Annotated in this window: 107 protein-coding genes and 1 pseudogene (1 of these 108 running past the window's edge); 41 read left to right on the top strand and 67 right to left on the bottom strand. The window is 54.4% G+C overall.

Translation table 11 applies throughout. The features are described from left to right. The 3 genes in view from QMZ30_RS07695 to QMZ30_RS07685 are tightly spaced (at most 24 nt apart) and all read right to left on the bottom strand, a layout consistent with a single transcriptional unit that may run on beyond the window. Window positions 1–189, bottom strand: the beginning of a protein-coding gene (locus QMZ30_RS07695; protein ID WP_283226924.1) for a SmdB family multidrug efflux ABC transporter permease/ATP-binding protein. The gene continues 1,587 nt to the left of window position 1, outside the view; the window shows 189 of its 1,776 coding nt (coding positions 1–189); it begins with the start codon at window positions 187–189; its stop codon lies beyond the left edge, outside the window. Beyond that, entirely contained in the window at window positions 182–1,951 is a 1,770-nt protein-coding gene (locus QMZ30_RS07690; RefSeq protein WP_283226923.1) for a SmdA family multidrug ABC transporter permease/ATP-binding protein, read from the bottom strand. The genes QMZ30_RS07695 and QMZ30_RS07690 overlap by 8 nt, the downstream gene beginning before the upstream one ends. Before the next feature lie 24 nt (window positions 1,952–1,975). Next, entirely contained in the window at window positions 1,976–2,437 is a 462-nt protein-coding gene (locus tag QMZ30_RS07685) for an Lrp/AsnC family transcriptional regulator (RefSeq protein ID WP_039330073.1), read from the bottom strand. 116 nt (window positions 2,438–2,553) lie between these two features. Between QMZ30_RS07685 and QMZ30_RS07680 the strand changes: the two genes are divergently transcribed. Next, entirely contained in the window at window positions 2,554–3,594 is a 1,041-nt protein-coding gene (locus QMZ30_RS07680) for a PLP-dependent cysteine synthase family protein (protein WP_283226922.1), read from the top strand. 220 nt (window positions 3,595–3,814) lie between these two features. On the opposite strand, the gene cof is transcribed toward QMZ30_RS07680, so the two are convergent. Beyond that, complete coding sequence (gene cof / locus QMZ30_RS07675) at window positions 3,815–4,636, bottom strand: HMP-PP phosphatase (protein WP_283226921.1); 822 nt, start codon at window positions 4,634–4,636, stop codon at window positions 3,815–3,817. A 93-nt stretch (window positions 4,637–4,729) separates the two neighbouring features. Here cof and QMZ30_RS07670 point away from each other — a divergent pair, with 93 nt between their 5' ends. Continuing rightward, window positions 4,730–6,445, top strand: a complete 1,716-nt coding sequence (locus tag QMZ30_RS07670; protein ID WP_283226920.1) for an SgrR family transcriptional regulator — start codon at window positions 4,730–4,732, stop codon at window positions 6,443–6,445. A gap of 26 nt (window positions 6,446–6,471) precedes the next feature. Next, window positions 6,472–7,167, top strand: coding sequence for a 7-cyano-7-deazaguanine synthase QueC (queC, locus tag QMZ30_RS07665; protein ID WP_283226919.1), 696 nt, complete (start codon window positions 6,472–6,474; stop codon window positions 7,165–7,167). Window positions 7,168–7,302: 135 nt separating this feature from the next. On the opposite strand, the gene QMZ30_RS07660 is transcribed toward queC, so the two are convergent. From QMZ30_RS07660 to bolA, 9 genes are all read right to left on the bottom strand, one after another. Further along, window positions 7,303–7,707: an acyl-CoA thioesterase gene (locus QMZ30_RS07660; protein WP_283226918.1), complete on the bottom strand. Its 405-nt coding sequence runs from the start codon at window positions 7,705–7,707 to the stop codon at window positions 7,303–7,305. Between the two features lie 101 nt (window positions 7,708–7,808). Then, window positions 7,809–8,132: a ComEA family DNA-binding protein gene (locus QMZ30_RS07655; RefSeq protein ID WP_058972250.1), complete on the bottom strand. Its 324-nt coding sequence runs from the start codon at window positions 8,130–8,132 to the stop codon at window positions 7,809–7,811. 140 nt (window positions 8,133–8,272) lie between these two features. After that, the gene (ppiD, locus tag QMZ30_RS07650; RefSeq protein WP_283226917.1) at window positions 8,273–10,141 is read right to left on the bottom strand and encodes a peptidylprolyl isomerase; all 1,869 of its coding nucleotides are present in this window, start codon (window positions 10,139–10,141) and stop codon (window positions 8,273–8,275) included. 237 nt (window positions 10,142–10,378) lie between these two features. Next, window positions 10,379–10,651, bottom strand: coding sequence for a nucleoid-associated protein HU-beta (hupB, locus tag QMZ30_RS07645; protein WP_034828113.1), 273 nt, complete (start codon window positions 10,649–10,651; stop codon window positions 10,379–10,381). A 213-nt stretch (window positions 10,652–10,864) separates the two neighbouring features. Then, window positions 10,865–13,219, bottom strand: a complete 2,355-nt coding sequence (gene lon / locus QMZ30_RS07640) for an endopeptidase La (protein WP_039330062.1) — start codon at window positions 13,217–13,219, stop codon at window positions 10,865–10,867. 187 nt (window positions 13,220–13,406) lie between these two features. Next, complete coding sequence (gene clpX, locus QMZ30_RS07635; protein WP_039330061.1) at window positions 13,407–14,678, bottom strand: ATP-dependent protease ATP-binding subunit ClpX; 1,272 nt, start codon at window positions 14,676–14,678, stop codon at window positions 13,407–13,409. Between the two features lie 127 nt (window positions 14,679–14,805). After that, window positions 14,806–15,429, bottom strand: a complete 624-nt coding sequence (gene clpP / locus QMZ30_RS07630; RefSeq protein WP_013508134.1) for an ATP-dependent Clp endopeptidase proteolytic subunit ClpP — start codon at window positions 15,427–15,429, stop codon at window positions 14,806–14,808. 335 nt (window positions 15,430–15,764) lie between these two features. Next, a complete protein-coding gene (tig, locus tag QMZ30_RS07625) occupies window positions 15,765–17,069 on the bottom strand; it encodes a trigger factor (protein ID WP_039330057.1) in 1,305 nt (434 codons plus the stop codon). 302 nt (window positions 17,070–17,371) lie between these two features. Further along, window positions 17,372–17,686: a transcriptional regulator BolA gene (gene bolA, locus QMZ30_RS07620; RefSeq protein WP_039330055.1), complete on the bottom strand. Its 315-nt coding sequence runs from the start codon at window positions 17,684–17,686 to the stop codon at window positions 17,372–17,374. Between the two features lie 268 nt (window positions 17,687–17,954). Here bolA and QMZ30_RS07615 point away from each other — a divergent pair, with 268 nt between their 5' ends. The 8 genes from QMZ30_RS07615 (at window position 17,955) to QMZ30_RS07580 (ending at window position 26,767) form a co-directional block, all read left to right on the top strand. Beyond that, window positions 17,955–18,533 (top strand): lipoprotein, encoded by a 579-nt coding sequence (locus QMZ30_RS07615; RefSeq protein WP_039330053.1) that lies wholly within the window; start codon window positions 17,955–17,957, stop codon window positions 18,531–18,533. Window positions 18,534–18,587: 54 nt separating this feature from the next. Further along, window positions 18,588–20,075 carry a muropeptide MFS transporter AmpG gene (gene ampG / locus QMZ30_RS07610; protein ID WP_283226916.1) on the top strand — a complete coding sequence of 496 codons (1,488 nt, stop codon included), beginning with the start codon at window positions 18,588–18,590 and terminating at the stop codon, window positions 20,073–20,075. Window positions 20,076–20,514: 439 nt separating this feature from the next. Further along, on the top strand, window positions 20,515–21,441 hold the full coding sequence (gene cyoA, locus QMZ30_RS07605) for a cytochrome o ubiquinol oxidase subunit II (protein WP_283226915.1): 927 nt from the start codon (window positions 20,515–20,517) through the stop codon (window positions 21,439–21,441). 4 nt (window positions 21,442–21,445) lie between these two features. Beyond that, entirely contained in the window at window positions 21,446–23,428 is a 1,983-nt protein-coding gene (cyoB, locus tag QMZ30_RS07600; protein WP_283226914.1) for a cytochrome o ubiquinol oxidase subunit I, read from the top strand. Then, complete coding sequence (locus tag QMZ30_RS07595; protein WP_038648564.1) at window positions 23,428–24,042, top strand: cytochrome o ubiquinol oxidase subunit III; 615 nt, start codon at window positions 23,428–23,430, stop codon at window positions 24,040–24,042. The genes cyoB and QMZ30_RS07595 overlap by 1 nt, the downstream gene beginning before the upstream one ends. Next, window positions 24,042–24,371, top strand: a complete 330-nt coding sequence (locus QMZ30_RS07590; protein WP_034828092.1) for a cytochrome o ubiquinol oxidase subunit IV — start codon at window positions 24,042–24,044, stop codon at window positions 24,369–24,371. Before QMZ30_RS07595 ends, QMZ30_RS07590 begins: the two co-directional genes overlap by 1 nt. Window positions 24,372–24,384: 13 nt before the next feature. Continuing rightward, window positions 24,385–25,272: a heme o synthase gene (gene cyoE / locus QMZ30_RS07585; RefSeq protein ID WP_283226913.1), complete on the top strand. Its 888-nt coding sequence runs from the start codon at window positions 24,385–24,387 to the stop codon at window positions 25,270–25,272. Window positions 25,273–25,402: 130 nt separating this feature from the next. After that, a complete protein-coding gene (locus QMZ30_RS07580; RefSeq protein ID WP_283226912.1) occupies window positions 25,403–26,767 on the top strand; it encodes an MFS transporter in 1,365 nt (454 codons plus the stop codon). Window positions 26,768–26,865: 98 nt separating this feature from the next. Here QMZ30_RS07580 and adhP read toward each other — a convergent pair whose 3' ends face one another. Together adhP and exaC are read right to left on the bottom strand one after the other, a co-directional pair. Beyond that, window positions 26,866–27,900: an alcohol dehydrogenase AdhP gene (adhP, locus tag QMZ30_RS07575; protein ID WP_283227102.1), complete on the bottom strand. Its 1,035-nt coding sequence runs from the start codon at window positions 27,898–27,900 to the stop codon at window positions 26,866–26,868. Between the two features lie 36 nt (window positions 27,901–27,936). Beyond that, entirely contained in the window at window positions 27,937–29,457 is a 1,521-nt protein-coding gene (gene exaC / locus QMZ30_RS07570; protein WP_283226911.1) for an acetaldehyde dehydrogenase ExaC, read from the bottom strand. Window positions 29,458–29,748: 291 nt separating this feature from the next. Between exaC and QMZ30_RS07565 the strand changes: the two genes are divergently transcribed. Further along, window positions 29,749–31,521: a sigma-54-dependent Fis family transcriptional regulator gene (locus QMZ30_RS07565; RefSeq protein WP_283226910.1), complete on the top strand. Its 1,773-nt coding sequence runs from the start codon at window positions 29,749–29,751 to the stop codon at window positions 31,519–31,521. On the opposite strand, the gene QMZ30_RS07560 is transcribed toward QMZ30_RS07565, so the two are convergent. Next, window positions 31,518–32,009 (bottom strand): YajQ family cyclic di-GMP-binding protein, encoded by a 492-nt coding sequence (locus tag QMZ30_RS07560; RefSeq protein ID WP_283226909.1) that lies wholly within the window; start codon window positions 32,007–32,009, stop codon window positions 31,518–31,520. The two genes, QMZ30_RS07565 and QMZ30_RS07560, sit on opposite strands and share 4 nt — an antisense overlap. A 125-nt stretch (window positions 32,010–32,134) precedes the next feature. Between QMZ30_RS07560 and panE the strand changes: the two genes are divergently transcribed. Beyond that, window positions 32,135–33,055 carry a 2-dehydropantoate 2-reductase gene (gene panE, locus QMZ30_RS07555; protein WP_283226908.1) on the top strand — a complete coding sequence of 307 codons (921 nt, stop codon included), beginning with the start codon at window positions 32,135–32,137 and terminating at the stop codon, window positions 33,053–33,055. Continuing rightward, window positions 33,009–33,620: a protein deglycase YajL gene (gene yajL / locus QMZ30_RS07550; protein ID WP_283226907.1), complete on the top strand. Its 612-nt coding sequence runs from the start codon at window positions 33,009–33,011 to the stop codon at window positions 33,618–33,620. The genes panE and yajL overlap by 47 nt, the downstream gene beginning before the upstream one ends. A 74-nt stretch (window positions 33,621–33,694) precedes the next feature. On the opposite strand, the gene thiI is transcribed toward yajL, so the two are convergent. After that, complete coding sequence (thiI, locus tag QMZ30_RS07545) at window positions 33,695–35,143, bottom strand: tRNA uracil 4-sulfurtransferase ThiI (protein WP_039330030.1); 1,449 nt, start codon at window positions 35,141–35,143, stop codon at window positions 33,695–33,697. 235 nt (window positions 35,144–35,378) lie between these two features. Here thiI and xseB point away from each other — a divergent pair, with 235 nt between their 5' ends. The 4 genes from xseB (at window position 35,379) to QMZ30_RS07525 (ending at window position 39,442) form a co-directional block, all read left to right on the top strand. After that, window positions 35,379–35,621 carry an exodeoxyribonuclease VII small subunit gene (gene xseB, locus QMZ30_RS07540; RefSeq protein WP_039330029.1) on the top strand — a complete coding sequence of 81 codons (243 nt, stop codon included), beginning with the start codon at window positions 35,379–35,381 and terminating at the stop codon, window positions 35,619–35,621. Beyond that, on the top strand, window positions 35,621–36,520 hold the full coding sequence (gene ispA / locus QMZ30_RS07535; protein WP_283226906.1) for a (2E,6E)-farnesyl diphosphate synthase: 900 nt from the start codon (window positions 35,621–35,623) through the stop codon (window positions 36,518–36,520). Before xseB ends, ispA begins: the two co-directional genes overlap by 1 nt. Window positions 36,521–36,539: 19 nt before the next feature. After that, complete coding sequence (gene dxs, locus QMZ30_RS07530; protein ID WP_283226905.1) at window positions 36,540–38,405, top strand: 1-deoxy-D-xylulose-5-phosphate synthase; 1,866 nt, start codon at window positions 36,540–36,542, stop codon at window positions 38,403–38,405. A 62-nt stretch (window positions 38,406–38,467) separates the two neighbouring features. Further along, complete coding sequence (locus QMZ30_RS07525; protein WP_039330025.1) at window positions 38,468–39,442, top strand: aldo/keto reductase; 975 nt, start codon at window positions 38,468–38,470, stop codon at window positions 39,440–39,442. A gap of 70 nt (window positions 39,443–39,512) precedes the next feature. Here QMZ30_RS07525 and pgpA read toward each other — a convergent pair whose 3' ends face one another. The 6 genes from pgpA to nrdR form a co-directional block, all read right to left on the bottom strand. Next, on the bottom strand, window positions 39,513–40,013 hold the full coding sequence (pgpA, locus tag QMZ30_RS07520) for a phosphatidylglycerophosphatase A (RefSeq protein ID WP_502921467.1): 501 nt from the start codon (window positions 40,011–40,013) through the stop codon (window positions 39,513–39,515). Continuing rightward, window positions 39,991–40,968, bottom strand: coding sequence for a thiamine-phosphate kinase (gene thiL, locus QMZ30_RS07515; RefSeq protein ID WP_283226904.1), 978 nt, complete (start codon window positions 40,966–40,968; stop codon window positions 39,991–39,993). Before thiL ends, pgpA begins: the two co-directional genes overlap by 23 nt. Before the next feature lie 45 nt (window positions 40,969–41,013). Then, window positions 41,014–41,433 carry a transcription antitermination factor NusB gene (nusB, locus tag QMZ30_RS07510; protein ID WP_039330019.1) on the bottom strand — a complete coding sequence of 140 codons (420 nt, stop codon included), beginning with the start codon at window positions 41,431–41,433 and terminating at the stop codon, window positions 41,014–41,016. A 19-nt stretch (window positions 41,434–41,452) separates the two neighbouring features. After that, window positions 41,453–41,923, bottom strand: coding sequence for a 6,7-dimethyl-8-ribityllumazine synthase (gene ribH / locus QMZ30_RS07505; protein ID WP_039330017.1), 471 nt, complete (start codon window positions 41,921–41,923; stop codon window positions 41,453–41,455). Window positions 41,924–42,016: 93 nt separating this feature from the next. Next, a complete protein-coding gene (gene ribD / locus QMZ30_RS07500; RefSeq protein WP_283226903.1) occupies window positions 42,017–43,120 on the bottom strand; it encodes a bifunctional diaminohydroxyphosphoribosylaminopyrimidine deaminase/5-amino-6-(5-phosphoribosylamino)uracil reductase RibD in 1,104 nt (367 codons plus the stop codon). Window positions 43,121–43,123: 3 nt separating this feature from the next. Then, on the bottom strand, window positions 43,124–43,573 hold the full coding sequence (nrdR, locus tag QMZ30_RS07495; RefSeq protein ID WP_034831027.1) for a transcriptional regulator NrdR: 450 nt from the start codon (window positions 43,571–43,573) through the stop codon (window positions 43,124–43,126). A 172-nt stretch (window positions 43,574–43,745) separates the two neighbouring features. Here nrdR and lysM point away from each other — a divergent pair, with 172 nt between their 5' ends. After that, entirely contained in the window at window positions 43,746–44,183 is a 438-nt protein-coding gene (lysM, locus tag QMZ30_RS07490; RefSeq protein WP_039330013.1) for a peptidoglycan-binding protein LysM, read from the top strand. 14 nt (window positions 44,184–44,197) lie between these two features. Beyond that, complete coding sequence (locus QMZ30_RS07485; RefSeq protein WP_283226902.1) at window positions 44,198–44,761, top strand: SadB/YajI family lipoprotein; 564 nt, start codon at window positions 44,198–44,200, stop codon at window positions 44,759–44,761. A gap of 59 nt (window positions 44,762–44,820) precedes the next feature. On the opposite strand, the gene secF is transcribed toward QMZ30_RS07485, so the two are convergent. Genes secF through queA form a run of 5 tightly spaced genes read right to left on the bottom strand, consistent with a single transcriptional unit; the run spans window position 44,821 to window position 50,264 of the window. Continuing rightward, the gene (secF, locus tag QMZ30_RS07480) at window positions 44,821–45,789 is read right to left on the bottom strand and encodes a protein translocase subunit SecF (RefSeq protein WP_283226901.1); all 969 of its coding nucleotides are present in this window, start codon (window positions 45,787–45,789) and stop codon (window positions 44,821–44,823) included. Window positions 45,790–45,799: 10 nt separating this feature from the next. Then, window positions 45,800–47,647: a protein translocase subunit SecD gene (gene secD / locus QMZ30_RS07475; RefSeq protein WP_071885749.1), complete on the bottom strand. Its 1,848-nt coding sequence runs from the start codon at window positions 47,645–47,647 to the stop codon at window positions 45,800–45,802. Between the two features lie 25 nt (window positions 47,648–47,672). Beyond that, entirely contained in the window at window positions 47,673–48,005 is a 333-nt protein-coding gene (gene yajC / locus QMZ30_RS07470; protein ID WP_034831018.1) for a preprotein translocase subunit YajC, read from the bottom strand. Between the two features lie 25 nt (window positions 48,006–48,030). Then, window positions 48,031–49,155, bottom strand: coding sequence for a tRNA guanosine(34) transglycosylase Tgt (tgt, locus tag QMZ30_RS07465; RefSeq protein WP_039330004.1), 1,125 nt, complete (start codon window positions 49,153–49,155; stop codon window positions 48,031–48,033). 38 nt (window positions 49,156–49,193) lie between these two features. Then, a complete protein-coding gene (gene queA, locus QMZ30_RS07460) occupies window positions 49,194–50,264 on the bottom strand; it encodes a tRNA preQ1(34) S-adenosylmethionine ribosyltransferase-isomerase QueA (protein WP_283226900.1) in 1,071 nt (356 codons plus the stop codon). A gap of 244 nt (window positions 50,265–50,508) precedes the next feature. On the opposite strand from queA, the gene QMZ30_RS07455 reads away from it, so the two are divergent. The 4 genes from QMZ30_RS07455 to QMZ30_RS07440 all read left to right on the top strand — a co-directional run bounded on the left by QMZ30_RS07455 (window position 50,509) and on the right by QMZ30_RS07440 (window position 55,634). After that, window positions 50,509–51,090 (top strand): ACP phosphodiesterase, encoded by a 582-nt coding sequence (locus tag QMZ30_RS07455; RefSeq protein ID WP_039330000.1) that lies wholly within the window; start codon window positions 50,509–50,511, stop codon window positions 51,088–51,090. Window positions 51,091–51,354: 264 nt separating this feature from the next. Next, a complete protein-coding gene (locus QMZ30_RS07450) occupies window positions 51,355–52,164 on the top strand; it encodes an inositol monophosphatase family protein (protein WP_283226899.1) in 810 nt (269 codons plus the stop codon). Window positions 52,165–52,187: 23 nt separating this feature from the next. Beyond that, window positions 52,188–53,405 carry a histidine-type phosphatase gene (locus tag QMZ30_RS07445; RefSeq protein ID WP_283227101.1) on the top strand — a complete coding sequence of 406 codons (1,218 nt, stop codon included), beginning with the start codon at window positions 52,188–52,190 and terminating at the stop codon, window positions 53,403–53,405. Window positions 53,406–53,681: 276 nt separating this feature from the next. Next, window positions 53,682–55,634 carry an acyltransferase family protein gene (locus QMZ30_RS07440; RefSeq protein ID WP_283226898.1) on the top strand — a complete coding sequence of 651 codons (1,953 nt, stop codon included), beginning with the start codon at window positions 53,682–53,684 and terminating at the stop codon, window positions 55,632–55,634. Window positions 55,635–55,949: 315 nt separating this feature from the next. On the opposite strand, the gene proY is transcribed toward QMZ30_RS07440, so the two are convergent. The 6 genes from proY to phoB form a co-directional block, all read right to left on the bottom strand. After that, window positions 55,950–57,305, bottom strand: a complete 1,356-nt coding sequence (gene proY / locus QMZ30_RS07435) for a proline-specific permease ProY (protein ID WP_283226897.1) — start codon at window positions 57,303–57,305, stop codon at window positions 55,950–55,952. A gap of 67 nt (window positions 57,306–57,372) precedes the next feature. Beyond that, entirely contained in the window at window positions 57,373–58,692 is a 1,320-nt protein-coding gene (brnQ, locus tag QMZ30_RS07430; RefSeq protein ID WP_283226896.1) for a branched-chain amino acid transporter carrier protein BrnQ, read from the bottom strand. A gap of 402 nt (window positions 58,693–59,094) precedes the next feature. Then, window positions 59,095–60,198 (bottom strand): cobalamin-independent methionine synthase II family protein, encoded by a 1,104-nt coding sequence (locus QMZ30_RS07425; RefSeq protein WP_283226895.1) that lies wholly within the window; start codon window positions 60,196–60,198, stop codon window positions 59,095–59,097. 166 nt (window positions 60,199–60,364) lie between these two features. Beyond that, window positions 60,365–61,291 (bottom strand): PstS family phosphate ABC transporter substrate-binding protein, encoded by a 927-nt coding sequence (locus QMZ30_RS07420; RefSeq protein ID WP_283226894.1) that lies wholly within the window; start codon window positions 61,289–61,291, stop codon window positions 60,365–60,367. Between the two features lie 18 nt (window positions 61,292–61,309). After that, the gene (gene phoR, locus QMZ30_RS07415) at window positions 61,310–62,623 is read right to left on the bottom strand and encodes a phosphate regulon sensor histidine kinase PhoR (RefSeq protein WP_283226893.1); all 1,314 of its coding nucleotides are present in this window, start codon (window positions 62,621–62,623) and stop codon (window positions 61,310–61,312) included. 15 nt (window positions 62,624–62,638) lie between these two features. Beyond that, complete coding sequence (gene phoB / locus QMZ30_RS07410) at window positions 62,639–63,328, bottom strand: phosphate response regulator transcription factor PhoB (RefSeq protein WP_283226892.1); 690 nt, start codon at window positions 63,326–63,328, stop codon at window positions 62,639–62,641. Between the two features lie 197 nt (window positions 63,329–63,525). On the opposite strand from phoB, the gene sbcD reads away from it, so the two are divergent. The 3 genes from sbcD (at window position 63,526) to QMZ30_RS07395 (ending at window position 69,273) form a co-directional block, all read left to right on the top strand. Further along, on the top strand, window positions 63,526–64,737 hold the full coding sequence (sbcD, locus tag QMZ30_RS07405) for an exonuclease subunit SbcD (RefSeq protein WP_283226891.1): 1,212 nt from the start codon (window positions 63,526–63,528) through the stop codon (window positions 64,735–64,737). After that, window positions 64,734–68,411, top strand: a complete 3,678-nt coding sequence (locus QMZ30_RS07400) for an AAA family ATPase (RefSeq protein WP_283226890.1) — start codon at window positions 64,734–64,736, stop codon at window positions 68,409–68,411. Before sbcD ends, QMZ30_RS07400 begins: the two co-directional genes overlap by 4 nt. A gap of 439 nt (window positions 68,412–68,850) precedes the next feature. Continuing rightward, the gene (locus QMZ30_RS07395) at window positions 68,851–69,273 is read left to right on the top strand and encodes a cell envelope integrity TolA C-terminal domain-containing protein (RefSeq protein WP_283226889.1); all 423 of its coding nucleotides are present in this window, start codon (window positions 68,851–68,853) and stop codon (window positions 69,271–69,273) included. On the opposite strand, the gene qhpR is transcribed toward QMZ30_RS07395, so the two are convergent. Both qhpR and QMZ30_RS07385 read right to left on the bottom strand, forming a co-directional pair. Beyond that, window positions 69,233–70,294 carry an AraC-like transcriptional regulator QhpR gene (qhpR, locus tag QMZ30_RS07390; protein WP_283226888.1) on the bottom strand — a complete coding sequence of 354 codons (1,062 nt, stop codon included), beginning with the start codon at window positions 70,292–70,294 and terminating at the stop codon, window positions 69,233–69,235. The genes QMZ30_RS07395 and qhpR overlap by 41 nt on opposite strands. A 163-nt stretch (window positions 70,295–70,457) precedes the next feature. Further along, window positions 70,458–71,462 carry a phosphotransferase enzyme family protein gene (locus QMZ30_RS07385; RefSeq protein WP_283226887.1) on the bottom strand — a complete coding sequence of 335 codons (1,005 nt, stop codon included), beginning with the start codon at window positions 71,460–71,462 and terminating at the stop codon, window positions 70,458–70,460. 270 nt (window positions 71,463–71,732) lie between these two features. Here QMZ30_RS07385 and eat point away from each other — a divergent pair, with 270 nt between their 5' ends. After that, window positions 71,733–73,097, top strand: coding sequence for an ethanolamine permease (gene eat, locus QMZ30_RS07380; protein WP_039334289.1), 1,365 nt, complete (start codon window positions 71,733–71,735; stop codon window positions 73,095–73,097). Window positions 73,098–73,234: 137 nt separating this feature from the next. Here the strand turns inward: eat and mak are convergent, their stop codons facing one another. After that, window positions 73,235–74,146, bottom strand: a complete 912-nt coding sequence (mak, locus tag QMZ30_RS07375; protein ID WP_039334291.1) for a fructokinase — start codon at window positions 74,144–74,146, stop codon at window positions 73,235–73,237. A gap of 145 nt (window positions 74,147–74,291) precedes the next feature. On the opposite strand from mak, the gene rdgC reads away from it, so the two are divergent. Next, window positions 74,292–75,203: a recombination-associated protein RdgC gene (rdgC, locus tag QMZ30_RS07370; protein WP_039334294.1), complete on the top strand. Its 912-nt coding sequence runs from the start codon at window positions 74,292–74,294 to the stop codon at window positions 75,201–75,203. A gap of 195 nt (window positions 75,204–75,398) precedes the next feature. Here the strand turns inward: rdgC and ppnP are convergent, their stop codons facing one another. The 7 genes from ppnP to aroL all read right to left on the bottom strand — a co-directional run bounded on the left by ppnP (window position 75,399) and on the right by aroL (window position 81,005). Beyond that, window positions 75,399–75,683, bottom strand: a complete 285-nt coding sequence (gene ppnP, locus QMZ30_RS07365; RefSeq protein ID WP_021185889.1) for a pyrimidine/purine nucleoside phosphorylase — start codon at window positions 75,681–75,683, stop codon at window positions 75,399–75,401. 104 nt (window positions 75,684–75,787) lie between these two features. Beyond that, entirely contained in the window at window positions 75,788–76,465 is a 678-nt protein-coding gene (locus tag QMZ30_RS07360; protein WP_283226886.1) for an AroM family protein, read from the bottom strand. A gap of 2 nt (window positions 76,466–76,467) precedes the next feature. Further along, window positions 76,468–77,400, bottom strand: a complete 933-nt coding sequence (locus QMZ30_RS07355; protein WP_283226885.1) for a DUF1177 domain-containing protein — start codon at window positions 77,398–77,400, stop codon at window positions 76,468–76,470. 15 nt (window positions 77,401–77,415) lie between these two features. Beyond that, on the bottom strand, window positions 77,416–78,975 hold the full coding sequence (locus QMZ30_RS07350) for an OPT/YSL family transporter (RefSeq protein WP_283226884.1): 1,560 nt from the start codon (window positions 78,973–78,975) through the stop codon (window positions 77,416–77,418). Between the two features lie 167 nt (window positions 78,976–79,142). Beyond that, a complete protein-coding gene (locus tag QMZ30_RS07345) occupies window positions 79,143–79,895 on the bottom strand; it encodes an IclR family transcriptional regulator (RefSeq protein WP_039334303.1) in 753 nt (250 codons plus the stop codon). 283 nt (window positions 79,896–80,178) lie between these two features. Beyond that, window positions 80,179–80,370, bottom strand: a complete 192-nt coding sequence (locus QMZ30_RS07340; protein WP_039336029.1) for a YaiA family protein — start codon at window positions 80,368–80,370, stop codon at window positions 80,179–80,181. Window positions 80,371–80,480: 110 nt separating this feature from the next. Next, entirely contained in the window at window positions 80,481–81,005 is a 525-nt protein-coding gene (aroL, locus tag QMZ30_RS07335) for a shikimate kinase AroL (protein ID WP_283226883.1), read from the bottom strand. Window positions 81,006–81,291: 286 nt separating this feature from the next. On the opposite strand from aroL, the gene QMZ30_RS07330 reads away from it, so the two are divergent. Beyond that, the gene (locus QMZ30_RS07330; protein WP_283226882.1) at window positions 81,292–81,990 is read left to right on the top strand and encodes a DUF2076 domain-containing protein; all 699 of its coding nucleotides are present in this window, start codon (window positions 81,292–81,294) and stop codon (window positions 81,988–81,990) included. Here the strand turns inward: QMZ30_RS07330 and QMZ30_RS07325 are convergent, their stop codons facing one another. Continuing rightward, on the bottom strand, window positions 81,991–82,434 hold the full coding sequence (locus QMZ30_RS07325) for a YaiI/YqxD family protein (RefSeq protein WP_058973665.1): 444 nt from the start codon (window positions 82,432–82,434) through the stop codon (window positions 81,991–81,993). Window positions 82,435–82,577: 143 nt separating this feature from the next. On the opposite strand from QMZ30_RS07325, the gene proC reads away from it, so the two are divergent. Next, window positions 82,578–83,390, top strand: a complete 813-nt coding sequence (gene proC / locus QMZ30_RS07320) for a pyrroline-5-carboxylate reductase (protein WP_283226881.1) — start codon at window positions 82,578–82,580, stop codon at window positions 83,388–83,390. Window positions 83,391–83,431: 41 nt separating this feature from the next. Here the strand turns inward: proC and QMZ30_RS07315 are convergent, their stop codons facing one another. From QMZ30_RS07315 to QMZ30_RS07300, 4 genes are all read right to left on the bottom strand, one after another. Beyond that, window positions 83,432–84,958: an FAD-dependent oxidoreductase gene (locus tag QMZ30_RS07315; protein WP_283226880.1), complete on the bottom strand. Its 1,527-nt coding sequence runs from the start codon at window positions 84,956–84,958 to the stop codon at window positions 83,432–83,434. A gap of 238 nt (window positions 84,959–85,196) precedes the next feature. Next, window positions 85,197–85,499, bottom strand: a complete 303-nt coding sequence (locus QMZ30_RS07310) for a PsiF family protein (RefSeq protein WP_283226879.1) — start codon at window positions 85,497–85,499, stop codon at window positions 85,197–85,199. 155 nt (window positions 85,500–85,654) lie between these two features. After that, window positions 85,655–85,909: an anti-adapter protein IraP gene (gene iraP, locus QMZ30_RS07305; protein WP_039336012.1), complete on the bottom strand. Its 255-nt coding sequence runs from the start codon at window positions 85,907–85,909 to the stop codon at window positions 85,655–85,657. A gap of 213 nt (window positions 85,910–86,122) precedes the next feature. Further along, window positions 86,123–86,278, bottom strand: a complete 156-nt coding sequence (locus QMZ30_RS07300) for a hypothetical protein (protein WP_167347695.1) — start codon at window positions 86,276–86,278, stop codon at window positions 86,123–86,125. Between the two features lie 253 nt (window positions 86,279–86,531). Between QMZ30_RS07300 and QMZ30_RS07295 the strand changes: the two genes are divergently transcribed. Beyond that, window positions 86,532–89,621, top strand: a complete 3,090-nt coding sequence (locus QMZ30_RS07295) for a beta-galactosidase (RefSeq protein ID WP_283226878.1) — start codon at window positions 86,532–86,534, stop codon at window positions 89,619–89,621. Here QMZ30_RS07295 and QMZ30_RS07290 read toward each other — a convergent pair. Next, entirely contained in the window at window positions 89,551–90,858 is a 1,308-nt protein-coding gene (locus QMZ30_RS07290) for a multidrug efflux MFS transporter (protein ID WP_283226877.1), read from the bottom strand. The two genes, QMZ30_RS07295 and QMZ30_RS07290, sit on opposite strands and share 71 nt — an antisense overlap. 392 nt (window positions 90,859–91,250) lie before the next feature. Here QMZ30_RS07290 and QMZ30_RS07285 point away from each other — a divergent pair, with 392 nt between their 5' ends. Beyond that, window positions 91,251–91,502, top strand: coding sequence for a biofilm development regulator YmgB/AriR family protein (locus QMZ30_RS07285; protein ID WP_283226876.1), 252 nt, complete (start codon window positions 91,251–91,253; stop codon window positions 91,500–91,502). 68 nt (window positions 91,503–91,570) lie between these two features. On the opposite strand, the gene QMZ30_RS07280 is transcribed toward QMZ30_RS07285, so the two are convergent. The 3 genes from QMZ30_RS07280 to QMZ30_RS07270 all read right to left on the bottom strand — a co-directional run bounded on the left by QMZ30_RS07280 (window position 91,571) and on the right by QMZ30_RS07270 (window position 95,265). Further along, entirely contained in the window at window positions 91,571–91,888 is a 318-nt protein-coding gene (locus tag QMZ30_RS07280; protein WP_283226875.1) for a hypothetical protein, read from the bottom strand. 171 nt (window positions 91,889–92,059) lie between these two features. After that, window positions 92,060–92,359: an I78 family peptidase inhibitor gene (locus tag QMZ30_RS07275; RefSeq protein WP_283226874.1), complete on the bottom strand. Its 300-nt coding sequence runs from the start codon at window positions 92,357–92,359 to the stop codon at window positions 92,060–92,062. A gap of 311 nt (window positions 92,360–92,670) precedes the next feature. After that, on the bottom strand, window positions 92,671–95,265 hold the full coding sequence (locus QMZ30_RS07270) for a bifunctional diguanylate cyclase/phosphodiesterase (RefSeq protein ID WP_283226873.1): 2,595 nt from the start codon (window positions 95,263–95,265) through the stop codon (window positions 92,671–92,673). Window positions 95,266–95,471: 206 nt separating this feature from the next. On the opposite strand from QMZ30_RS07270, the gene QMZ30_RS07265 reads away from it, so the two are divergent. Continuing rightward, window positions 95,472–96,119, top strand: a complete 648-nt coding sequence (locus QMZ30_RS07265) for a CPBP family intramembrane glutamic endopeptidase (RefSeq protein WP_039336000.1) — start codon at window positions 95,472–95,474, stop codon at window positions 96,117–96,119. Window positions 96,120–96,215: 96 nt separating this feature from the next. Continuing rightward, window positions 96,216–97,229, top strand: coding sequence for a LacI family DNA-binding transcriptional regulator (locus QMZ30_RS07260; protein ID WP_283226872.1), 1,014 nt, complete (start codon window positions 96,216–96,218; stop codon window positions 97,227–97,229). A gap of 146 nt (window positions 97,230–97,375) precedes the next feature. Here QMZ30_RS07260 and QMZ30_RS07255 read toward each other — a convergent pair whose 3' ends face one another. From QMZ30_RS07255 to QMZ30_RS07235, 5 genes are all read right to left on the bottom strand, one after another. Next, window positions 97,376–98,815, bottom strand: a complete 1,440-nt coding sequence (locus QMZ30_RS07255; protein WP_283226871.1) for a glycoside hydrolase family 1 protein — start codon at window positions 98,813–98,815, stop codon at window positions 97,376–97,378. 12 nt (window positions 98,816–98,827) lie between these two features. Continuing rightward, the gene (locus tag QMZ30_RS07250; protein WP_283226870.1) at window positions 98,828–99,142 is read right to left on the bottom strand and encodes a PTS lactose/cellobiose transporter subunit IIA; all 315 of its coding nucleotides are present in this window, start codon (window positions 99,140–99,142) and stop codon (window positions 98,828–98,830) included. Between the two features lie 3 nt (window positions 99,143–99,145). After that, window positions 99,146–100,459, bottom strand: a complete 1,314-nt coding sequence (locus QMZ30_RS07245; RefSeq protein WP_283226869.1) for a PTS sugar transporter subunit IIC — start codon at window positions 100,457–100,459, stop codon at window positions 99,146–99,148. A gap of 88 nt (window positions 100,460–100,547) precedes the next feature. Further along, window positions 100,548–100,856 (bottom strand): PTS sugar transporter subunit IIB, encoded by a 309-nt coding sequence (locus QMZ30_RS07240; protein WP_283226868.1) that lies wholly within the window; start codon window positions 100,854–100,856, stop codon window positions 100,548–100,550. A gap of 236 nt (window positions 100,857–101,092) precedes the next feature. Continuing rightward, complete coding sequence (locus QMZ30_RS07235) at window positions 101,093–101,260, bottom strand: hypothetical protein (RefSeq protein ID WP_167347694.1); 168 nt, start codon at window positions 101,258–101,260, stop codon at window positions 101,093–101,095. Between the two features lie 213 nt (window positions 101,261–101,473). On the opposite strand from QMZ30_RS07235, the gene QMZ30_RS07230 reads away from it, so the two are divergent. Beyond that, window positions 101,474–101,644, top strand: coding sequence for a hypothetical protein (locus tag QMZ30_RS07230; protein ID WP_007887091.1), 171 nt, complete (start codon window positions 101,474–101,476; stop codon window positions 101,642–101,644). Window positions 101,645–101,755: 111 nt separating this feature from the next. Beyond that, the gene (locus tag QMZ30_RS07225) at window positions 101,756–101,989 is read left to right on the top strand and encodes a hypothetical protein (RefSeq protein ID WP_039333063.1); all 234 of its coding nucleotides are present in this window, start codon (window positions 101,756–101,758) and stop codon (window positions 101,987–101,989) included. A gap of 114 nt (window positions 101,990–102,103) precedes the next feature. Here QMZ30_RS07225 and yniD read toward each other — a convergent pair whose 3' ends face one another. The 6 genes from yniD to QMZ30_RS07195 form a co-directional block, all read right to left on the bottom strand. Further along, a complete protein-coding gene (yniD, locus tag QMZ30_RS07220) occupies window positions 102,104–102,211 on the bottom strand; it encodes a small membrane protein YniD (RefSeq protein ID WP_021507251.1) in 108 nt (35 codons plus the stop codon). A 78-nt stretch (window positions 102,212–102,289) separates the two neighbouring features. Then, a complete protein-coding gene (locus QMZ30_RS07215; RefSeq protein WP_039333059.1) occupies window positions 102,290–102,718 on the bottom strand; it encodes an OsmC family protein in 429 nt (142 codons plus the stop codon). Between the two features lie 61 nt (window positions 102,719–102,779). Next, window positions 102,780–103,970: an FMN-dependent L-lactate dehydrogenase LldD gene (lldD, locus tag QMZ30_RS07210; RefSeq protein WP_039333056.1), complete on the bottom strand. Its 1,191-nt coding sequence runs from the start codon at window positions 103,968–103,970 to the stop codon at window positions 102,780–102,782. Further along, entirely contained in the window at window positions 103,970–104,755 is a 786-nt protein-coding gene (lldR, locus tag QMZ30_RS07205) for a transcriptional regulator LldR (protein WP_283226867.1), read from the bottom strand. The genes lldD and lldR overlap by 1 nt, the downstream gene beginning before the upstream one ends. Continuing rightward, window positions 104,752–106,401: an L-lactate permease gene (gene lldP / locus QMZ30_RS07200; protein WP_283226866.1), complete on the bottom strand. Its 1,650-nt coding sequence runs from the start codon at window positions 106,399–106,401 to the stop codon at window positions 104,752–104,754. Before lldP ends, lldR begins: the two co-directional genes overlap by 4 nt. Before the next feature lie 225 nt (window positions 106,402–106,626). Continuing rightward, window positions 106,627–107,799: a cyanate transporter gene (locus tag QMZ30_RS07195; RefSeq protein ID WP_283226865.1), complete on the bottom strand. Its 1,173-nt coding sequence runs from the start codon at window positions 107,797–107,799 to the stop codon at window positions 106,627–106,629. Window positions 107,800–107,886: 87 nt separating this feature from the next. Between QMZ30_RS07195 and QMZ30_RS07190 the strand changes: the two genes are divergently transcribed. Continuing rightward, window positions 107,887–108,747 carry a LysR family transcriptional regulator gene (locus tag QMZ30_RS07190; RefSeq protein WP_283226864.1) on the top strand — a complete coding sequence of 287 codons (861 nt, stop codon included), beginning with the start codon at window positions 107,887–107,889 and terminating at the stop codon, window positions 108,745–108,747. Between the two features lie 89 nt (window positions 108,748–108,836). Further along, window positions 108,837–110,197: pseudogene (locus tag QMZ30_RS07185) on the top strand (amidohydrolase family protein). A 147-nt stretch (window positions 110,198–110,344) separates the two neighbouring features. On the opposite strand, the gene QMZ30_RS07180 reads toward QMZ30_RS07185, so the two are convergent. From QMZ30_RS07180 to QMZ30_RS07170, 3 genes are all read right to left on the bottom strand, one after another. Beyond that, window positions 110,345–110,824 (bottom strand): Hcp family type VI secretion system effector, encoded by a 480-nt coding sequence (locus tag QMZ30_RS07180; protein ID WP_283226863.1) that lies wholly within the window; start codon window positions 110,822–110,824, stop codon window positions 110,345–110,347. Window positions 110,825–111,061: 237 nt separating this feature from the next. Further along, window positions 111,062–111,727, bottom strand: a complete 666-nt coding sequence (locus QMZ30_RS07175) for an Ssp6 family T6SS pore-forming effector (RefSeq protein WP_283226862.1) — start codon at window positions 111,725–111,727, stop codon at window positions 111,062–111,064. Between the two features lie 280 nt (window positions 111,728–112,007). Next, complete coding sequence (locus QMZ30_RS07170; RefSeq protein ID WP_039333073.1) at window positions 112,008–112,205, bottom strand: hypothetical protein; 198 nt, start codon at window positions 112,203–112,205, stop codon at window positions 112,008–112,010. Between the two features lie 390 nt (window positions 112,206–112,595). Here QMZ30_RS07170 and dbpA point away from each other — a divergent pair, with 390 nt between their 5' ends. Both dbpA and QMZ30_RS07160 read left to right on the top strand, forming a co-directional pair. Then, window positions 112,596–113,975, top strand: coding sequence for an ATP-dependent RNA helicase DbpA (gene dbpA / locus QMZ30_RS07165; RefSeq protein WP_283226861.1), 1,380 nt, complete (start codon window positions 112,596–112,598; stop codon window positions 113,973–113,975). A gap of 126 nt (window positions 113,976–114,101) precedes the next feature. Then, the gene (locus QMZ30_RS07160) at window positions 114,102–115,064 is read left to right on the top strand and encodes a chemotaxis protein (RefSeq protein WP_283227100.1); all 963 of its coding nucleotides are present in this window, start codon (window positions 114,102–114,104) and stop codon (window positions 115,062–115,064) included. Window positions 115,065–115,343: the final 279 nt, after the last annotated feature.

Raw genomic sequence — 115,343 nt, 5'->3', positions numbered from 1 at the left:
GATGGCCCACGGCATCTGATGTTTCGCCACCAGATGATCAATGAAATAACTCACCAATACCGGACCGGTGACTTCGGCGGCAGCGGCAATCCACAGCATGCCGACCGCTAACCACAAGGATTTGCGCCAGGGTTTGCCGTAAGCCAACAGGCGTTTGAGCGTTGGCCACAAACGAAGTGATTTAGCCATGGTTTGATCCCTCCGCCACATCGTCCTCATCCAGTGCCGCTTCCAGTTGCTGATAGCGGTACATATCGCGATACCAGCCCTCTTTGCTGACCAGGCTGTCGTGATCGCCACGCTGTGCGACAGCGCCCTGCTGCAGCACCAGAATCTCACTGGCTTCAGTCAGTGCAGACAAACGGTGCGCACTGATAATCAGCGTGCGGCCTTTGCCCCACTGCCGCAGGTTATGCAGGATTTCATGCTCGGTGCGGCCATCAACGGCAGAGAGTGCATCATCCAGAATCAGGATCTCCGCATTCAGCAGCAGCGCGCGCGCAATCGCAATACGTTGCTTTTGGCCGCCGGAGAGCATCACGCCGCGCTCACCCACTTCGGTGTCGTAACCTTGCGGCAGGCGCAGAATGTCATCATGCACACAGGCCATCTGCGCCACGTACTCGATCTCTTGCTGGGTGGCATTGGGTCGGCCCAGTGCCAGATTGTTCGCCACCGTATCGGAGAACAGGAACGGTGTCTGGCTCACTACCGCTAATTTGCTACGCCAGCTGTCGAGCCGTAGCTGGTTCAGTGGCAGGTTGTGATAGCGAATATCGCCTTGGTCGATATCAAAGTGGCGCTGAATCAGGCTCAGCAGCGTACTTTTACCGCAACCGGTTGGACCACACAGCCCTAACATTTGTCCCGGCTTCAGTTGGAAATTGAGGTGGCTCAGCACCGCGCCAGAACTGGCGGGATAGCGAAACTCACGAATGGCGACCTGCATCACACCCGGTTCAGCGGGCAAGACTTTTTGCCCGTCTTCCACCGCTGGGGCTTCCGCCAGCAGTGCGCGGATACGACTCCACGCGGCGCTTCCGCGCTCGACAATGTTGATCATCCACGCCAGCGCCAGCATCGGCCAAATCATCAGCCCCAGATACATCACAAAACTGGTGAGCTGGCCCAGCGTCAGGCTGCCGTGCCACACCATCCATCCACCGCCCGCGATGGCCAGCAGATTAGAGAAGCCCACCGCGATATAAATGATCGGATCAAAGCGCGCATCAACACGCGCCACATGCAGATTTTTCTTGCCGGTGTCGCTGGCAATATCAGCAAACTGCTGCGACTGATGATCTTCCAGACCAAAAGCTTTGATCATGCGAATGCTGGTGAGGCTTTCCTGAGTTTGATCGTTGAGGCTGGAGAAGGCTGCTTGCGCGACTTTAAAACGCTGATGCAGGCGCGATCCATCTTTCTGGATCGCTATCGCCATAATCGGCATTGGGATCAGCGCCAGCAGTGTCAGCTCCCAGCTGATCTGGGTGCTCATCACCGCCAGCACCACCAACCCCATGACCAGCGAATCCACTAGCGTCAACACGCCCTCGCCTGCCGCGAATACCACGCGGTCAACGTCGTTGGTGGCACGAGCAATCAGATCGCCGGTCCGGTGGCGCAAATAGAAGGCTGGATGCTGGCGACTTAACTGGCGATAGAAGTCTTCACGCAGCTCTACTGCCAGCTGATAAGAAGCGCCGAACAGCAGCACGCGCCAGACATAGCGCAGCAGATAGACAATAACCGCAGTGACCAGCATCACACCGATCCACATGAAAATTTTGCCGCTGCTTAAGGTATGTTGCGTCACGCCGTCAACGACCACCCCAACCACATGCGGGGGTAAGAGTTGCAGCAGTGCAATGACAATCAGCAAGCTAACGGCGCCCAGATATCGCCGCCACTCACGTAGAAAATACCAACTTAACTGGCTAAATAATCGCACAAGAAACTCTCTTTCTCTGCCCGATCAGGGCGCTACCGGCAAGGCGGTGGTATATTTTATCTCTTCCATGGCGAAGCTTGAGGTCACATCAATCAGGCCAGGCACGCCATTCACCAGACGTTTATAAAACGCATCATAGCTTTTCATGTCAGCCACCTGGATGCGCAACAGGTAATCGTATTCTCCCGCCATACGGTAAAACGCCATGACCTCTGGCATTTGCTGAACCACGGCGACAAACTGATGAAACCATTCGCTGCTGTGCTGCTGCGTCTTCACAAACATAAAGGCGGTGAGTGACAGCCCAATCTTCTCACCGTCGAGCAATGCCACGCGCGCACGAATGATGCCATCATCTTCCAGCTTTTTCAGGCGTTTCCAGCACGGCGTGGTCGTAAGATTCACGGCATCCGCCAGCGACTGCAGCGATAACGTACAATCCTGTTGCAACATCGCCAGCAGTGTACGGTCAGTTTTATCTAGCATTCGGCGCTCCGGGAGAAAATTTTTCTCTTATCGAGCCATTATAACCCGATTAAAGCAACCTAATTTTCCTGCCTGTGCCTTACACTGTGCACAATAATTATTCTGGATAATGTCATATGCAAACGCCTTGGGTTCGCCACGCCATCAATGAAATTAATGCCGATTTTCAACGTTCTGCGGATACCCACCTGATCCGCTTTACGCTGGAAGCGTATCCCGGCATTCGCTTCTATCTGAAAGATGAAAGTACTCATCCGAGTGGCAGCCTGAAACATCGCCTGGCGCGCTCACTGTTTTTGTATGGTCTGGCTAACGGCTGGATTAAGGAAAATACTCCAATTATTGAGGCTTCATCCGGCAGTACTGCGGTGTCAGAAGCCTATTTCGCCCGCCTGTTGGGCTTGCCGTTTATCGCCGTGATGCCCGCCAGTACCGCTAAGCGCAAAATTGAGCTAATCCGCTTTTACGGCGGTGAGTGCCATTTCGTTGCCGATCCTTGCCAGTTATATAGCGAGTCAGAACGTCTGGCGCGAGAGCTGAACGGCCACTTTATGGATCAGTTCACCTATGCAGAGCGCGCTACCGACTGGCGCGGCAATAACAACATTGCAGAAAGTATCTTTCGCCAGATGGCGCATGAGCCCCACCCCGTTCCGCATACGGTGATCATGAGCGCGGGCACTGGCGGCACCTCCGCAACGCTGGGTCGTTACATCCGTTATCAGGGCCACGACACGCGTCTGCTGGTGGTTGATCCTGAACACTCGGTATTTTTTGACTACTGGCACAGTCGTGACAGCGCTCTGCGCAGCGAACGCGGCAGCCTGATTGAGGGCATCGGCCGCCCGCGTGTTGAACCGTCATTTTTGCCCGATGTGATCGACGAGATGATAAAAGTGCCCGATGGTGCAACGGTGGCGGCAATGCTGCAACTGGAGAAAATTCTGGGGCGTCGCCCTGGGGCTTCCACGGGCACGAATTTCTGGGGCATGCTGCAGGTCGCGCAACGTATGCGGGATAAGGGCCAACAGGGTTCACTGGTTACGCTGCTGTGTGACAGCGGTGAGCGCTATCCGGATACCTATTACAACCCAGAGTGGGTGACAAAAAACGTGGGCGACATTCAACCGTGGCTGCGTGAAATATCCCCTAAATAATTCGGATTTCAGGACAAAAGGGTCAGATGACACTTTTGAACAGCGCTTGCGCTGGCCCGAAGGGTGAGGCCAGAGGCCGAATCACGCGGCAAACGAGAGCATCCCGATGAGCTTACTGAAGTAAGTGATTCGGGTAAACGAGTGAAGCCAACGCATCTGCAATTCGAAGTATGACGGGGATAATAAAAAACCGGACATCCTGTCCGGTTCACTGTAAGCCTCAGCATTCGGGGGAATAATCGAGGTGTGGTGTGGTCATCCAGTGATTTAAGTAGTGAGACACCGCCTGTGTCTCGCAATGTCCAATAATCGGTAAATGAGGCAATGATGTTTTGAGCTGATTCATGGCATTGCCCATAATGAAACCTTTACCTACTCGTTCCAGCATTTCACGATCGTTCATGGCATCACCAAACGCCATGCAATCCGCCATCGACAGCGATAAATGCTGGCACAAATGGGCCAGCGCGGCACCTTTATGGCAATCCAGCGGCAGCACTTCGAGGCAATCCCATGCCGAGAAACAGATATTCGCGCGCTCGCCCAGCGCATCCTGCAATTCCACTTTTAGCGCCAGCAGTTCCTCATGCGGTGCGATAAAGCAAATTTTGGTGACTTCATGCGCCGACATCTGGCGTAAATCACGCAGTTGATAATGGAAGCCACTCATCACGTGCGCAGCTCTCACAGAGGGTAACGGCTTATCGGTAAACCAGCCCTCATCGTTAAAGATGTGAATCGAGGCAGGCGTTTGCCAGTGGGTGTGAATCACCTCTTCTGCCAACGATGGCGGCAGATCGCAGCCAAACAATTGTTGCCCATCCAGATCGTGAATACGTGTACCGTTGCCGCTGATCAGCCAGGCAGGCAGAGTGATTTGTTCACGCACAACCTGCACATCCATCAGATGACGGCCAGTAGCAAAAGCAATGGTGACTTCACGCTGATGCAGGGCATGCAGGGTGTCGATAGTTTCTTTACCTAACCGGTGCGTTGGCAGCAACAACGTGCCATCCATATCAAATGCTGCGAGGCGGGCCATGCGGATTCTCCAGTCTGAATAAGGGTTCCACTATCGCCTGGCAATTACGGAACTAATAGTGAATACTTTTAGAAAACTGTTCCGGGTTTACTGATGCGCGAACTTCATCGGGTTAATCAATTCCAGCGTCTGTGGCAATTGAGCCAAGGCGAACCACAGCGGCTCAGTGTGACTGCGATGGCACAACACTGCTTTTGCAGCGAGCGCCATGTGCGCACCCTGCTGCGCCAGTGGCAAGATGCGGGCTGGTTACGCTGGCACGGCGAGGCGGGACGCGGCAAACAGGGGAAGCTGTCATTTCTGGTCTCGCCAGAACAGCTGCGTCAGCAACTGTTAGCCCAGCAACTCGATGCGGGGGAAGCGGTTCAGGCCCTGCAGGTGCTGGATCTTCACCCTGAACGACTGGTCAAAATGCTGCGTCCTCTGATGGGCGGACAATGGCAAAATCAGGCGCCGGTGCTGCGTATTCCCTACTATCGTGCCATGGAGCCACTGCGCCCACTCAGCCTGACTGGGCGGGCCGAGCAACATCTACTGCGGCAAATTTTTTCAGGGCTTACCCGTTTTGCAGGTAACGATGTTGAAGGCGATCTCGCTCATCACTGGCAGCACGACGACAGCGGGCGCGATTGGTATTTCTGGCTGCGTCCACAACTCAGCTGGCATAACGATGAACCGATCCATGCAGCTCAACTCGCCACACAATTGCAGCAGATCAGGCAAACGGAGGTGGGTGGCCGCTTGTTGGCCTCCATCGAGCGTATCGAGGCACCGCATCCTTTAGCACTGCGTATTCAGTTGCACCAGAGCGACTACTGGCTACCACAACGGTTAGCACATCAATTCTGCCTGCTCCCACATCCCGACGCAGTGGATGTGGGGAGCGGCCCCTGGAAACTGACGCATTTCACTGACGATCTGGTGCGGCTGGAGAGCCACGCGCGCTGGCATCTGCAGCGCCCTCTGATTCAGGTGGTGGAATACTGGATCACCCCGCAGCTGTTTGCGCACGGCCTGGGTACCAGCTGCCGTCATCCGGTGCAGATTGCGATTGGCGATCCCGACGAACTGGATGCACTGCGCCCTGTTGATCGCAGTATTAGCCTTGGCTTCTGCTATCTGGCACCACGCATCTCCGCTCACTTAAGTGCTGCCCAGGCCAAAGCGTTGATTGCCTTAATCCAGAGCAGCGGTGTGATTCAACAACTTCCTCTGGATGAAGGGTTGATCACCCCCAGCCACGAGTTATTGCCTGGCTGGCCCGTGCCATTGGAAGAGGCGAGCCACGTCGCACTGCCGGAAAAACTGACGCTGCATTACCATCTACCCATTGAGTTACATGTGATGGCGCAAGCGCTGGTCCCGCTCCTGGCGCAACAGGGATGCACTCTGACCTGCGTTTTTCATGATGTAAAAAGCTGGCATGACGATATTGATCTCAGCGAAGCGGATGTGGTGATGGGGGACCGTTTGATCGGCGATGCGCCGCTGTTTACCCTGGTAAACTGGCTAGAGAACGATCCGGTCTGGCTCCCGCTACGCGCACCGGTGTTGCAGGCACCACTCAGCGCTATCGCCCAGGAGCCGAACCCTGAAGTACGCGCAGCGCTGACCCATCAGCTTTTCCAACAGTTAATGCGGGGTGGGCATTTGTTGCCGCTGTTTAACTACCGCTATCAGGTATTTGCACCGCCAGGCGTAGAGGGTATTCAACTCAATACGCTGGGCTGGTTTGATTTCACCCGCGCCTGGATTCCACCTCCCGCGACAGCCAGTACTGTTCAGCCTGCGCCTGAGCCAGTACCATAGGCGCACTGATTTTTGGGGAATATAAGATGAAACGAGCCGTAGTCGTATTCAGTGGCGGACAAGACTCCACCACCTGTTTGATTCAGGCACTGCAACAGTACGATGAAGTGCACTGTGTCACCTTCGATTATGGCCAACGCCATCGCGAAGAGATTGAAGTCGCGGCCGAACTCGCGCATAAGCTGGGCGCCCGCGCGCACAAGGTGTTGGATGTGACCTTGCTTAACGAGCTGGCGGTGAGCAGCCTGACGCGTGATAACATCCCGGTGCCCACTTACGATCCTAACGCCAGCGGTTTACCGAGCACCTTCGTGCCGGGCCGCAATATTCTGTTCCTGACCCTGGCGTCGATATATGCCTATCAGGTCGAAGCGGAAGCCATCATCACCGGCGTGTGTGAAACGGATTTTTCTGGCTATCCTGATTGCCGTGATGAATTTGTCAAAGCGCTGAACAATGCGGTGAGCCTCGGTATGGCGCGTGATATTCGCTTTGAAACCCCGCTGATGTGGTTGAACAAGGCGGAGACCTGGGCGTTAGCGGATTACTGGCAGCAGCTGCCGTTGGTGCGCGCAGAAACCCTGACGTGCTACAACGGGGTGAAGGGCGATGGCTGTGGCGAATGCGCCGCCTGTCATTTACGCGCCCGTGGTTTAGCCGATTATCAGGCGAATGCTTCCGCAGTGATGGCGGCGATGAAGCAGAAGAGCGGATTGCGTTAAGAGATCGGCGCCCGAATTATCCTGGTGCGCATTAATGCGCACCCTACGGATGCTGGGGCGCCAAGGCTCCAGACGGCGTTATCGTCAGTCTATTAATTGAAGAACATTGTGCCATTTATGGCGGCCGGAAAGTTTTTAACTGACCACCACCAGCGCCGCCAGCCGGTCGCGCAACTCGCCTTCCATCGGCACCGCTTTCTGCGTGCGTAAATCGATACAGACAAAGGTCAGCGCCGCGTCAGCCACCACCGAGTTATCGCTGGCTAGCAGCACACGCTGAGAAATGATGCCGCTTTTCCCGTTCAGTTGTGACACTTCACTTTCGATATTGAGTACATCGCCCAACACCGCTGGGCGACGATAGTTGATGTTGATATTCACCACCACAAACGCCAGTTTCTGCTCCATCAGCCAGTGAAAAGCATCAACATCTTCCAGCCACTGCCAACGCGCCTCTTCAAGAAACTCCAGATAACGCGCGTTGTTCACATGCTGGTATACGTCGAGATGATAGCCGCGCACTTTAATTGTGGTTTGCATTATAGCTCCTGTTCAGGCTGAGAATGACAACTGGTATGACCTGTTGAGCATAGCACAGCCTGAATCAGGGTCTTATCAATCCTTCAGAGTCGCGAGCCGCCTCACAATTTCAACCGACTGACATTACGCTCGACCAGCGCGTTGCCAATACCGGGTATCTCTTTGAGTTGCTCAATGGAGGTAAAGGGACCGTACTGCTCACGGTAATCAACGATGGCCTGAGCCTTCTTCAGGCCGATGCCGTTCATGCCAGCAGCAAGCTGTTCAGCTGTGGCTTGATTGATGCTGATCTGCCCTTCTTGCGGCGTGGAGACTTGGGTCGCCTGCGTCTCACTGGGGCTTTCCGCCGCCGCTAATCCGCCGGTATAGAGCGCGCCACCGAGTGCCAGCGTGACACATAAAGCGCGAAAAGTTGATTTCACCATGCTGTGTTTCTCCTTGTGTTTGACAGCCACAGCAGAGTGTCACAGCGAACATTTACGCTCAAAAGGGCAATATCAGAAATGGAAAAGGCCGCAGAAGCGGCCTTTATGTTATTGCAGTAGATTCACTTTTTTTGTGAGGCTTACTGGTTTTGTGCAGCGGCGCCGTACTTAATCTTGGCGTCTTTGCGCAGGTTTTCCAGCAACGCTTCGAACGCAATCTGTGCGTTATTCTGCGTCACGCCCTGCACCATCTGATCGATCTGCGGCTGCGGCATGTTACCTGGGCTGACTTTATCCAGCGCAACCAGCACCACGTTGCCTTGCATATCTTCGCTCACGCCCCAGGACGGTTTGTTGTCTGCGGGTTGTGGCAAATCAAAGGCTGACTGTGCAACAGGATCCTGGGCATTACGGTCAAAGGTTTTGCTGGCGCTCAGGGTCAAACCTGCCGCTTTCAGCGCATCTTCTTTACCGGCTTTCAGATCAACCAACAGTTTGTCGGCCTGTGCTTTTGCCTGCTGGGTGGCTTTGTCATGCTTCAGCGAGTCGGTAATCTGCGCTTTCACCTGATCCAGCGGTTTCACCGCTTCAGGTTTGTGCTCGCTAATGCGCAACACGAAGGCGCGATCGCCATCAACGCTGATGATGTCAGAGTTGTTACCCGGCGCACCATTTTGTCCTACCAGGCCACCATTGAAAATCGCCTGCTTAACCTGATCAAAATCGAGTTCAGCCGGTACGTTGTCTTTGGTGATCCAGCCGGTCTCCACCACTTTCAGACCGGAAGCCTGTGCTGCACCCGCCAGGGATTCGTTATCGTTGCTGGCCGCTTCACTGACTTTTTGCTGCATCTTGTAGAATGCATCAACCGCTTTTTCCTGCTTCACCTTATCAGCAACAGCATCATGGATTTCCGCCAGCGGTTTAACTTGTTCTGGCTGGATATCATCCAGACGCACCACCAGGAAACCGACCGAGGATTTGATCACGCCGGACAGTTGTCCCTTCTGCGTCAGATTGGCATTTTTCAGCTCATCTGGCGTCGTGCTCGGTTCCAGCCACCCCATATCACCGCCTTTACGCGCTGAGATCGGGTCAATCGATTTGCTTTTCGCCAGGGTCGCGAAGTCTTCACCCTTTTTCAGCGCATCCAATACCGCGTTAGCATCAGCTTCAGTTTTGGTCTGAATCACGCTGTAGCGGTTACGCTGCGGCTGGGAGTAATCGGCTTTATGCTGATCAAACCAGCTCTGGATCTCAGCATCGCTGACCGGTTCCTGCATGCTGGCTGCATCCATTTTGATGTAGCTTACGCGGAACTGCTCAGGCGCCATAAAGCTGTTCTGATGCTGCTGATAGTATTGATTGATTTCGTCATCGCTGACCGTCTGCTTCGCCGCCAACGCGTTAACATCAATTACTGCCTGACGCACGTCACGCTGCTGAGACACCAGATCAACTAATTTGCTGGTTTCGCCTTTCAGCATGAAATCGGTATTGGCCACGGCATTGATCAACTGCTGGGTCGCCAACTGCTTGCGCAGCGCTTCCGCATACTGATCGGCATTGAAGCCCATCTGGTTGATCAGGGCGTTGTATTTGGCGTTGTCAAACTTACCGTTGGTCTGGAAGGCTTTCTGATTGAAGATCGCCTGTTTGATTTGATCATCGCTAATGCCAATGTTCAGATCTTTGATGTATTGATCGAGCAGCGCCTGATCAATCAGCTGAGATAACGCCTGCTGGCGCATCTGCTGCATATAACCTTCATTGCTGGCCAGCTGCGAGAATTGATCGCCCAGCTGCTGCTGCTGACGGTTACGCTCGCTGTTATAAGCCTGTTCCAGTTCGGCACGGCTAATCTCATGACCGTTAACTTTGGCGGCATAGTCGCTGCCACCGCCGATCAGGTAGTTGCCCACCCCGGTCAGTACGAAAGACAGGATGATCAATCCCAGAATAATCTTGAGCACGACATGATTCGACGCCGCGCGTAAATTGTCCATCATGGTATGACAACACTCCGCTGTAGTGTGAATGTAAAGCTTTAACACGATGTCATCATCGTGCAACTGCTGTTCAGGCTGGCAGTTGGCAACCATGCGGAGACAACAGCCTCAGGCTATCGTCGCGCATCAAGAATAAAAAAGGCACATCAAAAATGATGTGCCCGTATGTTACATGAGAACGGCTTTTTCGTCCTCAATCCATAGAAGAAAATGCTTCAATGGATGTGTCAGCGGTCATTAATTGACTGAGTCTTTCAGTGCTTTACCTGCACGGAAGCCCGGAACTTTACCAGCCGGGATGGTGATCTCTTTACCCGTTTGTGGGTTACGGCCTGTACGAGCAGCACGCTCACGTACAGAGAAAGTACCGAAACCAACCAGTGCTACTTCATCACCGCCTTTCAGCGCGTCAGAAACTGAGCCCATGAATGCATCTAACACACGTCCCGCTGCTGCTTTAGAAATGTCAGCGTCTGCAGCAATTTTGTCGATCAACTGTGACTTATTCACTCTATTCATCCCCTCTTTTATTATTCACATCGCACCCGCGCTTCCCGCCCGGTGCGAACGCGCAGCCAGTTATATCAAGCCTGTGGTGCTGAGACAACGGTATTCATCTTAATCGTTGATCCAGCAGCCACCTAAAGTAGCGGCACAAAAAAAAGCTGGCAAGCACCATTTGGCCTGCCAGCTTCGCTTTTTAACGGTTTTTGCCGTTAATCACTATTTTGCCGTCGCAACCTGCATGCCGTAAGGCGCATTTTCCAGCGCCAGGTTCAGCACCTCTTCAATACGCTTCACCGGATGGATGGTTAAATCCGCAATCACGTTCTGTGGAATCTCTTCCAGATCGCGCTTGTTTTCATCCGGGATCAGCACAGTTTTGATGCCGCCGCGATGCGCTGCCAACAGCTTCTCTTTCAGGCCACCAATCGGCAGCACCTGACCACGCAAGGTGATTTCACCGGTCATCGCCACATCGGAGCGCACGGGGTTACCTGTCAGGCAGGAGACCAGCGCCGTACACATCGCGATACCCGCACTTGGGCCATCCTTCGGCGTCGCACCCTCTGGCACGTGCACGTGGATGTCACGTTTCTCGTGGAAATCACCGTTGATACCGAGTTTATCCGCACGCGCGCGAACCACGGTCAGCGCCGCCTGGATAGACTCTTGCATCACTTCACCCAGTGAGCCGGTGTAAGTCAGCTTGCCTTTACCTGGCACACAGGCGGTTTCAATGGTCAGCAGATCGCCGCCCACTTCCGTCCATGCCAGGCCAGTCACCTGACCCACGCGGTTTTCACTGTCTGCGCGACCATAATCAAAGCGCTGCACGCCAAGGAAGTCCTTGAGGTTGTCGCCGTTGATTTTGATGCTTTTCTTGGATTTATCCATCAGCAGTGTTTTCACCGCTTTACGGCACAGCTTGGAGAGTTCACGTTCCAGGCTACGCACGCCCGCTTCACGGGTGTAATAGCGGATAATGCCGATGATGGCGCTATCGTCAACGCTGATCTCTTTCTCTTTCAGCGCATTACGCTCAATTTGCTTCGGCAGCAAATGCTGTTTGGCGATATTCAGTTTTTCATCTTCGGTGTAACCAGAAAGACGAATCACTTCCATACGGTCCAGTAGCGGAGCCGGGATGTTCATGGAGTTTGAGGTCGCCACAAACATCACATCAGAGAGATCGTAATCCACTTCCAGATAGTGATCGTTGAACGCGATATTCTGTTCGGGATCCAGCACTTCCAGCAGCGCTGAAGCCGGGTCACCACGCATGTCAGAGGACATCTTATCGATTTCATCCAACAGGAACAGTGGGTTCTTCACCCCGACCTTTGCCATTTTCTGGATCAGTTTGCCCGGCATAGAACCGATGTAAGTACGACGATGTCCACGGATTTCCGCTTCATCACGCACGCCACCCAGCGCCATACGCACATACTTACGACCGGTTGCTTTCGCAATCGATTGACCCAGAGAGGTTTTACCCACACCTGGCGGTCCGACGAGGCACAGAATCGGCCCTTTGATTTTGCTGACGCGACTCTGAACCGCAAGATACTCAAGAATGCGATCTTTTACGCGTTCCAGACCGTAATGGTCGGTATCCAGCGTTTCTTGCGCTTTCAGCAGATCTTTTTTCACTTTGCTGCGCGCCACCCACGGCACCTGAACCATCCAGTCGATGTACCCGCGCACTACCGTGGCTTCTGCAGACATCGGCGACATCATTTTCAGCTTCTGCAATTCAGCTTCGGCTTTCTCGCGCGCTTCGGTCGGCATTTTTGCCGCATCAATTTTACGTTTCAGCGCTTCGTATTCATCCGGCGCATCATCCATTTCGCCCAGCTCTTTCTGAATGGCTTTCATTTGCTCATTCAGGTAGTACTCGCGCTGGCTTTTTTCCATCTGCTTTTTCACGCGGTTGCGAATGCGTTTCTCAACCTGCAGCAGATCGATTTCTGATTCCATCATCGCCATCAGATATTCCAGACGCTCATTCACGTCGGACATCTCCAGCACGGACTGCTTATCCGCCAGCTTCAGCGGCATATGCGCTGCCACGGTGTCGGCGAGACGCGCCGCATCGTCGATGCTGTTAAGCGAGGTCAGAACCTCAGGGGGAATTTTTTTATTGAGCTTGATGTAGCCTTCAAACTGATTGATCGCCGTGCGCACCAGCACTTCCTGCTCGCGCTCTTCGATTTCAGGCGAAATCAGGTATTCGGCTTGAGCAACAAAGTGGTCGCCATTATCAGCCAGTGTGGTGATATGTGCGCGTTGCAGGCCCTCAACCAGTACTTTAACCGTGCCATCAGGCAGCTTAAGCATCTGCAATACAGAAGCGACGGTCCCTACTGAGAAGAGATCGTTAATACCAGGTTCATCCGTTGAAGCCTCTTTCTGGGCAACCAGCATGATCTTCTTGTCATGATCCATCGCCGCTTCAAGGCAACGAATCGATTTTTCCCGACCAACAAACAACGGAATTACCATGTGCGGATAAACCACCACGTCGCGCAAAGGCAACACGGGGATTTCAATGCGTTCAGAACGCTCAGGATTCATAGAGCTCTCTCTTAGTTTAATGTCCGCCAGGTGATGGGAACCGCGCAATAGAGGTTTTGCAGTTAAACCCACAGGATATTGAGTATATGGGGATGCTTGGTCGACATTCAATGTCACGGGTGAGAGAAAAACAAAAGGGGAAAACATTTTCCCCTTTTTAAGATAACCACATGGTGCGATTGCTTATTTATTCGCCAGAAGCCTGGGCTTCATGCTTTCCGTAAATCAGCATCGGCTCAGATTGACCGTCAATCACTGACTCATCAATCACCACTTTTTCGACGTCTTCCATTGATGGCAAGTCGTACATGGTTTCCAGCAGTGCGCCTTCAACGATTGAACGCAGACCACGCGCACCGGTTTTACGTGACATCGCTTTCTTGGCGATAGCGGTCAATGCTTCGTCGCGGAACTCCAGCTCAACACCTTCCAGATTGAAAAGTGCCTGGTACTGTTTTGTCAGCGCATTCTTCGGCTCACGCAGGATCTGGATCAGGGCTTCTTCGCTCAGTTCGCTCAGCGTTGCCACCACAGGCAGACGGCCAATAAACTCAGGAATCAGACCGAATTTGATCAGATCTTCTGGCTCAACCTGCGACAGCAACTCGCCTTCGCTGGCTTTCTGTGACTTACCTTTAACCGTTGCGCCAAAACCGATGCCGGATCCGGTTTCGACACGCTGGGAAATCACTTTGTCGAGACCCGCAAAAGCGCCACCGCAGATAAACAGGATTTTAGAGGTATCAACCTGCAGGAATTCCTGTTGCGGATGTTTACGTCCACCTTGTGGCGGAACCGCCGCCACGGTGCCCTCGATCAGCTTCAGCAGTGCCTGCTGTACGCCTTCACCTGATACGTCACGGGTGATCGATGGGTTGTCAGACTTACGAGAAATCTTGTCAATCTCATCAATGTAGACAATACCGCGCTGTGCTTTCTGCACATCGTAATCGCACTTTTGCAGCAATTTCTGGATGATGTTTTCAACATCTTCCCCCACGTAACCGGCTTCGGTCAGTGTGGTGGCATCCGCCATGGTGAACGGAACATCCAGCAAACGTGCCAGCGTTTCAGCCAGCAAGGTTTTACCGCTACCGGTAGGACCGATCAGCAGAATGTTACTTTTGCCCAGCTCGATACCGTTGCTGGTGTCGCCATTGCGCAGACGTTTGTAGTGGTTGTACACCGCCACGGCCAGCACTTTTTTCGCCTTTTCCTGGCCGATAACATAATCGTCAAGATGATGGCGGATCTCATGCGGCGTTGGCAGCGCACTGCGTTCACGGTGCGGAGCGACTTCTTTAATCTCTTCGCGAATGATGTCATTACACAAATCAACACATTCGTCGCAAATATACACTGACGGCCCGGCAATCAGCTTACGGACTTCATGCTGGCTTTTGCCGCAGAAAGAGCAGTACAGCAACTTACCTGAACCGTCTTTGCGCTTATCTGTCATCAGCTAACCTCTTTTCGTTCTCAGACCCAATTTGGTGTACGGCATTGGCCGCACATCAACGGCCGATATTCATTCAACTCACCTGCCTGCCCCGTTAACTATAGCGTAAGGGCCAGGCAGATGTGTCTTATTGGCGATGCGTCAGGATGGAATCGACTAAGCCATACTCTACCGCTTCGCTGGCGGAGAGGAAACGATCGCGTTCAGTGTCGCGCTCGATCTGCTCCAGCGATTTGCCAGTGTGCTCAGCCATCAACTCATTCATACGCTGTTTCACTTTCAGAATTTCACGCGCATGGATTTCAATATCCGTCGCCTGGCCCTGATAGCCGCCCAGCGGCTGGTGAATCATGACGCGGGAATTAGGCAGACAGAAGCGTTTGCCCTTGGTACCTGCGGTCAACAGAAACGCACCCATCGAGCAAGCCTGACCCATACAGATGGTGCTGACGTCCGGCTTGATGAATTTCATGGTGTCATAAATCGACATCCCGGCAGTGATCACACCGCCAGGGGAGTTAATGTAGAGATAAATGTCTTTTTCAGGATTCTCAGCTTCCAAAAACAGCATCTGCGCCACGATCAGGTTGGCCATATGATCCTCAACCTGGCCGGTCAGGAAGATCACACGCTCTTTGAGTAGGCGGGAGTAGATGTCGTAAGAACGCTCGCCACGCGAGGTTTGTTCGACCACCATTGGCACCAGCGCCATGTGCGGTGCAGTAAATTCACGATCGCCACTGTATGACATTACCGTCTCCTGATAAATTTCATTGGCAACATTCTGTACCGATATTACGTGAGGCGCGTCAGAAAAACTATGCGCTGCCCCCTCACTCCGACATAACAGGACGGTTAATCAGCCAGTCTCACTGTTTTCATGCATGCTCCCTCTATCTGGGGATGCTGCCCAGTTGTTTCAAGCATAACAACCTTTTGCCCATTCGCTAATACGGAAAAAGAGCTTAGCGAACAATTTGCCGATTAATTAAGCAAATAGAGAACAAATCTGCTGGGTTTCCGCCAGAAAAGAAAAAGCCCGCGACTTTTCAGTCGCGGGCTTCGCACTTTCGGTTAACTAACGAATCAGGCCGCTGAGGTCTGGTTCATCAGTTCCTGGAAGTTGGTTGCTTTGTCGGTCACTTTGGCTTTCGCCAGTACCGCTTCAACAGCCTGCTCTTCCAGCGCAACGTTACGCATGTTGTTCATCAGCTCGTTGTTCTTGCTGTAGAACTCGATCACTTCCTGCGGATCTTCGTATGCAGAAGCCATCTCTTCGATCAGCGCTTTAACGCGGTCTTCGTCAGCTTTCAGCTCGTTGATGCGAATCACTTCGCCCAACAGCAGGCCAACAACTACGCGGCGTTTTGCCTGCTCTTCGAACAGTTCACGTGGCAGTTCCAGCGCTTGTTTCTCGTTGCCACCAAAACGCTGTGCAGCCTGGCGACGCAGCACGTCGATTTCGCTGTCGATCAACGCAACAGGTACGTCGATGTTGTTCGCTTCAACCAGACCGTCGATAGCCTGAGACTTCACGCGGTTACGGATAGCGCCTTTCAGCTCACGATCCATATTCTTACGCACTTCTGCACGCAGACCGGCAACTGAACCATCTTCAACGCCAAAGCGCTTGATGAACTCTTCAGTCAGTTCTGGCAGCTCACGCGTTTCTACTTTCTTCAGCACGATTTCGAACTTAGCATCTTTCCCTTTCAGGGTTTCAGCGTGGTAATCGTCTGGGAATTTCACGTCGATAGTGAAGGTTTCGCCCGCTTTATGGCCAACCACACCCTCTTCGAAGCCAGGAATCATACGACCCTGACCCATCGCCAGTACGAAGTCAGACGCTTTGCCGCCTTCGAACTCTTCACCGTCTACAGAGCCGCTGAAATCGATGGTTGCGCGATCTTCAGCAGTGGCTGCTGCATCGCTCTCTTTCCAGGTCGCCTGCTGCTTCTGCAGGGTTTCCAGCATGGTATCAACGTCAGCGTCAGTCACTTCAACAACGGGTTTTTCAACTTCGATAGCATCCAGGCCTTTCAGCTCAACTTCTGGATACACTTCGAACTCTACCGCGTAGGTGAAATCTTCACCTTCTTTATACTCACCTGGCACGTAGTTTGGTGCGCCAGCTGGGTTGATTTTCTCTTTGATGATGGCGTCAACGAAGTTGCGCGTCATCAGCTCGCCCAGTACGTCCTGGCGAACAGAAGCACCGTAGCGCTGAGAAATGATGTTTGCTGGCACTTTGCCTTTGCGGAAACCGTCGATACGGACTTTCTTAGCCACTTCCACCAGTTCTTTCTTCACTGCGCTTTCGATGCTGTCAGCTGCAACAGTAATCGAAATGCGACGGCCCAGACCCTGAGTGGTTTCTACTGAAACTGTCATCTTGTTACCTCAAAAAATCACGTGCTCGGTCAACTTCAGACACCACACATTAGTAATGCGCCGTATCCAACAACCGGGACGGCCTCTGCAGGCAGAACCTAATCCCTGTTACCAGAAGCGTCCCGAAGACATTCCGGAAAAATAGACGCAGCATTATAGCGGCATCGCTGGAATGAGTCGAGGCTGCAAACTCACCACTTTTTAGCGGTTTTGCTGCTTTTTTGCGCCGCAGATCGCGTTTAGGGGTAATAGATGAAAAGAAAACGGCCCGCAGGCCGTTTTAGAGAGAGGAAATTCATGACTTATGCCAGGGTGCCCGCACCGCGACAATTAGGGGATGCGAGTACAGTATCTTGCAATCCATCCCACTCTTTTTGCGTGTAGGTATGCAATGCCAGCGCGTGCACGCTACCTGCTAACTCTTCCGTCAATTCACCATAAATGGCGCGGTGACGTTGCAGGAAACGCTGACCGGTAAACAGGTCACTGACAATCACCACTTTAAAGTGACTTTCAGAACCGGCGGGCACGTTATGACGGTAGCTCTCATCATGCACTTCGAGATGTGCAGGTTCGAACGCCTTACGCAGCTTTTCTTCTATTTGTTCGCGAATCATTTTTAACACTCCTCAACGGCGAGCGCTGTGCCCCATCTGATTAAATATTAGTAGGTTTTTTACCCATTCCGCACAGGGGCAGGAAAAAAAGCTCGTTATGTTGCGCATCTTAACTGGCTCAGCAGGCAGGTCAACCGGGTTGAATCTCTGTCTGTCTGAAAAAAGCCTTTACAATCAATTTCCACTGGTACGGGGCTTTCTTCGCCGTCACGCAATGCTATGATGGCCGCAGTTTTGCAAACCAACCCATATGCTAACGAGAATGAGTATGTTGAAAAAACTGTTATTCCCTCTGCTGGCTGCTTTCATTTTGGCCGGCTGCGCCAGCAATAATACCACCTTAAATATCCAACCTAAGATCCAGTTGCCTCAGCAGGATCCCAGCCTGATGGGTGCCACCATCAGTGTAAACGGTGCCGACCAACGTTCAGATCAGGCATTAGCCAAAGTGAACCGCGATGGCCAGTTGGTGACGCTGACGCCTTCCCGCGATCTGCGCTTCCTGCTGCAAGAAGTGTTGGAAAAGCAGATGACCGCGCGCGGTTATATGATTGGACCAAACGGTGCGGTTGACCTGCAGATTGTCGTCAATGGTCTTTACGCTGATGTGACACAAGGCAACGTGCGCTACAGCATCACCACCAAAGCTGACATCTCTATTATTGCTACCGCTAAAAACGGTAACAAGCAGGTGAAAAACTACCGTCAGACCTACAGCGTTGAAGGCGCGTTCACCGCCACTAACGCGAAAATCACCAATGCGGTTAACTCAACGCTTAGTGATGTCATTGCGGATATGGCGCAGGACACCAGCGTTCATAACTTCATTAAACAGAACGCCCGTTAATTCCTCAGCTATTTTTGCCCGGTCACTCTGGCCGGGCTTCATTTCAGGTTGGTTATGACTTCTCACTATCTGCGCATTTTCACCCAACGTAACGCTGCCGTTTTGCTGTTGCTGGGGTTTGCCTCTGGCCTGCCGCTGGCACTGACAGCCGGTACTTTGCAGGCGTGGATGACCGTAGAGAACGTCGATCTGAAAACCATCGGTTTCTTCTCCCTTGTCGGCCAGGCTTATGTCTTTAAGTTCTTGTGGTCGCCGATGATGGACCGCTATACCCCGCCGTTTCTCGGCCGTCGCCGTGGCTGGCTATTGCTGACGCAGGTGGCGCTGATCGCGGGTATCGTCGCGATGGGCTTTATGCAACCTTCGCATGATCTTACCCTGCTGGCCGCCTTAGCGGTGCTGGTGGCATTTTGCTCCGCCTCACAGGACATTGTTTTTGATGCCTGGAAAACCGACGTGCTGCCTCCCGAAGAGCGTGGCAGCGGCGCAGCGATTACTGTTCTGGGCTATCGCCTGGCGATGTTGATTTCCGGTGGCCTGGCGCTGTGGATGGCGGATCGCTATCTCGGCTGGCAAGCCACCTACTGGTTGATGGCACTCCTGATGCTGCCCGGCCTTGTCGCGACTCTTCTGGCGAAAGAGCCTGAGGTTCCTGCGCGTGAGCCTCATTCATTGCGCCAGGCCGTGACCTTCCCGCTAAAAGATTTCTTTCTGCGCAATAACGCCTGGCTGCTGATTACCTTAATCATCCTTTATAAGCTGGGTGATGCCTTTGCCGCCTCACTCACTACCACGTTCCTGATTCGCGGCGTCGGCTTTAGCGCGGGTGATGTGGGTTTGGTTAATAAAACCCTCGGCCTACTGGCGACGATTGTTGGCGCGCTGTACGGCGGTGTACTGATGCAACGCCTGACGCTGTTCCGGGCGCTGATGATTTTCGGCATTCTGCAAGCCGTCTCCAACTTTGCGTATTGGCTGCTGGCTGTCACGCCACCTCATTTATGGAGTATGGCGAGCGCGGTGTTTATCGAAAATCTGTGCGGTGGCATGGGCACGGCCGCCTTCGTGGCGCTATTAATGACGCTGTGCAACAAATCCTTCTCTGCTACACAGTTCGCCTTACTCTCCGCACTCTCTGCGGTTGGCCGCGTCTACGTAGGCCCAGCCGCAGGCTGGCTGGTGGAATTATGGGGCTGGCCGACCTTTTATGCATTCACCGTGTTTGCGGGTGTACCGGGCCTGCTGCTGCTGTGGGTCTGCCGTGGCACGTTACAAGCCATACAGCAAAACGGGGAGTTTGTGATGCGCAGCCTCTGGCCGCAAGGCTATCGTTGGACAGTGCGCCTGTTCAGCGCGGGTTGTGGCTTACTGGTGCTCTGGTTGCTGGCTTTGGCGCTTAACGCCTCAGGTGTCTGGCATCTGGGAGACGTCCTGACGCCGCTGTTTGAGGCAGGTATGGCTGTCGCGCTGGTTGCGGTAGCCTTGGGTGTCACACTCGATTGTCTGGCGTTGAGAAAAATGTCAGCACGCAATCTGAGTTAAGTGATCCTAATTTGCCAGCGCCTAAATATTTGGCTAAAAATTAACAACGAACTTATTTTAACGAATAGCATTTTTTTCATCGCGAAAAAGAAACATTAATTTAACAACCTCGGGAAATATTAAAATCCGGTGCGCAATTACTTTGTAGTAAACACGTCACCCAAATGATGCATAATTGTTAAATAAGTGGGCATAAAAAGTACGGTTTATGCTTTCCCTGATTTTTCTGCGGTTTCTGTCATCTGTTTTTGTTATATTGACGCCAACTGCTTGTCGCAGTTAATAATTTGTCACCCCCCGCAACATCTGTGACACCCTTAGCAAAAGGTGTCAACAGCCTTCTGACACATCCTTAAGCTGGTTTACACTGCATAAACCTTCCCGTAAAATGCGCGCACACTTAAACGACAATAGAGCCCTTTGTCATTGAGGTCGTTAAATGAGACTCAGGAAATACAATAAAAGTTTGGGGATTTTGTCATTAATTGCAGGCGCTGTATTACTCAGTGGCTGCGATAGTGCGTTGTTAAATCCCAAAGGACAGATTGCACTGGAGCAACGTTCGTTGATTCTGACAGCTTTCGGCTTGATGTTGATCGTCGTAATCCCAGCAGTCTTCATGGCGGTATTCTTTGCCTGGAAATATCGGGCAACAAATACTAATGCAACATATAGCCCTAACTGGTCACACTCTAATAAAGTGGAAGCCGTGGTCTGGACCATCCCGATCCTGATCATCATCTTCCTCGGTGTGCTGACCTGGAAATCGACTCACGCGTTAGAACCAAGCAAACCGCTGGTCTCTGATGTGAAGCCGGTTGAAATTGATGTTGTCGCGCTGGACTGGAAATGGCTGTTTATCTACCCAGAACAGGGTATTGCGACGGTTAACCAGATTGCCTTCCCGGCAAACACTCCGGTTAACTTCAAGATCACCTCCAACTCCGTAATGAACTCCTTCTTTATTCCTACGCTCGGTAGCCAGATCTACGCCATGGCGGGCATGCAGACTAAACTGCACCTGATCGCCAATGAGCCAGGAACATTCGACGGTATCTCTGCGAACTTCAGCGGTCGCGGTTTCTCTGGCATGAAATTCAAAGCCATTGCTACCAAAGACGATGCGGAATTCCAGCAGTGGGTGGCGAAAGTTAAAGCAGCACCTAACGCGCTGACTACCATGGATGATTTCGAGAAACTGGCTGCGCCAAGCGAAAATCACCCAGTGGAATATTTCTCTACTGCGAATCCAGAACTGTTCAAGCAGGTTATTGATAAGTTCATGATGAGCCACGGGAAAATGGACATGTCAGAGCACAAAGGCATGGACATGAATCACGCCGCTGCTGCGGGAGCCGAGGAATAATACGATGTTCGGAAAATTAACACTGGATGCAGTGCCCTACCACGAACCCATTATCGTGGTTACGGTTGCCGCAATCATCTTAGGTGGTCTGGCACTGGTTGCCGCGATTACTTACTTTGGTAAGTGGCAATACCTGTGGTCAGAATGGTTTACCTCTATTGACCACAAAAAACTGGGTATCATGTACATCATCATGGCTTTCGTCATGCTGCTGCGCGGCTTTGCCGATGCGGTAATGATGCGTACCCAACAAGTCATGGCTTCCGCAGGTGAAGCCGGCATCTTACCACCGCACCACTACGACCAGATCTTCACCGCTCATGGCGTGATCATGATCTTCTTCGTAGCGATGCCTTTCGTGGTAGGTCTGATGAACATCGCGGTACCGCTGCAAATCGGTGCACGTGACGTTGCCTTCCCGTTCCTGAACAACCTGAGCTTCTGGTTTACCGCGATCGGTGTGATCCTGGTGAACATTTCTCTGGGTGTGGGCGAGTTCGCACAGACCGGCTGGCTGGCTTATCCGCCACTTTCGGGCGCGGAATACAGTCCTGGCGTCGGGGTCGATTACTGGATCTGGAGTCTCCAGCTTTCCGGTATCGGTACGACACTGACCGGTATCAACTTCTTCGTGACCATTCTGAAGATGCGTGCACCGGGTATGGACCTGTTCAAAATGCCTGTATTCACCTGGGCATCACTGTGTACTAACGTCCTGATCATCGCTGCGTTCCCGGTACTGACCGTTACGCTGGCACTGTTGACACTTGACCGTTACCTCGGCTTCCATTTCTTCACCAATGAAATGGGCGGTAACATGATGATGTACGTCAACCTGATTTGGGTCTGGGGTCACCCGGAAGTATACATCCTGGTTCTGCCGGTCTTCGGTGTGTTCGCGGAAGTCACTGCGACCTTCTCGAAAAAGCGTCTGTTTGGTTACACCTCTCTGGTGTGGGCGACCATCGCCATTACCGTTCTGTCGTTCATCGTTTGGCTGCACCACTTCTTCACCATGGGTGCCGGTGCGAACGTTAACGCCTTCTTCGGTATCATGACGATGATCATCGCGATTCCGACCGGCGTGAAAATCTTCAACTGGCTGTTCACCATGTATCAGGGTCGCGTTGAGTTCCACTCAGCGATGCTGTGGACCATCGGCTTCCTGGTCACCTTCTCTATCGGTGGTATGACAGGTGTTCTGCTGGCGGTTCCAGGTGCAGACTTCATTCTGCATAACAGCCTGTTCCTGATTGCTCACTTCCATAACGTCATTATCGGTGGTGTGGTGTTCGGTTGTATGGCAGGTGTGACCTACTGGTTCCCGAAAGCATTCGGCTTCACCCTGAACGAAAAATGGGGTATCCGCGCCTTCTGGTTCTGGATCATCGGTTTCTTCGTTGCCTTCATGCCGCTGTACGCGCTGGGCTTCATGGGTATGACTCGTCGTATCAGCCAGGACATCGATCCTCAGTTCCACTCACTGCTGGTGGTTGCAGCAGGCGGTGCGGCACTGATTGCATGCGGTATCCTGTGCCAGATTACTCAGTTCTGGGTTTCTGTGCGTGACCGCGATCAGAACCGTGATCTGACCGGTGACCCGTGGGGCGGCCGTACGCTGGAGTGGGCAACCTCTTCACCGCCACCGTTCTACAACTTTGCTGTTATCCCTCATATCCACGAGCGTGATGCGTTCTGGGAAATGAAAGAAAAAGGCGAAGCCTACAAGCAACCAGAAAAATATGAAGAAATTCATATGCCGAAAAACAGCGGCGCAGCCCTGATTATCGCAGCATTCATGACCGTATTTGGTTTCGCGATGATCTGGCACATCTGGTGGCTGGCTGGCCTTACCTTCCTGGCCACAATTGTGACCTGGATTGTGAAGAGCTTCGATGAAGACGTGGATTACTACGTTCCGGTTGCTGAAGTTGAGCAAATCGAGAAGAAGCACTTTGACGAAATCAGCAAAGCAGGTCTGAAATAATGTCAACTGAAACTGCAAAACACCACCACGACGCCCATGCGGAGCATGGGCATCACGATGCAGGAGCCAATAAAGTCTTTGGCTTCTGGATCTACCTGATGAGTGACTGCATTATCTTCGCAACCCTGTTTGCGACCTATGCAGTTATGGTCAATAACACTGCCGGTGGCCCGGCAGGTAAAGACATCTTTGAACTGCCGTTTGTGCTGGTTGAAACCGCGCTGCTGCTGCTCAGCTCCATTACTTATGGAATGGCAGTGATTGCGATGAACAACCAGAACAAGGGTTCGGTCATCAGCTGGTTGGCATTGACCTTCCTGTTCGGTGCCGGATTCATCGGTATGGAAATCTATGAATTCCATCACCTGATTCTGGAAGGCTTTGGTCCTGACCGCAGTGGCTTCTTGTCAGCGTTCTTCACGCTGGTCGGTACCCACGGTCTGCACGTGACCTCTGGCCTGATCTGGATGGCAGTGATGATGTTCCAGATCTCTAAACGTGGTCTGACTGCAACCAACCGCACCCGTATTATGTGCCTGAGCTTGTTCTGGCACTTCCTGGATGTGGTGTGGATCTGCGTATTCACCGTTGTCTATCTGATGGGAGCCATGTAATGAGTCATTCAGTTAACGAACATGGCGCTTCTCACGGTAGCGTGAAGTCCTACATGATCGGCTTCATCCTCTCTATCATCCTGACCGGTATTCCGTTCTGGATGGTAATGGATGGCGGCGCATCACACGGCACAATTCTGGGTGTGGTTCTGGTGTGTGCAGTGGTTCAGGTGCTGGTGCACCTGGTCTACTTCCTGCACTTAGACAGCAAGTCAGAAGGTGGCTGGAACATGGTGGCGATTGTCTTCTCAGCACTCATTATATTGATTGTTGTCGTCGGCTCACTGTGGATCATGTGGAACCTCAACTACAACATGATGGCCGACTAAAGAGTCACACGTAATGATTAAGCAATACCTGCAAGTAACAAAACCAGGAATTATTTTCGGCAATTTAATTTCTGTGATCGGTGGATTCCTGCTGGCCTCCAAGGGCAGCATTGATTACACCCTGTTTCTCTATTCGCTGGTGGGCGTATCACTGGTTGTCGCATCAGGTTGTGTCTTCAACAACGTGATTGACCGTGATATCGACATCAAGATGGAGAGAACGCGGAACCGTGTTCTGGTCAAAGGCCTGATCTCGGCGAAAGTAAGCCTGGTTTATGCAATCGCATTGGGTATTGCTGGCTTTGCGCTGCTGTATTTCGGTGCTAATCCGCTGGCCATGTGGCTGGCGGTGATGGGCTTCGTGGTGTACGTCGGCATTTACAGCCTCTACATGAAGCGTAATTCCGTCTACGGCACACTGATTGGTAGCCTTTCTGGCGCAGCGCCGCCAGTGATTGGCTACTGCGCAGTCACCAACCAGTTTGATGCTGGCGCTTTGATCTTACTGGCTATCTTTAGCCTGTGGCAGATGCCGCACTCGTACGCGATTGCGATCTTCCGCTTTAAAGATTATCAGGCTGCCAACATTCCGGTTCTGCCGGTGGTGAAAGGCATTTCGGTCGCTAAAAATCATATTACGCTGTATATCCTGGCGTTTATGATTGCGACCCTGATGCTGACACTTGGCGGTTATGCCGGCTACAAGTATCTGGTGGTTGCAGCAGCAGTTAGCGTGTGGTGGCTTGGCATGGCACTTTCAGGATACAAAACCTCAAACGATAAAGTTTGGGCGCGTAAACTGTTCGTGTTCTCTATTGTCGCTATCACGGCACTGAGCGTGATGATGTCGGTTGATTTCATGACACCGGCCTCAAAAGACTTACTGACGTACGTCTGGTAATACAGCTCCGCAAATCCTGAAAGGGCGCGAATTTCGCGCCCTTTCTTTTTGTTACCACTGCTTAAGAACAAATGTTTTACCCGCCCTACCCTGCTGCCTAAAATGGGCGCAGCTTAATTTTGAGGTAAACATGAACGACAATAAAATGACGCCAGTAGAGCTTCGCGCTACATGGGGTTTAGGAACAGTATTTTCCCTGCGTATGTTGGGGATGTTTATGGTCCTGCCAGTCCTTACCACCTATGGCATGGCGTTGCAGGGAGCCAGTGAAACCTTAATTGGTCTGGCAATTGGTATCTATGGTCTGGCACAAGCTGTGTTTCAGATTCCGTTTGGTCTGCTCTCCGATCGTGTCGGCCGTAAGCCGCTCATCGTTGGCGGATTACTGCTCTTTGTTCTCGGTAGCGTCATAGCTGCCATGACCACCTCCATCTGGGGGGTGATTCTTGGCCGAGCGCTGCAAGGCTCAGGGGCGATTGCCGCGGCTGTCATGGCATTGCTTTCCGACCTTACCCGTGAACAGAACCGCACCAAAGCGATGGCGTTTATCGGTATCAGCTTCGGCGTGACCTTTGCTATTGCGATGGTTGTCGGCCCGATCGTCACCCATGCGCTGGGCTTACATGCGTTGTTCTGGATGATTGCCATCCTTGCCACACTCGGCATCGTGATTACGCTGCTGGTGGTGCCCAACGCGCCTAATCACGTATTGAACCGTGAATCAGGTATGGTCAAAGGCAGTATCCGCGCGGTACTCGCCAATCCAAAACTGCTGAAGCTGAATATCGGTATTCTCTGCCTGCACATTTTACTGATGTCGAGCTTTGTCGCCCTGCCGGGTCAGTTTGAGCAAGCCGGCCTTCCCGCTTCTGAGCACTGGAAAATTTATCTGGTGACGATGCTGGTGGCGTTTGTGGCCGTGGTGCCCTTCATAATTTATGCCGAAGTCAAACGCCGCATGAAACGCGTGTTTGTCGGCTGTGTTGCCATGATTTTGATCGCCGAAATTGTACTCTGGGGTGCAGAAGGGCATTTCTGGACGCTGGTGATTGGCGTACAACTGTTCTTCCTTGCCTTTAATCTGATGGAAGCGATTCTGCCCTCTCTGATCAGTAAAGAGTCACCGCCAGGCTACAAAGGTACCGCGATGGGGATTTACTCCACCAGCCAGTTTATTGGTGTGGCGATTGGCGGCAGCATGGGCGGCTGGATCTTTGGCCACTTTGATGCCCAGACGGTATTCCTGGTGGGTGCGATTGTCGCGGCAGCGTGGCTGTTTGTGGCAATGTCGATGCAGGAGCCACCCTATGTCAGCAGTCTGCGTATGGTGTTAAGTGATAGCGTATTAGCGGTCCCCAACCTGGAGAAGCGCCTGAAAGCGCAACCGGGAGTTTCTTCGGTATTTATCGTTCCGGAAGAGAAAAGCGCGTACATCAAAATCGACAGTAAAGTGACAAGCCGCGTCGAAATCGAAGCGCTGCTTGCCAGCTGTTAATTCGTGATAAAACAAACCTTAGCAGCGCAATTTATCGCACTGCTAAGGTTATGTGGCACGCCCGATAGCGTCAACGGGCAGCCAGTACATGCCAATCCTTACAGCGACATATCCACCACAATACGCCCTTCAATCTTGCCGGCGTGCATACGAGCAAAGATATCGTTGATATTGACCAGTGGTTCGACCGCCACGTTCGCTTTCACCTTGTGACGACCCGCGAAATCCAACGCTTCCTGCAGATCTTTACGTGTGCCGACAATTGAACCGCGTACCGTAATGCCATCCAGCACCATATCGAAGATTGAAAGGTCGAATTTACCTGGTGGCAGGCCGTTCAGCACCATGGTCCCGCCGCGACGCATGGTTCCAATCGCTTGCTCGAAGGCCTTAGGCGAAACCGCTGTTACCAGCACGCCGTGTGCGCCGCCAAAACTTTCCTGGAACACTTTCGCAGGGTCAACGCTCTTCGCATTGGCCACTACGCTGGCACCTAAGCGCTTAGCAAACGCCAGCTTCTCATCGTCGATATCAACCGCAGCGACATTCAGCCCCATCGCCACCGCATATTGCACCGCCATATGCCCTAAGCCACCGATACCTGATACCACGACCCAATCACCCGGTTTGGTATCGGTCATTTTCAGGCCTTTGTAAACCGTCACGCCGGCACAGAGAATGGGTGCGATTTCGTTGTAATCGATATTATCCGGGATGATGCCGACGTAGTTAGCATCTGCCAGGCAGTATTCCGCGAAGCTTCCGTTCACTGAATAACCCGCGTTCTGCTGCGATAAACACAGCGTTTCCCAACTATCAAGGCAGTGTTCACAGTGACCACAAGCTGAATACAGCCATGGCACGCCGACGCGATCGCCCAGTTTAAGATGTTTCACGCCCTCACCCAGCGCCACCACCTTGCCAACACCTTCGTGGCCCGGAATGAAAGGTGGGTTGGGCTTGATGGGCCAGTCACCCTCTGCAGCATGCAGGTCGGTATGGCACACGCCGGTTGCAGCGATTTTTACCAGAATCTGGCCCGGCCCGACTTGTGGGACCGGCACTTGTTCAATCACTAACGGCTCGCCGAAGGCTTTGACGACAGCGGCTTTCATGGTGGTTTTGATTTGCATATTCATCGTTCTCTCTCCATTTGATCGGATGCGGACTTAGAACAAGCCCAAAGGCGCCGTGCCATAGCTGACCAGCAGATTTTTGGTTTGTTGATAGGCGCTAAGCGCCATTTTGTGCGTCTCGCGTCCCACGCCCGATTGCTTATAGCCACCGAATGCCGCGTGTGCAGGATAAATGTGATAGCAGTTGGTCCAGACGCGACCCGCTTTGATACCACGCCCCATGCGGTACGCCAGATTGGTGTCTCTGGTCCACACACCTGCACCAAGACCAAACTGGGTTTCATTGGCAATCGCCAAAGCTTCCGCTTCGTCTTTAAAGGTGGTGATACCAATCACCGGTCCAAAAATCTCTTCCTGGAAACAACGCATCTGGTTAGTGCCTTTGATCAGGGTTGGCTGAATATAAAATCCGTTATCCAGCTCTGCGGCGATGCTGGCGCGATCGCCTCCTGTTAGAATTTGCCCGCCTTCGTCACGGGCTATGTTGATATATGAGAGGATTTTGTCGAATTGCTGACGTGAGGCCTGCGCACCAATCATGGTGTCGGTATCCAGCGGATCGCCGCGGCGAATGTTGGCGACTTTGTCCATCACGCGTGCCATAAACGGCTCATAGATGGATTCATGGATCAAGGCACGGGACGGACAGGTACAGACTTCGCCCTGGTTGAAGAAGCCCAACACCAACCCTTCCACGGCTTTTTCGATAAAGTCCGATTCACCGTCCATCACGTCGGCAAAGTAAATATTGGGTGATTTGCCGCCCAGCTCTACCGTGCAGGGAATGATGTTCTCAGCCGCGCAAGCCATGATATGGCGCCCCACAGGCGTTGAACCGGTGAAGGCGATCTTGGCAATACGTTTGCTGGTTGCCAGTGCTTCACCGGCTTCGCGGCCAAAACCTTGCACCACATTAAGCACGCCTGCCGGGAACAGATCGCCAATTAACTCCATCAGCAAGGTGATCGCCAGCGGCGTTTGTTCCGCAGGCTTCAGCACCACGCAGTTGCCTGCCGCCAGCGCCGGAGCCAGTTTCCAGGCAGCCATCAACAGCGGGAAGTTCCAGGGAATGATTTGGCCCACCACGCCCAGTGGTTCGTGGAAATGATAAGCCACCGTGGTTTCATCAATCTCTGCGGTACTGCCTTCCTGTGCACGCAGGCAGCCAGCAAAATAGCGGAAGTGATCCACCGCCAGCGGTAAATCCGCATTCAGGGTTTCTCGAATCGGTTTACCGTTATCCCAACTCTCCGCCACGGAGAGCATTTCGAGATTAGCTTCAATACAGTCGGCCACCTTCAACAGCAGGTTGGCACGATGTTGTACGCTGGTTTTTCCCCAGGCGTCAGCGGCCTGATGAGCAGCGTCCAGTGCTAAATCGATATCGCGTGCATCCGAACGCGGAAATTTCGCAATATCGCTGCCATCAACTGGCGAGGTGTTAGTGAAATACTGGCCGCTGAGCGGCTCTGTGAATTTGCCCGCAATAAAATTACCGTAGGTCGCTTTGAAGGTCACCAAAGCGCCGGGCGTACCGGGATGTGCATAACGCATCGCAAACTCCTTCATGTAGGGTCAGGTCTTATAAGCTGGCAGCGGCAACCTGTGGGTCAACAGATTGAACAGCCCGCTGCCGTGATGACTATTGCAGCGGACGTGCCAGTTTTTTTCAGCTTGCGAAATTTTAAAAAATCGTTATATCTATCATCGCGTTATAAAATCAATAGCCCTTTTAATCGCGCGGGTTCTGGCGGCAAAAATCCTCATCTGTGTTGCGTATCGCAACACTGCAGAAACCGAACCGCTACAATGTCGCAACACTTTCGCTTAGGCATGAGGTTACCAATGCAGGGAAATTCAGCCGCGTCTGCCGTTCATACCAATCCGCTCTTGAGCGACTCCTGGTTCCGTAGCCAGCTGTATGGTCTCGACCGCACCGCCGATGATTTCCCCCGCGTTCGCCAGGGCGAACTGGCCGATGTGCTTGCCAGTAATGCTGGCTTACAACAGTTCGCACAGCCGGTGATCAAACAACTGGCGCAGAAACTGGCCGAGAAACAGTCAGTATTGATCCTCTCTGATGCGACCGGGCTAGTGCTGAATACCTTTGGCGATATGCAGTCGATGGAGAAAGCGCAACGCTTTGCCCTGGCGCCGGGCAATCTGTGGAGTGAATGCGGACGCGGCACCAACGCCATTGGCACTGCACTCGCAATTAATGATGGCTGTGAGATCGACGGTCATCAGCACTTCCTTACCCTCAATCAAGACCTGTATTGCGCAGCGATGCCACTGCAGATGCCCAATGGACAGATTGCGGGCGTGTTGGATATTTCTGGCCCCGCGCACTTCCCTCACCCGCAAACCTTTCAATGGGTGCAGGCCGCCGCGAAGCAGATCGAATATTTGTGGGTTAAGCAGAGCCTGCATCCGCAACAATGGCTGATGAGCCTGCATGTCGAACCACAGGGCATTGATACCAGCGATGAGTTGCTGCTGGTGTTTTCCGATAACGTGCTGACGGCCGCCAACCGCTTAGCGATGCGGGAGTTGGCACTGAGCGCCGAGCAACTGGGTACGCTGACCTTTCAACAACTGTTTCCGCAGCTAGAACAGCAGGCCAATAGCATCCCACTGCCGATCGAGTACGCGCAGCAACACTACTATTTTCGCCTGCGCGCGCCACATCGCCAGCATTTTGCGACACCCAGCGAACCCGCCGCCGATCTGCCCTTCTCATTACGCCGTGATGGCGAAAAAATGGTGCGCCTGATGAATGCGGGCGTTTCACTCTGTATTCACGGTGAAACCGGCAGCGGCAAAGAGTATGTGAGCCGTGCGCTTCACCAGCAAAGCCGCTGGCGTGACGGTAAATTTGTCGCGATCAACTGTGCGGCCATCCCCGAAGCGTTAATCGAGTCGGAGCTGTTTGGTTATCAGCCCGGAGCCTTTACCGGCGCCAGCAAAAATGGCTACATCGGTAAAATCCGCGAGGCCGATGGCGGCGTGCTGTTCCTGGATGAGATCGGCGATATGCCGCTGTCGTTGCAAACCCGTCTGCTGCGCGTGCTGCAGGAGAAAGAAGTGGCACCACTCGGGTCCAGCCGCAGTTGGCCGGTGAACTTTGCCGTGATTTGCGCCACGCACCGTGATTTAGCGCAGCGAGTGGCTGAAGGCGAATTCCGCGAGGATCTGTTGTACCGCCTGCAGGAATTTTCCATGACTATCCCACCGCTGCGAGCCTGGCCAGACGTTCAGGGCTTTATCAGTCGGTTGTGGATTGAACTGGGCGGTGCCGAACGTGATATTCAACTTTCCCCCGCCTTACTGGAATCGCTGGCGCAGTTGCCCTGGCCGGGAAATGTACGTCAGCTGCGCAGTTTGTTGCGCCTACTGTTGGCGTTAGCCGATGAAGGCGAAGAGGTAACGGATGTGCATTTACCGGCCGAATACCGCCGCGCAGCAATAATGCCCATCGAAGATCGTCAAAGCCATGATGAACGCTTGATTAGCGAAACGCTGCAGCGCTTTAACGGTAATATCAGTAAAACAGCAGAAGCATTAGGCGTCGCGCGCAGCACGCTCTATCGTCGTGCGGCACGCGACAAACGCGATTAATCGCGGAAGTTTTTGAACTGGAATGGCTGACCGAGGTTGCCGCCGCGCACCAGCGCCATGGCACCTTGCAGGTCATCACGTGATTTGCCGGTCACGCGCAGTTCTTCACCCTGAATTTGCGTCTGCACCTTCAGCTTGCTGTCTTTGATCAGCTTGACCAGCTTTTTAGCGATATCGCTTTCGATACCTTTTTTCAGCTTGGCTTCCACGCTCCAACTTTTACCGCTGTGAATGATCTCTTCTGGCACTTCAATCGCTGCGCCTTCAATACCGCGTTTCAGCAGCTTCTCGCGCAAAATATCCACCAGCTGTTTAACCTGAAAATCAGATTCGCTGGAGATTTTGATGGTCTCATTCTTTTCGTTGAGCTCAATGGTAGCGCTCACGTTGCGGAAATCGAAACGGGTTGAGATCTCACGGTTGGCATTCTCCACCGCATTACGCACTTCCGGCAGTTCGACTTCGGAAACGATATCGAAAGATGGCATCTTTTCTTCTCCTGATACTAAAGTGACATGCATAATACGCGTCTTATGGCGCTAATTAAACATGATACGCGGAAAGCTATACTTAACGATGTCGTGAAATTGAGAACCCCTCAGCGGGAGGCAAAATGAAAATTACCGTGTTGGGTTGCGGCGCCCTGGGTCAGATTTGGCTCGCCGCTCTCGCACGCCAGGGACATGAGGTTCAGGGCTGGTTGCGCGTACCGCAACCCTACTGCTCGGTAAACGTGATTGATCCGCAAGGCCACGCCAGCAATCACACGTTCATTGCCAACGATCCGCTGTTTCTTGCCGAAAGTCAGCTGCTGCTGGTGACACTGAAAGCGCCGCAGGTTTCTCCGGCGGTGAAGAACCTGCAAAGTGTGTTGCCGGCGCATGCGCCGATTCTGTTGCTGCATAACGGTATGGGCACGCTGGAAGAACTCAAAGAGCTACCACAGCCCCTGTTGCGGGGGATCACCACCCATGCCGCAATGCGCGATGGCACGGTCATCAAACATGTGGCATACGGCATAACCCATATCGGCCCCACCAGTCGCGAAAGCGCCTCACTGAGCGATCTCGCTGATATCCTGCATCAGGCGCTGCCTGACGTGGCCTGGCATGACAACATTGCTTCCGCCAGCTGGCGCAAACTGGCGGTGAATTGCGTGATCAATCCGCTGACAGTTGAGCATGATTGCCAGAATGGTGCGCTGCGCGCCTGGCCAGAACAGATTGCCACGCTGTGTGAAGAGATTGCCTGGGTGATGGAGCGCGAGGGCCAGCACATCGCGGTCGATAACCTACGCGACATCATTTATGACGTCATTGACAGCACCGCGGGCAATACCTCCTCGATGTTGCAGGACGTGCGCGCGCAGCGTCTGACCGAAATTGATTACATCACCGGCTACCTGCTGCGCCGCGCCCGCGCGCAGGGGATCACGCTGCCGGAGAACACCCGTTTGTACGACCTGATTAAACGCAAGGAGTCCCAATATGAGCGCGAACGCATCGGTTCTGGTTTGCCTGGCACATGGCAGTGAAGAGATCGAAGCCGTTACCACACTCGATTTGCTGGTACGCGGCGGTATCAGCGTCACCACTGCCAGCGTAGAGAGCGACGGCACACGCGAGATTGTTTGCTCACGCGGTGTGCGCCTGCTGGCGGATGCGCCTTTAGTCGAAGTGGCCGATAACGATTATGACGCCATCGTCTTGCCAGGCGGCCTGAAAGGCGCGGAGACATTTCGTGACAGCCCGCTGCTGGTAGAAACGGTACGTCAATTTCACCTCGCCGGAAAAATTGTTGCAGCTATCTGCGCCGCGCCGGGCACCGTATTGATCCCGCACGATCTGTTTCCTGTAGGGAACATGACAGGTTTTCCCGGATTGCGTGACACCATCCCCGATCAACACTGGATGGATCGCCGCGTGGCCTGGGACCCGCGCGTCAACCTGTTAACCAGTCAGGGGCCGGGTACTTCGATGGATTTTGCGCTGAAACTGATTGATCTATTGGTGGATAAAGAGAAAGCGCGTGATGTGGCATCACAGCTGGTGCTGGCGGCAGGGATTTATAATTATCAGGAATTTGAAGAGCGTGAATAAAAAAGTCGCCATAAATGGCGACCCATCATAGGTTCAGCACGTTTCTGTAGGGTGCGCATTTGTGCGCACCGGAATTACGGGCGATAAACCTTCACATTTTTAAAGCCCTGCTCATGCAGATACAGCGCCTGTAAACGGCTCATCACGCCACGATCGCAATACAGCAGCCAGGTTTTCGCCTGATCCAAATCGCCAAACTGGGTGCTCAACTTGTAGAACGGCAGTGATTTCACGTCCACGCCTTCCACCTGCAACGGCGAGGCCTCCTGCTCATCCACCGAACGGATATCCAGCACCACATCGTTGGCCGTGAATGAAGCTACAGTTTCCACTTCAACCACTTCTTCCTGGGCCTTTTCGGCAATCTCACGGATATCAACGTTGGTGGCTTCCTGTACCATGCGATTGAGGATCTCAAAATCGAAGTTCTGTTCTTCCGCTTCGATCTTCGCCTTCACCGCTTTCACCGTTGGGCTTTTAGAAATCACACCACAATATTCCGGCATGGTTTTGGCAAAATCTTCGGTACCGATTTTCCGCGCCAGATCGATAATGTGCTCTTTATCGTGCGAAATCAGTGGGCGCAGAATCAGGGTATCAGAGGCGTTATCAATAAGACGCAGGTTGGTCAGCGTCTGGCTCGACACCTGGCCCAGCGCTTCACCGGTCACCAGCGCCTGCACGCCATAACGTTCAGCGACCATCGAGGCCGCACGTACCATCATACGTTTCAGCACCACGCCCATCTGGCCGTCATCGACTTTTTCCAGAATCTCACCGACCACCGGTTCAAAGTTGATCGCCACAAAGCGCACGCGATGTGAGCGGCCAAAACGCTGCCACAAATAGTGTGCCACCTGACGGACGCCAATTTCATGTGCGGCACCGCCAAGGTTAAAGAAGCAGTAATGCACGCGGCAACCACGACGCATCAGCATATAGCTGGACACACCGGAGTCGAATCCACCGGAGATCAGCGACAGCACATCTTCCTGGGTACCGATTGGGAAACCACCCAGCCCGGCATAACGCCCAGTAATCAGCAGCAGGCGATCGTCTTCAATCTCCAGATTCACCGTCACGTCCGGGTGATTCAACTGCACGCGGGCCGTTTCAATATGCTGATTAAGACCACCACCAACGTAGCGCTCCACATCAATTGAGCTGAAGCTGTGCTTGCCGCGGCGCTTAACACGTACACAGAAGCTTTTGCCCTCAAGACGCTCGCGATTCAGCGCCAGCGTCTGCTCGAAGATATCGTGCATATCGGTATAAGGCTGATCTTCCACCGCCAACACATGATGAATACCGGGAATACGCGTCAGCTCATCAATAACCACATCGCGCAAGGATTCCTTCTTCGCGCGGACTTCGATGTGATCCCAGTGGCGCACCACGGCGATCTCTTCGTCGACCGTACGCAGCGTGTTACGGATGTTGCCGGTCAAAATCTTGATAAAGCGCAGACGCACCGACTGACTTTTGATGGTGATTTCTGGGAAGAGCTTGATGATAAACTTCATGAGGACACTGGTTCGTTTGGGCAAATAAGTGCTAAAAGCATCGGCACTTAGCTGTTAAGATCATATAATTACGGGTTAAGCGAAAGCACCCGCATCCGAGGCGCAAAAGTATACCACCTTTGTGATGCGACTGCTTCAAGCAACCGTCATCACATTCATTATTTTGCTAATTAATCCTCGTCGGCTACCATGACCGATTGCAAGATGATTCCTAACCTGTGAGTCGACACTGATTATGCCGAAAAAAGCCGAAGCGCCAGCCAGTTTTGAAAGCGCATTGCAGCAACTGGAACAGATTGTTAGCCGTCTGGAGAGTGGTGAATTACCGCTTGAAGAGGCGCTAAACGAATTCGAACGCGGCGTTCAACTGGCTCGTACTGGTCAGCAAACCCTGCAACAGGCTGAGCAGCGCGTACAGATCCTGCTTAGTGATGACAAAGATGCCGCGCTGGCACCTTTCACGCCGGAAAATGAGTAATGGATTTCGCTAAATTACTGAACGCGTATCACGAACGCGTCAATCTGGCGTTGACGCGCTTAATAGATCCACTTCCTTTTCAGAGTTCTCCTCTGGTGCAGGCCATGCAATATGGGGCACTATTAGGCGGTAAGCGTTTGCGCCCCTTTTTGGTGTACGCCACGGGTGAGATGCTGAAGGCCGATGCGGCCAGTCTGGATGCACCGGCTGCTGCCGTGGAGTGCATTCATGCCTATTCTCTGATTCATGACGATCTGCCGGCGATGGATGACGATGCGTTACGCCGCGGGCAGCCAACCTGCCATATCAAATATGGTGAAGACACGGCCATTCTCGCCGGTGATGCTTTGCAAACCCTGGCATTCTCGATTCTGGCCGATCAGCCTATGCCGGGCGTCAGTGCAGAAGCGCGTATTGCCATGATATCTGAACTGGCTCAGGCCAGCGGCGTCGCGGGGATGTGCGGCGGACAAGCGCTGGATCTGGCGGCCGAAGGCAAAAGCGTCAACTTAGCGCAGCTTGAACAGATTCATCGTCACAAAACCGGCGCGTTGATTCGCGCAGCAGTGCGCCTTGGCGCCTTGGCTGCTGGCGAACGTGGCCGTGCCGCCCTGCCAGTTTTAGATATTTATGCCAACGCCATCGGACTGGCGTTTCAGGTGCAGGATGACATTCTGGATGTGGTCGGCGACACCGCGGTGCTAGGCAAAACCCAGGGTGCGGATCAGGCATTAGGTAAAAGCACCTATCCGGCGCTGATGGGGCTGGAAAACGCTCGCAGTAAGGCTTGGGATCTTTATCAGGAAGCGATTGGCGCGCTGGATATTCTGGCGGAGCAGTCCTATAACACCATCGCCTTGCAAGCACTGGCAAGCTTCATAATTGAACGCGATAAATAACTTTCATAATGAGTCTCTGATGAGTTTTGATATTGCAAAATACCCGACACTGGCGTTAGCAAGCACGGTTCAGGAATTACGTTTATTACCGAAAGAAAAACTTCCGGTACTGTGTGACGAGCTGCGTCAGTATCTGCTGGACAGCGTGAGCCGATCTTCCGGCCACTTCGCATCGGGTCTGGGCGTGGTCGAACTAACCGTCGCGCTGCATTATGTTTACAACACCCCGTTTGACCACTTGGTGTGGGACGTTGGCCATCAGGCTTACCCGCATAAAATTTTGACCGGACGCCGCGATCGTATCGGTACCATCCGTCAGAAAAATGGCCTGCATCCTTTCCCATGGCGCGGCGAGAGCGAGTATGACGTATTGAGCGTCGGTCACTCATCGACCTCCATCAGCGCCGGTTTGGGTATGGCGGTTGCCGCTGAGCGTGAAGGCAAAGGCCGCCGCACCGCCTGTATTATTGGCGATGGCGCGATCACCGCCGGCATGGCGTTTGAAGCGATGAACCACGCGGGCGACATCAAGCCCGATATGCTGGTGATCCTCAACGATAACGAGATGTCGATCTCTGAGAACGTCGGCGCGCTCAACAATCGCCTGGCTCAGATCCTCTCGGGCAAAACCTATTCACGCCTGCGCGAAGGCGGCAAGCGCGTATTAGGTGGTCTGCCACCGATCAAAGAGCTGGTGAAGCGTACCGAAGAGCATCTGAAAGGGATGGTGGTGCCGGGCACGCTGTTTGAAGAGCTGGGCTTTAACTATATTGGCCCGGTCGATGGCCACGATGTGCTGACACTGGTCAGCACGCTGAAGAACATGCGTGACTTAAAAGGCCCGCAGTTCCTGCACATCATGACCAAAAAGGGCAAAGGATACGCGCCAGCGGAGCAAGATCCGATCGCCTGGCATGCCGTACCGAAATTCGATCCCGCCAGTGGTTCTCTGCCCAAAAGCGCCCCTGGATTGCCGAGCTATTCCAAAATTTTTGGCAACTGGCTGAGCGAAATGGCCGCTGACGATCCGCGCCTGATGGCGGTGACGCCAGCGATGCGCGAAGGCTCAGGCATGGTCAGCTACTCCCGTGACTACCCGCAGCAATATTTCGATGTGGCGATTGCCGAACAGCACGCAGTGACCTTCGCGGCGGGCATGGCGATTGGCGGCTACAAACCGGTGGTGGCGATTTACTCCACCTTCCTGCAGCGTGCCTACGATCAGCTGATTCACGACGTCGCCATCCAGAAACTGCCGGTCCTGTTTGCCATCGATCGTGGCGGTATTGTCGGGGCTGACGGTCAGACCCATCAGGGCGCGTTTGATATCGCTTTCCTGCGCTGTGTGCCAGAGATGGTGATCATGACGCCAAGCGATGAAAACGAGTGCCGTCAGATGCTCTACACCGGTTATCAGTATCAGGAGGGTCCAAGCGCCGTGCGCTACCCGCGTGGCACTGGCACCGGCGCCACCCTGGAGCCATTGGCTGCACTGCCGCTCGGTAAAGGGATTGTGAAACGCCGTGGCGAAAAACTGGCGATTCTGAACTTCGGCACCCTGTTGCCAGAAGCGCAGGCGGCGGCGGAAGCGCTGAACGCCACCTTGGTGGATATGCGTTTTGTGAAGCCACTGGATGAAGCGCTGATTGCAGAACTGGCGGCCAGCCATGAATCGCTGGTGACGCTGGAAGAAGGGGCAATCAAAGGCGGTGCCGGTAGCGGCGTGAATGAATACGTTATGGCGAAGCGCCTGCCTGTTCACGTGCTGAACCTCGGTCTGCCGGACGAATTTATCCCGCAGGGCACTCAGGAAGAAGTCCGCCAGGATTATCAGTTGGATGCCGCCGGTATTCAGCAGCAAATCACCGCCTGGCTGGCACAGTAATCACCTCCTCGCTCCTGCTGCTATGCTTAGGGGATCCCTAACGCATAAGAGCAGGAGCTCCAATGAAAACCATTCGTTTAGGCCAAACCGACTTACAGGTTTCGCGTCTGTGTTTAGGCTGCATGACCTACGGCGATCCGATGCGCGGCAACCACGCCTGGACCTTGCCAGAAGAGAGCAGCCGTCCCCTGATTAAGCAGGCGTTAGACGCGGGGATTAACTTTTTCGACACCGCCAACAGTTATTCCGATGGCAGCAGTGAAGAGATTGTCGGACGTGCGCTGAAAGATTTTGCCCAACGCGATCGGGTGGTGGTGGCCACCAAAGTCTATTTCCCACTCAGCAACCTCTCTCAGGGCCTGTCGCGCCAGAATATTCTGCAATCGATTGATGACAGCCTGACCCGTCTCGGCATGGAGTACGTTGACCTGTTGCAGATCCACCGCTGGGATTACCACACGCCGATTGAAGAGACGCTGGAAGCCCTGAATGAGGTGGTGAAAGCCGGTAAAGCTCGCTACATCGGGGCATCGTCGATGCATGCTGCGCAGTTTGCCCAGGCGCTGGACCTGCAGAAACAGCACGGCTGGGCGCGCTTTGTCAGCATGCAGGATCAATACAATTTGATTCAGCGTGAGGAGGAAAACGAAATGCACCCGCTGTGCGAGCGTGAAGGCATTGCGGTGCTGCCGTGGAGCCCATTAGCGCGCGGCAAGCTGACTCGCCCCTGGGGTGAAACCACGGCGCGATCGGTGTCGGATAACGTGATGGAGAAGCTCTACACCGGCACCGAGGAGAATGATGCGGCGATTGCCGAGCGTCTTGCCACCATCGCAGCGGATAAAGGTGTGACGCGCGCGCAGGTGGCGCTGGCATGGCTGCTGCACAAACCGGTGGTGACCGCGCCGATTATTGGTGCATCGCGTGAGCAGCAGTTTGCGGAGTTAGTGAAAGCCGTGGATGTTGAGCTGAGTTCAACGGATATCGCTGAGCTGGAAACGGTATATCAACCGCATCCGGTGGTGGGATTTGAGTAAGAATTAAAACCAGGTCGCCATTCATGGCGCCCCTTCGGCGTAGGGTGCGCCTTTATGCGCACCTGGAGACCTAAAGCACCAGCCCCAATCCATATAAAATCACCGCCGAAATCACCCCGGCGATAATATCGTCGACCATAATGCCCATGCCGCCGTGCACATTCTGATCGAACCAGCGGATCGGCCAGGGTTTCCACATATCAAAAATACGGAAAATAACAAAACCGGCTAACACCCACTGCCAGCTCATCGCAGGAATCGCCATCAGCGTGATCCACATACCGATGAATTCGTCCCAGACGATGCTGCCGTGGTCGTGCACGCCCATATCTTTTGCCGTGCGGTGGCAAAGATAGACCCCGACGCTAATCCCGATCAGCACCACCAGCGAATAGATCTGCAGTGGCAGAAACGTCATCAGCCACCAGAAAGGAATCGCGGCAATCGAACCCGCGGTTCCCGGCATAATCGGACTGAAGCCGCTGCCAAAACCGGTTGCCAGCAAATGCCACGGATTACTCAGCCGCAGGCGACTTTTGGCCACATCTTTACTTCGAGTCAAAGTGATCAAATCCCTTGTGATTAAAGCTGCGCGGCTTGCCGTTTTCCAGCAGCGTCAAACCTTCAGCTTCCGGTGCTATCTGTCCAATACAGGTGTAAGGCACGCCAAGATGCCCCAGCGCCACATCCAGCGCCCCGCGATTGACTTCCGGCACGGTAAAGCACAGCTCATAATCTTCACCGCCGCTTAATGCCCAGGTCAGTACCTGTTCCGCGTCAAAGTGGTCACGTAAAGCAGCAGAGAGCGGCAACGCTTCCAGGTTGAGGCGTGCACCGACTCGACTGGCGGTCAGAATATGGCCGAGATCGGAAATCAGGCCGTCGGAGATATCAATCGCCGAGGTTGCCAGGCCTCGCAGCGCCTGGCCCTGTAACACCCGTGGCATCGGGCGCAGATGGCGCTTAATCAACACTTCATGCACCGCCGGATCATTCAGGCGATGATGGTGCTGCAACAGCGATAAGCCCGCTGCGCTGTCACCCAGCGTACCGGTGACAAAAATCCAGTCACCCGGTTTCGCGCCCGATCGTTTCAGCGCGCGCCCCACCGGCACCAGGCCGTGAATACCCAGCGTTAAACTCAGCGGCCCGCGCGTGGTATCGCCGCCGATCAGCTGCATATCGTAGTAATCCAGCAGCTCAAACAGGCTGTCACTGAAGGCCGCCAGCCAAGGCTCATTGATCTCGGGCAGCGTGATGGCCAGCGTCAGCCAGGCTGGATCCGCCCCCATCGCGGCGAGATCGCTGAGATTGACCGCCAGCGCTTTATAACCGAGATCGGACGGATGGATATCGCGTAAGAAGTGAACACCCGCCACCAGCGTATCGGTGCTAATGGCCAGCGTCTGTTTTTCGGGCACGTTGAGTAACGCACAGTCGTCACCAATCCCTTTCTCCACATCGCGGCGGGAGCTGGTGACGCGGTTAAAATAACGTGCGATCAGTTCGAATTCACCACAGGACATAAGTCAGGTCTCAATGAAAAAAGGCCGGAGAACCGGCCTTAAGCATTATTTTTTGTTAGGTCGAATTTGTGGGGCTGCTTTATCCAGCACGCCGTTGACAAATTTGTGGCTGTCTTCAGCGCCAAACACTTTGGCCAGTTCGATACCTTCGTTGATGGCCACTTTATAAGGCACATCCGAACGTTTACTCAGCTCATACAGCGAAATACGCAGAATAGCTTTTTCTACCTGGCCCAGCTCTTCCAGCTGGCGTGACAGGTAGGGTTTCATCAGACCGTCCAGGTACGCGCTGTTAGTCGCCACACCGGCCAGCAATTCGCGGAAATAGCTAATATCGACGTCTTTGACGTCTTGTTCCGCCAGAAACTGGTATTCCACATCGGCAATGTCGTTGTTCGACAGCTGCCAGGAGTAAAGCGCCTGGACAGCGCACTCACGGGCGCGACGACGAGCAGCAGGTTTCACAAAATTCCCCTTACAAAAATCAGGCTTTGATGGCTTTCAATACGTTAATCATTTCGAGTGCGGTCAGGGCCGCTTCGGCGCCTTTGTTACCCGCTTTGGTGCCGGCGCGTTCAATCGCCTGCTCGATGTTTTCGGTGGTTAACACGCCGAAAGTCACCGGAATATCGCTGGTCATTGCCACATTCGCAATGCCCGAGCTGGCTTCACCTGCCACATATTCGAAGTGGGCGGTGCCGCCACGGATCACGGTTCCCAGCGCCACGATTGCGTCGTGCTTGCCGGCTTTCGCCAGTGCGCGCGCTGCCAGTGGCAGTTCGTATGCACCAGGAACCCAAACCACAGTGATGTTTTCTGCTTTAACCTGGCCGATACGCTTCAGCGCATCAACGGCGCCATCCAGCAGGCTGTCATTAATGAAGTTGTTAAAACGCGCAATAACGATGGCAATGTTAGCATCAGGCGTGGCAACAGGAGCTTCGATAACTTTCATACATATCCTTTGGGTGTTTGATTTGTGGCCCCGCAGAAGGGGGCGGATTCTATCATACTCTTCGGCAACGCGCTCAGGCTTTTCAGTCAATGCTTAAGCGGGCGTCAGGGTCAGTCGCAGGTCCTCTCCGACCTTGCGCACATCACTGAATTTCATGACTGGCGCATCGACCAGTTGTTCAAGTCCGGGCAGTTCACACAGACCGCGTGCCGCATTGCCCAATAGCTTCGGTGCCATGTAGACGATCAGCTCATCCACCAAACCCACCTGTAAAAGTGCACCGGCCAGTTGCGCGCCCGCTTCCACCCAGACAGAGTTGATCTGACGCTGACCGAGCAGCATCATCATCGCCACCAAGTCCAGCTGTTCACCGCGCAACGGCACCGCAATCTGGCTGACGCTCTCCGGCCAACTTTGCTGATCGATTTCACTGCGCATCAGCCAGGTTTCACCGGATTGTGCGATGAGCCGGTGCTGGGGCGTAACGCGTTGTTGGCTATCAATCACCACACGCACCGGCTGGCGCAGCGACGCTTCATCAAGCTGCTGGCGCGTGCTCTCGTTCAGTTCATTCCAGCGCACCGTCAGCGAGGGATTATCCGCTAACACCGTGGCACTGGTGGTAAGAATAGCCGAACTCTGGGCACGTAAATGTTGCACATCGCGCCTTGCAGCCGCAGAGGTGATCCACTGGCTTTCGCCACTGGCCATTGCTGTGCGCCCATCAAGGGATGCGCCGAGTTTGAGTTGGATCCACGGGAAGCCAGTGCGCATACGTTTCAGAAAACCGCGATTCAATGCTTCCGCTTCGCTCATCATTAGACCGTGACTGACCTCGATGCCCGCCTGTTGCAGACGATACAATCCGCGCCCCGCCACTTGCGGGTTAGGATCCTGCATCGCGGCCACCAAGCGGCTGACGCCTGCAGCGATTAACGCATCACAGCACGGCGGCGTGCGCCCATGGTGGCTACAGGGTTCCAGCGTGACATACGCCGTGGCACCCCGAGCCTTTTCACCTGCCATACGCAACGCGTGCACTTCGGCATGAGGTTCACCGGCACGCTGATGCCAGCCTTCGCCAACCACTTCTCCGTCGCGCACGATGACGCAGCCGACGTTAGGATTGGGGGTAGTGGTGAAACGTCCGCGTCGCGCCAGTTCCAGCGCACGCGCCATGTAGCGTTCGTCAGTCATGGCTTAGTCCTGTAAGCGGGCGATCTCTTCGCCAAAATCACGGATATCTTCGAAACTGCGATAAACCGAAGCAAAGCGGATGTAAGCCACCTTGTCGAGCTTCTTCAGCTCTTCCATCACCAGGTTCCCCACCAGCTTGCTGGGAATTTCGCGCTCACCGGTGGCGCGCAGTTGGGTTTTGATGTGGTTAACGGCGTTATCCACCGCATCCGCGCTGACCGGGCGTTTTTCCAGCGCCTTCATCATGCCGCTGGCGAGCTTATCTTCGTTAAAGGGTTCACGCACATCGTTGCTTTTCACCACCCGCGGCATCACCAACTCCGCCACTTCAAAGGTGGTAAAACGCTCATGGCACACCAGACACTGGCGGCGACGGCGCACCGAAGAACCTTCACTGACCAGACGCGAATCAATGACTTTGGTGTCCACAGCGGAGCAGAAGGGGCAATGCATGACGTTTCCTGTCGCGAGATAAATAGGCCACACAGTGTAGCGCGATCTCGATAGCAACTAAATACACCAGGCTGAATCACCACCCTGCTCACAGACATAACAGCCCAGACCAACTCCTCCGCAAAAGCCACTACGCTTAAAGAGCCAATCCGGCACAATTGCAGGAGGTTATATGGGTCTGTTCAATTTCGTTAAAGAAGCAGGGGAAAAGTTATGGGATGCGGTAACCGGCGCTGACGATCCCAGCAAGAAATTACAGGATCACATTAAGCAACTGGGTTTGCCTGACAGTGACAAAGTGAAAGTCGATGTGCAAGGCGATACCGTTACAGTCAGCGGCGATGGCATCTCCCAGGAGCTGAAAGAGAAAATACTGGTGGCAGCCGGTAACGTGGCCGGGATTACCAAAGTCGATGACAAGGTTACGGTGTCGGATTCGGCACCAGAAGCGCAATTCTACACGGTGAAAAAAGGCGATACCCTGAGCGCGATTTCCAAACAGGTTTACGGGAATGCCAATGAATACAACAAGATTTTTGAAGCAAACAAGCCAATGCTGACGCATCCTGATAAGATCTACCCCGGACAGGTATTACGCATTCCCAATTAACACAAGGACATTGCATGACGATCAGGACGTTTTGGGCACCTGCAGCGCTTTCGCTGCTGGTACTCAGTGGTTGTAGTTCAACGCCGACTTCACCGCAGGTCAAAGAGTTACATCAGGAAGTGAGCCAGCTTAATCAGCAGATGCGCAAGCTCACCAATCAGGCGACCGCGCTGGAAATCCAGGGGCAGCTCAATGGTCAGTCAACCCAGGGGGCGTGGCTGCTACCGCAGGCTAATACGCCGGTGGAGCTGCAAACTCAAGTGGGTAAATTGCGTTTGTCACTGTCACGTGTGGAAGGCGAAGTGAGCGGCAGTCGTGCCAGTCTGAACATTCGGTCTACCGATGATCAGCCAGTTCCCGCCCTGAGTGCCACCGTGGTGTGGGGTGAATTAGACCCGGCCAGTGGCAAACCGCTGAATGCGGAGAGCCTGAGCCAGACCATTCAGGTAGAAGCCAGCCTGATGCCACGCAGTTCAGTCACCGTGCCATTGCGTTTGAGTGGGCTCACGCCCGATCAACTGGGCTACGTGCGCGTCCATGATGTGCAAGGTGTCGCTGAAGTCAAAAAAACGCCCTGATCATCAGGCATAAAAAAACGGGCTGCACCTGGCAGCCCGTTTTCATGTCACTCATCGCATTACGGCAAGATCGAAGGCTGATCTGCGCCCTCTTTCTCAACTTTCTGCACCAACATATGTTCACGTTTCATACCCAGTTTCAGCGCTAACGCTGAAGAAACATAGATAGATGAAACGGTACCGATAGTGACACCGATCAGCATGGTGAGTGAGAAGCCTTTCAGCAGCGCACCACCAAAGATGAACAGGATCAGAATCATTGCCAGTGTGGTCAACGAGGTGATCAAAGTACGGCTCAACGTCTGGGTCAGCGACACGTTGGTGATATCGTAAGAAGAACCGCGGCGGATCTTGCGGAAGTTCTCACGAATACGGTCAGACACCACGATCTTATCGTTAAGTGAGTAGCCGATGACAGACATCAACGACGCAACAATCGTCAGATCGATCTCGATATGTGCCAGCGACAAAATGCCGCAGGTGATGATCACGTCGTGCGCCAGTGCCAGCACGGTGCCCAACGCCAGACGCCACTCAAAGCGGAAGCCGATGTAGATCAGAATCGCAATCAATGCAGACAGCAGCGCCATCGCACCGGCCTGCGCCAAATCGCTACCCACACTTGGGCCCACGAACTCGATGCGCTTCACAGTGGCGTTTTGCTGCGTCGTCTGGTTAATCGACGCCACGACTTTGGCACCGAGTTCCTGACCTGCCGCGCCAGTGGCTGGCGGCATACGCACCATCACGTCACGGCTGCTGCCGAAGTTCTGCACCAGCGGCTCCTGGAAGCCCGCTTTCACCAATCCTTCACGCAGTGCGTCCAGATCGGCCGGTTTTTCCAGGTTAATTTCAATCACCGTACCACCGGTAAAATCAAGGCCCCAGTTGAAGCCTCGCACACCGATCATGGCGATAGACGCCACAATCAGCAGACCGGAGATGATGAAGGCCAGCGTATCCCAGCGCATAAAGTCAACGACCTTACGCCCGTGGTTTAGCTGTTCAATACTATAGTCCTGTGCCACAACGCACTCCTCAGATAGACAGCTTGTTGATGCGTTTGCCGCCGTACACCAGGTTAACGATGGCACGGGTGCCGACGATAGCGGTAAACATAGAGGTCGCGATACCGATAGCGGTGGTGATCGCAAAGCCTTTAATTGAACCGGTACCGACCGCATAAAGAATGATCACTTTGATCAGCGTGGTGACGTTGGCGTCGACGATACTGGAGAAGGCGCCTTTATAGCCCTCATGAATCGCCTGCTGTACCGAGCGTCCGTTACGCAGTTCTTCTTTAATACGTTCGTTAATCAACACGTTGGCATCGACCGCAACCGCCAGCGTCAGCACGATACCGGCAATACCCGGCATGGTGAGCGTCGCCCCCGGCAGCAGTGACATAATGCCGACAATCAGCACCAGGTTGCACAGCAGTGCGCTGGTAGCAATCAGGCCAAACTTCTTATAGAACACCACCATAAAGATGATGGAGGCGATCAGACCCCACAAGCAGGCTTCGAGACCCTGCGTGATGTTCTGCTGACCCATGGTTGGACCAATGGTACGCTCTTCCACGATCTGAATAGGCGCAATCAATGCACCGGCACGCAGCAGCAGCGACAGCTGACGTGCTTCGTTCGGGTTGTTGATACCAGTGATACGGAAGCTGTTGCCGAGGCGAGACTGAATGTTCGCCACGTTGATCACTTGTTCCTGTTTCACCAGAATCGCACGACCATTCGCATCTTTCTTACCGCTGTCCTTGTACTCCACAAACAGGGTCGCCATCGGTTTACCGATGTTGTCCTTGGTGAAGTTAGACATGATGTTACCGCCCGCGCCATCCAGAGAAATGTTCACCTGCGGCTGGTTGTACTCATCCATGCTGGAAGTTGAGTCGGTAATATGGTCACCGGTCAGAATCACACGCTTGTACAGCACAACTGGCTGGCCTTCACGCGTCTCTTTCACTTCCGAATCACCCGGCACACGGCCACTGGCCGCCGCAGTTGGATCAACGGAGGTATTTACCAGACGGAATTCCAGTGTTGCGGTCGCGCCCAGAATCTCTTTGGCGCGCGCGGTGTCCTGAATACCCGGCAGCTCAACCACGATGCGGTCAGAACCCTGACGCTGCACCAACGGCTCGGCAACGCCCAGCTGGTTAACACGGTTACGCAGGATGTTGATGTTCTGCTGAACCGCATACTCACGTGCTTCGCTGAGACGCGCATCGGTCATCACCGCACGCAGCGTATCGCTGCCGACGCTGGAGATCACCAGATCGCGATGGCGCGGTGACAGATAGCTGATAGCCGCATCACGGCTTGCACCGTCGCGGAAACGCACTTCTACACCGTAGTTAGCGATTTTGTTGACGTTGGTATACGGGATGCTTTTGTCGCGCAGGTCACTGCGCAGGCCATCGGCATTCTGCTCTTGCAGTTTGCCCAGAGCGGTATCCATATCCACTTCCATCAGGAAGTGTACGCCGCCACGCAAATCAAGACCGAGTTTCATCGGCTGTGCGGCCAGCATCGTCAACCAGCGCGGCGTGGCCGGCGCAAGGTTCAGAGCAACAACGTAGTCATCGCCCAACGATGCAGTCAGAGCATCGCGCGCGCGCAGTTGCACGTCCTGATTGTCAAAACGGGCCAGAATGGCACCATTTTCCAGCGCGAGGGATTTGCTCTGAATATTGTCTTGTTTCAAGACGTTCTGGATCTGATCCAACGTTTTTTCACTGGCGGCGCCACCGCGCGCACCAGTGATCTGAACGGCCGGATCCTCACCATAAAGGTTAGGAAGCGCATAGAGCAGGCCGACGAGAATCACGACGACCAGCATGATGTACTTCCACAAAGGATAACGGTTTAACACGGCAGTTCCCTTCGGGAAGAAAAAATTACAGCGCCTTCATAGTACCTTTCGGCAGAACGGCGGCCACGAAATCACGTTTAACAACTACTTCAGTGGTGTCGTTCAGGGCGATAGAAACATAGCCGTTGTCAGCAACTTTGGTCACACGACCGACTAAGCCGCCGCTGGTCAACACTTCATCACCTTTAGAGATGGAATCCATCAGCTTTTTGTGATCTTTTGAACGCTTCTGCTGCGGGCGCAGAATCATGAAGTAGAAGATCAGACCAAACACCACCAGCATGATCACCAGAGAATAAGGACTTCCCTGAGACGGAGCGCCTGCTGCGGCAACGGCGTCAGAAATGAAAAAGCTCATTAAATTTCCCTCATTGATAGAATTATCAGACGTTTAACGGTGGAACCGCTTTGCCCGTCCGTTGGTAGAACTCGCTAACAAAGTGCTCTAATTTACCCTCTTCAATGGCCTTACGTAAACCCGCCATCAAACGCTGGTAATAGCGCAGATTGTGAATCGTATTCAGACGTGCGCCCAGTATTTCGTTACAACGATCAAGATGATACAAGTAGGCGCGGCTATAATTGCGACAGGTGTAACAATCACACTCCGCATCCAACGTCGTGGTGTCATCTTTATACTTGGCATTACGGATCTTCACCACGCCATCGGTCACAAACAAATGACCATTACGCGCGTTACGCGTTGGCATGACGCAGTCAAACATATCGATACCGCGGCGAACGCCTTCCACCAGATCTTCTGGTTTGCCGACGCCCATCAAATAACGCGGTTTGTCTTGCGGAATTTGCGGACAGACGTGTTCCAGGATGCGATGCATGTCCTCTTTAGGTTCACCCACCGCCAGGCCGCCCACAGCGTACCCATCAAAGCCGATATCTACCAGACCTTTAACCGAGACATCTCGTAAATCTTCGTAAACACCGCCCTGAATGATGCCGAACAACGCATTTTTGTTGCCCAGCGAATCAAAGCGGTCACGGCTGCGTTGCGCCCAGCGCAAGGACATCTCCATCGAACGTTTGGCGTAATCCCAGTCTGCCGGGTACGGTGTACATTCGTCGAAGATCATCACCACGTCAGAACCGAGATCGTACTGAATTTCCATCGATTTTTCTGGATCGAGGAAGATTGGGTCGCCGTTGATCGGGTTACGGAAATGTACGCCCGCTTCGGTGATCTTACGGATGTCACCGAGACTGAACACCTGGAAGCCGCCGGAGTCAGTCAGAATCGGTCCCTGCCAGTTCATGAAATCGTGCAGGTCACCGTGCAGCTTCATGATCTCCTGACCCGGACGCAGCCAAAGGTGGAAGGTGTTGCCCAGCAGGATCTGTGCACCGGTGTCTTTTACTTCTTCCGGTGTCATACCTTTCACGGTGCCGTAGGTGCCTACTGGCATAAACGCTGGGGTTTCCACCACGCCACGGTCAAAAACCAGACGGCCACGGCGCGCGCGCCCGTCGGTAGTATCTAATTCAAATTTCACATTAACCTCATGAGATAATCAGAGAAACAGTCTGATTATTAAGCCCCAACCATTTCGTCGGGAGCCTGTGGATTACGAGTGATGTACATAGCATCCCCGTAGCTAAAGAAACGATACTGCTCTGCCACCGCGCTCTGATAGGCCGCCATGGTATTTTTGTAACCGGCAAAGGCCGACACCAGCATGATCAGCGTGGATTCCGGCAGATGGAAGTTGGTGATCAGCGCGTCAATCACCTGATAGTGATAGCCAGGATAGATGAATATTTGCGTGTCGTCGAAGAACGGTGCAATCAGCGCATCCTGGCTAGCTTTGGCAGCACTCTCCAGCGAACGCACAGAGGTGGTGCCCACGGCGACCACCTTGTTGCCGCGCGCTTTACAGGCCAACACCGCATCCACCACGTCCTGCGGCACTTCTGCATACTCAGAGTGCATGATGTGATCGTTGATGTTTTCAACGCGCACCGGCTGGAAGGTACCCGCACCGACGTGCAGCGTGACAAACGCCATTTCGATGCCTTTGGCACGCAGTGCGTCCAGTAGCGGTTCGTCAAAGTGCAGACCGGCTGTCGGGGCGGCAACGGCCCCCGGACGCGCGCTGTAGACGGTTTGATAGAGTTCGCGGTCTGCTTCTTCATCTGGACGATCGATATATGGCGGCAGTGGCATATGGCCGACGCTGTTCAGGATATCCAGCACCGCGCGATCGTCAGCGAATTCGATTTCAAATAGCGCATCGTGACGCGCCACCATGGTGGCTTTCACGCTTTCGTCATCACCCAGCAGCAATTCCGCACCGGGCTTCGGCGCTTTGGATGCACGGACGTGCGCGAGTACCCGCTTTTCGTCCAGCATGCGCTCAACCAGCATTTCGATTTTTCCGCCGCTGGCTTTACGGCCATAAACACGCGCGGGGATCACGCGGGTGTTGTTGAACACCAGCAGGTCGCCCGGATTCAGTTTATCCAGCACATCGGTAAACACTTCATGGCTTAACGCACCACTCGGGCCATCCAGCGCCAGCAAGCGGCAACCGCTTCGCTGCGCCTGCGGATAGTGGGCGATCAAAGATTCCGGCAACTCAAAAGCAAAATCGGCTACACGCATGCATCACTTCTTTCAGGACTCAAAAAACAGGCGGCATAGTTTAGCGGAAAAGCGGCAAATTCTGAACAACTGGCTGCATCTCTGTGAATTTACCTGTGACCTGTTGCCTATACACAAAATAATTCGAGTTACAGCAAGGCGGCAAACGAGGGAAGCCCGATGAGCTTACACAAGTAAGTGATTCGGGTGAGCGAGAGCAGCCAACGCCGCTGTAACTCGAATTATGACGTGTATATAATGAGCCATGAACTTTCTTGCTCACCTCCACCTTGCACAGCTGGCTGACAGCTCCCTGCTGGGCAATCTCATGGCCGACTTCGTGCGCGGCAACGTGCAATCGCAATGGCCGGAGCCCGTTGTGGCGGGCATTGCCATGCATCGTCGCGTGGATGTACTCACCGATAATCTGCCAGAAGTGCGGGAAGCGCGGCAATTTTTCCGCGCCGAAACGCGTCGCGTCGCCCCCATTACACTCGACGTCATCTGGGATCATTTCCTCGCCCTGCACTGGGACAAGCTGCACCCGACACAATCGCTGATTGATTTTACGGCGGCGGCCGAGGGAGAAATCCTGCCGCAGCTCCCCGGCACACCGGAAGGGTTCATCGAATTGAATGCGGTTATGTGGCGCGAGCGCTGGTTCGAACATTACGCCGAACCGACGCGGCTGGCTCGCGTGCTTAATGGCATGGCACATCGCCGCCCCCGGCTGGCCGCCCTACGCGACTCTTATCAGGATTTCGTCGATCACTACTCGCAACTTGAGCCGTTGTTCTTCCAGTTCTACCCACGCCTGATGGCAGCCGCCCGCGCACAGCAACTCTGAACCTTTTTTTCACAATCCCGGCATTTCCCCCCCTTGCCAGCCGCAGCCATCTGCGGCTTAATGAAACCTTCCTTAACTTTTGTTAAGTCTGTCACACTGCTCTGTAACTGCTGGTCACTTAAGCGCTTTTCTGTCGCCATTAATGGCCCCCCTACCATGACATTGCTTGTTTTGCGCGGGGAGCGCATTGATGCGCACCGGACAGACCATGTTTTTTGTTGCGTAAGTGCCCAACATTCACAGCCTGAATGATTAGAGGGAAAGATGTCATCAGCTACGCTAACCGAACTTGATGCGCGTTATCACTTCGCCTGTGATGTCGCTAAAACTGCCGCCAGCCGAGCCTTATCCTGGTATCAGCAGCGCCATCAACTGGTGATTGAGCATAAAAAGGATTTACAGGATGTGGTCAGTGAAGCCGATCGCAACGTCGAAGAACTGGTGAAACACCTGATCCACGAACGCTTTCCCGAGGATGCCGTGCTCGGCGAAGAGAGCGGCGGCGAAACCGCAGGCGCGCGCTTTATCTGGGTGATCGATCCGATTGATGGCACCAGCAGCTTCCTTAACGGGCTTCATAACTGGTGCGTGTCGCTGGCCATCGTGTGTGAAGATGAGCCAGTCATTGGTGTGGTGTGCGACCCCAACCATCATGAAACCTTTCACGCCTGCCGTGGCAAGGGCGCTTGGGTCAATGAGAAACGTATTCAGGCGCACAGCGCCCAGCACCTTAACCAAGGTGTTCTCGGCTTAAGCAGCTCCAACAGCCAACCCGTTGAACCGCTCACCGCCTTTATTGGTGGGCTACTCTCCCAGGGCGGCATGTTTATCCGTAACGGTTCCGGAGCCTTGATGAGCGCCTGGGCCGCCGCGGGCCGACTGATTGGCTATTATGAAGCGCACATGAACCCCTGGGATGGATTACCGGGCATCGTTTTAATGCGCGAAGCGGGCGGCCTGACCAATGACTATCTCAGTCATCACGGGCTGCAAAACGGCAATCCGGTGCTGCTGGCCAATGCGGTGATCTATCCGCAGCTCAAAGCCCTGTTATCCGATCATCCTTCACTGTGAATTTGATACGCCCTGCCCTGCTGATGTTACTGGTGTGGGTCGCTTTGCCGGTCAACGCAGAAGAGCGCTATCAATTGGAAAAAGTGGTAGAGATCAGCCGTCACGGCGTACGACCGCCAACGCCAGGTAACCGTAAAGAGATTGAAGCCGCCACCGAACGCCGCTGGCCGCAGTGGCACACTGCGGATGGTGAACTTACCGCTCACGGTTATGCGGCAGTAGTCAATAAAGGACGTTGGGAAGGCGAACATTATCGTCAATCAGGCCTGTTGGACGCGGGCTGTCCCAGTGCCCAGCAGATTTATGTTCGCGCCAGCCCGTTGCAACGTACACGAGCAACAGCGGATGCGCTGGTCACCGGTGCCTTTGCCGATTGCCACGTCAAAGTTCATTACGTTGAGGGAGGCAGCGATCCGCTTTTTCAGAGTGATACATTCTCGTTTGCCCAACTCGATCCCGCCAAAGAATACGCCGCTGTTGCCGCCCAGGCAGGTGATTTGGCGGCATTGCAGCAGCGCTTACAACCCGCGATCCAGCTATTAAAGCAAGCGGTGTGCGCTTCGGACTGCGCTTTCTTTGATCGTCCATGGCAGCTAAAGCAAACCAAAAGCGGCAGTACCTATGTTCAGGGATTGAGTGTGCTGGCGAGTATGGTCGAGACGCTGCGCCTCGGCTGGAGTGAACATCTGCCGTTCAACCAGATCGCGTGGGGGAATATCACCACCTCCGAGCAAATCAGCGCACTGTTGCCGCTGCTGACTGCCAATTACGATCTGAGCAATGACGTGCCCTACATTGCGCAGAAACGCGGCTCCATTTTACTGGATGCCGTGTTAAGCAGCTTAGAAGACAGTGGCAACACGCCTGATACCCGCTGGCTGCTGTTGGTCGCGCATGACACTAATATCGCCATGGTCCGCACGCTGATAGGGTTCAACTGGCAATTGCCGGGTTACGCGCGCGGCAATATTCCACCGGGTAGCAGCCTGGTGTTTGAGCGCTGGCGTGATACGCAAACCCATGCCCGTTTCCTGCGCATCTACTTTCAGGCGCAGAGTCTCGAGGGTTTACGGCAGTTAACGCCGATTGATGATGCGCATCCGTTATTACGAGAAGAGTGGCATCAGGGAAATTGTCACTCCACGTCGGTGGGAGAGCTTTGCCCTTATCAATCTACTTTGCAGCAATTTCGTGCCGCCATTGATCGCCGGGCACTCAGCAAGGTGACTTACCCCGATTAGCGTTAGCATACTTAAGCTCAATGCATAACATCGACGCATTCCTGACGGCATAACGATTCAGCCTCGTAATCATTAATTACCGTTAAATCTGCGATTATTCTAATTTTTTTTCGCCATGATTTTTCTGCGAAGAAAAGGCGTATCCTGACGACGTCAATCATCCCTTAGTAATACCCCTTTTTCTCCTTTGTAACTTTTTTCGGCGACAGGATGCGCCGATTTATTTTTAGTGCCAGGCAAAAATAAAAAATAAACATTCACTTTTGGGTTTTAACTATGACTGCGAAGACTTCCCACCGCTATCGGGCGGATATCGATGGCCTGCGCGCCGTTGCTATTATCTTAGTTGTGTTATTCCATTCCGGTGTCACCGCGTTAAAAGGTGGCTTTATTGGTGTAGACCTGTTTTTTGTTATTTCTGGCTTTCTGATTGGCGGTATTATTAGCAAGGAAATATCTGAAGGACATTTCTCCTTTTATCAATTCTATCTGCGTCGAATTCGTCGTATCGCCCCCGCGCTGTTCTTCATGATGGCAATATTACTGTTGCTCGGGTTTATGTTGTTATCGCCGCTTGAGTTCAGCCAACTAGCGAAATACAGCGTGGCGGTGTTTATCTCCGTTCCCAATATGCTATTAATGAAGAGCGGTGATTATTTCAGCACGGATTCTGATCTTAATCCGCTGTTAATGACCTGGTCACTAGGTATTGAGGAACAGTTCTATATCGTACTGCCGTTTATTCTGCTGCTGGCGGTGCGACTCAAACAATCCATGAGCCGTGTAGTGCTGGTGTTGAGTCTGGTTTCTCTGGCCGCCTGCATCTGGGTCACCGCTTTTGCCAGTACACACGCCTTCTATCTGCTGCCTACACGCGCATGGGAACTTGGCGCTGGGGTGTTACTCGCGTTGTGGAAACCGCAGCCTGTCACCGGTCGCGCGGGCAGTTTACTCAACCTGTTCGGCTGGCTGTTGATTATCGCCGCCAGCGTAATGATCAACAGTGACGATCAATTCCCTGGTTGGGTGGCCATCATCCCCGTACTGGCAGGCTGTTTGATGATCGGAGCTCACAGTAAACTGAATCAGTTACTGTTAGAAAATCCGCTGATGCGGTTCATCGGCAAAGTCTCCTACTCGTGGTATTTGTGGCACTGGCCGCTGCTCAGTCTTGCCCGTATTTGTAGTGACAATCCATTGACCGTTTGGCAAGGCCTGCTGATCAGCACTCTGGCGCTCGGCATTGCCTGGCTCTCCTGGCGCTTCGTCGAACAACCCTTCCGTCAGGCACGAACGGCTGCGCGTTGGGTGATCCCCGGTTACTGTGCTTCTTCAGTGATAGCAGCAGGCGCCATGGTACTGCTGTGGCAAACCGGCGGCATGAAATCACGCGTCAGTGAGTTAGTGGTTAATGCCGATAGCTGGAAGATCTCCGCGCAGCGTAATCCCTGCCTGCTGAGTTATGGCGCTAACCTGCCATCCCGACTGACGGAGTGCCAACCCAAAACCGATCGACCGGGTATTGCTCTGATTGGCGACAGCCATGCCGCCGCCCTACGTGATTCAGTGTCCCGTTACGCGCTGCGTCAGGATAAGCCACTGTATCAATTGACCAAAGCCTCCTGCCCCTTCCTGATTGGGGCGACACGCGTGGTTAATCAGGTGCCCGACCATGCGCAACAGTGCATCAACTTTAATCAGGCCGTATTAAAGATGGTGATGAGCGATAAGATAGATGAAGTGGTGATCAGCGCCTATTGGGCTTCGGGCATGAGCCTGTTACCCGGCGCGGGATTCCGTGAAACGGGCCATCCTGAGAAGAGTAATCTGGAAGCGCTGCAGTCCAGTATGGACCGGGTGATCGCTCAGTTAAGACAGGCCGGGAAGAAGATTACGGTGATCGAGGACGCACCGTCGGTGGATGTCGATCCGCTGCGCTACAGTAATAACCGCAATATGCCGATTCGCCGTGAGTTAAGTGCCTGGCTAGGAAAGTGGGAAGCACCACCGCTGTTAAGCGAGCGCACCAGGCTGTTCCAGTTCCCGGAAGAAGCGGTAGAGAAACTGCTACAGGCGTACAAGCAACAAGGCGTACGCGTGCTGTCTCTGCGCGAGAATCTGTGTAATGAACAAGGATGCATGATTACCAGTGGTGGATTGCCACTCTATTACGACAATAACCATTTGAGTCCAGCAGGCGGGGATATTGCGTTAGGGAAGAATTGGTGACAACCAGGTACAGATAAATGCTTGTTAGTTAGCGACTGACTATAACGCCGTCTGGAGCCCCACGCGGGGAGGCGTGGGGCAGTTCGCGGCCGACCATGGATGGTCATCCGCGAACGGTCCGTCCGGCACGAAGTGGAAGTCGAAGGTACCGCGTCAGCGGCGCGAGGACGGCCCAGAGGGGGCAGTAGTGGCGGCAGAGCCCGCACAGAAAAGAAAGGCCACTTATCAAAAAGCAGCCTGAGTTCTTAACTAACGAGCATTACGCCACTTGTGGCAACCTTCAGGCAGGTGCATCGTGATACACACCCGTCAATTTCAACCCTGGCGCTTCTTCACCAGTGGCCATGCCAGCAACAGCAGCACAATCCAGCCAAAGCCCGCGTACAGTGACACACGCGTATCCGGGAAATAGCCAATCAGCGCGATGATAAACACCAGAAATGCCACGCCGATCCACGCTGTTGCACTGCCACCAGGCAGGGCAAACTGCAGCTTACCGGCTTCCTGCGCACCAATTTTGCGGCGGAACGCAATCTGCGACAGCAGAATCATGATCCACACCCACACCGTGGCAAAGGTCGCCAGCGAAGCGATCACCAGGAACACTTTTTCTGGCATCAGATAGTTGAGATAAACCGCCATCAGCAACGCCACCATCATCACCACCACTGTCACCCACGGCGCACCGCGCTCGCTGGTGTTGGTGAAGACTTTTGGCGCATGGCCCTGCTGCGCCATACCGTGCAGCATGCGTCCGACACCAAACACATCGCTGTTAATCGCCGACAGGGACGCGGTGATCACCACAAAGTTGAGAATGGACGCCGCCGCCGCAATGCCGAGATGCTGGAAGGTCAGCACAAACGGGCTGCCCTGCGTACCGACCTGGTTCCAGGGATAGATCGACATAATGACGAACAGCGTACCCACGTAGAACACCAGAATACGCAGCGGTACAGAGTTGATAGCGCGAGGAATCGACTTCGCAGGATCTTCCGCTTCACCGGCCGTGATCCCGATAATCTCAATGCCACCGTAAGCGAACATCACCATCTGCAGTGACAGCAGCATACCGATGATACCGTGCGCGAAGAAACCGCCATTGGTCCACAGATTGTGAATACCGGTTGGCTGACCGCCGTTGCCGATGCCCCAGAAAATAATGCCGAAACCGGCGAGAATCATGATGATGATGGTGGCGACTTTGAAGAAAGAGAACCAAAACTCCACTTCGCCAAACACCTTCACGCTCATCAGGTTAATACCGCCGATGATCAACACCACGCTGAGTACCCAGATCCAGTGCGGCACTTCCGGGAACCACACGCCCATGTAGATGCCGAACGCCGTGACGTCAGCAATCGCCACAATCAGGATTTCAAAACAGTAGGTCCAGCCCGTGATGTATCCCGCCAGTGGACCGAGATAATCCTGCGCATAACGCGAAAAAGAGCTGGCCTGCGGGTTATTCACTGACATCTCACCCAGCGCACGCATGATGATATACGCCACGGCACCGCCGATGATGTAGGCCAGCAGCACGCTGGGCCCCGCCATTTTGATCGCATCCGCCGAGCCGTAAAACAGCCCGGTGCCAATCGCCGATCCCAGTGCCATAAACCGGATGTGGCGCGTGCTCAGTCCGCGTTTGAGCTTGTTGGTTTCTTGCATAACCGCCTGTACCTTGAAAATGAAAAACCACGGGCAAGCCCGTGGTTGAAATTAACAGCAATGTTGCTTACTGATGAACAGCGACCTGTTCGCGTCCTTTTGCGCGATCCACCACCGCAGCAATCACCAGCATCACCAGCGATGGCGGCAACCAGGAAAGTCCCTGATCCGCTAGCGGCAGATGCTGACTAAACAGCGGCAGTACATCTTCAAAGTTAGTGGTTTTAATCGCATCCACAATACCAAACAGCAGGCTCACCAGCATGGTTGGCGCGATGATACGCGTGCTTTTGTTCCACCACTTCAACGTAAAACTCAACACCACCAGCACGATGCACGGCGGGTAAATGGCCGTCAGCACCGGAATGGAAATCTGAATCAAATGGCTCAGGCCGAGGTTCGACACCACCATGGAGAACAGACCCAAAATAAATACCAGCGTCTTATACGACAATGGCAGGTATTGCGCAAAAAATTCGGCACAGGCGCAGGTCAGGCCAACAGCCGTCACCATACAGGCCACGAAAATCAGCGCCGCCAGGAAGAAGCTGCCCATGCCGCCGAAGGTCTGTTGCACATAGGCGTGCAGAATCGCCGCACCGTTCGCATTCTGATCGACCAAGCCCGCACTACCGGAACCCAGTTTAAACAGGCTGAGGTAAACCAGCGTCAGGCCGACACCGGCGATCACGCCCGCCAGCATAGTGTAACGCGTCAGCAATTTGGCATCTTCCACACCGCGAGAGCGCGCAGCATTCACAATAACGATACCGAATACCAGTGCGCCCAAGGTATCCATGGTCAGGTAACCATTAACGAAACCGCTGGAAAACGCAGCACGCTGGTAATCCGCTGTCGCCGGTGCAATACCGCCCGCAGGCCACAGCAGTGCTGCCACGCCCAGAATAGTCAGCGCCACAATCTTCAGTGGTGCGAGGAAATGACCGACGGTGTCCAGCAATTTGCCCGGATACAGGGAAATACCAATCACCAGCGCAAAGTAAATCAGGCTGTAAATGAACAGCGGCAGCGCGCCATCACCGGTCAATGGCGCAATCCCGACTTCAAAGGAGACGGTCGCAGTACGCGGGGTCGCGAACAGCGGGCCCACGGCCAGATAGCAAACGGTGGCTAACAGCAGACCTGCCGCCTTGCCAATCGGTGAGCTCAGCGCATCAATGCCGCCGCCAACACGTGCCAGGGCAATAACGGTCATCACCGGTAAGCCAACAGCCGTGATCAGAAAGCCAAAGGCGGCAACCCAGACGTGTTCGCCAGACTGAATCCCCACCATCGGTGGAAAGATAATGTTTCCTGCGCCAACGAACAGGGCAAACGTCATGAAGCCCAGCGCCAGGATATCCTTGGAGGTTAAACGATGTGTCATAAACTTCTGTACTGCCTGTAGCTGATGTTGCGGTGGAAGTTGAGTTCGTGTTGTCCTCTGGATGCGCGTAAACAAGGGCTTAACTGATGGAATCAGTGCGTTATGCGGGCCTAATCGTTAAAGCGCAGGTGATTTAAACTACTTTTCTTCTGTTCGCAGAGGGATAAATCGACAACGGCGCAAATTAAAACGTTTATAGCGAAGAAAGGCAATACGGGATCGGAAAACCAGAAGGATATAGCAACAAAGTAACACAAAGCAGTGAATCAGCGGGAGATAGGCGTAAAACACCTCAGATGATTTGCTTAAAGTTTCCGCATCGCGGGAGATCTCCTTGCAAAAATCGGCTTATGGATGCACAAAAGGCGCGATTTACGCGCCTGTTTGCACAAGTTTACAGCATCACCACACTTGTTTAGCGATATCGACCACCAGACGAATCTTCTGCCACTGCTGCGCTTCAGTCAGGCTGTTGCCCTCTTCGGTCGACGCAAAGCCACACTGTGGGCTCAGGCAGATCTGGTCAAGGCTGACGAACTGCGATGCTTCTTGCAGACGGGCTTTCACCTGAGCAGGATCTTCCAGCTCACCGTTTTTGGTGGTGATTAAACCCAGTACCACTTGCTGATGACCCGGCTTGATAAAGCGCAGCGGTTCAAAACCGCCTGAGCGCTCGTTGTCATACTCAAGGAAATAGGCATCGATATTGACCTGACCAAACAGAATCTCCGCCACTGGCTCATAGCCGCCTTCGGAGATCCAGGTCGAACGGAAGTTACCGCGACAAACATGCAAACCAATGGTCAGATCGGCAGGTTTATCTTCCAGCGCTTTATTCAGCACTTCGGCATAGATACGTGCCAACTCTTGCGGATCTTCACCACGTTCACGGATCTGCTGCTGCTGATCGGCCGAGCAGAGATAGGCCCACACGGTGTCATCCAGTTGCAGAAAGCGACAGCCTTCGGCGTAAAACGCGCTGATCGCATCTTTATAGGTCTGCGCCAAATCAGCGAAGTACTCTTTTAAATCAGGATAGACGGTGGCATCAATCACCTTACGCCCACCGCGGAAGTGCAGCACGCTTGGGCTGGGAATGGTCATTTTTGCCACCGCATCACCGGCAATGCTCTTCAGAAAACGGAAGTGTTCCAGCATCGGGTGATTGGGATTGAAACCCACTTTGCCAGTGACTTTGACGCCGTGCGCTTTGGTCTGCACGCCATTAAATTGAATGCCCTGCTCGGCTTCAAACAGCTCAACACCCTGTAGATCGCCAAAGAAGTCGAAGTGCCACCATGCGCGACGGAATTCACCGTCTGTCACCACCTGCAAACCGTTGGCACGTTGCTGTTCAACCACATGACGGATCTCAGTGTCTTCCACCTGACGCAGCTGCTCCGCGGTTATCTCACCGTTGGCAAACTGCACCCGCGCCTGCTTGATGGCCGCGGGACGGAGAAAACTGCCGACGGTATCGGCACGGAACGGATGATGATGTGACATGTGCACTCCTGGCTAAACGCATAATTGCGTCAGGGTATAATTTCGCGTGGTTATTTTTAGCCATCTGGACGGCTATATGTCCATGAGAGTGACACGCTATGCCTCAAAGGGCAATGGAAGAAAATTCAGGTGACGTGAATAAAATTCATGATCGGCGACTGCTGCTTCAATTTCCTTCAATGGCTGCGCGTGCCTGCGCCATTTGGCTTTCGGAAAGCGGCAGATAGCCCGCTTCGGTGACGCGCCGTTGCCCTGCTGGTGATAACACCTGATGCAGGAAAGCACTGACCAGCGGCGGCAAGGGTTTGCCCGGCGCTTTATTCACATAAATATAGAGAGGACGAGACCACGGATAGCGGCCGCTGCGAATGGATTCGGCATCGGGCATCACGCTCGCGCCGCTGGCCGTCTTGATCGGCACCATTTTTACGCCGCTCAGATGGAAACCGAAGCTGGCATAGCCAATGCTGTTGGGGGTGCTCGCCACCGCTTGCACCACGGCAGCCGAACCCGGAAATTCCGCGACGTCAGCGCGAAAATCGCCTTTACACAGCGCCTGTTGTTTAAAGAATCCCCAGGTGCCCGAGGCTGAGTTACGGCCAAAGCGCTGAATGCTGCGTGTTGCCCAGTCAGCCTGATTCAATCCGAGATCGCCCCAGCGCTGCGGTACGCTGTGCGCGCCACATAAGCGGGTCACGGAGAAGAGTGCATCGAGTTGCGGTTGGTCGATATCGGGGAGCGGGTTGTCCTGATTCACCACCACCACCAGCGCATCCATGGCAACGGGTACAGCCAGCGGAGGATAACCATAGCGTGTGGTGAACAGTTGGCGCTCATCAATCTGCATTGGGCGGCTCATGGCACCCAACTGGGCGGCACCCGCCGCCAGCGCGGTGGGCGCGGTAGAGGAGCCCGCCGCCTGCACCTGAACGTTAACGCCAGGTGACTGACGGCTAAAATCCTCGCCCCACAGCGTCATCAGATAGCCGAGGGTATCGGAACCCACGCTGCTCAAATTGCCGGTGAGCATGGTTTGTTGGCCCTGCGCCAGCGCAGAGCATAACAGCAAAGTGAACAGCAACAGCGATTTCATCAGGTTATCCGGTGGCGTTTACTGCGCCACATTCTCGTAGATTCCCTTTGTCACAATCAACCGTGGCGGAAGAAGAAAACTAAAACAGGTTTCCTGATGCGGGATACTGGTGATCTCCAGTCGCGCATTGTGATGGCTCAACGCATGTTTCACGATCGCCAGCCCCAGGCCGCTGCCGCCCGTTGCGCGTGAACGGGCTTTATCCACTCGATAGAAGCGCTCGGTCAGACGTGGCAGATGCTCTTCACTGATCCCCGGCCCGTTATCACAGACCTTAAACTGCGCGCCCTCTTTGGTACGCAGCCAGCTGATATCGAGACGCGTGCCATCTGGCGTGTGATTCACCGCGTTGTAGACCAAATTGGAAATGGCACTCCGCAGCTGCTCATCATTACCAAACACTTTGAGGTGCGGATCAGTGTGGAAATGGATACTGTGACGGCCCTGGCTCAGGGTTTCAGCCTCACGCTGCAACAACAGCAGCATACCTGGCACATCCACGGTCTCTTTCAAATCGATGGCCGGTGCTGCTTCGATACGCGACAGCGTCAGTAATTGTTTCACCAGGCTATCCATACGACGTGTCTGCTCCTGCATGGTGTGCAGTGCCTTGCCACGCGTGCGCTCGTTCATTGTCGCATCGTCCATCATCTCCAGATACCCCTGCAACACCGTTAACGGGGTGCGCAGTTCGTGGCTGACGTTAGCGAAGAAATTACGCCGCGCGCCTTCCAACTGGTGCATCTGGGTCACATCACGCGCCACCATCAGCCACTGCCCTTCACTGTAGGGCATCACGCGGAACTCCATATGATGCTGGTTGTTGAGCACCAGCGTCAGTGGCTTATTAAAATCGCGCTGACGGATATAGCGAGAAAACTCAGGATAGCGCAGCAAATTGAGGATGTTCTGACCGTTATCCTCCGGCCAGCGCAAACCCAAATGCTGTTGAGCCAGTCCGTTGCACCAGAAAATCGTGCCCTCTTCGGTGGTCAACACCACAGCATCGGGGAGCGATTCCGCACCGCTGCGAAAACGCTTTATCAGATTACCGAGTTCACGACGGCGACGTCGGTTACGCAGTTGCATCTGGTACAGACCGTAAAACAGCGGCTCCCAACTACCGCGCCCGGAAGGCGGCGTCATGGAGCGATCAACCCACAACCAGTGCGACAGACGCATCAGGTTTCTGAAGTGCCAAAACAGCACGCTGGATACGGCAATCAGCAGCAGCCAGGGCAGATAACCGAACAACAGACCGAGCACCAGCGCAGGCAAGCAAACCAGCGCCAGCTCGGTCATTAATCTCTTCCAGGAGAGTCGTTCCAGCACGGTAAAAGACTCCGTTTAGTAGCGGGCAGAGAAACGATACCCTGTTCCGCGTACGGTTTGAACCATGCGATCGTGACCTGAAATTTCCAGTGCTTTACGTAAACGACGGATATGCACATCAACCGTACGATCTTCGACGTACACGTTGGTGCCCCAAACGTGGTTTAACAGCTGCTCACGGCTGTAAACACGCTCCGGATGCGTCATAAAGAAGTGCAGTAATTTATATTCCGTCGGGCCCATTTCCAGCGGGGTGCTCTCCGACATCACCCGATGCGAAGAGGGATCCAGGCTCAAGCCCTGCATCTCAATCACCTCTTCCACTGCCATCGGCGAGATACGACGCATCACCGCTTTGATACGCGCCATCAACTCTTTCGGTGAGAAAGGTTTGGTGATGTAGTCATCCGCACCCACTTCCAGACCGCGTACGCGATCCTCTTCTTCACCGCGCGCCGTCAGCATCATCACCGGGATGTCGCGCGTCATCGCTTCACGTTTCAAATGTTTAATAAACTGAATACCGCTGCCACCCGGCAACATCCAGTCCAGCAGAATCAAATCCGGCCACGGCTCGATCAGCTTACCAATCGCGCTGTCATAGTCCTCGGCCTCAATAGGCTGGTAATCATTCTGTTCCAGCACGAAACATAACATTTCACGGATGGGAGCTTCGTCTTCCACAACCAAAATGCGCTTAGCCATTATAACTCCTGCTGTTGTGACGGCTTGTCACTGGGATTTGCGGCGTCATTATGCGTCAGTTTTGTGACACTTTTATGAAAAACCCCACCTATGATAAATAGTTAAAAAACAGAAATGTGACAACGATTAGCGCTTTTTTTTCTTTGCGATCTGAAGAGGTTATACTTCTTGCTCGCTTAACCAAGCACGGAGTTTTCATGCGCATCATACACACGGCGGATTGGCATCTCGGTCAGTTCTTTTACAGCAAAAGCCGCGCGGCCGAACATCAGGCATTTCTTGACTGGCTACTGGAGCAGATTCAGCAGCATCAGGTCGATGCACTGATCGTCGCCGGAGACCTGTTTGATACCGGTTCGCCACCCAGTTATGCGCGTGAAATGTTTAACCGCTTTGTGGTGGCATTGCAGCCCACAGGGTGCGAGTTGGTAGTGTTGGCAGGAAACCATGATTCCGTTGCCACCCTCAATGAGTCGCGTGAACTTCTTGCCTGCCTGAATACCCGCGTGATCACCAGCGCCACGCCACAAGGCGAGCAGCAGGTGCTGACGCTAAAGCAGCGTGATGGCACACCGGGCGCGCTGCTGTGCGCCATCCCTTACCTGCGTCCACGGGATATTCTGCGCAGTCAGGCCGGGCAATCAGGCCGTGAAAAGCAAATCTCCCTGCTGGAGGCAATTGAGCAGCACTACCAGCAGTGTTACGCGGCGGCCCTCACACAGCGTGGCGATCAGCCACTGCCTATCATCGCCACCGGCCATCTCACCACCGTGGGCGTCACCAAAAGCGATTCAGTACGTGATATCTATATCGGCACGCTGGATGCCTTCCCGGCGCAGGCTTTTCCCCCTGCCGATTACATCGCGCTTGGCCATATCCATCGGGCGCAACGTATCGCCGATAGCGAGCATATCCGCTACAGCGGTTCGCCAATCCCACTCAGTTTTGATGAACTGGGCCGCGATAAAAGTGTGTTCCTGCTCGATTTCAGCCGCCAGTTAGACGCCGTCACACCGCTCACCATTCCGCTGTTCCAGCCGATGCAGATGCTCAAAGGATCGATGGCGGAAATTGAGTTACAGCTGACGCAATTCAGCGAGGGAGACGGCGAAAAACCGGTCTGGCTGGATATTGAAATCACCACGCAAGAGTATCTTAGTGACCTGCAGCGTCGCGTCGAACAGCTCACCGAAGCGCTGCCCGTGGAAGTGCTGCTGGTGCGACGTAGCCGTGAGCAGCGCCAGCGCAGCCTGGCACGCATGGACAATGAAACCCTGAGTGAGCTGAAAGTGGAAGAGGTGTTTGCTCGCCGTCTGGCGCAGGAGGATCAGCTGGATGCCGAACAAGCCGATCAACTGACGCAACTGTTTCGCACCACCCTCGCCGCGCTGGAGAACCCGTCCGCATGAAAATTCTGACGTTACGCTTTAAGAATCTCAATGCGCTGCGCGGTGAGTGGTTTATTGATTTCCGCCGCGAGCCCTTTGCCAGTAACGGTTTATTTGCCATTACCGGTGCCACCGGCGCGGGCAAAACCACGCTGCTGGATGCGATTTGTCTGGCGCTGTATCACCAGACGCCGCGCCTCGGTGTGCTGTCGCAGACGCAAAATGAACTGATCACCCGTGATACCGCGGAGTGCCTGGCTGAAGTGGAGTTTGAGATCAAAGGTGAAGCCTGGCGCGCGTTCTGGAGCCAAAACCGCGCACGCGGCCTGGCCGATGGCAAATTGCAGGTGCCGCGTGTTGAACTGGCGCGCGTGGCTGATAACCAAATTGTTGCCGATAAAGTTGGTGACAAACTCAAAGCGATTGAAACCCTCTCCGGGCTGGATTTCGCGCGCTTTACCCGCTCGATGATGCTGTCGCAGGGCCAGTTTGCCGCCTTCCTGAATGCCAAACCGGGAGAACGCGCCGAGTTGCTGGAAGAACTCACCGGCACCGAAATCTACGGGCAAATCTCGATGCAGATTTACGAGCGCTGGCGCACCGCACGCAGCGAGTTAGATACGCTACGCGCCCGCGCGGGCGGTATGCTGTTGCTGGATGAAGCTCGGCGCGATGAACTCAGCCAACAGTTACACACGTTAGCCACCGAGGAGAAAACCCTCAGCGAACAGCTGGAGCAAGCGCAACAGCATCAGCAGTGGTTAACGCAATCCCAACAGCTGACGCAAGAGCAGCAGCAGGCCGAGCAGGCAGGACAGAGCGCTGAACACGCATGGCAGCAGGCCGAAGGGGATCGCCAACGCTTGTCACGCGCCGAGCCGGCAGAAAAACTGCGCGATAAGCTTCAGCAGCGCGAGCAGCTACAGCGTGATCAACAGGCGTTGATGCAGCAGGCTCAGCAGTTACATGTCCAACAGCAAAAGGCTCAGGCGGCGCTGCAGCAGGGTGAAACTCAGTATCAGGCAGCGCAGCAGGCGCGTGAGCAGACCGTTTCCGGCCAGCAGCAACTGGAAACCTTGCTGACCGAACAGGTTATCCCGCTTGATCAACAGCTTGCCAGCGGTGCGCGGCAAATTGCCGATCAACAACGCCTGCACACCCAGCAACAGCAGGTGGTACAACAGAGCCAGGCCGCGGTGAGCCAGCATCAACAAGCGAGTGAACGCTTACAACAGCAATTCGCGCAGCAGCAGGATTTCCGTCAACGCGAAGCGGCGGTGGCCAACTGGGGAACGGAACTGACGAGCTGGCAGGCGGATATCGCACGTCTTGAAGAGCGCGAGCAGTCGCTGACACAGCTTACTGCCCAGCAGCAACAGCAGCACACACAGCTTTCACAGCAGCAACAGACGATTACCGAACATGCGCAGGCGCTGCACCCCTTGCAGCAGGCTGAAGCACAAGCCAGCCAGCAACGCCAACAAGCGGAGCAGGCACTCACTTCGCTAGAAGCCGAGGCCCAGACTATCCAACTGCGTGAAGCCCTGGCACTACATCAACAGCAGCGCCCTGCCCGCCAGCAACTCAGCCTGCTGGCGGCGCGTTGGCAATCCCTGCAACCGCAGCACCAGCTGCGGCAACAGAAACTGGCGCAGCTGCAACAGCAGCATCAGCAGCAGGAATCGGCTTTACAGGCGCTGCGTGACGACTACAAGCGTGAAAATCAAACGCTGCTCGATATCCGCAAGATTTGCGAACTTGAGCGCACTATCGCGCAGTTAGCCGACGAGCGCGCCAAATTGCAACCCGACCAGCCCTGCCCGTTGTGTGGCTCCTGTCAGCATCCGGCCATCGCGCAATATCAGCAACTGCAGCCCGGTGAAAACCAGCAGCGACTGGCAGCACAGGAAGCATTGGTCGCCAAACTCAGAGAGGACGGCACCGCCAAAGGCGAGCAGCAGAAACTGTCACTACAACAGCAGCAGGTTTTGCAGCAGGAGATCTATGAGTTCGACCAGCAGATTGCCACCGCCAACCAGCAGTGGCAGCGTTTGAGCAGTGAGCTGGCACTTACCTTCACGCTGGATCAGCAGGATGATTTCACCGCCTGGCAGCAGCAGCAAGACACACAGGAGAACTCACAGCAGCAGCAACTCCAGCTACGGGAACAGGCGGCGCTGGCACTGCAACAGGCAAAAGAGGCTCATCTGCTTCAGCAGCAGCAGCTGCAACATCAGCAAAATGCCCAGCAGCTGGCACAGCAACGGCTGCAAAGCGCGCAGCAAACGCTTGAAGAGCTCAATCAGCGTGAGGGGCAAGAACGCAGTGCCTCACAGCAATTGGCACTGCAGTTGGAACATCAACTGGCAGCCCATCAGCTGGCGCTACCCGAACGCGCTGCGCGTACTCCGTGGCTGGAAGCGCTACAACAGCGCTGGCAAGCCTGGCAGCAGAGCGAAAGATTACTCAGCGAGTTGCAACCGCAATTAGCCAAAGCGGAGAGCGAGCAAGGTAGCCTGCAACAAAATTCGTTACGCGAACAACAACAGCTGGATGCATTGCAGCAGACTCTTCATACCCTGCAACAACAGCAAAACGAGCAGCAGCAGCAGCGCCATCAGCTGTTTGGCGATCGTTTGGTTGCAGATGCCCGGCAGCAGCAACATGCCGCGCTACAGCAAAGCGAACAGCATCTGGCGCAGCACCTACAACAGTGGCAGCAGGCGCAAAGCCTGTTGCACAGCCTCAACGGACAGTGCGAACAGATAGACAGCCAACAGCAGAGCATGCTGACGCGGGTGCAGACGGCGGAAAACGCGTTCCTCACCGCGTTGCAGCAGAGTGATTTTAGTGACGAAGCAGCCTTGCGGGCTGCGCTGCTGGATGAACAGGCGTTCCTGCAGTTACGCCAACGCCTGCAAACGCTGGAGCAACAGCGCCAACAGCAGCAGACATTGCGCCAACAGTTGGCACAGCGTGTTGCCGCCCATCAGCAGCAACGTCCTGCCACCTTGAGTGATGAAGTTGCCGCCGGGCTGGTTGAACAGTTGGCATCTCTGCGCCAGACACTGCGCGAGAATGCCCGCCAGCAGGGTGAGGCGCAGCAGCAGCTTCACAGCGATGCCCAACAGCGTCAGCAGCAGCAATCCTTGCTGACACAAATTGCAGATGATGAGGTGTCACTGGCGCAGATTGGGCGACTGAATGATTTAATCGGTTCAGCCAAAGGTGACAAATTCCGCCGCTTCGCCCAGGGATTAACGCTGGATCATCTGGTGTGGCTGGCGAACCGCCAGTTGGACCGTTTACACGGCCGCTACCTGCTGCAACGCCGCGTCAGTGAAGAGCTGGAGCTGGAAGTGGTCGATACCTGGCAAGCCGATGCCACCCGCGACACGCGAACACTGTCAGGCGGCGAAAGCTTCCTGGTGAGTCTGGCACTGGCGTTGGCCTTGTCCGACCTGGTCAGCCATAAAACGCGCATCGAATCCCTGTTCCTCGATGAGGGCTTCGGCACCCTCGATGCCGAAACCCTCGATACTGCACTGGATGCCTTGGACGCGCTCAACGCCAGCGGTAAGACCATCGGGGTGATCAGCCACGTTGAGGCAATGAAAGAGCGTATTCCGGTGCAAATCAAGGTGCGTAAGATGAACGGGCTGGGCTACAGCAAGCTGGAATTGCCGGGGGAATAATCCAGGGAGCGCGATAAATCGCGCCGTTAAAAAATCTGCGGTGCCGTAGTGGCGTCATGGCTTCAGACAATGTGCCCTTTTTGACAACCCGCACTGAAGCTAATGAGCTGGCTGGGGCCGCACCGGGGCAGGCATTCCGCAGCGCTGAACGGCGTGAGTATGCCAGGAGAGCCCGCAGGACGCGGGCGAAAGGTGGCGCTGGAACAGGGATGTTCCATCGGCACCGGTCCGTTAAGGCAGACGAATGAAGTGAAGGTACCGCGCAGCGGCGCGAGGACCGCCGGCCCCGGTGCGGCCCCAGACGGCGTTAACACCAGTCGCTTAACTGACAAGCATTACGCAATGTATTACGCAAGTTAAGAGTCAGAGCAATGCCATAGCGCATTCCCCTGCCCGCCAGATAAACTGGCTGCAACTTCCCTTAACAGCAGCCAAATGAATGAACTTCTTAATCCGCATCGCAGGTTTGCTCGCGTTAGTGACGCTGCTCAGCGCCTGCCAACACGCAACTTCTCCTGCCCCCGCAGCCCCTGTCGATAACCTCTGCCAGCCGCAAACTCAACCCGGCAGTGCATCCTGCAAATGGGCTGATGAGATGCAGCATCGTCTTAATCGGCAGTTTCAGGACGCCGCACGTTACGCGGGGCAACAATGTCTGGTGCAGTTGGAGTGGCAAAACAGCGGACGTTATGCGGTGACGCAAACACAAGGTGACGAAACCCTGTGCCTGCGCGCCTGGCAGTTGATTGGTCAGTCGAAAGGTTTACCGCCCCCGCCGGATCGGACGCAACCGGCGTGGTTCGGTTTTGCACCCCATAAGTCTAGCTCGCCAGCCCATCCTGCCGCCACTGGCGCGGGCTGATGCCGAACCAACGGCGGAAGGCGCGGGAAAAGGCGCTGACTTCGGAATAGCCCAGCAAAAGCGCCATTTCAGAAATCGGTAGCTGCTTCTGCTGCAAATAGTGCGTCGCCATCTCGCAGCGCACTTTGTCCACCAGCGCGGTGAAACTGATGCCCTCTTCACGCAGTCGCCGTTGCAGTGACCAGCTCGACAAGCCCATTTTCTCCGCGATCTCTTCCAATACGGGTTCGCCCTGCATCAGCGACAAATTCACCTGTGAGCGCGCCTGTTCCACCACGCTCTGAACGGATGCATTGCTATTCAGACGACGAATCGCATCCTGCATCACCATCAACAGCATCGGGTCCTGTTCCGGCATGGCCCGCAGCAGGTCACGTTTGGGGATCAGCAGCGAATTAAAGGGTTGATCGAACCACACCGGTGCATCAAACACTTTGCAGTGCTCATGCCACTGCTCAGGGCGCGGGTGCTCGAAATGCACTTCGCGCGGTGCCCAGTTTTTCCCAGCTACGTGGCGAATCAGATTGAGGAACATGCCCAGCGTCAGTTCGGCATCCTGGCGGCGTGAAAGGATCGCACCATGCCGCACCTGATAATCCAGTCTCCAGCAGTCGCCTTTATCCACCAGTCGTGTCAGGGTGTCGTGCTGATGCCAGGGAAAAGCGTTCACCACGTTATGTAACGCCTGTTCAAGCGTAGGTGAGCACAGCCCGATGTAGCCAATCAGACCTAATGACTGCGGTTTGAACTGCCTGCCGTAGTGCAAACCGAAGTTATCAAAACCTGAGTGACGCGCCGCCTCTTCCATCACGCGGCAGTAGTTGACCAATCCCAGGCTGAGCGTGGGACTCGCCAGCAGTTCGGAATCAATCCCGCTGATGCCAAAGATACGATCGACATCACCGCCCTTGTCAGTGATAAAAGTGCTCAAACCCGTCGCAGCGGCCGCCAGCACGCCGCGATTGTTGGCCTGAGCCGAGAGCGTGCTCAATGCTTCAGAAGGGGTTATCAGTGATTGCATGGGAACCTCACAAGGAACGCGCGAGTGGAACATAGGGAGGGATCCAGCAATTTTCGTACCAGGCGTGGAAAATGATAATAATTCGATACGACGTTGTAGCGGCGCGATCTATCTCGCAATACATTGCGCCGCTACGATGCATAACTGATCATTCGTGGTGCAACTACACCCCAACTGGCAGCTGATTGGTTTCCAGATAGCGGCGACACAGACGCACAGAGTGATCGGCCCAGCGCGGCCCAAGGCTCTGCGCCATCTCCGTCTCCGCGTGTGTGCCCATCCACGCGGTCATTTGAATGCGGCGCTGAATCAGCAGCGTTGGCACCAGCGCCATCTCCTCATCGCTAATGTGCGCGACGCGCTCGTAACCCTGGATCCAGTTATCAACCCATTCAGCGGCACGTGGATGATGCTCGACAAAGCTGATCGCCGCCGCCAGATCGTGCAGGTACCAACCCATGCCGCAGTCATCAAAATCGATCACTCGGGTTTCACCCTTGTGCAACAACAGGTTGGTGAGACGAAGATCGGCGTGGATCAGGCCATAGCGATCGGTGCCTTTGCCGAAGGTTTGCAGCTCTTGCCCGACACGTGCCACCGCTTCCTCCACGATGCCGTGATCGGCTGGATTGAGGTTAGGCGCATCCTGCCAGCGCCCCCAATGGCTGTGATCGCTCACCATGGTGTGATGATCCCAGATGATGCGCTGAAAACCAGCGGGTTTCTGCCAGTTGCGGCTGTGCTGATGCAAGCGTGCGGTGATGTGACCCAGTTGCTGAAACGCTTTGGGATCGACATCGGTGGTCGGCATGTCACCTTCGATCCAGTGGAACAACACCGCATGACGCACGCCCCCTCCCGCCATGCTCAGCGACAACACGGTTTCGCCATCTTTGGCGGGAATGGCCTGCGGTACCATGATGCCAATATCACGCAGCGCATCCAGCCACAGTAACTCACTCTGAATATCGGCTTTGCTGTGATAGTTAGGACGATGCAGGCGCAGCGCATAACGTTGACCACCCGCCGTCAGCAGGAAGGTGGCGTTTTCGGAACGGCACAGGAGTTTCAACTCGCCTTGCAATGGCGCGGGATAACAGGCCAGCGCCTGCTGCGCCAGCACGGTGATTTCTACGTCGGTAAGGGTATCGGCTTGTTCGGCGCTCATTCATCAATCTCCAGCATCAATCTCAAGGGTAGCAAGTGTTATCAGCATGGGATGACCTCGTCCTGACTGCTTGACCGCAGACAACCCAAAGTTGACCGCAGCGTGCATCTGGCACTTTTTTTGCCTGTAAGTTGACAGTGGATGACAAAACTCACTGCGCTCGCGTCAAGTTTTCCCGCCACCGGCAGCGGCATTATCCATTCACTGTAGTGCATAGAACAAAACAGCGCGGTGCAGCCGCCGCATAACAATCACGACGGGGAGACGATTATGACGAGTAAGCTCAAACCCACGCTGGGCACTCTGCATTTGTGGGGTATCGCGGTTGGTCTGGTAATTTCCGGGGAGTATTTTGGCTGGAGTTATGGCTGGGGCGTGGCGGGTACGCTGGGGTTTCTCATCACCACCGCGCTGATCGCCACCATGTACACCTGTTTCATTTTCAGCTTTACCGAGCTGACCACCGCCATCCCGCATGCCGGTGGTCCGTTTGCTTATAGCCGCCGCGCCTTTGGTGAAACCGGCGGCTTGATTGCTGGCCTGGCCACGTTAATTGAATTCGTGTTTGCCCCACCGGCCATCGCCATGGCCATCGGTGCGTATCTCAATGTGCAGTATCCCGACCTCAACCCGAAAACGGCAGCGGTCGGCGCTTACCTGGTGTTTATGACGCTGAATATCCTCGGAGTGAAGCTGGCCGCGATGTTTGAGTTGGTGGTCACGGTGCTGGCGGTGCTCGAACTGCTGGTGTTTATGGGCGTGGTCTCGCCGGGCTTTAGTATCGCGAACTTTGCCGCCAATGGCTGGGCAGGCAGCGATCATTTCGGTATGCCTGCACTCTCGGGCATCTTCGCCGCGATCCCGTTTGCCATCTGGTTCTTCCTCGCCATTGAAGGGGCTGCCATGGCCGCTGAAGAGGCGAAAGATCCGAAACGCACCATTCCAAAAGCCTACATCACCGGGATTTTGACGCTGGTGGTCTTGGCGATTGGTGTGATGCTGCTGGCCGGTGGCGCTGGTGACTGGCGTAAGCTGTCGGATATCAACGATCCGCTGCCGCAGGCGATGAAGATGATCGTGGGCGAGCACTCAAACTGGATGCACATGCTGGTATGGATTGGTTTGTTTGGTCTGGTCGCCAGCTTCCACGGCATTATTCTTGGTTATTCACGCCAGTTCTTTGCTCTGGCTCGTGCCGGCTATCTGCCGCCAGGCCTGGCGAAGTTGTCACGTTTCCAGACACCGCACCGCGCGATTATTGCGGGTGGCGTGATTGGCATCGCGGCGATCTACAGTGATGGGCTGATTAACCTACAGGGAATGACACTGACAGCCGCGATGATCACCATGGCGGTGTTCGGGGCCATCGTGATGTACCTGATGAGCATGCTGAGCCTGTTTAAGCTGCGTCGCACGGCACCGGATATGGAACGTAGCTTCCGCGCGCCGGGTTATCCCATTATCCCGGGTATCGCGCTGGTGCTGTCACTGGTGTGTTTGATTGCCATGCTGTGGTTCAACCCGGTAATCGGCGGGCTGTTCGTGGCGATTATGGTGGTGGGATATCTTTACTTCCTGGCCACGAAGACCCAGCGTGAGAACGCACCACAGGATGCAATGTTGATGGGGGAGTAACATTTTCCCTCACCCTAACCCTCTCCCACAAGCGGGAGAGGGGATTGATCCAGCCCTCATTCATCTCTGTCATTTATCCTTAGCAGCGTCTCCCTCTCCCGTGGGAGAGGGCTGGGGTGAGGGCATCAGGCCGCACGCTAACCCTTCAGCGGCCATAACCACGCCGCACCGCGCACGCCGCTGGAATCACCGTGAACCGCTTTCAACACTGGCGTTTCACATTCGCGACCAAACACCCACTGCTTCATCAGGGCAGGCACCGTCTGGTAGAGGCGGTCGTTGTTGCTCATGCCGCCGCCCAGCACGATCACATCGGGATCGAGCAAATTCACCACCTGCGCCAGCGATTTCGCCAAACGCATCTCGTAACGGCTCATCGCCAGTTCTGCCACGGGATCCTGCTGCTCAATCAACTTAATGATCTCCGCTCCTTTCAAGGTTTTGCCACTCAAACGCTGATAATCGATGGCGAAACCGGTGCCCGAGACAAAGGTCTCAATGCAGCCTTGTAAGCCGCAATAACATGGCACTTCGGCACGATGGCGTAACTCGTCTTCGTCCATCCATGGTAGTGGGTTATGGCCCCACTCGCCCGCGTTACCGTTGCCACCAATCCGCGACTCACCGCCAATCGCCACGCCCGCGCCGGACCCGGTTCCAATAATCACGGCAAACACCAGCGGCTGCCCTGCTCCAGCACCATCCACCGCTTCAGAAACCGCTAAACAATTCGCGTCGTTGGCAATGCGCACGTCACGATTCAGCGCCTGCGCCAAATCCTTATCCAGCGGCTGACCATTCAGCCAGGTTGAGTTGGCATTTTTCACTCGCTGGGTATAGGGCGAGATCGTCCCCGGAATGCCGATGCCTACCGTGCCCTTTTCGCCGGTTTTCTCTTCTGCCAGCAGGACTAAATCGACAATCGCCTTTACGGTGGCTGCGTAGTCATCGCGCGGGGTATTGACGCGGTGGCGAAACAGCTCTTGCCCCTGATCGGAGAGCGCAATCACTTCAATCTTGGTACCGCCTAAATCAATCCCAATACGCACGATTTATTCCTCATTATTCGTTCAGGTGACAGATACAGTAGAAGGCTGAATCGGGAAAGGCAATGAAACCAATCCGATGTTTCGCTATCATGCGCGCTGACTTTGAGACTTGTGCGCCCGATCGCACCCACGGTAAGGAATCCCGATGTTGTGGTTTAAAAATATGATGGTTTATCGTCTGAATCGTGACATCCCGCTGTCCGCAGACGATCTGGAAAAACAGCTCGACGCCTTCACCTTTTCGCCGTGCGGCAGTCAGGATATGGCGAAAACCGGTTGGGTGTCGCCGATGGGCAACCGCGGTGAAGCGCTGACGCATGAAATCAACGGTCAGATTGTGATTTGCGCACGCACCGAGCAGAAGATATTGCCCTCGCCGGTGGTAAAACAGGCGCTGGAAGCCAAGATCGACAAGCTGGAAGCAGAACAGAGCCGCAAGCTGAAAAAAACCGAGAAAGACTCGCTGAAAGATGAAGTGCTGCATAGCCTGCTGCCACGTGCATTCAGCCGTTTTAGCCAGACTTTCATGTGGATCGACACCGTTAACAACCTGATCATCGTTGATTGCGCCAGCGCCAAAAAAGCAGAAGACACCTTAGCGCTGCTGCGCAAAAGCATCGGTTCACTGCCGGTAGTGCCGCTGACGCTGGAGAATCCGATTGAGCTGACGCTGACCGAATGGGTGCGCTCTGGCGAACTGCCAGCCGGTTTCGCCTTGATGGATGAAGCGGAGTTGAAAGCGATTCTGGAAGAGGGCGGCGTGATCCGCTGTAAAAAGCAGGATCTGATCTCCGATGAGATCGCCACCCACATTGAAGCCGGTAAAGTGGTCACCAAACTGGCGCTGGACTGGCAGGAACGTATTCAACTGGTGATTGCGGACGATGCGTCCATTAAGCGTCTGAAATTCAGCGACACGCTGCGTGAACAGAATGATGATATCGACCGCGATGACTTTGCGCAGCGCTTTGATGCCGATTTCATTCTGATGACCAGCGAACTGGCCGCGTTGATCAGTAATCTGGTAGAAGCGTTAGGCGGCGAAGCGAAGCGCTAACGCTGGTCTGGAGAGTCATCTGCATTCCTGTTCAGGATTGCAGATTATCGTTGTACTTGCGCTTAACATTTACCCTAAATAATTCACGCTGCAGGAAGGCGGCAAGAGTGGGAATCCCCAGGAGCTTACTGGAGTAAGTGACTGGGGTGAGCACTCGTAGCCAACGCACCTGCAGCGCGAAGTATGACGGGTAAATTAAAGGTAGCGGCACAAATAGGATGTCGGCTCTGCCACCTGCAGATGGAATTCGCTGTGGCCCGGCACGTTGAATACGGAACCCGCTTCGTACCATTTCCACTCAGACTCACCTGGCAGCAGCACTTTCAGCGCGCCACTCACCACCGTCATCTCTTCCGGCTGTCCTGTACCGAAGGTGTACTCACCTTCTGCCATCACGCCAACGCTGGCACGGCCAATGGTTACGCTGTCGAAACCAATGGATTTTACTTTTCCGTCGAAATACTCACTTACGTTGAGCATGTTACTTCCTCACAGCACAATAGGGTGACAGGCAGATTACAAGGGAACTCGCTGATCTGTCACGCGAAAAAGCAGCGCAGATCGCGAGTTGTGATCGGCCTCAGTCACAGGATCAATTCAGCCGCCAGTTTCGCCACCAGCACATTCGATAACAGGACCGGAATACCCAACATTTTCTGCAGGAAATCACGGTGCTTTTGGTGGTAGCCAATGCAGTCGAGCACCACCACATCCGCGCCCTGCTCTTGCAGCGATAAGCCCGCTTCAATCAGGTCATTCTGCTGCGCCAGATAGGGGCTGGCGACGGCAAAGCACGGCGCACTGTTGAGGTTACGCCACTTACTGGCTTGTTCTGCAATCTGCTCTTTCACCGGTACCACAATACCGATCTTATGATCCTGCACAATGGCACTGACCAACGGCGGAATAATACGGTCCGGCTCCAGTAACAGCGCCTTTTGCGTTTTCAGCGTGCCAAATTCACCGGTACACAATAGCAGGATGGTCTCGTAGCCCTGCTCTTCCAGCGCATTAATTTTACGCTGCAGTCCCTGCTCAACTTTTGGTCCCGACAGGCGCACTTGCTCGCCGCTGGTCATCCGTGAGACCAGCACCTTCTCACCCGCATCCGGGGCATAGAACTGCTCCACTTCGGCCAGTGTCAGGCCATCCAGTAAGCCAGCGTGAGCGACCTGCTCAGCGGGCAGATGATCCTGTAGCAGCGGCAGAATGTCGCTACGCGGGGACTGACCAATCGTTAAGGTAACCAGGGACTGTTTCATACTTAGGCCTTCCGCGAGCGCAGGTGACTGAGACTACCATACAAAGATAGCAGCAACGCGTACTCTTGCTGATCATAGAACTGACAGGTTTCACGCCCGAACTCTTTCGCGACTTCCACGGCAAACTTCACCGTGGCAGCAATATCGACTTCGTGGCTGGCACCCGTACCACAACCCGGCACCACTGACTCGGCGCAGATCGCCACGCCCACCACAGGCACATCGGTCGCGGTCGAGGGCTGCAGGATGCTGTTCAGGTGATAAACACCGTTGCCGTATGGCGTGATGTCCTGGGTGGTGATCGGGAAGGTCACCGCAGGCTGGCCGCTGGTCATCTCCATAATGCGCAGCAGATCTTCTGACACGCGCAGGATGTACCCCTCTTTCACCGTTGGTGAAATCGCATAGCCTTTATGATTCAGGATGCGGTTACCTTTGGTGGTATCGATAGAGAGAATCGCGTCGACGCCGTCGATCACTTCGTTATCATTCATGGTGATGTCATCGCAAGGCGAATCCATGAAGTCCACTGGCTCATGCGGGCGCGTTGGGGCATCCGGGCAGATGTGGGTCGTGATGATCACGTCACCCGCCAACACATCCCCTTTGGTTTGCATCTGCGCCAACTTCAGCGCACTGCTTACAGCAGCCACTGCACCATCGGCATCCGAGACCATACCAATACGCGTTGGACGCGCACCGATGCCGCCCAGACGACCGACAATACCCAAAGTGGGTGCCGTGCCGCCTTTGCTCTTGCCCTGCGCACCGGGAATATCGATGCGCACGAAATCGGTACGCCCTTTTGGACCGGTCACGCGTTTGAAGCTGGCGGTCACGCCGGGATAGCCGGCAAAGAGATCCACCACCTGCTGGCCATCCACATAGGCGCTGTCGAGTAACTCAAAAACCTGCAGTGTCTGCTGTAAACTCATATTGAATTCCCTGGGTTATTTCTTGGTGCTACTGGCAAAAAGTGAATGGAAGAAGCTATACAGCGCGTCGCCCGCAATAAACCCTGCGGCCATCACCTCCATCGGTGAACGTCCACGCTCGCCCCACACACGAATAATCAGGATACGCAGCGCGATCCCCACCATCACCGCCCAACCCGCAGCGGCGTTATTGATTAACAAACCGGTGGCCAGCAAGACGCCCAACTGGCGTTTCGGTCCACCGATAAACTGGATGATGGCACCCGGAATCGCCCACATCAGCAAGCTTCCCGCAATGCCCGGTTCTGCACCGGCTTGAATGGTTTTCGCATAAACACGCGCCACTGGCGGCAACAGGTTTTCGGCGAAGAACAGGTTGTGCGCGTACCACACCACCGGAATACAGATCACGAAGGCAATCATGGCGGCGATCAGCTGGATGCGACGGCCCCACAGCTCTTGCTGCATGTCTGCACCGTTGCCGCGCAGGATAAACCCGGCTTTCAGGTCGTAACCCATATCCGCAAAGGCCGGTCCGGTGGCGGCAGTGAAACCACACAGTAAGCACAGTGCCAGGGGCGGGAAACCAAGCAAAATACCGAGAATCAGGGTAATCAGTGCAACGGCAAAGGCCGGGAACCAGCCAGAGTGCATCGCGGCGATGCCGACAATCAGCTCATGCACAAAGGCTGCAAATGCCGCGTAAACGATAAACAGCACCAGCATCGGCAGGCCCATCTGGCTCCACAACCCGCCCGCCAGCGCCAGCAGCGTTGAGATGACGATGTAACCCACGGTACCCAATCCGAGTGAACGCTTCACTTCGCTATCGCTACGGCTGACATTGAGCTGCTCGCTACGACGGCTGACAATCACCTGCACCACCTGGATCAGCGCCACCAAACCTGCGCCGACCATCATACCGTGTGGGATATACAAGGCGTTGATATCGATACCCGCAACCGGTTGCGCATAAGCACGTAACAGGAAACCAATACCGAGCATGCTCAGTGCCCAGATGTTGCCGATAAAGGCGGTGCCAAAAGCGGACATCGGGATTTTCAGCATAGAGCCGGCGATACCGCCCACAATACCGACTACCAGCAACCACGCCTGACGGCCGCCCTTGTCGCCCGCTTTAATCGCTTCCGCCGCGGCGACGCCCGGAGGCCATGCATTACTGGCTGGGAACACGCGGGTATCAAACAGGCGATAAAGCAGATAAGCATCCAGCAACATGGCCGCACTGACGCCAACAAACAGCGGCAGCACCAGCTGTGGCTCGCCCAACGCCCACGGCACTGCAATTGGCATTAACAGGCTGTTGGCGGCACCAAAGGTGGCTGAGGAGATAGCGGTTTGCGCCAGGTTCTGCACTTCGATCGAACGATAGCGGCGGAACCATTGCAGAGGAATGCGCGCCAGGAGCATGGCAAACAGCGCGCCGATAATAGAGGTATTGGGTGTCACCCCAATGGTGGTAATAAGTTGAACCCCGATGATGGCACCCGCTACGGATAGCAGAACCAGCATTAAGCCCACGCCGAAACTTTTTATTGGATTATGTTGACGCATATTATCCCCGTATTTTCACCCTGTAGAAAACGCGAATACGTTTAATGCCCGTCACGCGGGACACTAACGTTTTTTATAAATCGTTCCCTGATTTTTGAAATAGGCAGGTCCGAAGACCTGCTATTTCCCTGGTGTGGCGCGAATAAACGCCTTTAAATCGAAAATAGTTAAGCGCCGTATTTTTCGGCCATCAAAGCAGCCGTTGTGCGCAATTCGCTGAGCAGCGCTTCCGGATAACCCGGGGCCGCCTCTTGCGAAAGAAACGAGAGACACAGTGCGGCACTTTCACCGCGATGTTTATTAGTGACCGCAACCGCTAACGAACTGATACCCGGCAGCGTCTCATTGCGCGCCAGTGCCCAGCCTTGCCGACGGATCACCGCTAATTCTTCACAGAGTGCATCAAGGTTGAGCGGTGAGTTCACCGAAGCGGCTTGCCAGTTATTGGCAAAACGCGCGCGCACCTCTTCATCACTTAATTGCGCCAGCAGCACACGCCCGGTCGAGGTACCGGAAAGGGAAACGCGCGAGCCTGGCGGTGTCACTAACTGCGTGAAAAAACGACCGTGATACATGCGCATCACCAGTACATCATCACCATCAAGTACCGAGATATATCCCATGCAGCCACTGCTGGCCGCGAGGCGCGCCATGGCGGCTGAAGCACTATCCACTAATGGTGTCGATAAATAATGCCCGGCAACCGACAGCAGCACACGACCAATCTGGAAACAGCGACTCTCTGGATCACGCTCAAGCAATCCTTCACTTTCCATGGTCGCCAGCAGGCGAGAAACCGTACTTTTCGGCAAAGCCAACGCCTCAACCACCTCGGTAAAGGTCAGGCCCGGATGGCCCTGCGTTACGCCAAAACGCTGGAACAGCTTAAGAACGGCAGCAGCATTTTCGAGTGTGGTCATGGTAGTAGTTTCGCTATGTGGAACTCAGTTCCTATATCAATACCCCGAAAGTAAATCGTGACGTTTGCAGGGTCAAGCGCAAATTTTGAACCGGCTAAAATAACGTCGATTTAACGCAGCATAAAATACGGTACACAAAGAAAATGAGGCGATGTTATCAGGCCGGATTTCACTATTTCAGCGTGGGATATAACTTTATGTCGGCTGAACAGGCTTTCTGTGGGAGTTGGAAATTAATCTTTAATTACGGGAAGTCATTAATTGGCGTCCTTGCCTGCGGTCATTAATCTTTGTCAGCATCTTCATAACGCGCTTTGGCATCCTGAGCTTCGGCTTGCGTTTTATGTTCACTGATTAATGAATCGGGTTTCGGATGGTCGGCACGCAGCTCATACCATGTCACCGTGTTGCCTGCTGCGCCTTTTTCGACAACAACAATGCGCGCTTCTCGCGGATAGGGTGGTTTAGTTGGCATAGATTTCCCTCTACTGTCAGATTTCCACACGGACAGCGGCGATCCCCCTGTCTCTATTCAGTATAGACAATGGAGGATCACAGGAAAAAAGAAGGAGTTATCTGAAGGCGTTAGCTGGCGCGCGCGAGTGACAAAGATTGCAGAATCTGATCAACAACCTGATCGGGCGCCTGCATTGCGTTCACTTCATGGTGCGCGGTCTGGCGATAGAGATGTGCACGTTCACGCAGGATATCACTCATCTCTTCCGCTATCGGGCGGCCGGTGAGTGTCGGGCGCTGTCCCGCTTCGGGTTGACGTTCAAGACGCTCAGCGAGCACGGTGGAGGGCGCATTCAGCCAAATCACCTGACCATGCTCGCGCATATAGCGACGATTCGCCTCAGCCAGCACCATTCCGCCACCGGTAGCGATAACGGTACCCGGCGCTGTGACGGCATGCAGCGAGTCACTTTCACGTGCACGAAAGCTATCCCACCCTTCAGAGGCGACAATTTCCGCTACGGTACGTTGCGTGGTGAGTTGCAGATGGTGATCGGTATCGCTAAAGGCATAGCCCAGCGCTTGCGACAACGCCTGGCCGATAGTGGTTTTACCGCAACCGCGTGCGCCGATCAGATAGATGGGTAATGACATCCGGGCTCATCCTCCGCCGTATTTCTGCCGCGCGGGCAAAGTCATCAGGTCAATATTGCGTCGCATGATACCTGGATTTTATTTTGTCAGCCACCCGCGAAGCACGAATTACGCGTGTTTACCGCCATCAATTTACTACCACATTGAAATTGTTAAGGAAAATGATGCGCGATCCGTGCATCTCCGGATTTGTAAGTCCAGGCAACATTTCCTTACCAGGCCGTTGATTTACTTTCTGTCACGTTGCCCACATATAAGGGGGTACGAATCATTGGAGGTTCACACCATGCAAAATGAAGAACAGCAGTTAATCGAAAATCTGTTCAGTCGACTGAAACAGGCTGAAACCCAGAGCGGACCGCGCGATGCCGGTGCCGAGCAGTTGATCAAACAACATTTACAGAGCCAGCCTGGCGCGCCCTATTACATGTCTCAAGCCATTCTGATTCAGGAAGCCGCATTGAAAAAACTCAATGCGCAGGTGACGGATCTGGAAAATCGTTTGGCTCAGGCACAGCAACAGCAGGCGCCGCAGCAGAGTAGCGGCGGTTTCTTGTCGAGCTTGTTTGGTGGCGGTTCACGTTCGGCTGCGCCACAACAGCAGCAACCGGCGTGGAACAGTGCCCCACAGCAACCTCAGCAGCCATACGCTCAGCCACAGCAACAGTATGCCGCTCCGCCCGCGCGTGGGACAGGTTTCCTCGGTGGTGCCTTGCAAACTGCCGTTGGCGTGGCGGGTGGTGTGGTGATGGCGGATATGCTCACCAGCATGTTCCACCACTCTCAGCCGGAAGAGATTGTGAACATTATCAACGAGCCGGCACTGCCACAGGTGGACAATAGCCTCGATACTTTCAACGGTAACGACAGCAACAATGCCTTCCTGAATGACAACGCCAGCTGGGATAACAACAGCTTTGCGGATAATAACGACTTCAGCGATTTTGGCGGTGGCGATTACGACGACGATGACAGCTTTGTCTGATCAACGCTGACGTAGCCACTTATCCAGTTCATTCGCAAACAGTTGGCGGTCGCGTTGGTTTAACGCCGACGGGCCGCCGCTCTGCACGCCACTGGCACGCATCGTTTCCATAAAATCACGCATGGTCAAGCGCTGACGAATGGTATCCGGTGAATAGCGTTCACCGCGCGGATTCAACGCCGCTGCGCCCTTCTCCAGCACTTCGGCCGCCAGTGGAATATCTCCGGTGATCACCAACTCACCCGGCTGCACGCGTTTCACAATTTCATTGTCCGCCACATCAAAACCCGCTGCGACCTGCAGCGTCTTTAGCCAGGGAGATGGCGGCACGCGCAAAGGTTGGTTCGCCACAAAAGTGATGGTGATTTTGGCGCGTTCTGCGGCACGGTACAGCACTTCTTTGATGACATTAGGGCAAGCATCGGCATCGACCCAAATTGACATGTCTTATCCTTTTTCTCAGGGAATTGCAGGCGATCTTGCCCTTCTACCGCAGAATGGCAAATGTTATTTACCTGGGTTGTTATTCCGCACGGCTGACGTAAGCTAACCGGCACGAGAAAATGAACCACTTAAAGGATAGAGCGATGCTGGAGAAGAAAATCGGGTTTATCGGCTGCGGCAATATGGCGAAAGCCATCATCAGCGGACTGGTTAACAGCGGGCTGATTGCCCCAGCCAATATCTGGGTGTTTGACCGTAAACCGGCCACCAACCAGTCAATGGCACAGCAATATGGCGTGACCGCCGCAGAGAGCGCGGAAAGCCTGGCGCGTGAGGCCGATATTTTGTTCGGCGCGGTCAAGCCTAATGTGATTCTCAAAGTCCTTAACGATCTCGCCAGCCTGTTAAAGAAAGATGTGCTGGTGGTGTCGATTGCCGCGGGCGTTACTCTGGATTCGCTGGCTGCCGTTTTGGGCCACGATCGTAAGATCATTCGTGTGATGCCAAATACGCCGTCTTTGGTCAATGAAGGCATGACTTCGATTACGCCAAATGTGCTGGTGACAGCGCAGGAAGTGGACGAAGTGGTGGGCATTTTTGAAAGCTTCGGCAAAGCCGCCGTAGTGAATGAATATCTGATTCACGCCGTAGTGGGCGTCAGCGGTTCTGCACCGGCTTACGTGTTTATGTTTATTGAAGCGATGGCTGACGCAGCGGTACTGGGCGGCATGCCGCGCGCGCAAGCCTATCAGTTCGCGGCACAGGCGGTGAAAGGTTCTGCGCAGATGGTACTGGAAACCGGCAAACACCCAGGCGAACTGAAAGACATGGTCTGCTCACCGGGCGGCACCACCATCGAAGCGGTAAAAGTGCTGGAGGAACAAGGCTTCCGCGCGGCAGTGATCAACGCTATGCAGCAGTGCATGGCGAAGTCAGAGGCGTTGAGTAAGCAATAATTCAATGAGGTGCGCATGAATGCGCACCTTACAAATGCAGTTTAGCCTTGACTGGCCTCATACATTTCAATGCCTTGCGCCAGTGTCATTGGCTGTTGCATCGCTTCCACCAGTGACGCCGTCAGCGTATACATGCCCGCAGAGCATACCGCCGCAATGATTCCCTCGCGGCAGTAAAAGGCGATAAAGCGTTTCTCCTGCAACGATCCCAGCAAATGGTACTCATCCCACTCTTGCGCATGCCCGAGATACTCGTAGCGCGTGCCGAAGTGTGCGGTCCAGAAGAAGGGCACGCGATCGAAAGCGATCTCTTTATCCAAGATATTTAGGGCGGCGGTACGCCCCTGCTGTTGCGCCACGCGATAGTGTTCAATGCGCTGCGGCCCTTGCGGCGTGGGGTAAGTAGCAATATCCCCTGCCACCCAAACATTCTCTGCAACGCGCAACTGATCATCGGCCAGCAAGCTGCCGTCGTCCTGAAGGCTGAGATCATGGATAAAGTCAGTCGCAGGATGTACACCGGTGGCGAATAACACCACATCCGCAGACACCGCTTTGCCGCCTTTCAACTGCACCGCACTCACACGCCCTTCACCACTCAGCGCTTCCGGCTCACCTTCAATAAATTTCACACCGTTACTCCGGTGGAGATCGTAAAAATAACGCCCAATCTCTTCACCAAACGTCTTCGCGAAGGGCAACGAATGGCGGGCGATAACGGTGACATCGACATCCCGATTACGCAGCGCACCCGCCATCTCCATACCAATAAAACTATTGCCAATAATCACGGTGTGCTGTCGGTCATCCACTTCTTTTAACAATTCATCAGCCTGAGGAAGTGAACGCAACACATGTACACCCCGCAACGCGTTGCCCGGAATATTCAACGGCTGAGGTGTCCCTCCACTGGCAATCAGCAGTTGATCAAAGTGAATTTTTTGCCCCTCTTCCAACAGCAGCGTATTTTTCTCCGTATTCAGTTCTGCCACATGGCCCTGAATACGCTCCACTGTGCCCAACACGTCGGGTTTTAGCAGTTTGGGCACATCCTTGATCGCCATCTTTCCCGAAGGCACAAACTTGCTCAGGGCCGTACGGTCATAAGGAGCGGCGGACTCTCGTTCCACTAACACAATACGCCCTTTGAAACCTTCATCCCGCAACGTCCAGATGGCCGCACTCCCTGCTGCCCCCGCGCCCAGAATCACACAGACCGGTGATTCACCCTGCGGTGTCGGTGCACTGGCTGGTGACATCGGCTGTGGGTTCACCAGCACTTTTCCCGCTTCGATACGTACCGGATAACGCTTAAGATTAGCCAGCGCCAGTGGCTCACACATTTTGCCATCATCCAGTTGGAACGCTGCTTTGTGCCACGGGCACACTAATCTGTCCCCGCATATCGCTGCCTGCTCCAGCGGTGCGCCCGCATGTGGGCATTTTGCTTGCAACGCCTGCACCCTTTCCCCGTCGCGAATCAGGATGACATCGATATCGTTCACGGTGAATTTGGTCGGTTTACGCTGCGCAAGTGATTTGAGTTGCACGACAGATTGATAGCTCACCTTCAGCCTCCTGCGTTGTAATTGGATTGATGACTTTAAATCCCTACAAACAGTAAGCCTGGCAAACCGTGAGAATTTCGCTGGAAAAACAAAGCGTAACGGCGGACAAGCTGTTGTTTATCACACCGTTAGCCGAAAAAATAAGTGCTGCCTGGAGTAGAAAGGGTATTAATTCCATCGTCATTGCAAAAAAAGGGTTCATGCAAAACATGAACCCTATAAAGGTGTGCAAGACAGATTACGATTTTTTCAGGCAGGAACTCATATAAGTTTTACGCGCATCACCGCTGAGCTTTTTATCACCCGCTTCGGTGTTACAGGTTTTCATCTTCATTTGCTGCGGCGTCATACTGCCCATCTTGCTGTCTTTTTTCAGACAGTCGCTCATAAAGGATTTACGCGCATCCCCTTTTAAATCCTGTGAGGATGCATGCTGATTACATACCGTCATTTTATTTTGCTGCGCAGTTTTCTCTGCAGCACCTGCACTGCCCGCCAACAGCAGGCCTGCTGCCATCATTGCCAAAAGACACGATTTCATTGCCGGATTCTCCATAGAATTGTTGCCCATTAATCATGGCAGGAAATAAGCAAAGCAGAAAAAAATATATTCGCCGTCAAAGGTCGCTTCTTTAACACGCTGGTGGTTTGCACCCTCGTGCCGCACGCTTTATTGAGAGGAAATAAATAAAAGATTTATACGCGGGGATGGTTCAGCAATTTTTCAACGTAATTGCGCAGCAGAGTGGTATCGGGCGTTTCTGCCGCGGGGGCAACAGGTGGCATAGCGCTGGCAATACCGGCTGCAATCTCCTGAAACTGTTCTGGCTCCAGCTTGCGCAACATCGCTGTCAGCACAATTTCTAATGCCTCAACCTGGACCACTAATTCTTTAGACTCTTCTTCTTTTTCAGCCAGCTTCAGCAGAAGTTCCGCGATCAGGTTTTTCATGCGACGGGCTCAATAAGAGATGGAAAACAGACGTTAGCATTGAGGCGTTTAAAACAACAGGGATTTTTCAGTGTTTGAGGAAAATAAACAATAAGCGCAGCGCAATAAAAGAAACGTAATTTCAATATGTAACGGCGAAACGTTTCTCTCAACAAATAACGTGTTTTAGAAACGTTTCGCACGCCTTAATGCATTAACGGCTGGCGCTAATGATTAAGGCCCCATAAAGCCACGGCCTGGTCCACCAGGACCGCCGCCGCCGCCCCAGCCACCACCGTGACCGCCACCGCCACCCGGTGGTGGGAAGATACAACCGCTCAGCGCGGTCACCAATGCCACAACGGCAGCGAGTTTAACAATACGGACCATAATTACCTCAGGATGGTGAAATCGGGCTGAGTGTATGAGGCCGTAGTGCCAGCGACAATACAGAATTCTCCGCAACCTCGCGCTATTCATCCCTGCTCACCACGCTTAACAATTTACTGGCACTACGCCGGCAAAAAACCCACACAGGCCATCTGATAATGAGCAAAAATTCATCCATCGATCTCGGCGTGGTACTTTACAGTGGCCGTGAAATCGCGCAATGTGAGCGAATTACAATTAATGAGATCTTGCCATGACCCTACCCACACTCGCCTTAAGTGATATTCTCGCCCGCCGCGACTGGGAAAACCCGGTGGTGACCAGCCTGAACAGACTGGATGCGCACCCGCCGTTTGCCAGCTGGCGCGACGAAATCAGCGCACGCGACGATGCCCCTTCACCCTCGCGCCAGTTGCTTAATGGCCAGTGGACCTTCAGCTACTTCAGCCAGCCTGAAGCGGTGCCGCAAAGTTGGCTGCTGCAAGACTTAGCGGGATCACATTCGTTACCGGTGCCCGCCAACTGGCAACTGCATGGCTATGACGCGCCGATTTATACCAATGTGCAGTATCCCATTCCGGTGAATCCGCCTTTTGTTCCGCAAGAGAATCCCACTGGATGTTATTCGCTCACATTTAAAGTCGACGATAACTGGATCGCTCAGGGCCAGACTCGCATTATCTTTGATGGCGTCAACTCCGCGTTCTTTCTGTGGTGCAACGGTCAGTGGATTGGCTATTCACAAGATAGCCGGCTGCCAGCCGAATTTGATTTGAGCCAGGCACTGCAAACCGGCCAGAACCGCCTGGCGGTGATGGTGCTGCGCTGGAGTGATGGCAGCTATTTAGAAGATCAGGATATGTGGCGCATGAGCGGCATATTCCGCGATGTGACATTACTGCACAAACCCGAAACACAGCTGGCTGACGTGCAGATCGAAACCGCGCTGAGCCCAGAATATATTCGCGGCGATCTGCGTGTCAGCGTGAAGATCAACGCGGGCACACGTCCGCTGTCACAATGCCGCCTGCGCGTGACATTGTGGCAAGGTGAAGACTGTATCGGCAGCCAGCAGCAGGCACCGGGCAGCGCCATCATTGACGAACGTGGGCACTATCCGGAACGCACGCAGCTGGTGTTGCCGGTACATAACCCCCAATTGTGGAGCGCCGAGACGCCACACCTGTACCGTGCCGTTGTGTCTTTGCTGGATGACCATGACAACCTGATTGAAGCCGAAGCCTATGATGTCGGGTTCCGTCGCGTCAGCATTGAGAACGGGCAACTGTGCGTCAATGGCAAAGCGCTGCTGATCCGAGGCGTGAACCGCCATGAGCACCACCCGGAGAACGGTCAGGTGGTGGATGAAGCCAGCATGCGCCGCGATATTGAGCTGATGAAGCGCCATAACTTCAATGCGGTGCGCTGTGCGCACTACCCGAATCATCCTCTTTGGTATCGACTGTGCGACCAATACGGCTTGTATGTGGTGGACGAAGCCAATATCGAAACCCATGGTATGCAGCCGATGAACCGCCTGTCGGCAGACCCGCGTTGGTTTGCGGCCTACAGCGAACGCGTAACGCGCATGGTGCAGCGCGATCGCAATCACGCCTGCATTATCATCTGGTCACTCGGCAATGAATCCGGTCACGGCAGCACGCACGATGCGCTCTATCAGTGGGTGAAAAGCAGCGATTCGACACGCCCCGTTCAGTACGAAGGCGGCGGGGCCGATACGGCCGCCACGGATATTGTCTGCCCGATGTATGCACGCGTCGATCAGGATCAGCCCTTCCCCGCCGTACCAAAATGGTCACTGAAAAAATGGATTGGCCTGCCAGGAGAAACTCGCCCGCTGATCCTGTGTGAGTACGCACATGCCATGGGCAATAGCTTCGGCGGCTTCGCCAAATACTGGCAGGCCTTCCGCCAGTTCCCGCGCCTACAGGGTGGCTTCGTCTGGGATTGGGTGGATCAAAGCCTGACGCGCCATGATGATCAAGGTCAGCCGTGGCAGGCTTACGGTGGCGATTTTGGCGATACGCCTAACGATCGCCAATTCTGCATGAACGGGTTAGTGTTTGCCGATCGCTCGCCACATCCGGCGCTGTTTGAAGCGCAGCGGGCGCAGCAGTTCTTCCAGTTTCAGCGTGATGCCCACTCCCCTTTCCGCTTCAGTGTTAGTAGCGAGTATCTGTTCCGTCACACGGACAACGAGGTGCTGCGCTGGTCGATTGAGCAAGATGGCGTGGTTATCGATAGCGGTGAAGTGCCCTTAACGCTGGAATCTCAGGGCACCCAACACATCACTGTGCCCACAGCAGAGGGTTTACAGGGCAACGCCTGGCTTAATCTGGCGGTGCATCAAATTGCCGCTACCCCATGGTCTGAGGCCGATGCACGCGTGGCGTGGGATCAGTGGCCACTGCCCGCCGCACTGGCGACGCGTCGCGTGGAAACCAGCGCCACCGCACCAGAATTGATTGCCAATCACGATCTGGTTGCCGTGATCGTGCCGCAGCAGCGCTGGCACTTCTCGCGCCGCACCGGAGAGTTACTGCAGTGGTGGGTGAATGATGAAGAGACCATGCTGACCCCCTTGCAGGAGTGTTTTATCCGCGCGCCCATTGATAACGATATCGGCACCAGTGAAGCGGCGAATGTCGATCCTAATGCGTGGGTCGAACGCTGGAAGCGCGCGGGTTATGACCAGTTGGAAGCGGAGCTGGTGGATATGCAGATCGATAGCCTGAAACACAGCGTACTGATTGAAACCCGGCACCAGTGGCACGCCAACGGCCAGCTGATTTTCACCAGCCACAAGCGCTATCAGATCAACGGTGAGGGTGAGCTTTCGGTGAGCATCGACGTAGAACAGGCACCTGGTTTGCCAGCGCCAGCACGAGTTGGTTTACGCTGTCAGTTAAGCCACAGGCCTCAGCAAGTCAGTTGGCTGGGATTGGGTCCAGATGAAAACTACCCGGACCGCCAACTGGCTGCGCAGTTCTCGCGCTGGCAGCAGCCGCTCGCGTCAATGAGCACCGCGTATGTCTTCCCGGGAGAAAATGGATTGCGCTGCGGCACGCGCCAGCTTGATACCGGAAGCTGGCAGGCCAGCGGGGATTTCGCCTTCTCGCTTAGCTGCCATAGCCTTGAGCAATTGCGTGAGACCTCGCATCGCCACCTGTTGCAGCCAGAAGCAGGCTGCTGGCTACATCTGGATGGCTTCCATATGGGCGTAGGGGGCGATGACTCGTGGAGCCCCAGCGTTAGCCCGGAGTTTTTGCTTTCCCAGCAGCGCTGGCATTACGCGTTGACGTTGCGTCAGTCGCGGGCTTAGCCGCCTGACCACGCGGGTTCACCGGTTGTTCCAGCGTGGTTTTTGGCCGACGATAGAAGCGACGCAGTAGCAATACATTAAGCAATACCACTACGGCGGTGGCGAAGAACACCCAGCGGTAACCGGTGGCGGCAGACACCGCTGCACCCAGCAGCGGTCCTGCCACGTTACCCAGATACATAAATGACTGGTTGTAACCGAAGATACGGCCGGTCACGTTATCGCGCGAGTGACGTACCAGCAAAGTCTGCACCGCAGGCATCATGGCACCGTCGGCAAAGCCCAGCAGAAAACGCAGCACACCTAACTGGGTGGCACTGGTGACAAACGACATGCACATCAATAGCACCAGTGAAAACAGCATGGTGCCTATCAGAATACGTTGCGTGCCGATGAGATCGCCCAGTTTACCCAAGCGCGGCGCAGAGATCAGCGCCGAGACGCCCGGCAACGCCGCAATCACGCCACTGAGAAACGCGAGGTTTTGCGCATCCGGCGCTAGCTCACGCACGAACAGGGTCAAAATCGGGTTCACTGAGCCGTTGCACATCTGGATCACCATGGTGGTGACGAACAGACAGATCATCAGGCGTGGATTGTCGAGGCTGCGAAACACTTCCCGACCACTCATTTTGTCCTGCTTGCTCACTGGCGTGTAGCCGGTCTCTTTAATCAGGAACAGCGTGACCAGGAAACTCACCATCAACAATACGGCGGTGACGATAAACACCATACGCAGGCCAAGCCAGTCCGCCAGCAGTCCGCCAATCATCGGTCCAAGTATCACCCCGCCAATCTGCCCGGTTGAAACACAGCTGAGCGCCCAGCCGCTGCGTTCGCGCGGAACCTGCGCCGCCACCAGCGCCATCGCGTTGGGAATGTAGCCAGACGTGAGCCCCATCAGCGCACGCAGCAACAGTAGCTGCCAGGCTTGCGTCACGAATGCCTGCAGCAGAATAACGGCTCCCATACCAAACGAGGCGCGCAGCAGCATCAACTTGCGGCCCTTACGGTCGGCCAGACTTCCCCACAGCGGCGCAACGGCAGCAGAAACGATGAAGGTAATACTGAAAGTCAGACCCGACCAGATGCTCAGCGCATTACCGCCATGAATGCCGAGTTCCTCAACATACAGCGGCAGGAAGGGGATAATCTGACTGATGGCCAATCCGGTAAAAAAACAGCCAAACCAGACAGATATCAGGTTGACCTTCCAGGACTCGATGGAGCGTAGCATGGGCGTGTACGTCAGAAAAAATGAAATGAGGGTTCAGTCTAACAACCTCATAACATTGCTGGACGGCAAAACATGGCATGGGGGTAAAAACGCAGTTTTCCGCTGCCGGGCGTGATTCTGCTCACAGCAAATAGTGTAAGGGGCAGGATTTGTAGTGTCTTTATGTGCTGAAACAAACAACTCAGCAAAATAAGCGCATCGCGACACCGGGCAAACATGAAAAAATATGTCTACTCGTTACTGACAAGATTCGACGTCGCATCTATGTTTAAAAAATCACCGGCCTTCGCTGGCGAGGCGCTGCCCGTTCTGGACAGTTCCCATGCTTAACCAAAATATCCCAATGCTGCCTGACCAGGTGGCGGGCATCGTTGTCTCTGCGGAGGTCAGCCATGAGAACGCATCCTAATAGCGCCGGTCGGGCGATTACCGACTACTTCAATACACCCGCCTGGCATGCTCCGCACGAAAGCGATCTGCTGGCGGCGATCATGCGTGAACTGATGGATGACGGCCAGCCCGCGACCAGCAAGGCGATTATCACCCGCGTGATAACCAAACTGGAGTTCGAAGGGGATGAGCAGCGGCTGCAAAGCTATCGCAATCTGCTGGCGCAGTTGCTGGAGTCCGGGCAGAAGAAATAGCCCGTTAGCGATGCAAAATGCGCGATTTTCGTAGGGTGCGCATGCATGCGCACCGCCACGTTAAACCATCATTTCACCGCACGTAACTGGTCGGCTTCACTGACGCTGGCTTTGCCACTCTGACGTTGATACAGGCACAGTTCGCGCCCGATTTGATTCTTCATGTGCTTTTGCGGGTAGCGGCCTTCTAAGAGCAGCGCGTCGTAGCCCACGCTATCGTCATATTGAATCGGCTTGCCGATAATTTTAACCGACTTCAAACCGCTGGCTTTCAGGCAGCCTTGCTGCCTGTTGCTGCTATTTTGTTGCCACGCGGCCTCGCTCGAAGCGTACGCCAGTGGGCTCAATAACAAGGTGATGAGCAGGAATTTTCCTGTCGTTGTCATCTTCTTTCCTCATTCCATCGTGCATTAATCGATAGAAAAAAATTCCCGCCGAAGCGGGAAGAAACAAGACGAGCATTGCATATTTGAGAGTGACGAGGAAATCTCCGTAATGCGCAGCTATCCTCGCCCGGCGCTATGACAGCCCGATGACAATGCGATGTCCGTTTGAATTTATCCGCAGTAAACCCTGGAAATTTTACCGCTCTGATCGGCGGTGAAATTCAACCGACGCAGATTGAAATCCATGGTGACGGCCCCGTTCCATGGAATGGCACGCACAGGTACGTCAAAACGTTTTCCTTCCACACTGCTCAGCGGCTGGCCGAGCATGTTTTGATATTGCGAGGCGCCACATTGATCGGCTTCCGGATCGTGGCTGACGGCAGCGGTGCTGTCAGGTTTAGTGGCAGACTGGCAGGCGGTCAGGGCAAAAAAGGCGGTGGCCAGTAGCGCTTTTCCATAATGGGTCACAAGTTTATCCTCCTGGATGAATAGACAACTGATTCCTGAGAGTAACAAAGGGTGCCCATGATGTGAAAAAAAAGCCAGCAGATTGGTCGTGTAAATGTGTTTTATGGCGCGATCTTCCTCTCAATTTGTAGGATTAATCGCACGCTGTGTCTAAACCTCAGCCTGTCAGGCGCTACAATTACCTAAGACTTTTCTGAGGTAATGATTATGGAACTGGCTATCTTTATCGGCTTTGCCATCCTGATGACCGTGATTGCCGTCCGGGTGCGTTAAAGTGTCGTTGTAACAGGGCGGACCTTAATACGTTCGCCCTAAGACAACGCATCCGCCTGTTCCGCCAGGCGCGCGTTGAATGCCTCGAGCGGCATTGGCCGTCCCAGAAAATAGCCCTGCCCCTCTTCACAGGAGAGCGCCTTCAACTCATTTAATTGCGCCTCTGTTTCTATCCCCTCCGCCGTAATGGTGAGTGCGAAAGCGCGCGCCAGTCCAACAATCCCTGCCACCACCGATTGCGCCTGTTTCGACTCAGGGAACTCTTTCATCCATGAGCGATCGATTTTCAGTCCGTTGAACGGGAAGGTTTTCAGATAGCCTAACGCAGCGTAGCCGGTACCAAAATCATCGACCGTCAAGCGCACGCCCAGCGCACGCAAGCCCTGCATGATCTCCAGCGCACGATCCGGGTTTTCGAAAGTGACGTTTTCGGTAATCTCCAGTTCCAACCGGGTCGCCGGTAGACCACTCACCGCCAGGGCATGCGCCACACGATCAACCAGATCGATATTGCGAAACTCCATGGGCGAAATGTTGACCGAGACGTAGCGATGATCGCCCCAATGGCAGGCATCCTGGCACGCGCGCATCAGCACCCAGTCGCTGATCGCCGCAATTAACCCGTTTTCCTCTGCCAGTGGAATGAAGCGATCGGGGGTGATCCATTTATCGTCAGCAACCTGCCAGCGAATCAGCGCTTCTGCGCCCGCTAACTCACCCGTTTGAAGCTGATAACGCGGCTGGTAATGCAACATGAATGCATCCTGTTGCAGTGCCTGCTCAATGGCCTGCACCAACTCACGCTTTGATTCCAGTTGGTTTGCCATATCGGTGGAGTACCACGCCCAGCGCGCTCGCCCTGCACTCCGCGCCTGCCCTAGCGCGATATCCGCGAGACGTAACAAAGCTTCGGGTTGGGTCGCATCCTGCGGAGCGCAGACAATGCCCATGCTGGCGGTCAGGCTCAGTTGGTGTGAATCATTGATGATCGGTTGATGCACGGCACGTTGCAGTGCGCGACAGCGATATTCCACCGCTGCACGTGTCGACTCACGCAGCACTAAAATAAACTCGTCGCCGCCCAGGCGCGCCGCCAGTTCATTCGGCGCGATCAGGTTTTTCAGCCGCTGCGAGATTTCGTTCAATACCAGATCGCCCACGGTGTGACCCCAAGTGTCATTAATCGGTTTGAACTGATCGAGATCGAAACTGATAACAAACAGCGGATCGTCATCGCTCGCCGTTTCCAGATGAGTGGTAAGGAACTCCTGCAACTGGATGCGGTTGGCCAGACCGGTGAGCATGTCATGTCGGGACAGGAACTGAATTCGCGCCTCAGCGTCCACTTCATGCGTGATGTCTGACACGGTACCGCGAAAACCGGCGCGCAGCCCGTTGCGGCGAATGGTTTTAGCTGAAAGCTCACCAATGCGACGCTCACCGTTGGCGGCCATAAACTGGCAGCGCAAAGGCACATGCTGTATTTCATCGCCCTGACGCAGTAACCACGCCACCAGCGAATGGCTGGGATGGCTCAACAGCTGATCGAGTGGACGTCCGATCCAGCTCTTTACATCATGCCCGGTTCCCGCCGCAAAGCGTGAAGAGAGATAGCTGAGGCGGCCATGATCGTCAACTTCCCAAATCCAGTCCGACGCCGCTTCAGCCAGATCGCGAAAACGTTCCTCACTGTTGGCCAGTTCACGCTGGCTAACGGCGAGCATTTCATAGCGACGGTCGGAAATCACTGCATTGTGCAGCGCATGGCGAATCACGCGGCGTGTCACCAGCGCAACAGCCAGCACGGTAAACAGCAGCAGCGGCATCATCAACCAGATGACACCAAACCCAGGATTTTTCGCTTCCCAACGCAATACCAGCGGCTCGCCTTGAATCACCGGTTCAACCAGACGCGGCTCTTCCAGTGCATCGTCCAGGCTGCTGGCGATGCGTGGGGCAACGACATTGAGGGATTTACCCAGTACTTGCAATTTGCCCGGCGTCAGGATGTTAACGAAGATCATCACGGATGAGGGACCGGGGATGGTGGGGAGGTTGGGAACTTTGCCTGGTGTTATTGGCGCAGCCACCACCAGTGCGGGCTGTTCATTGATAATCACATTGCGGGTGATACCCTCTTCTGGCTGTTTGCGCGCCGCCGCCAGCAGCAAAGGCGTTTGTCCGCCCAGCCAGCTCTCTAGTGAGGTCTCGGACAATTTGCCGTCGACGATGGCGTAGCGCGTTTTCCCGTTGCCATCTATGACAAACACGCCGTCATAGTGATACTCCTTGTAAAGGCTGGGACCAAAATTCTCCTCATCCCACGCCCAGACTTTGTTCACCGTCAGATGCAGGTTTTTCCAACCCTCACCCCAGTTGGCATAGTCACGCACATCGATGATCATCTGCTCTTGCTGCTGCTGCCAAGCCCGGCGCATCAGGTTGACATCCTGCTGCATCGAATCACTGTTTTGTCGATGGGCAATCACCAGCACCATCACAACCGAAAGCAATAGCACGCCAAATAGCAGCGAGGTTAAGGTGCGCAGGCTACGCCGCGTTACCCGAACCGTGTGCGCTTCCATGTTTGCCCTGGTTGGCAAGGTAGCGTGTCGGTGATACTCAGAATTCATGCATTATGCTCGCAAAACAGAAGCAGCAAAAAGAGAGGACCGGTGATGCCCGGTCCCTGTAATGGTTTTTTCGATTATCGGCGCAGAGCGCCACAGATTTAGCCCTAACGGTGGAATATTTGAGCGATGCAATTCTCTGCCGGGCTATCTCGACAGCGATGATCGGCATTGCTACTATGCGCTTTCTTCTGCCCATTGAGCCGACTATGGACACCCAATCCGACAAGGTTACGTTGACGCTGTTCTACGCTGCCAGCTTTGTGGTGTATTACATCGTGACCATGCTGATTACGCTGTTTCCCAACTACGGGGCGCTGCGTAACAACGGTTTGCTGGTGCCGGTGCTCTGCCTGTTTGAATTCGCCGTAATTTATCCGCTGTACCGCTTCTACTGCCAGCGCCGCACGGATATTCCGCTAGGGTATTTGCGTCCCGGTCAGGCGCTGCTTTTTGTCGGCGCCTTGGTGGCGTTGATGGTGGCACAAACACAGTTCTTACAGCCCGAAGGGTGGTTGATTGCGCAAAGCCAGCAGGGCCGCAGCTCTATGCTAATTCTGCTGCTGACAGCCGTATTATTGGCGCCGGTGTTTGAAGAAGTGTTGTTCCGCGGCTTCCTGCTGCAAGGATTTCTGTTGTGGGCACCGAAAAGCCGCTTCGCCTGCATGTTACTCACCTCGCTGCTGTTTGCCGCCATGCATACCCAGTATGTGCACTGGGAAACCATCGTGGCACTGACGCTGTTTTCGCTGCTGTTATGCTATGCGCGTTTGCGCAGCAACAGCTTGGCGCTGCCGATCTTTCTGCATACCCTCAATAACCTGATCGCTATCCTGCCCGCCTGGTTTTACGCCTGATCTCGCTCACTGTTTCTTAACGTTCCCTTCAATTTTTTCAGTGCTTTCAGGTAGTATCGCTGTTTATGCGATATGGATTGATGGTCTGGAAAGTCGATGATTACCATGCTGGATGTGGCCCGCAAGGCCGGTGTCTCCAAAGCGACCGTGTCGCGCGTGTTGGCGGGCAATCGCTACGTTAGCAAAACCACGCAGCAGAAAGTGTTCAAGGCCATTGAGGAGACGGGTTACCGGCCCAATCTACTGGCGCGCAGCCTGGCGACGCAGAAGTCGCAAAATATTGGCTTGATTGTCACGCACTCTCTGTTTAACGGACCCTACTTCAGCGAATTGCTCTACCAGACCGCGACGTTGACCAATAACTATGGCCGCCAGCTGATTCTCGCCGATGGTAAAACCTCTGCTGATGACGAACGGGCGGCGATTGAGTTTCTACTCGATTTACGCTGCGACGCCATTATTATCTATCCGCGCTTCCTGGATACCGCCGCGCTGGAAGCCATTATTGAGCAGCACGATGTTCCTATAATGGTGGTCAATCGCCAGCTACAACGCCATGCCGACCACTGCGTGTGGGCGACACATCAGCAGAATACCTTTGATGCCGTAAGTTATCTGATTGCGCGCGGCCACCATGAGATTGCCTTTATCACGGGTTTGCCGGGTTCACCGACTGCCGCCGCGCGCCTGGCGGGATATCAGCAGGCACTGGCGCTGCATGGGTTAGCGCTGGAACCCGCGCGTGTGATGGCTGGCGCATGGACGCCGAACAGCGGCCAGCAGGCGGCACAGCAGTTGCTGGCAACGGGTGTCTCTTTTAGCGCTCTGATGGCGAGCAATGATGATATGGTGATTGGCGCCGCGCTGGCGCTAAATGCTGCGGGTAAGAGGCTACCGCAGGATGTATCGCTGATGGGATTTGATGATATCCGCATGGCCGAATTTTTCCTGCCACCGCTGACCACCGTGCATGTACCGGTTGCCGAGATGATTCAGCACACCCTGGCCCAGTTAGTGGCGATGCTGGAGGGGGAAGCGATCCATCCCTTGCCCCCGTTCAGCGGCCGGTTGATTGAGCGCGCTTCCGTGGCGGATGGTCCGTATTTATAACGGCGCCACCTTTGCCCGCGTCCTGCGGGCTCTCCTGGCAGACTTGCTCCGTTCAGCGCTACGGACGCCTGCCCCGTGCGGCCTCATCAACGTCAGTGCGTGTTGTCAAAAAGGGCACATCGTCTGAGGCCATGACGCCGCTACGTTTAGTACTCCACTTGCTGGTCTAATGTTGCGCCGTTACTGCGAATCAACTGCTGGTACCAGAAGAAGCTTTTTTTGCGAAAACGCGCCAGATCCTTCAAATCATGTTCATCGCGGTTAACGTAAATAAAGCCATACCGCTTGCTGATGCCCTGATGCGTACTCACCAGATCAATCGCTGACCACGGACAATAGCCAAACAGCTCAACACCATCCGCAATCGCCAGCTGTAGCTGCGCAATGTGCTCGCGCAGATAGGTGATGCGGTAATCGTCATACACCTTATTGCCCGCTTCTAAAGTATCGAAAGCGCCTAAGCCGTTTTCTGTCACAATCAGCGGCAGCGCATAGCGCGCATAAATTTGCCGAGCGGTAATGCGGAACCCCACCGGGTCGATATACCAGCCGAACTGATTCTGTTTGAGATGCGGATTGTTGCAACCGACGTATACCGATTTATCAATGCCTGCCATCTGCTGATCGGCGCGTTGTTTACTGTTGAGTTCGCCCCGATCCACGTCTGGCATGTCGGCGCTCACGGTGGCTGATGCATAGTAGTTGAAGGCGATAAAATCCGGCTTCCCAGCGGCAATTACCGCCATATCATCGGCTTCAATCGTCGGCAACCAGCCACGCTGCTGCAGGAAGGCCCACACCACGTGGTTGTATCGCCCGTGCACCGCCAGATCGAGATACAGCCAATTACGGATCGCTGAGAAGTTGTCGGCCGCCAGCACATCTTCAGGTCGTGAGCTGGCCGCATAGATGCAGGAGATATTTGGTGCTGGGCCAATTTTCGCATGGGGTAATCGCTGATGGCAGGCAATCATCGCTTTGGCTTGCGCCAGCATCATGTGATGGTTTTGCTGATACAGCGTTTTCTGCGGATCTGCTGTGCCTGGCGGCAACGTGCCAATCACCTCGCCCTTTAAAATCATCATGTTCTGTTCGTTAATCGTCAGCCAGTATTTCACCTGTTTGCCATACTGCTCGAAACAGGTGATAGCAAAACGTTCAAACGCCGCCACGGTACGACGATTGGACCAGCCGCCTTGCTGTTGCAGCGCCCACGGCAAATCAAAGTGATAGAGTGTCACCAATGGTTCGATGCCGTGCCGACAGATCTCATCAATCAACTGCTGATAAAAGGCGACGCCCGCGGCGTTAAGCTCACCGTCGCCTTCGGGGTAAAGACGGCTCCAGGCAATCGAGAAGCGGTAAGTTTTTAATCCCATCTCCGCCAGCAGCGCAATGTCCTGTTTAAAACGATGATAGTGATCGCTGGTGACGGTGAAGTCGGTAATATCTTGATGGAACTGGGCTTTATCTATCACCGAGGGCCCTTTACCATCCTCGTTCCATGCACCTTCAACCTGATAAGCTGAGGTGGATGCGCCCCAGAGAAAACCGTCAGGAAACGCGCCCAATGTTGGATGTTGCATGCCTACCTCCTGTTAACGTGCGGCCAGCTCGCGCCGCAGTTGGATAATTTCCTCCGACAGCTCACGACACAGCATGGCGTTCATCAAATGATCCTGCGCGTGCACCATGATGAGGTTCACGGGAATTTTGCCGCAGCCCTCGTCAGCGCCAATCAACTCGGTCTGAATACGGTGGGCGGCCTTGGCAGCGGCGGTGGCATCCGTCAACATCGCATCGGCTCGTGCCCAATCCTGCTTTCGCGCCGCGCGCAGCGCTTCCATGGAACACGAGCGTGCTTCGCCCGCCTGAATGATCAGCTCCATTACCGTGCTCTCATCAATCTCCATTTATTACTCCTTAATCGGTTGTGCGGCGGCGCTTTGCTCCAACTCCTGTTGCAACAACTGGCGCTCGTACATTTTGAAAAACGGGTAGTAGATCAGGGTGGCAATCGCCACCAGCACCGCAATCAGCACGATCACACGCCAGTCCCAGCCGGTAGACCAGGCGGCACCAATCGGTGCGGGTGTCGTCCAGGGTGCCAGTGAGATCACGTGATTGATCAGGTGAGTTTTGGTGGCCGTCCAGGCAATCACCGCATTGACCAGCGGCGCACAGATAAACGGGATAAACAGAATGGGATTCATCACCACCGGCGAACCAAAAATCACCGGTTCGTTGATGTTGAACATGCTGGGCACAATGCTGAGTTTGCCAATCGAACGCAGATGCGCAGATTGACTGCGCAGATAAAGCAGCACCAGACCCATGGTCGATCCCGAACCGCCAATCACGATAAAGAACTGCCAGAACGGCTCGATAAAGACATGAGTGATAGGCTGGCCCGCGTTCAGTTCCTGCTGATTAAGGCCAAGGTTGGTCAGCCAGAATGCCTGCAAAATACCGCCGACAATCACCGCGCCATGGATACCGGCAAACCACAACATATGGCACAGCAACACTGCCACCAGCACCGCAGGCAGCGAATCAGAGGCGGAGATAATGGGGGCGAAAATCGCCATGATCGCCTGAGGCAGCAACATGCCGAACTGGGCCTGCACCCATAAGCTGAGCGGAAACAGCGTGATGAAAATGGCAATAATCGGGATCAGCAAATCAAAGGACTGACGGATTTTCGGTGGCACCTGCTCCGGCAGCTTGAAGCCGATGTTGTGCTTCTGCAGGAAGTGCATCAACTCAGTAGCAAACAGCGCCACCAGGATGGCGGTGAAAATGCCCTCACCGCCCAGCGATCCCACTGGCAACGTTTTGCCGTTTTGCGGTGCCGCGACCACCAGAAACGCCATCAGTGAAAGGCTGGCAGCCATGAAACCGTTCATCTTGTAACTGGTGGCGAGGTTGTAGGCGATGGCGCTGGCGATGTAGAGCGCCATAATGCCCATGGTCATGTTGTACGGCATCATGATCTGCTCTTCATGGGCTTGCACCATACCGAGCCACCACTGCGCGAACGCCCACGAGCTGTCAGCAGAAAAAGGCGGATGGGCAAACAACAGCATAAATGAGCCGACGATCAGGAAAGGCATGGAAGCGATAAAGCCATCACGGATGGCGATCACATGACGCTGGCTGGAGAGCCGTCCTGCGAGTGGGCTAATACGGTTTTCAATCACACCAAATACTGATTCGCTTATGCTGCTCATACGCGAGCTCCTTGCATCAGGCAAACAGAGAATAAGCCTGCGCGCTGAGTCGCAGGCGATGACTATTATTTTTCGTGCAGTTTAGCGATCAGGCGTGAATCAGTTTTAGTGAATCATTTAATATTTTCTCGCCATTCATCATGCCGTAATCCATGCTATTTATAACGGATATTGGCTTATTTAATTGCTGAGACAGCGGTTGGAAGTCAGCGAGCTTGTATTTGATTTGTGGCCCTAACAAGCAGCAATCATAGTGAGCAATTTGTTCATTAAACTCTTCAATACCAACGGCTTTTATCTCCACTTCTACGCCTTGCGCTTTGGCGGCCTTCTCCATCTTCTGCACCACCATGCTGGTAGACATCCCAGCGGCACAGCACAGTAAAATCTTTGGCATTGTTCAATCCTCCATGTGGGTTTTAATTAACGAATACACACAGCAAAGATTTTCTGCAACCGGTTTCAGATTTGGTTACAGGAACTGTGAGAAATATCAAAACTCAGAAGGGAAAAATAAATGGGAATTTAATAGTGTAGCGGCGCAATGAATGGCGAATACCGGAGAGGCTATACGCCATTATTCGCGTGCGCGATAAATTGCGCCGCCACAGGAAGGAGTGGGAACGAGCTGCGTTACGCCTTCTCTGCCTCGAAATGGGCTTTGAACTGCTCGTAGATAGAAATCATGTTGGAAGCATCTCCATGCAGCGGGCTTAATTTTCCGGCACGTACCAGCTCAATCACCAGTTGCAGCGCGGCTTGTTTCGGGCTGCTGTCCGGATGGGCAATTTCGTTCGACATCGGTTACTCACTCATCATTTTTGTCAGGGCCGCACAGTTTAGCCCAGATCGTACTGCTGATGCGCGTCCGGTTGGTTATAATCTCAGCGCTCAAAACAGAAAGCCGCTCAAGGAGATAATTGACTCCCGTTGCGTTTGGCTATACTGGATCAAAAAAAGGAACAAACAGCCACCGATTCCGTACCATCAGGAACGTGTTAAAGGAGTCCGATCATGCTGATTGGTTTTGTGTTGTTAGTGAGCGCGTGTGGACACGATGCCTGTGACGCTTTGCCGGTGTCAGAACGCATCTACCCAACCAAAGTGGCCTGTGAACAGATGGCCGACCGTATCCATAAAGTCCGGCCTAATGTGGTCCTGCTGTGCGGTGAAGTGCACCGTTGATTCGGTGCCATTTTATTTATGCTGTACAAAAAATAAGCCAAACGGCATTGCAACATTGGCGTATCGCGTCCAAAATATAAGCTGCTTTACACTATTATCGTTATGAATCCCATGAAGACTACTCGCCCCCGTCGTCCAAACGGACGTTGGGTTTATTACATTTTGTATGATGGCATTCTCTGGCCCTGCCCGGTGCGCTGGGAGTGGGAAAGCGGCTTCGGCGGCTGGTTGCCATTCTACTACTCGCCCACCTTTGAGTTCGTGGCGGGAGACCCACGCAAGGCGTATCGCATTGCACGCAGCAGCGTGCGTAACGTTCGTCAGCCGGACAACGAATACGCGTAATGGATTAGCCCAGCTGCCACGGCAGCCATGACGCCGTCAGCAGATAGTGCACGCCTTCCAGTACCAAAATCACCATCACTAATACCCCGAGCTTATGGCGGCATACCCAATCTTTTAGCCCCATATCATTGCAGCCCAGCGAATCAGCATCAGCGCGCCGCAGATGCACAGCAGCACCACAATCATCTTCCAGTGTTTTGTCGCAGCCAGTTTTTTTGCCACGCATCCTCCAGACGGCAGAAAGCAACGATGCGCCCTGAGGCACATCGCTATTCTAGCTCTGGTAACTTGTAAGGGCGATTAATTATTCAGAGTATAATCCAGACTGATTTCTGCATTCAGCACTTGAGAGACAGGGCAACCCGCTTTGGCTTTTTGAATAATCTCATCAAATTTCGCGCTTTCAATGCCTGGTAGCGCGATGGTACTGGTGAGCGCGATTTTGGTTATGGCAAAACCTTCGCCCTTTTTGTCCAGCGAGACATCCGCCGTGGTATCGATACTTTTCGGAGGATGGCCAGCCTGACCGAGCATCAGTGACAACGCCATGGAGAAGCACGCAGCGTGTGCAGCACCGATCAGCTCTTCCGGATTAGTCCCCTTTTCACCTTCAAAGCGGGTATTGAAACCGTAAGGCTGATTGCTCAGCACGCCGCTTTCCGTACTCACTGTACCTTTCCCTTTAATATCGCCTTCCCAATGGGCCGATCCTTTCTTATGAATGGTCATGTCATTCCTCCTGTTAGTCAGACAGGTATTCAGTATAGACAAGACCACTCCTTTTGCTTTTTCAGCTCACCGCGCGGGGGCGTGCTGGACTCAGTCCCGCTTCGCTCAACAATGCATTCGCCTGCACCAGCGAATCGCGCGTGATCTCAGCAATGGTCTTCGCGCCAGTCAGTGTCATCGCCACTTTCATCTCTTTCTCGATCAGATTCAGCAGGTTCTCAACGCCGCGCTGGCCGTGCGTGGCTAACGCATAAATAAAGGCGCGTCCCAGCAGCACGGTGTCAGCACCGAGAGCGATCATGCGCACCACATCTAAACCGTTGCGGATGCCGCTGTCCGCCAGAATGGCGATGTCGCCCTTCACTGCATCGGCAATCGCCGGTAATGCGCGTGCTGATGAAAGCACACCGTCCAACTGACGTCCGCCGTGGTTAGAAACCACAATGCCGTCCGCACCAAAGCGCACCGCATCACGGGCATCTTCCGGGTCCAGAATCCCTTTAATAACCATCGGGCCATCCCAGAACTCGCGGATCCATTCCAGATCTTTCCATGAGATGGAAGGATCAAAGTTATTCGCCAGCCACCCGATGTAATCTTCCAGTCCGGTGGGCTTGCCGAGATAAGCGGAAATATTCCCCAGATCGTGCGGACGCCCGTGCAAACCCACATCCCACGCCCACTGTGGATGCGTAACGGCTTGCCAGTATCGACGCATCGCGGCATTTGGACCGCTCATGCCCGAGTGTGCATCGCGATAGCGTGCGCCTGGCGTAGGCATATCCACCGTGAACACCAGCGTAGAGCACCCGGCCGCTTTGGCGCGTTCCAGCGCATTCCGCATAAAGCCACGGTCCCGCAGCACGTAGAGCTGGAACCACATGGGACGGTTGATAGCCGGTGCCACCTCTTCAATCGGGCACAGTGAGACGGTGGAGAGTGTGAACGGAATCCCTTTCAATGCCGCTGCACGCGCCGCCTGCACTTCCCCCCGGCGTGCGTACATGCCGCACAACCCTACGGGCGCCAGCGCCACCGGCATCGACAGCGTTTCATTGAACAGCTTGGTTTCCAGACTGAGATCGGACATGTTTTTCAGCACGCGCTGACGCAGCGCCACGTCCGACAGATCCGAAACATTGCGCTTTAGCGTGTGCTCGGCGTACGCACCACCATCCAGATAGTGAAACAAAAATGGCGGCAGGATGCGTTGCGCCGCGGCGCGGTAGTCACTGGCAGCAGATATGATCATCAGTTTTTTTCCTTACGATTATCCGGGGACTCGCCCGGCAGACGGGTAATACGCGCCTGCCGCGCTTCATCTTCATGGAGCGATTTCAAGGTGGTGTGCACAAAGCCAAGGTGATCCATCGCCGCCTGGCGGGCCGCCTCAGCATCACCGGCCATCACCGCATCGAACATCGCCTGATGCTGTTCATTGAGGCGATTAAAAATCACCGGCTGGGTATACATACGCTGGCGGCTATCCAGCACTGAAGACTGCAATAGATCAAAAAAGCCGCGCATGGTTTGCAGCAGCACGACATTGTGTGAGGCTTCCGCGATAGCGAGATGGAAGCGCAGATCCGCTTGCGCGGCGAGGTCGGGATCGTCGCAGTCGTGCATTTTTAGCAGCGCGTCAAAAGCCAGGCGCAGCTTCTCTTTGTCGGCTTCAGTGGCACGCAGTGCGGCGTGCCAGGCGGTACTGGCTTCGATGGCGTGGCGTGCTTCCAGAATGTCCCAGCGGTAATCAGGATCGTCAGCCAACAGTTGGCGAATCGGCTCGACAATACGCTGTTCCGACCAGGGCTCCTGCGGTTCACACAGCCAGGTGCCACCTCCGCGTTTACTGATCAACACGCCGCTGCTGATTAACTGCTGGATCGCCTCTCGCAACGACGAGCGCGACACCCCGAACTCCGCTGCCAGCTGGCGCTCGGCCGGCAAGCGCATGCCGGGCTCCAGTTGGTGTTCGTCAATCCAGGCGCGCAATCGCGCCCGCAGCGTATCCGCTAAGCGCGGCGTGTTGTCTGTCATGGAATCATCCAGGTTAAAACATAGGCCTGAAGCGTGGTGATAACGCCCACCATGCAGGTGAAGATCAGGCTGTGTTTGACGGTAAAGCGGAACAGATCCGACTCCTTGCCGACCAACCCTACGGCGGCACAGGCAATCGCAATCGACTGTGGCGAAATCATTTTTCCGGTCACACCGCCGGTGGTGTTCGCTGCCACCAGCAGCACATCGGATACACCAATCTGTTGCGCGGTGGTGGCCTGCAACGCAGCAAACAACGCATTTGAAGAGGTATCAGATCCGGTGAGGAACACGCCCAGCCAGCCAAGGAACGGCGAGAAGAAGGTAAAGGCATTACCGGTGTGCGCCAGCGCTAATGCCAGTGTGGCAGACAAACCGGAATAGTTAGAGATAAAGGCGAACGCCAGCACCATACCAATCGAGTAAATCGGCAGCGCTAACTCCTTCAGCGTTTCGGCGAAGGTCTGGATCGCAGCAGCGGGTTTCATACGCAGCCATATCACCGACAATATCGCCGCCACCAAAATAGCGGTACCGGTGGCTGACAGCACGTCGAATTTAAAAATTGCCGGGTAAGGCGTGGCGGCACTCACCACTGGCGGCATACGCGCCACTAGCTCATGCAGTAACGGCACAGGTACGCTGAACACCCACTCATACATCGCGCCGCCTTTCGCAAACAGCGCTTTGAACGGCGGAATGCTCCACAGTGTCACCGTGGCGGTGAGGAACAGGAATGGCATCCACGCCCGCACAATCTGGCCCAACGTGTAACGTTGAGGAGTTTGTGTGGGGTCAACAGCCGTTTTCTCATCAAAGCGGAAGATACGCACCGGCTTCCAGCGACGCAAGAACAGCGTCAGACAGATCAGTGAAGCCAGCGACGAAATGATATCCGGCAGTTCTGGACCGAGAAAGTTTGAACTCAGGAACTGCGCAATAGCAAAGGAACCACCGGCCACGATTACCGCAGGCCAGGTCTCTTTAATCCCACGCCAGCCATCCATAATGGCCATGATCCAGAACAGGACGATGATGGTGAGGAACGGCAGCTGGCGACCGGCCATCTGGCCGATCTGGAAGCTGTCGAGTCCAGTGACCTGACCCGCGACAATGATCGGAATCCCCATTGCGCCAAATGCCACCGGCGCGGTGTTGACGATCAGGCACAGACCCGCCGCATACAGCGGATTGAAGCCCAATCCCACCAACAGCGCAGCGGTGATCGCCACCGGCGCACCAAAGCCCGCCGCCCCTTCCAGGAAGGCACCGAATGAGAAGCCAACAATCAGCATTTGCAGGCGCTGATCCGGCGTGATCGACAGAATGGAGGCGCGGATGATGTCGAACTGGCCGGTCTTCACCGAGATTTTATAGACAAACACCGCTGCCACGATGATCCACGCAATCGGCCACAGACCATACAGAAAACCGTAAACCACGGAGGCCAGCGCCTGGCCCAACGGCATGCCATACAGGAACAGCGCCACCAGCAGCGCAATGGCAACCGTGGCGGTTCCCGCCTGATAGCCTTTCAGCTTGAGCTTAATCAGGGCGAAAAAGAAGAATACGATGGGGATCACCGCCACCAGGCTGGAAAGCCACAGATTGTTGAGCGGATCGTAGTTTTGTTGCCACACCAGCATGCCATTTTCTCCAGAGGTTACCAGATGAGTACGGCGCAACGGCAATGCAGGTTTGCGCCGCAGGTCTTGCCCTTCTGCTCACTGAAATTGGTAGGACCAAAATGCAGTGTGGGGCTTTCTGGTGCCAGATGGTTAATGTATTGTTAACCTAAAGCAACGGAGATGGCGTGATTATTCGTGTTATGTGACGATGCGGCAACATTTCAATTCATTTGGTAGGACCAATCAACATCCTGTCTGACCAAAGGCCCGACGATAACTGTGGGGATGAAAACGCAAATTGAGCGCGATCAGTCCGAGCGTTACCGCACCTTGCATCATCCACACGCTGTTGAAACTGCCGGTCAATGCCTGCAACTGCCCGGCGATAAACGGCATGCAACCCGCGATAATAAAGCCAGCTCCCTGCATAAACGCCACCAAACGCGCACCGGCCTGGGGATGTGGTAAATGATCCAGCGCCAGTACCATGGCAAGCGGAAATGCAGCGCCGAGGCCGAAACCGGCAATCGCCGCCCACAACCAGGGTGCCAACAGCGGTGCAAACAGGAATCCGCACATACCCACCAACTGGCAAACCAGACTGATAATCAGTTGAGGTCGACGATCCGCCTTACGCGCCAGCAGCGGCATCAGCAACGCGCCCGCCACCTGACACAGGATCATCGCCCCCAACAGTGAACCACCCGCCTGCGCTGACCAGCCCAGATGATGATAGGCATCCGGCAGCCAGGCGACGCAGGTCGCGTAGCCACCATTCACCAAGCCAAAGCTCAGCGCCAGCGACCAGGCGCGCGGTTGACGCCACAATGTAGGTAGTGTGATTTTTTCCACACTTTGCGCCGCAGGAACGCGCACGGTTAGCCACAGCGCCATCGCCAGTATGGGCGGTAGCGCCCAGCCAGACAGCGCGCTTTCCCAACTGAAATGCGCGCTCAGCCAGGGTGAGAGCGCCGCCCCCAATCCACCGCCGCCCATCAGCGCGCCGGCCCATAATCCGGTGATTGCTGCACTGTGTTTGGCAAAGCGCTGGCGGATCAACCCCGGCATCACCATCTGCACAACGCCCACCCCAAGGCCGGCGAACAGCGCACTGATCACTAACTCTGTGCCCGTTTGAATGCTGCTGCGTGCCATCAGTGCGACAAACAGTAAAGCCAGACCGGCAATCAATAACCGCTGGAGAGGAAAGCGCTGCATCAGAGACGCACCGGCTAACGCCACCGCGCCCATCATCATCATCGGTATGGCGGGTAACAAAGACGCAGCCAGTGAAGAGAGCTCCATGACCTGACGCAACTGACCGAGCAATGGGCTAAGAGAAGTGAGAAACGGACGCATATTCAGCCCAGCCAGCACTAAAGCGCCGAGTGTTAGTCCGTAATAATGTCGATTCATACACAATCCTGCTGAAAATAGGTTGTCAGGGTCGCAGCAATCGATACTATTTGGAAATGAAATAACACCATAGTGAACAGTGGAAAAATGAATCGTCAGCCGATGTTTACCCCGCAGCAACTGCTGAGCTTTGTCGCCGTGTGTGAAACGGCCAGCTTCACCCGCGCCGCTGAGCGGGTGCACCTGTCACAATCCACCGTCAGCCAGCAGGTACGTCGGTTAGAAGAGATGGTCGGCAAAGCCTTGCTGGAGCGCACTTCGCATCAGGTAGTACTCACGGAAGAGGGCGAAAAACTGCTCGGCTATGCCCGTCGAATTATTGCCCTGAATGGCGAAGCGCATGATGTGCTGAGCGATAAATGGCGCGATGGCGTCATGCGCCTGGGCGTACCCGAGGATTTTGCCGCACCCACCGCAGGGTTGTTAGCGCAGTTTAGCCGTGAACATCCGCAACTGCGCCTCGATGTGATGAGCGGGATGTATGTTGATCTCCATCGCGCCTGGCAGCGTGAAGAGCTGGATATCATGTTGATCAAGCAGCCCGGTGGTGAACGCCCTCTCGCCTCGCGCCTGGAGCCACTGCTGTGGCTGGACAGTGCCGAACATCCCTGCTTTGAGCAAACGCCGGTGCCTTTAGTGGTGTTTCCGCAACTGGGGCTGTATCGCGAGGAGATGTGCCAGACGCTGGATACGCTCGGCCGCAGTTGGCGCATCAGCTACAGCAGTGCCAGCTTAGTCGCACTCGCCAGCGCCAGCGCCGCTGGACTGGGCTTGACGTTGTTGCCCGCCAGCTGTCGCCTGCCGGGGCATCGTGTGCTTGATGAGTCCGATGGTTTGCCACCGGTTAATCATTTCGAGCTGGCGCTGTTTTGTCGCTTACCGCAGGACGCTCTACAGCAGTCGCTGGCGGCCGCACTGGTTGAGTTTTGCCATTTAACCTGGCAGTGATTTTTCCACTGATCAGCAGTGGGAAATATCGCAGCGCAGCGGCCCAGGTTTTGCCAGATTAGCTTTTTCTTTATTGACTGGAGCCTCTGATGCCTCTCACTTCTGCCAGCCGTCGCGATTTTATCAGCCAGGGTGTGCGCCTCACAGCCGCCGGTAGCCTGTTGGCTGCCGGGATGAGCGCGGCCGCACAAACAGGTTCAACCGCCGCACCTCAGGTGAAGACGCCACCACCGCGTGTAGCCCATTACCAAATCCTTAACGTCCGACTCGAAGAGGGCTTTGAGCGCGACGGTAACGACATTATCGCCACGCACACCGCGCTGTATGACATCACCATAAAAGACGGTAAATTCGCCGCCATCGATGCCGCCAGCACAGCGCGCAACAGCGCCATCCCGCAGTGGGATGCCAACGGCGCACTATTACTGCCACGCACCCGCGATATGCATATTCATCTGGACAAGACCTTTTACAGTGGGCCTTGGGAAGCACCGCGCCCGCGTCAGGGCAAAGCCATCATGGATATGATTGCCCGTGAGCAGATCTTGATACCGCAGCTGCTGCCCACTTCCCAAGCGCGCGCCGAAGCCCTGATTGGGCTGCTGCACAGTAAAGGCACCACGGAAGCGCGCAGCCATTGCAATATCGATCCGGTCAGCGGCCTGCAAAGCCTTGAGCACTTAAAACTGGCACTGGCTAATCACCCTGAGTTCCCCTGCGAGATCGTAGCGTTCCCGCAGCACGGCTTGCTGCACTCAAAGGTCGATGGTCTGATGCGCGAAGCCATGCAGATGGGCGTGCAGTATGTTGGCGGGCTGGACCCTACCAACGTCGATGGCGCCATGCAGGCCTCGCTGGACGCGATGTTCCAGATCGCGCTGGATTTTAATCGCGGTGTCGATATCCACCTGCACGAAACCGCCCCATCGGGCGTGGCTGCGATTCAATATATACCATCGCCAAAAACCCTCAGCTGAAAGGCAAAGTGACACTCAGCCACGGTTTTGCGCTGGGCACGCTGGAAGGCAAAGCGTTGGATAAGATGATTGCAGGTATGGCCGAGCAGCAGATGAGCGTGGCCTCCACCATACCGATTGGCAAACTGACCATGCCACTGCCGCAACTGCAGGCGGCGGGCATCACGGTGATGACCGGCACCGACAGCGTTATCGATCACTGGTCACCGTTTGGCACCGGCAGCATGCTGGAGAAAGCCAACCTGTACGCTCAACTCTATCGCGGTTCCGATGAGTTTGGCCTGAGCCGCGCGTTGCACATCGCTACCGGCGGCATTTTGCCACTCTCAAACCAAGGCGAACGCCAGTGGCCAAAAGTGCAGGACGAGGCCAGCATGATGCTGGTTGAGGCGAGCTGCTCTGCCGAAGCCGTGGCCCGTATCTCACCGGTGCGCGCCACTTTCCATAATGGAACGCCGGTATTCAGCGCCTAAAATGGGATGGCGGCTGCTATCACGATCAGCCTCGTCCCACACCATCTTACAAGCGGGTCTGCCTCCGGCGCTTCGGTTATGTTTATCGTAGCCCGCCTAAAGTGCTGGCAGGCCTGCTCTGACTAAGGAATGTTTAACTATGCATTGCTACGCTACGCAGCGCCCATTCCAGGAATCTTTGAAGATTATGTTTCCACTTACATATTTCCACTGGATTGACTCATAGCGAAGCTCAACATTCTCAAGGTGTGTACCTGTTGCAGCGCCAGGGTGCAGGCTGGGTGTCATACCTGTAATTTTCACATTCTCCAGCAGAATGTTGAAATACTCGACCTCAACCCCGGCGGCGCTGGTCTCGTACATTTTAATTTCTGCCGTCTGCATCGTGTTTCCCAGGCTGATTGCCCGGTAAAGAAACGGCGTAACACGGTCAAACTCCTTTTGAATCAGAATAGGCGTGTGTATACGTGTTCCAGTCAACCTTCCTGTATGGCCGTCAGTAGGAACCGTCATGTGGTGAGACAACGATTTAATTTCAATTGAGCCAGCTCTGCCCAACACCTCACATCCACCGAGGATTGGTGATCCATTTTCATCCGTAAGCCATAAGTACGCTGGATTAGCCACATCTATCCTCCTTTAGCTGATTATCTTACTTTCCTTCTATGCTCATCCAGTTTGCTGATGAGCTTAGATATGGCATAGGTTGAACACAGCCATATCCCCAAATACAAAAACTTATAAGGCCATTCGACTGGCAGCATGAAACAAACGAAGACACCCGCGACAAAGACGGCGGACTCAATCACATCCCAGACGGCAATCACGCTAAACAAGAGCATGTCTGACAAACGACCCAGCAACTTAATGAGTGGCATTCAGTTCCTCTTCAGCGCGAGCAATGATTTTATCAAAAGCGGGTTGCCCCTGCGTTACCCCAACATGAATGGCCTCAACGAACGGGGCAACAGCAGGCTCAAACAGGAAGTAAGTCAGGTCGTAATCGTGCGGGCGCAGTTGCTCATAAATTTCTGGCGCTTCAATGGCCAGTGTTTCCGATGTTCTTATAGAGCGTTCACTCATGCCCCCCACCAGCAGGAACATCGAGACGAGATTAATGACTTTCGATGACGACCTGGCGCTGATGAAAGATGTGCGGGCCAGTACAGCCCCGGCAATTTTTGAGGCGATATGAGTGGCAAGCATGCGGCCGACAATAGAAGAAACCACTGTACGATAAGCCTTGTTCTGCTGGTTTCTGGACAGGTGTTTATCAAACTCACGAAGGATGATGTTAACCGCATTAACGATATGATCGTAGTTCATGATGTCATTGCGGATAGCCTCCGCCATGCGGATACGCTGGGTCTGATGTGCAAAGCGCGAGTCTGTATTAAAATACCCTAGCACCAGGTATCCCAAGTCTAAGGGAACCGTCAACGCGCCGTTAATCATGCTTGTAACGGTGTCGGGTGAAACTACCACCTCAGCTAGTCTGATAGCTATGTCATCTAAATCAGATACGCCCATAACAACCCTCCTTGGTTTTGACTATGATTTCCGTCAGTTCAGCCGCATTACTTTAATGAAATATTGAGAACTAACATTGACCTAAATCAATGTTTTTGATTCAAGAGGATGTTACCGGTTATCTGGAAGGTGAGAGATACGACAGTACATGGCTTCACAACATTTGAATCGGGACAGGGGGGCTCTGGGCATGCGCAGTATAAAAACAAAAAAAGCCTCCCGAAGGAGGCTTTATGAACGAAAGACATGGGCGACACGCGCCCCATGCGAGTTGCTGGATTTACGATAACATCTGAATGGCCAGCGCATATAAGCGCTGGTTTTCATCGTCGCTAACAGGCTCTTCTTCCGCGTAACAGGCAATCATGGAACTGACTTTATCAGATGATAAGGTCTCTCCATGCAGATGCAGCGTTAACACGGCGCGGCCGACGATTTTCAGAATGTCTTCGTTCTGTCCCTGGACGTAATGACTCAAAGTCAGACCTCTGAATGTATTATTGTTTGCCAAATGGCGCGCTAAATATAAAGCAAAGCGGTGGGTTATTTTAATCGGAATTTTACCCATCTTAAGTGACACATAAGCGTAACATGGGCGAAAAAGACGCCAATTCGACGTTATATAGTCTTTTTATTAACGCTAATTGCACCTTTTTTATCAGGAAAGACTTTTTACCCTCATCGGTCTTTTTTGATGTCACCCTGAAATTGATTAAAACATTACATCTATTTCAGATTAAAAAACCAACGATCGATTGCGCTGCTAATTGGTTTCAACAGGTTACCAATAACGCAATTTGCATTGCCGATGCCGCCCCTTTCTGCCAGACTGACCGCCGCAATCCTGACCGCTATTCGAGACATTCCCGTGACCGCTTTTTCTACCCTGACGCAACTCCCAGCCAGCCAACTCGACAACCTGCGCGAGATGGGTTTCGACGCCATGACGCCGATTCAGGCCGCTTCCCTGCCCGCCATTCTTGAAGGGCGCGACGTTCGTGCGCAGGCGAAAACCGGCAGCGGCAAAACGGCCGCCTTTGGTATCGGGTTACTGCAACGCATTGATATCAGCCGCTTCCAGACTCAGGCGCTGGTGCTGTGCCCCACGCGTGAACTGGCCGATCAGGTCAGTAATGTGCTGCGTCAGCTAGCACGGTTTACCCGCAACATCAAAATTCTGACCCTGTGCGGTGGGCAACCGATGAGTGCGCAAAGGGATTCGCTGGTGCACGCCCCTCATATCGTGGTCGGCACACCAGGCCGTATTCTGGATCACCTCAAGCGTGACAATCTCGATCTCAATGTATTGCAAACGCTGGTGCTGGATGAGGCCGATCGCATGCTGGAGATGGGTTTTCGTGATGATATGGAAGCAATCATCGGTTTCACGCCAGTCACCCGCCAGACGCTGCTGTTCTCTGCCACCTGGCCGGACACCATTGCCAGCCTCAGCCAGCGTTTCCAGCGTGATGCCCTGGCAGTGGCCACGGAAGATAAAGCGGAACTGCCCGCCATCGAGCAGCAGTTCATTGAAGCCAGCGCCCATGAGCGTGGCAACCTGTTAAGCGCCCTGCTCAGCCAGCATCAACCGGCATCCTGCGTGGTGTTCTGCAACACTAAGCGTGAATGCGATGACATCGCCGCTGCGCTAAACGATCGTCAAATCAGCGCCCTGGCACTGCATGGCGATCTGGAGCAGCGCGATCGTGAGCGCGTCCTGATCCGCTTCGCGAATGGCAGTATTCGTGTGCTGATCGCCACCGATGTGGCGGCTCGCGGGCTGGATATTAAATCGCTGGCCTTAGTGGTGAATTTCCAGCTGGCGTGGGACCCCGAAGTGCATATTCACCGTATTGGTCGTACCGGCCGTGCAGGTGAGAAAGGCATGGCGGTGAGCTTTGTTGCCCCGGATGAAATGGCGCGTGCCAACGCGCTGGAAGAGTATCTGAGCCAAAAACTGAATTGGGTCTCCTCCGCAACGCTGAAAGGCAAAGCCGCACAGGCACTGCCCGCTACCATGATGACTCTGTGTATTGATGGTGGCCGCAAAGCCAAAATTCGTCCCGGCGATATTTTGGGCGCGCTGACCGGCGAAGCAGGTTTCAGTGGCGATCAGATCGGTAAGATCGACCTGACTCAGACGCATGCTTATGTAGCGATCGATGCCTCGCAGGCGAAGAAAGCGCTGATCAAGTTGAAAGAAGGCAAGATCAAAGGCAAAAGCGTGCGTGCCATTTTGCTGAAGTAAATGCTATTGCGCGAGGGCATTCGTCCTCGCGCAAAATTTCTGCCCTTCCCCCTTCATTTTTTTCCCCCGCTGCCGATAAGTTAATCATTGCCCCTTTACCCCGCCCAGATTCTGCTTGAGGCCATGATGGATAATTTTCAGAAAGAGATCGATGAACGCGCCAACCTTGCGCTTTCCAATAAATTCGAACTGCTGCTGTTCCGCCTGGGTTCCGATCAGCTGAAAGGCAAATCTGAGCTGTACGGTATTAACGTGTTTAAACTGCGCGAAATCGTACCGATGCCGACCATCACCCGTGCCGCAGGCATGCAATCTCCACTGCTGGGCATGGCCAGCATTCGCGGTCAGTTTATCCCGGTGATCGATCTGCCTGCGGTAACCGGCTGTAAACCGGAAACCGGTCTTAACTTGCTGCTGGTCACTGAATACGCCCGCAGCACCCAAGCCTTTGCGGTGGAATCGGTGGAGAACATCGTGCGTCTTGACTGGAACCAGGTGCACACCGCGGAAGCCGGTATCGGCAGCCGCAACATCACCAGTATTGCCTGCCTCGACACCGACGGTGAGAGCAATAATCTGGCGCTGGTGCTGGACGTTGAACAAATTCTTTATGACATCATTCCTTCTGTACGTGGTGTCGAGCCAAGCGAAGAAACAGCTAAAGATTTCAATTTGAAGCCAGGTCAGGTGGCGATCGTAGCAGAGGACTCCAAAGTGGCGCGTCAGCTACTGGAACAGGGCCTGAAAAGCATGGGCATACCGGCCATCATGCACAACACGGGGCTGGAAGCCTGGATAAAAATCAACGATATGCAGAAAGAAGCGGCGGCGGCTGGCGAGTCGATTCACGACAAGATCGCCTTGGTGTTGACCGATCTGGAAATGCCAGAGATGGATGGCTTTACCCTGACGCGCAATATTAAACGCGATGATACCCTGCGCCAGATTCCGGTGGTGATCCACTCGTCACTTTCCGGTAGCGCCAACGAAGATCACGTGCGCAAGGTCGGTGCGGATGGCTATGTCGCGAAGTTTGAGATCAACGAACTGTCGAGCGTGATCCATCGCGTGCTGGAGAAGAAGCGTTAATTCATCACCTGCACGACTCCCCAAGGCGCGATCATTCGCGCCTTTTTTATGCCCGCTGATAACGCAGACGGCTTAAAGGTCGCCCCTGTGCCTAATGCTCGTCAGTTAAGAACTCTGGCTGGTTATTGATAAGTGGCCTTTCTTTTCAGTGCGGGCTCTGCCGCCACTACTGCCCCCTCTGGGCCGTCCTCGCGCCGCTAAAGCGGTACCTTCGACTTCCACGTCGTGCCGGACGGACCGTTCGCGGATGACCATCCATGGTCTGCCGCGACCTGCCCC

It is taken from the genome of Pantoea sp. EA-12 (assembly GCF_030053355.1).
GTDB classification, from domain to species: domain Bacteria; phylum Pseudomonadota; class Gammaproteobacteria; order Enterobacterales; family Enterobacteriaceae; genus Pantoea; species Pantoea vagans_C.
This window is presented reverse-complemented; position numbering and strand designations above follow the sequence as displayed.

Excerpts from the sequence above, each read along its gene's own strand:
- QMZ30_RS07685 (WP_039330073.1), bottom strand. The coding sequence starts at position 2,437 with ATGCTAGATAAAACTGACCGTACACTGCTGGCGATGTTGCAACAGGAT.
- QMZ30_RS07680 (WP_283226922.1), top strand. The coding sequence starts at position 2,554 with ATGCAAACGCCTTGGGTTCGCCACGCCATCAATGAAATTAATGCCGAT.
- cof (WP_283226921.1), bottom strand. The coding sequence starts at position 4,636 with ATGGCCCGCCTCGCAGCATTTGATATGGATGGCACGTTGTTGCTGCCA.
- QMZ30_RS07670 (WP_283226920.1), top strand. The coding sequence starts at position 4,730 with ATGCGCGAACTTCATCGGGTTAATCAATTCCAGCGTCTGTGGCAATTG.
- queC (WP_283226919.1), top strand. The coding sequence starts at position 6,472 with ATGAAACGAGCCGTAGTCGTATTCAGTGGCGGACAAGACTCCACCACC.
- QMZ30_RS07660 (WP_283226918.1), bottom strand. The coding sequence starts at position 7,707 with ATGCAAACCACAATTAAAGTGCGCGGCTATCATCTCGACGTATACCAG.
- QMZ30_RS07655 (WP_058972250.1), bottom strand. The coding sequence starts at position 8,132 with ATGGTGAAATCAACTTTTCGCGCTTTATGTGTCACGCTGGCACTCGGT.
- ppiD (WP_283226917.1), bottom strand. The coding sequence starts at position 10,141 with ATGATGGACAATTTACGCGCGGCGTCGAATCATGTCGTGCTCAAGATT.
- lon (WP_039330062.1), bottom strand. The coding sequence starts at position 13,219 with ATGAATCCTGAGCGTTCTGAACGCATTGAAATCCCCGTGTTGCCTTTG.
- clpX (WP_039330061.1), bottom strand. The coding sequence starts at position 14,678 with ATGACAGATAAGCGCAAAGACGGTTCAGGTAAGTTGCTGTACTGCTCT.
- clpP (WP_013508134.1), bottom strand. The coding sequence starts at position 15,429 with ATGTCATACAGTGGCGATCGTGAATTTACTGCACCGCACATGGCGCTG.
- tig (WP_039330057.1), bottom strand. The coding sequence starts at position 17,069 with ATGACAGTTTCAGTAGAAACCACTCAGGGTCTGGGCCGTCGCATTTCG.
- bolA (WP_039330055.1), bottom strand. The coding sequence starts at position 17,686 with ATGATTCGCGAACAAATAGAAGAAAAGCTGCGTAAGGCGTTCGAACCT.
- QMZ30_RS07615 (WP_039330053.1), top strand. The coding sequence starts at position 17,955 with ATGTTGAAAAAACTGTTATTCCCTCTGCTGGCTGCTTTCATTTTGGCC.
- ampG (WP_283226916.1), top strand. The coding sequence starts at position 18,588 with ATGACTTCTCACTATCTGCGCATTTTCACCCAACGTAACGCTGCCGTT.
- cyoA (WP_283226915.1), top strand. The coding sequence starts at position 20,515 with ATGAGACTCAGGAAATACAATAAAAGTTTGGGGATTTTGTCATTAATT.
- cyoB (WP_283226914.1), top strand. The coding sequence starts at position 21,446 with ATGTTCGGAAAATTAACACTGGATGCAGTGCCCTACCACGAACCCATT.
- QMZ30_RS07595 (WP_038648564.1), top strand. The coding sequence starts at position 23,428 with ATGTCAACTGAAACTGCAAAACACCACCACGACGCCCATGCGGAGCAT.
- QMZ30_RS07590 (WP_034828092.1), top strand. The coding sequence starts at position 24,042 with ATGAGTCATTCAGTTAACGAACATGGCGCTTCTCACGGTAGCGTGAAG.
- cyoE (WP_283226913.1), top strand. The coding sequence starts at position 24,385 with ATGATTAAGCAATACCTGCAAGTAACAAAACCAGGAATTATTTTCGGC.
- QMZ30_RS07580 (WP_283226912.1), top strand. The coding sequence starts at position 25,403 with ATGAACGACAATAAAATGACGCCAGTAGAGCTTCGCGCTACATGGGGT.
- adhP (WP_283227102.1), bottom strand. The coding sequence starts at position 27,900 with ATGCAAATCAAAACCACCATGAAAGCCGCTGTCGTCAAAGCCTTCGGC.
- exaC (WP_283226911.1), bottom strand. The coding sequence starts at position 29,457 with ATGCGTTATGCACATCCCGGTACGCCCGGCGCTTTGGTGACCTTCAAA.
- QMZ30_RS07565 (WP_283226910.1), top strand. The coding sequence starts at position 29,749 with ATGCAGGGAAATTCAGCCGCGTCTGCCGTTCATACCAATCCGCTCTTG.
- QMZ30_RS07560 (WP_283226909.1), bottom strand. The coding sequence starts at position 32,009 with ATGCCATCTTTCGATATCGTTTCCGAAGTCGAACTGCCGGAAGTGCGT.
- panE (WP_283226908.1), top strand. The coding sequence starts at position 32,135 with ATGAAAATTACCGTGTTGGGTTGCGGCGCCCTGGGTCAGATTTGGCTC.
- yajL (WP_283226907.1), top strand. The coding sequence starts at position 33,009 with ATGAGCGCGAACGCATCGGTTCTGGTTTGCCTGGCACATGGCAGTGAA.
- thiI (WP_039330030.1), bottom strand. The coding sequence starts at position 35,143 with ATGAAGTTTATCATCAAGCTCTTCCCAGAAATCACCATCAAAAGTCAG.
- xseB (WP_039330029.1), top strand. The coding sequence starts at position 35,379 with ATGCCGAAAAAAGCCGAAGCGCCAGCCAGTTTTGAAAGCGCATTGCAG.
- ispA (WP_283226906.1), top strand. The coding sequence starts at position 35,621 with ATGGATTTCGCTAAATTACTGAACGCGTATCACGAACGCGTCAATCTG.
- dxs (WP_283226905.1), top strand. The coding sequence starts at position 36,540 with ATGAGTTTTGATATTGCAAAATACCCGACACTGGCGTTAGCAAGCACG.
- QMZ30_RS07525 (WP_039330025.1), top strand. The coding sequence starts at position 38,468 with ATGAAAACCATTCGTTTAGGCCAAACCGACTTACAGGTTTCGCGTCTG.
- thiL (WP_283226904.1), bottom strand. The coding sequence starts at position 40,968 with ATGTCCTGTGGTGAATTCGAACTGATCGCACGTTATTTTAACCGCGTC.
- ribH (WP_039330017.1), bottom strand. The coding sequence starts at position 41,923 with ATGAAAGTTATCGAAGCTCCTGTTGCCACGCCTGATGCTAACATTGCC.
- ribD (WP_283226903.1), bottom strand. The coding sequence starts at position 43,120 with ATGACTGACGAACGCTACATGGCGCGTGCGCTGGAACTGGCGCGACGC.
- nrdR (WP_034831027.1), bottom strand. The coding sequence starts at position 43,573 with ATGCATTGCCCCTTCTGCTCCGCTGTGGACACCAAAGTCATTGATTCG.
- lysM (WP_039330013.1), top strand. The coding sequence starts at position 43,746 with ATGGGTCTGTTCAATTTCGTTAAAGAAGCAGGGGAAAAGTTATGGGAT.
- QMZ30_RS07485 (WP_283226902.1), top strand. The coding sequence starts at position 44,198 with ATGACGATCAGGACGTTTTGGGCACCTGCAGCGCTTTCGCTGCTGGTA.
- yajC (WP_034831018.1), bottom strand. The coding sequence starts at position 48,005 with ATGAGCTTTTTCATTTCTGACGCCGTTGCCGCAGCAGGCGCTCCGTCT.
- queA (WP_283226900.1), bottom strand. The coding sequence starts at position 50,264 with ATGCGTGTAGCCGATTTTGCTTTTGAGTTGCCGGAATCTTTGATCGCC.
- QMZ30_RS07455 (WP_039330000.1), top strand. The coding sequence starts at position 50,509 with ATGAACTTTCTTGCTCACCTCCACCTTGCACAGCTGGCTGACAGCTCC.
- QMZ30_RS07450 (WP_283226899.1), top strand. The coding sequence starts at position 51,355 with ATGTCATCAGCTACGCTAACCGAACTTGATGCGCGTTATCACTTCGCC.
- QMZ30_RS07445 (WP_283227101.1), top strand. The coding sequence starts at position 52,188 with ATGTTACTGGTGTGGGTCGCTTTGCCGGTCAACGCAGAAGAGCGCTAT.
- QMZ30_RS07440 (WP_283226898.1), top strand. The coding sequence starts at position 53,682 with ATGACTGCGAAGACTTCCCACCGCTATCGGGCGGATATCGATGGCCTG.
- proY (WP_283226897.1), bottom strand. The coding sequence starts at position 57,305 with ATGCAAGAAACCAACAAGCTCAAACGCGGACTGAGCACGCGCCACATC.
- brnQ (WP_283226896.1), bottom strand. The coding sequence starts at position 58,692 with ATGACACATCGTTTAACCTCCAAGGATATCCTGGCGCTGGGCTTCATG.
- QMZ30_RS07425 (WP_283226895.1), bottom strand. The coding sequence starts at position 60,198 with ATGTCACATCATCATCCGTTCCGTGCCGATACCGTCGGCAGTTTTCTC.
- QMZ30_RS07420 (WP_283226894.1), bottom strand. The coding sequence starts at position 61,291 with ATGAAATCGCTGTTGCTGTTCACTTTGCTGTTATGCTCTGCGCTGGCG.
- phoB (WP_283226892.1), bottom strand. The coding sequence starts at position 63,328 with ATGGCTAAGCGCATTTTGGTTGTGGAAGACGAAGCTCCCATCCGTGAA.
- sbcD (WP_283226891.1), top strand. The coding sequence starts at position 63,526 with ATGCGCATCATACACACGGCGGATTGGCATCTCGGTCAGTTCTTTTAC.
- QMZ30_RS07400 (WP_283226890.1), top strand. The coding sequence starts at position 64,734 with ATGAAAATTCTGACGTTACGCTTTAAGAATCTCAATGCGCTGCGCGGT.
- QMZ30_RS07395 (WP_283226889.1), top strand. The coding sequence starts at position 68,851 with ATGAACTTCTTAATCCGCATCGCAGGTTTGCTCGCGTTAGTGACGCTG.
- qhpR (WP_283226888.1), bottom strand. The coding sequence starts at position 70,294 with ATGCAATCACTGATAACCCCTTCTGAAGCATTGAGCACGCTCTCGGCT.
- QMZ30_RS07385 (WP_283226887.1), bottom strand. The coding sequence starts at position 71,462 with ATGAGCGCCGAACAAGCCGATACCCTTACCGACGTAGAAATCACCGTG.
- eat (WP_039334289.1), top strand. The coding sequence starts at position 71,733 with ATGACGAGTAAGCTCAAACCCACGCTGGGCACTCTGCATTTGTGGGGT.
- rdgC (WP_039334294.1), top strand. The coding sequence starts at position 74,292 with ATGTTGTGGTTTAAAAATATGATGGTTTATCGTCTGAATCGTGACATC.
- ppnP (WP_021185889.1), bottom strand. The coding sequence starts at position 75,683 with ATGCTCAACGTAAGTGAGTATTTCGACGGAAAAGTAAAATCCATTGGT.
- QMZ30_RS07360 (WP_283226886.1), bottom strand. The coding sequence starts at position 76,465 with ATGAAACAGTCCCTGGTTACCTTAACGATTGGTCAGTCCCCGCGTAGC.
- QMZ30_RS07355 (WP_283226885.1), bottom strand. The coding sequence starts at position 77,400 with ATGAGTTTACAGCAGACACTGCAGGTTTTTGAGTTACTCGACAGCGCC.
- QMZ30_RS07350 (WP_283226884.1), bottom strand. The coding sequence starts at position 78,975 with ATGCGTCAACATAATCCAATAAAAAGTTTCGGCGTGGGCTTAATGCTG.
- QMZ30_RS07345 (WP_039334303.1), bottom strand. The coding sequence starts at position 79,895 with ATGACCACACTCGAAAATGCTGCTGCCGTTCTTAAGCTGTTCCAGCGT.
- QMZ30_RS07340 (WP_039336029.1), bottom strand. The coding sequence starts at position 80,370 with ATGCCAACTAAACCACCCTATCCGCGAGAAGCGCGCATTGTTGTTGTC.
- aroL (WP_283226883.1), bottom strand. The coding sequence starts at position 81,005 with ATGTCATTACCCATCTATCTGATCGGCGCACGCGGTTGCGGTAAAACC.
- QMZ30_RS07330 (WP_283226882.1), top strand. The coding sequence starts at position 81,292 with ATGCAAAATGAAGAACAGCAGTTAATCGAAAATCTGTTCAGTCGACTG.
- QMZ30_RS07325 (WP_058973665.1), bottom strand. The coding sequence starts at position 82,434 with ATGTCAATTTGGGTCGATGCCGATGCTTGCCCTAATGTCATCAAAGAA.
- proC (WP_283226881.1), top strand. The coding sequence starts at position 82,578 with ATGCTGGAGAAGAAAATCGGGTTTATCGGCTGCGGCAATATGGCGAAA.
- QMZ30_RS07310 (WP_283226879.1), bottom strand. The coding sequence starts at position 85,499 with ATGAAATCGTGTCTTTTGGCAATGATGGCAGCAGGCCTGCTGTTGGCG.
- iraP (WP_039336012.1), bottom strand. The coding sequence starts at position 85,909 with ATGAAAAACCTGATCGCGGAACTTCTGCTGAAGCTGGCTGAAAAAGAA.
- QMZ30_RS07300 (WP_167347695.1), bottom strand. The coding sequence starts at position 86,278 with ATGGTCCGTATTGTTAAACTCGCTGCCGTTGTGGCATTGGTGACCGCG.
- QMZ30_RS07295 (WP_283226878.1), top strand. The coding sequence starts at position 86,532 with ATGACCCTACCCACACTCGCCTTAAGTGATATTCTCGCCCGCCGCGAC.
- QMZ30_RS07290 (WP_283226877.1), bottom strand. The coding sequence starts at position 90,858 with ATGCTACGCTCCATCGAGTCCTGGAAGGTCAACCTGATATCTGTCTGG.
- QMZ30_RS07285 (WP_283226876.1), top strand. The coding sequence starts at position 91,251 with ATGAGAACGCATCCTAATAGCGCCGGTCGGGCGATTACCGACTACTTC.
- QMZ30_RS07280 (WP_283226875.1), bottom strand. The coding sequence starts at position 91,888 with ATGACAACGACAGGAAAATTCCTGCTCATCACCTTGTTATTGAGCCCA.
- QMZ30_RS07270 (WP_283226873.1), bottom strand. The coding sequence starts at position 95,265 with ATGAATTCTGAGTATCACCGACACGCTACCTTGCCAACCAGGGCAAAC.
- QMZ30_RS07265 (WP_039336000.1), top strand. The coding sequence starts at position 95,472 with ATGGACACCCAATCCGACAAGGTTACGTTGACGCTGTTCTACGCTGCC.
- QMZ30_RS07260 (WP_283226872.1), top strand. The coding sequence starts at position 96,216 with ATGATTACCATGCTGGATGTGGCCCGCAAGGCCGGTGTCTCCAAAGCG.
- QMZ30_RS07255 (WP_283226871.1), bottom strand. The coding sequence starts at position 98,815 with ATGCAACATCCAACATTGGGCGCGTTTCCTGACGGTTTTCTCTGGGGC.
- QMZ30_RS07250 (WP_283226870.1), bottom strand. The coding sequence starts at position 99,142 with ATGGAGATTGATGAGAGCACGGTAATGGAGCTGATCATTCAGGCGGGC.
- QMZ30_RS07245 (WP_283226869.1), bottom strand. The coding sequence starts at position 100,459 with ATGAGCAGCATAAGCGAATCAGTATTTGGTGTGATTGAAAACCGTATT.
- QMZ30_RS07240 (WP_283226868.1), bottom strand. The coding sequence starts at position 100,856 with ATGCCAAAGATTTTACTGTGCTGTGCCGCTGGGATGTCTACCAGCATG.
- QMZ30_RS07235 (WP_167347694.1), bottom strand. The coding sequence starts at position 101,260 with ATGTCGAACGAAATTGCCCATCCGGACAGCAGCCCGAAACAAGCCGCG.
- QMZ30_RS07230 (WP_007887091.1), top strand. The coding sequence starts at position 101,474 with ATGCTGATTGGTTTTGTGTTGTTAGTGAGCGCGTGTGGACACGATGCC.
- QMZ30_RS07225 (WP_039333063.1), top strand. The coding sequence starts at position 101,756 with ATGAAGACTACTCGCCCCCGTCGTCCAAACGGACGTTGGGTTTATTAC.
- QMZ30_RS07215 (WP_039333059.1), bottom strand. The coding sequence starts at position 102,718 with ATGACCATTCATAAGAAAGGATCGGCCCATTGGGAAGGCGATATTAAA.
- lldD (WP_039333056.1), bottom strand. The coding sequence starts at position 103,970 with ATGATCATATCTGCTGCCAGTGACTACCGCGCCGCGGCGCAACGCATC.
- lldR (WP_283226867.1), bottom strand. The coding sequence starts at position 104,755 with ATGACAGACAACACGCCGCGCTTAGCGGATACGCTGCGGGCGCGATTG.
- lldP (WP_283226866.1), bottom strand. The coding sequence starts at position 106,401 with ATGCTGGTGTGGCAACAAAACTACGATCCGCTCAACAATCTGTGGCTT.
- QMZ30_RS07195 (WP_283226865.1), bottom strand. The coding sequence starts at position 107,799 with ATGAATCGACATTATTACGGACTAACACTCGGCGCTTTAGTGCTGGCT.
- QMZ30_RS07190 (WP_283226864.1), top strand. The coding sequence starts at position 107,887 with ATGAATCGTCAGCCGATGTTTACCCCGCAGCAACTGCTGAGCTTTGTC.
- QMZ30_RS07175 (WP_283226862.1), bottom strand. The coding sequence starts at position 111,727 with ATGGGCGTATCTGATTTAGATGACATAGCTATCAGACTAGCTGAGGTG.
- QMZ30_RS07160 (WP_283227100.1), top strand. The coding sequence starts at position 114,102 with ATGGATAATTTTCAGAAAGAGATCGATGAACGCGCCAACCTTGCGCTT.